This is a genomic window from Agromyces cerinus subsp. cerinus, from assembly GCF_900142065.1.
Taxonomy (GTDB): Bacteria; Actinomycetota; Actinomycetes; order Actinomycetales; family Microbacteriaceae; genus Agromyces; species Agromyces cerinus.
Map to the genome: position 1 here is coordinate 564,924 of NZ_FSRJ01000004.1, position 93,413 is coordinate 658,336.

General features: G+C 70.7%; 92 protein-coding genes, 2 tRNA genes, 1 rRNA gene and 1 riboswitch (1 of these 96 only partly in view). Of the genes, 26 read left to right on the top strand and 69 right to left on the bottom strand.

The window, feature by feature from the left end; translation table 11 throughout:
- On the top strand, window positions 1–210 hold the 3' end of the coding sequence (locus BUR99_RS16890) for a winged helix-turn-helix domain-containing protein (RefSeq protein ID WP_327077907.1). It extends 1,119 nt beyond the left edge of the window; the window shows 210 of its 1,329 coding nt (coding positions 1,120–1,329); its start codon lies beyond the left edge, outside the window; its stop codon occupies window positions 208–210.
- Between the two features lie 58 nt (window positions 211–268).
- Here the strand turns inward: BUR99_RS16890 and BUR99_RS16895 are convergent, their stop codons facing one another.
- Together BUR99_RS16895 and BUR99_RS16900 are read right to left on the bottom strand one after the other, a co-directional pair.
- Window positions 269–1,147, bottom strand: a complete 879-nt coding sequence (locus tag BUR99_RS16895) for a M48 family metalloprotease (RefSeq protein ID WP_074261504.1) — start codon at window positions 1,145–1,147, stop codon at window positions 269–271.
- Window positions 1,148–1,156: 9 nt separating this feature from the next.
- Window positions 1,157–1,723, bottom strand: a complete 567-nt coding sequence (locus BUR99_RS16900; RefSeq protein ID WP_074261505.1) for a LemA family protein — start codon at window positions 1,721–1,723, stop codon at window positions 1,157–1,159.
- A gap of 133 nt (window positions 1,724–1,856) precedes the next feature.
- Between BUR99_RS16900 and BUR99_RS16905 the strand changes: the two genes are divergently transcribed.
- The 3 genes from BUR99_RS16905 to BUR99_RS16915 are packed head-to-tail and all read left to right on the top strand — an operon-like array spanning window position 1,857 to window position 4,052.
- On the top strand, window positions 1,857–2,519 hold the full coding sequence (locus BUR99_RS16905) for a TetR/AcrR family transcriptional regulator (RefSeq protein ID WP_074261506.1): 663 nt from the start codon (window positions 1,857–1,859) through the stop codon (window positions 2,517–2,519).
- Window positions 2,509–3,321, top strand: a complete 813-nt coding sequence (locus BUR99_RS16910; protein WP_074261507.1) for an ABC transporter ATP-binding protein — start codon at window positions 2,509–2,511, stop codon at window positions 3,319–3,321. The genes BUR99_RS16905 and BUR99_RS16910 overlap by 11 nt, the downstream gene beginning before the upstream one ends.
- Window positions 3,318–4,052: an ABC transporter permease gene (locus BUR99_RS16915; protein WP_074261508.1), complete on the top strand. Its 735-nt coding sequence runs from the start codon at window positions 3,318–3,320 to the stop codon at window positions 4,050–4,052. Before BUR99_RS16910 ends, BUR99_RS16915 begins: the two co-directional genes overlap by 4 nt.
- A gap of 91 nt (window positions 4,053–4,143) precedes the next feature.
- On the opposite strand, the gene BUR99_RS16920 is transcribed toward BUR99_RS16915, so the two are convergent.
- From BUR99_RS16920 to BUR99_RS16935, 4 genes are all read right to left on the bottom strand, one after another.
- The gene (locus BUR99_RS16920; RefSeq protein WP_074261509.1) at window positions 4,144–5,457 is read right to left on the bottom strand and encodes a D-arabinono-1,4-lactone oxidase; all 1,314 of its coding nucleotides are present in this window, start codon (window positions 5,455–5,457) and stop codon (window positions 4,144–4,146) included.
- Between the two features lie 70 nt (window positions 5,458–5,527).
- Window positions 5,528–6,775, bottom strand: coding sequence for an amino acid deaminase/aldolase (locus BUR99_RS16925; RefSeq protein WP_074261510.1), 1,248 nt, complete (start codon window positions 6,773–6,775; stop codon window positions 5,528–5,530).
- A complete protein-coding gene (locus BUR99_RS16930) occupies window positions 6,775–8,055 on the bottom strand; it encodes an MFS transporter (RefSeq protein ID WP_074261511.1) in 1,281 nt (426 codons plus the stop codon). The genes BUR99_RS16925 and BUR99_RS16930 overlap by 1 nt, the downstream gene beginning before the upstream one ends.
- Entirely contained in the window at window positions 8,052–8,648 is a 597-nt protein-coding gene (locus tag BUR99_RS16935; protein WP_084184090.1) for a TetR/AcrR family transcriptional regulator, read from the bottom strand. The genes BUR99_RS16930 and BUR99_RS16935 overlap by 4 nt, the downstream gene beginning before the upstream one ends.
- 86 nt (window positions 8,649–8,734) lie before the next feature.
- Here BUR99_RS16935 and BUR99_RS16940 point away from each other — a divergent pair, with 86 nt between their 5' ends.
- Window positions 8,735–9,661: a Ppx/GppA phosphatase family protein gene (locus tag BUR99_RS16940; RefSeq protein ID WP_074261512.1), complete on the top strand. Its 927-nt coding sequence runs from the start codon at window positions 8,735–8,737 to the stop codon at window positions 9,659–9,661.
- A 6-nt stretch (window positions 9,662–9,667) separates the two neighbouring features.
- Here BUR99_RS16940 and BUR99_RS16945 read toward each other — a convergent pair whose 3' ends face one another.
- Window positions 9,668–11,065 carry a glycosyltransferase family 2 protein gene (locus BUR99_RS16945; protein ID WP_074261513.1) on the bottom strand — a complete coding sequence of 466 codons (1,398 nt, stop codon included), beginning with the start codon at window positions 11,063–11,065 and terminating at the stop codon, window positions 9,668–9,670.
- Complete coding sequence (gene wecB, locus BUR99_RS16950; RefSeq protein ID WP_074261514.1) at window positions 11,058–12,386, bottom strand: non-hydrolyzing UDP-N-acetylglucosamine 2-epimerase; 1,329 nt, start codon at window positions 12,384–12,386, stop codon at window positions 11,058–11,060. Before wecB ends, BUR99_RS16945 begins: the two co-directional genes overlap by 8 nt.
- A gap of 181 nt (window positions 12,387–12,567) precedes the next feature.
- On the opposite strand from wecB, the gene BUR99_RS16955 reads away from it, so the two are divergent.
- Window positions 12,568–13,005: an iron chaperone gene (locus tag BUR99_RS16955; RefSeq protein WP_074261658.1), complete on the top strand. Its 438-nt coding sequence runs from the start codon at window positions 12,568–12,570 to the stop codon at window positions 13,003–13,005.
- Between the two features lie 74 nt (window positions 13,006–13,079).
- Here BUR99_RS16955 and BUR99_RS16960 read toward each other — a convergent pair.
- The 10 genes from BUR99_RS16960 to BUR99_RS17005 all read right to left on the bottom strand — a co-directional run bounded on the left by BUR99_RS16960 (window position 13,080) and on the right by BUR99_RS17005 (window position 22,219).
- Window positions 13,080–13,153: transfer RNA gene (locus tag BUR99_RS16960), tRNA-Leu, on the bottom strand.
- 53 nt (window positions 13,154–13,206) lie between these two features.
- The gene (locus BUR99_RS16965) at window positions 13,207–14,613 is read right to left on the bottom strand and encodes an NAD(P)/FAD-dependent oxidoreductase (protein ID WP_074261515.1); all 1,407 of its coding nucleotides are present in this window, start codon (window positions 14,611–14,613) and stop codon (window positions 13,207–13,209) included.
- A gap of 49 nt (window positions 14,614–14,662) precedes the next feature.
- The gene (locus BUR99_RS16970; protein WP_234980890.1) at window positions 14,663–15,994 is read right to left on the bottom strand and encodes a S8 family serine peptidase; all 1,332 of its coding nucleotides are present in this window, start codon (window positions 15,992–15,994) and stop codon (window positions 14,663–14,665) included.
- A complete protein-coding gene (locus BUR99_RS16975) occupies window positions 15,991–16,566 on the bottom strand; it encodes a DUF501 domain-containing protein (protein WP_074261516.1) in 576 nt (191 codons plus the stop codon). Before BUR99_RS16975 ends, BUR99_RS16970 begins: the two co-directional genes overlap by 4 nt.
- Window positions 16,563–17,360, bottom strand: a complete 798-nt coding sequence (locus tag BUR99_RS20580; protein ID WP_234980891.1) for an FtsB family cell division protein — start codon at window positions 17,358–17,360, stop codon at window positions 16,563–16,565. Before BUR99_RS20580 ends, BUR99_RS16975 begins: the two co-directional genes overlap by 4 nt.
- Before the next feature lie 78 nt (window positions 17,361–17,438).
- Window positions 17,439–18,719, bottom strand: coding sequence for a phosphopyruvate hydratase (gene eno, locus BUR99_RS16985; RefSeq protein ID WP_074261517.1), 1,281 nt, complete (start codon window positions 18,717–18,719; stop codon window positions 17,439–17,441).
- Window positions 18,720–18,936: 217 nt separating this feature from the next.
- Entirely contained in the window at window positions 18,937–20,223 is a 1,287-nt protein-coding gene (hisS, locus tag BUR99_RS16990) for a histidine--tRNA ligase (protein ID WP_074261661.1), read from the bottom strand.
- A 102-nt stretch (window positions 20,224–20,325) separates the two neighbouring features.
- Window positions 20,326–20,766, bottom strand: coding sequence for a DUF6841 family protein (locus tag BUR99_RS16995; RefSeq protein WP_074261518.1), 441 nt, complete (start codon window positions 20,764–20,766; stop codon window positions 20,326–20,328).
- 53 nt (window positions 20,767–20,819) lie between these two features.
- Entirely contained in the window at window positions 20,820–21,485 is a 666-nt protein-coding gene (locus BUR99_RS17000; RefSeq protein ID WP_074261519.1) for a nucleoside triphosphate pyrophosphohydrolase, read from the bottom strand.
- Between the two features lie 71 nt (window positions 21,486–21,556).
- A complete protein-coding gene (locus tag BUR99_RS17005; protein WP_074261520.1) occupies window positions 21,557–22,219 on the bottom strand; it encodes a LysE family transporter in 663 nt (220 codons plus the stop codon).
- A 165-nt stretch (window positions 22,220–22,384) separates the two neighbouring features.
- Between BUR99_RS17005 and BUR99_RS17010 the strand changes: the two genes are divergently transcribed.
- Complete coding sequence (locus BUR99_RS17010) at window positions 22,385–23,584, top strand: Na+/H+ antiporter NhaA (protein WP_074261521.1); 1,200 nt, start codon at window positions 22,385–22,387, stop codon at window positions 23,582–23,584.
- A gap of 132 nt (window positions 23,585–23,716) precedes the next feature.
- The gene (locus BUR99_RS17015; RefSeq protein ID WP_074261522.1) at window positions 23,717–24,013 is read left to right on the top strand and encodes a hypothetical protein; all 297 of its coding nucleotides are present in this window, start codon (window positions 23,717–23,719) and stop codon (window positions 24,011–24,013) included.
- Here BUR99_RS17015 and mfd read toward each other — a convergent pair.
- Window positions 24,010–27,726, bottom strand: a complete 3,717-nt coding sequence (gene mfd, locus BUR99_RS17020) for a transcription-repair coupling factor (RefSeq protein ID WP_074261523.1) — start codon at window positions 27,724–27,726, stop codon at window positions 24,010–24,012. The genes BUR99_RS17015 and mfd overlap by 4 nt on opposite strands.
- Window positions 27,727–27,880: 154 nt before the next feature.
- Between mfd and BUR99_RS17025 the strand changes: the two genes are divergently transcribed.
- Window positions 27,881–28,624 carry an RNase H family protein gene (locus tag BUR99_RS17025; protein WP_074261524.1) on the top strand — a complete coding sequence of 248 codons (744 nt, stop codon included), beginning with the start codon at window positions 27,881–27,883 and terminating at the stop codon, window positions 28,622–28,624.
- Window positions 28,625–28,685: 61 nt separating this feature from the next.
- Here BUR99_RS17025 and pth read toward each other — a convergent pair whose 3' ends face one another.
- Entirely contained in the window at window positions 28,686–29,270 is a 585-nt protein-coding gene (pth, locus tag BUR99_RS17030) for an aminoacyl-tRNA hydrolase (protein WP_074261662.1), read from the bottom strand.
- 147 nt (window positions 29,271–29,417) lie between these two features.
- Window positions 29,418–30,050 carry a 50S ribosomal protein L25/general stress protein Ctc gene (locus BUR99_RS17035; RefSeq protein WP_074261525.1) on the bottom strand — a complete coding sequence of 211 codons (633 nt, stop codon included), beginning with the start codon at window positions 30,048–30,050 and terminating at the stop codon, window positions 29,418–29,420.
- Between the two features lie 330 nt (window positions 30,051–30,380).
- On the opposite strand from BUR99_RS17035, the gene gndA reads away from it, so the two are divergent.
- The 5 genes from gndA to BUR99_RS17060 all read left to right on the top strand — a co-directional run bounded on the left by gndA (window position 30,381) and on the right by BUR99_RS17060 (window position 33,405).
- Window positions 30,381–31,847, top strand: a complete 1,467-nt coding sequence (gene gndA, locus BUR99_RS17040; protein WP_074261526.1) for an NADP-dependent phosphogluconate dehydrogenase — start codon at window positions 30,381–30,383, stop codon at window positions 31,845–31,847.
- A gap of 43 nt (window positions 31,848–31,890) precedes the next feature.
- Window positions 31,891–32,244, top strand: coding sequence for a YidH family protein (locus BUR99_RS17045; RefSeq protein WP_074261663.1), 354 nt, complete (start codon window positions 31,891–31,893; stop codon window positions 32,242–32,244).
- 18 nt (window positions 32,245–32,262) lie between these two features.
- A complete protein-coding gene (locus BUR99_RS17050) occupies window positions 32,263–32,601 on the top strand; it encodes a DUF202 domain-containing protein (protein ID WP_074261527.1) in 339 nt (112 codons plus the stop codon).
- A complete protein-coding gene (locus tag BUR99_RS17055; RefSeq protein ID WP_074261528.1) occupies window positions 32,598–32,966 on the top strand; it encodes a hypothetical protein in 369 nt (122 codons plus the stop codon). The genes BUR99_RS17050 and BUR99_RS17055 overlap by 4 nt, the downstream gene beginning before the upstream one ends.
- Before the next feature lie 85 nt (window positions 32,967–33,051).
- On the top strand, window positions 33,052–33,405 hold the full coding sequence (locus tag BUR99_RS17060; RefSeq protein WP_074261529.1) for a VOC family protein: 354 nt from the start codon (window positions 33,052–33,054) through the stop codon (window positions 33,403–33,405).
- Between the two features lie 22 nt (window positions 33,406–33,427).
- On the opposite strand, the gene BUR99_RS17065 is transcribed toward BUR99_RS17060, so the two are convergent.
- From BUR99_RS17065 to BUR99_RS17085, 5 genes are all read right to left on the bottom strand, one after another.
- Window positions 33,428–33,922: a hypothetical protein gene (locus tag BUR99_RS17065; protein ID WP_074261530.1), complete on the bottom strand. Its 495-nt coding sequence runs from the start codon at window positions 33,920–33,922 to the stop codon at window positions 33,428–33,430.
- A 9-nt stretch (window positions 33,923–33,931) separates the two neighbouring features.
- The gene (locus BUR99_RS17070; RefSeq protein ID WP_074261531.1) at window positions 33,932–35,632 is read right to left on the bottom strand and encodes a long-chain-fatty-acid--CoA ligase; all 1,701 of its coding nucleotides are present in this window, start codon (window positions 35,630–35,632) and stop codon (window positions 33,932–33,934) included.
- An 8-nt stretch (window positions 35,633–35,640) separates the two neighbouring features.
- Window positions 35,641–36,618, bottom strand: a complete 978-nt coding sequence (locus BUR99_RS17075) for a ribose-phosphate diphosphokinase (RefSeq protein WP_074261532.1) — start codon at window positions 36,616–36,618, stop codon at window positions 35,641–35,643.
- 38 nt (window positions 36,619–36,656) lie between these two features.
- Entirely contained in the window at window positions 36,657–38,099 is a 1,443-nt protein-coding gene (glmU, locus tag BUR99_RS17080; RefSeq protein ID WP_074261533.1) for a bifunctional UDP-N-acetylglucosamine diphosphorylase/glucosamine-1-phosphate N-acetyltransferase GlmU, read from the bottom strand.
- Window positions 38,100–38,153: 54 nt separating this feature from the next.
- Window positions 38,154–38,225: transfer RNA gene (locus tag BUR99_RS17085), tRNA-Gln, on the bottom strand.
- Between the two features lie 132 nt (window positions 38,226–38,357).
- Here BUR99_RS17085 and BUR99_RS17090 point away from each other — a divergent pair.
- Entirely contained in the window at window positions 38,358–38,849 is a 492-nt protein-coding gene (locus BUR99_RS17090) for a MarR family winged helix-turn-helix transcriptional regulator (protein ID WP_074261534.1), read from the top strand.
- A 10-nt stretch (window positions 38,850–38,859) separates the two neighbouring features.
- Here BUR99_RS17090 and BUR99_RS17095 read toward each other — a convergent pair whose 3' ends face one another.
- The 11 genes from BUR99_RS17095 to rsmI all read right to left on the bottom strand — a co-directional run bounded on the left by BUR99_RS17095 (window position 38,860) and on the right by rsmI (window position 50,651).
- A complete protein-coding gene (locus BUR99_RS17095; RefSeq protein WP_056659058.1) occupies window positions 38,860–39,519 on the bottom strand; it encodes a methionine ABC transporter permease in 660 nt (219 codons plus the stop codon).
- On the bottom strand, window positions 39,519–40,547 hold the full coding sequence (locus BUR99_RS17100; RefSeq protein ID WP_074261535.1) for a methionine ABC transporter ATP-binding protein: 1,029 nt from the start codon (window positions 40,545–40,547) through the stop codon (window positions 39,519–39,521). Before BUR99_RS17100 ends, BUR99_RS17095 begins: the two co-directional genes overlap by 1 nt.
- A 118-nt stretch (window positions 40,548–40,665) precedes the next feature.
- Entirely contained in the window at window positions 40,666–41,580 is a 915-nt protein-coding gene (locus tag BUR99_RS17105; RefSeq protein ID WP_074261536.1) for a MetQ/NlpA family ABC transporter substrate-binding protein, read from the bottom strand.
- A gap of 184 nt (window positions 41,581–41,764) precedes the next feature.
- Entirely contained in the window at window positions 41,765–43,615 is a 1,851-nt protein-coding gene (locus BUR99_RS17110; RefSeq protein ID WP_074261537.1) for an ABC-F family ATP-binding cassette domain-containing protein, read from the bottom strand.
- A 26-nt stretch (window positions 43,616–43,641) separates the two neighbouring features.
- On the bottom strand, window positions 43,642–44,571 hold the full coding sequence (locus BUR99_RS17115; protein ID WP_074261538.1) for a 4-(cytidine 5'-diphospho)-2-C-methyl-D-erythritol kinase: 930 nt from the start codon (window positions 44,569–44,571) through the stop codon (window positions 43,642–43,644).
- A 9-nt stretch (window positions 44,572–44,580) separates the two neighbouring features.
- Complete coding sequence (locus tag BUR99_RS17120) at window positions 44,581–45,183, bottom strand: DUF4287 domain-containing protein (protein WP_234980892.1); 603 nt, start codon at window positions 45,181–45,183, stop codon at window positions 44,581–44,583.
- A 21-nt stretch (window positions 45,184–45,204) separates the two neighbouring features.
- Window positions 45,205–46,077, bottom strand: a complete 873-nt coding sequence (rsmA, locus tag BUR99_RS17125) for a 16S rRNA (adenine(1518)-N(6)/adenine(1519)-N(6))-dimethyltransferase RsmA (RefSeq protein WP_074261540.1) — start codon at window positions 46,075–46,077, stop codon at window positions 45,205–45,207.
- Entirely contained in the window at window positions 46,074–46,982 is a 909-nt protein-coding gene (locus BUR99_RS17130; protein ID WP_074261541.1) for a TatD family hydrolase, read from the bottom strand. Before BUR99_RS17130 ends, rsmA begins: the two co-directional genes overlap by 4 nt.
- A gap of 25 nt (window positions 46,983–47,007) precedes the next feature.
- Entirely contained in the window at window positions 47,008–48,567 is a 1,560-nt protein-coding gene (gene metG, locus BUR99_RS17135; RefSeq protein WP_074261542.1) for a methionine--tRNA ligase, read from the bottom strand.
- Window positions 48,568–48,576: 9 nt separating this feature from the next.
- Window positions 48,577–49,689 carry an NADP-dependent oxidoreductase gene (locus BUR99_RS17140; RefSeq protein WP_074261543.1) on the bottom strand — a complete coding sequence of 371 codons (1,113 nt, stop codon included), beginning with the start codon at window positions 49,687–49,689 and terminating at the stop codon, window positions 48,577–48,579.
- Between the two features lie 137 nt (window positions 49,690–49,826).
- Window positions 49,827–50,651: a 16S rRNA (cytidine(1402)-2'-O)-methyltransferase gene (gene rsmI / locus BUR99_RS17145; RefSeq protein ID WP_074261544.1), complete on the bottom strand. Its 825-nt coding sequence runs from the start codon at window positions 50,649–50,651 to the stop codon at window positions 49,827–49,829.
- Between the two features lie 52 nt (window positions 50,652–50,703).
- Here rsmI and BUR99_RS17150 point away from each other — a divergent pair, with 52 nt between their 5' ends.
- A complete protein-coding gene (locus BUR99_RS17150) occupies window positions 50,704–52,296 on the top strand; it encodes a dolichyl-phosphate-mannose--protein mannosyltransferase (protein ID WP_143231688.1) in 1,593 nt (530 codons plus the stop codon).
- Window positions 52,297–52,302: 6 nt separating this feature from the next.
- Here the strand turns inward: BUR99_RS17150 and BUR99_RS17155 are convergent, their stop codons facing one another.
- The gene (locus tag BUR99_RS17155) at window positions 52,303–53,439 is read right to left on the bottom strand and encodes an epoxide hydrolase family protein (protein WP_074261546.1); all 1,137 of its coding nucleotides are present in this window, start codon (window positions 53,437–53,439) and stop codon (window positions 52,303–52,305) included.
- A 111-nt stretch (window positions 53,440–53,550) separates the two neighbouring features.
- Between BUR99_RS17155 and BUR99_RS17160 the strand changes: the two genes are divergently transcribed.
- Window positions 53,551–54,531: a YeiH family protein gene (locus BUR99_RS17160; protein WP_074261547.1), complete on the top strand. Its 981-nt coding sequence runs from the start codon at window positions 53,551–53,553 to the stop codon at window positions 54,529–54,531.
- On the opposite strand, the gene BUR99_RS17165 is transcribed toward BUR99_RS17160, so the two are convergent.
- From BUR99_RS17165 to BUR99_RS17190, 6 genes are all read right to left on the bottom strand, one after another.
- A complete protein-coding gene (locus tag BUR99_RS17165; protein ID WP_074261548.1) occupies window positions 54,507–55,511 on the bottom strand; it encodes an NAD(P)-dependent alcohol dehydrogenase in 1,005 nt (334 codons plus the stop codon). The genes BUR99_RS17160 and BUR99_RS17165 overlap by 25 nt on opposite strands.
- Window positions 55,508–56,542, bottom strand: a complete 1,035-nt coding sequence (locus tag BUR99_RS17170) for an NAD(P)-dependent alcohol dehydrogenase (protein ID WP_074261549.1) — start codon at window positions 56,540–56,542, stop codon at window positions 55,508–55,510. The genes BUR99_RS17165 and BUR99_RS17170 overlap by 4 nt, the downstream gene beginning before the upstream one ends.
- On the bottom strand, window positions 56,539–56,790 hold the full coding sequence (locus BUR99_RS17175; RefSeq protein WP_159441005.1) for a helix-turn-helix transcriptional regulator: 252 nt from the start codon (window positions 56,788–56,790) through the stop codon (window positions 56,539–56,541). The genes BUR99_RS17170 and BUR99_RS17175 overlap by 4 nt, the downstream gene beginning before the upstream one ends.
- On the bottom strand, window positions 56,784–57,239 hold the full coding sequence (locus BUR99_RS17180; RefSeq protein ID WP_143231689.1) for a hypothetical protein: 456 nt from the start codon (window positions 57,237–57,239) through the stop codon (window positions 56,784–56,786). Before BUR99_RS17180 ends, BUR99_RS17175 begins: the two co-directional genes overlap by 7 nt.
- A 159-nt stretch (window positions 57,240–57,398) precedes the next feature.
- Window positions 57,399–57,725, bottom strand: a complete 327-nt coding sequence (locus BUR99_RS17185) for a DMT family transporter (RefSeq protein WP_074261551.1) — start codon at window positions 57,723–57,725, stop codon at window positions 57,399–57,401.
- Window positions 57,726–57,737: 12 nt separating this feature from the next.
- Window positions 57,738–57,802, bottom strand: a riboswitch (guanidine-III (ykkC-III) riboswitch).
- A gap of 79 nt (window positions 57,803–57,881) precedes the next feature.
- A complete protein-coding gene (locus BUR99_RS17190; RefSeq protein ID WP_074261552.1) occupies window positions 57,882–58,181 on the bottom strand; it encodes an antibiotic biosynthesis monooxygenase family protein in 300 nt (99 codons plus the stop codon).
- Between the two features lie 54 nt (window positions 58,182–58,235).
- Here BUR99_RS17190 and BUR99_RS17195 point away from each other — a divergent pair, with 54 nt between their 5' ends.
- Window positions 58,236–59,324: a DUF4232 domain-containing protein gene (locus tag BUR99_RS17195; protein WP_074261553.1), complete on the top strand. Its 1,089-nt coding sequence runs from the start codon at window positions 58,236–58,238 to the stop codon at window positions 59,322–59,324.
- A gap of 39 nt (window positions 59,325–59,363) precedes the next feature.
- Here BUR99_RS17195 and BUR99_RS17200 read toward each other — a convergent pair whose 3' ends face one another.
- From BUR99_RS17200 to pnuC (BUR99_RS17230), 7 genes are read right to left on the bottom strand one after another with little or no spacing between them, the layout of a single operon-like run.
- On the bottom strand, window positions 59,364–60,755 hold the full coding sequence (locus BUR99_RS17200) for a phenylacetate--CoA ligase family protein (protein WP_234980893.1): 1,392 nt from the start codon (window positions 60,753–60,755) through the stop codon (window positions 59,364–59,366).
- Window positions 60,748–61,365, bottom strand: coding sequence for a phosphohydrolase (locus tag BUR99_RS17205; RefSeq protein ID WP_074261555.1), 618 nt, complete (start codon window positions 61,363–61,365; stop codon window positions 60,748–60,750). The genes BUR99_RS17200 and BUR99_RS17205 overlap by 8 nt, the downstream gene beginning before the upstream one ends.
- Window positions 61,358–63,304, bottom strand: coding sequence for a vWA domain-containing protein (locus BUR99_RS17210; RefSeq protein WP_074261556.1), 1,947 nt, complete (start codon window positions 63,302–63,304; stop codon window positions 61,358–61,360). Before BUR99_RS17210 ends, BUR99_RS17205 begins: the two co-directional genes overlap by 8 nt.
- Window positions 63,301–64,026 (bottom strand): hypothetical protein, encoded by a 726-nt coding sequence (locus tag BUR99_RS17215; RefSeq protein ID WP_074261557.1) that lies wholly within the window; start codon window positions 64,024–64,026, stop codon window positions 63,301–63,303. The genes BUR99_RS17210 and BUR99_RS17215 overlap by 4 nt, the downstream gene beginning before the upstream one ends.
- The gene (locus BUR99_RS17220; RefSeq protein WP_074261558.1) at window positions 64,023–65,594 is read right to left on the bottom strand and encodes an AAA family ATPase; all 1,572 of its coding nucleotides are present in this window, start codon (window positions 65,592–65,594) and stop codon (window positions 64,023–64,025) included. The genes BUR99_RS17215 and BUR99_RS17220 overlap by 4 nt, the downstream gene beginning before the upstream one ends.
- 9 nt (window positions 65,595–65,603) lie before the next feature.
- The gene (locus tag BUR99_RS17225) at window positions 65,604–66,674 is read right to left on the bottom strand and encodes an AAA family ATPase (RefSeq protein WP_074261559.1); all 1,071 of its coding nucleotides are present in this window, start codon (window positions 66,672–66,674) and stop codon (window positions 65,604–65,606) included.
- On the bottom strand, window positions 66,667–67,305 hold the full coding sequence (gene pnuC / locus BUR99_RS17230; protein ID WP_074261560.1) for a nicotinamide riboside transporter PnuC: 639 nt from the start codon (window positions 67,303–67,305) through the stop codon (window positions 66,667–66,669). Before pnuC (BUR99_RS17230) ends, BUR99_RS17225 begins: the two co-directional genes overlap by 8 nt.
- A 130-nt stretch (window positions 67,306–67,435) precedes the next feature.
- On the opposite strand from pnuC (BUR99_RS17230), the gene BUR99_RS17235 reads away from it, so the two are divergent.
- Window positions 67,436–68,731 (top strand): O-acetylhomoserine aminocarboxypropyltransferase/cysteine synthase family protein, encoded by a 1,296-nt coding sequence (locus tag BUR99_RS17235; RefSeq protein ID WP_074261561.1) that lies wholly within the window; start codon window positions 67,436–67,438, stop codon window positions 68,729–68,731.
- 158 nt (window positions 68,732–68,889) lie between these two features.
- Window positions 68,890–69,381, top strand: a complete 492-nt coding sequence (locus BUR99_RS17240) for a CoA-binding protein (RefSeq protein WP_394327850.1) — start codon at window positions 68,890–68,892, stop codon at window positions 69,379–69,381.
- Between the two features lie 102 nt (window positions 69,382–69,483).
- Here the strand turns inward: BUR99_RS17240 and BUR99_RS17245 are convergent, their stop codons facing one another.
- From BUR99_RS17245 to BUR99_RS17270, 6 genes are all read right to left on the bottom strand, one after another.
- A complete protein-coding gene (locus tag BUR99_RS17245) occupies window positions 69,484–71,385 on the bottom strand; it encodes a CocE/NonD family hydrolase (protein WP_159441006.1) in 1,902 nt (633 codons plus the stop codon).
- A 231-nt stretch (window positions 71,386–71,616) separates the two neighbouring features.
- Entirely contained in the window at window positions 71,617–72,462 is an 846-nt protein-coding gene (locus tag BUR99_RS17250) for an ABC transporter permease (RefSeq protein WP_074261563.1), read from the bottom strand.
- Entirely contained in the window at window positions 72,459–73,394 is a 936-nt protein-coding gene (locus BUR99_RS17255; protein ID WP_074261666.1) for an ABC transporter ATP-binding protein, read from the bottom strand. The genes BUR99_RS17250 and BUR99_RS17255 overlap by 4 nt, the downstream gene beginning before the upstream one ends.
- Window positions 73,395–73,424: 30 nt before the next feature.
- Window positions 73,425–73,916 carry a Clp protease N-terminal domain-containing protein gene (locus tag BUR99_RS17260; protein ID WP_074261564.1) on the bottom strand — a complete coding sequence of 164 codons (492 nt, stop codon included), beginning with the start codon at window positions 73,914–73,916 and terminating at the stop codon, window positions 73,425–73,427.
- Window positions 73,909–74,145, bottom strand: a complete 237-nt coding sequence (locus BUR99_RS17265) for a helix-turn-helix domain-containing protein (protein WP_074261565.1) — start codon at window positions 74,143–74,145, stop codon at window positions 73,909–73,911. The genes BUR99_RS17260 and BUR99_RS17265 overlap by 8 nt, the downstream gene beginning before the upstream one ends.
- A 121-nt stretch (window positions 74,146–74,266) precedes the next feature.
- Complete coding sequence (locus tag BUR99_RS17270; protein ID WP_074261566.1) at window positions 74,267–75,034, bottom strand: alpha/beta hydrolase; 768 nt, start codon at window positions 75,032–75,034, stop codon at window positions 74,267–74,269.
- A gap of 83 nt (window positions 75,035–75,117) precedes the next feature.
- Between BUR99_RS17270 and BUR99_RS17275 the strand changes: the two genes are divergently transcribed.
- Window positions 75,118–75,558, top strand: coding sequence for a GNAT family N-acetyltransferase (locus BUR99_RS17275; RefSeq protein WP_074261567.1), 441 nt, complete (start codon window positions 75,118–75,120; stop codon window positions 75,556–75,558).
- A gap of 26 nt (window positions 75,559–75,584) precedes the next feature.
- The gene (locus BUR99_RS17280; protein WP_074261568.1) at window positions 75,585–78,794 is read left to right on the top strand and encodes an AfsR/SARP family transcriptional regulator; all 3,210 of its coding nucleotides are present in this window, start codon (window positions 75,585–75,587) and stop codon (window positions 78,792–78,794) included.
- Between the two features lie 27 nt (window positions 78,795–78,821).
- Here the strand turns inward: BUR99_RS17280 and BUR99_RS17285 are convergent, their stop codons facing one another.
- The 3 genes from BUR99_RS17285 to BUR99_RS19730 form a co-directional block, all read right to left on the bottom strand.
- Entirely contained in the window at window positions 78,822–79,682 is an 861-nt protein-coding gene (locus BUR99_RS17285) for an ABC transporter permease (protein ID WP_200802762.1), read from the bottom strand.
- Window positions 79,679–80,710, bottom strand: coding sequence for an ATP-binding cassette domain-containing protein (locus BUR99_RS17290; protein WP_074261667.1), 1,032 nt, complete (start codon window positions 80,708–80,710; stop codon window positions 79,679–79,681). Before BUR99_RS17290 ends, BUR99_RS17285 begins: the two co-directional genes overlap by 4 nt.
- Before the next feature lie 79 nt (window positions 80,711–80,789).
- Complete coding sequence (locus BUR99_RS19730) at window positions 80,790–81,833, bottom strand: GNAT family N-acetyltransferase (RefSeq protein ID WP_084184097.1); 1,044 nt, start codon at window positions 81,831–81,833, stop codon at window positions 80,790–80,792.
- A 176-nt stretch (window positions 81,834–82,009) separates the two neighbouring features.
- Between BUR99_RS19730 and BUR99_RS17305 the strand changes: the two genes are divergently transcribed.
- Both BUR99_RS17305 and BUR99_RS17310 read left to right on the top strand, forming a co-directional pair.
- Window positions 82,010–83,398 carry an L-serine ammonia-lyase gene (locus BUR99_RS17305; protein WP_074261569.1) on the top strand — a complete coding sequence of 463 codons (1,389 nt, stop codon included), beginning with the start codon at window positions 82,010–82,012 and terminating at the stop codon, window positions 83,396–83,398.
- Between the two features lie 76 nt (window positions 83,399–83,474).
- On the top strand, window positions 83,475–83,672 hold the full coding sequence (locus BUR99_RS17310; RefSeq protein WP_074261570.1) for a hypothetical protein: 198 nt from the start codon (window positions 83,475–83,477) through the stop codon (window positions 83,670–83,672).
- A gap of 83 nt (window positions 83,673–83,755) precedes the next feature.
- On the opposite strand, the gene BUR99_RS17315 is transcribed toward BUR99_RS17310, so the two are convergent.
- The 3 genes from BUR99_RS17315 to BUR99_RS17325 all read right to left on the bottom strand — a co-directional run bounded on the left by BUR99_RS17315 (window position 83,756) and on the right by BUR99_RS17325 (window position 86,643).
- Window positions 83,756–84,292, bottom strand: a complete 537-nt coding sequence (locus BUR99_RS17315) for a rhodanese-like domain-containing protein (RefSeq protein WP_074261571.1) — start codon at window positions 84,290–84,292, stop codon at window positions 83,756–83,758.
- A gap of 97 nt (window positions 84,293–84,389) precedes the next feature.
- Window positions 84,390–85,658, bottom strand: a complete 1,269-nt coding sequence (locus tag BUR99_RS17320; protein ID WP_074261572.1) for a M18 family aminopeptidase — start codon at window positions 85,656–85,658, stop codon at window positions 84,390–84,392.
- Between the two features lie 52 nt (window positions 85,659–85,710).
- A complete protein-coding gene (locus BUR99_RS17325; RefSeq protein ID WP_074261573.1) occupies window positions 85,711–86,643 on the bottom strand; it encodes a J domain-containing protein in 933 nt (310 codons plus the stop codon).
- Window positions 86,644–86,863: 220 nt separating this feature from the next.
- On the opposite strand from BUR99_RS17325, the gene BUR99_RS17330 reads away from it, so the two are divergent.
- Entirely contained in the window at window positions 86,864–87,292 is a 429-nt protein-coding gene (locus tag BUR99_RS17330) for a DUF1761 domain-containing protein (protein ID WP_074261574.1), read from the top strand.
- A gap of 40 nt (window positions 87,293–87,332) precedes the next feature.
- Here the strand turns inward: BUR99_RS17330 and BUR99_RS17335 are convergent, their stop codons facing one another.
- Window positions 87,333–89,021, bottom strand: coding sequence for a DUF7059 domain-containing protein (locus BUR99_RS17335; protein ID WP_084184098.1), 1,689 nt, complete (start codon window positions 89,019–89,021; stop codon window positions 87,333–87,335).
- Window positions 89,022–89,058: 37 nt separating this feature from the next.
- Window positions 89,059–89,619, bottom strand: coding sequence for an RBBP9/YdeN family alpha/beta hydrolase (locus BUR99_RS17340; RefSeq protein ID WP_084184118.1), 561 nt, complete (start codon window positions 89,617–89,619; stop codon window positions 89,059–89,061).
- A 194-nt stretch (window positions 89,620–89,813) separates the two neighbouring features.
- Between BUR99_RS17340 and BUR99_RS17345 the strand changes: the two genes are divergently transcribed.
- Window positions 89,814–90,146, top strand: coding sequence for a hypothetical protein (locus BUR99_RS17345; RefSeq protein ID WP_074261576.1), 333 nt, complete (start codon window positions 89,814–89,816; stop codon window positions 90,144–90,146).
- Here BUR99_RS17345 and pnuC (BUR99_RS17350) read toward each other — a convergent pair.
- The 4 genes from pnuC (BUR99_RS17350) to rrf all read right to left on the bottom strand — a co-directional run.
- A complete protein-coding gene (pnuC, locus tag BUR99_RS17350; protein ID WP_074261577.1) occupies window positions 90,097–90,780 on the bottom strand; it encodes a nicotinamide riboside transporter PnuC in 684 nt (227 codons plus the stop codon). The two genes, BUR99_RS17345 and pnuC (BUR99_RS17350), sit on opposite strands and share 50 nt — an antisense overlap.
- The gene (locus tag BUR99_RS17355; protein WP_074261578.1) at window positions 90,777–91,196 is read right to left on the bottom strand and encodes a DUF3054 domain-containing protein; all 420 of its coding nucleotides are present in this window, start codon (window positions 91,194–91,196) and stop codon (window positions 90,777–90,779) included. Before BUR99_RS17355 ends, pnuC (BUR99_RS17350) begins: the two co-directional genes overlap by 4 nt.
- Window positions 91,197–91,247: 51 nt before the next feature.
- Window positions 91,248–93,155, bottom strand: a complete 1,908-nt coding sequence (locus BUR99_RS17360; RefSeq protein ID WP_074261579.1) for a thioredoxin domain-containing protein — start codon at window positions 93,153–93,155, stop codon at window positions 91,248–91,250.
- A 164-nt stretch (window positions 93,156–93,319) separates the two neighbouring features.
- Window positions 93,320–93,413 (bottom strand): 5S ribosomal RNA (gene rrf / locus BUR99_RS17365); the annotation flags it as partial.

Consider the following 93,413-nt stretch of genomic DNA (forward strand, 5'->3'; position numbering starts at 1 on the left):
GGCCGCGTCGATCTGAAGAGCGACCGGCAGGCCGGAGTGCTGCGGGTGCAGTCGGCGTGGAGCGAGCCCGGTGCGCCCGCCGAGACTGCTGCACGGCTCGTGCCGGTGCTGCAGCGCGCGGCGGCCTGGCAAGGGCTCGGCGAGGTGAGCGTCACCGGGCGGGGCGACCTCTCCCCCGCGCTCGCTGCCGAGCTCCGGGCAGCAGGCTGAGCCTGCTGGGCACCTGAGCCGATCAGCTGAGCTGCCGGTCTCGTGAGCTCTTGAGCGCCTAGAAGGCGCCGCCCATCTCCTCGAGCCGCTTGACGCGGTCGGCGATCGGCGGGTGGGTGGCGAAGAGCTTGTCCATGAGACCGGGCTTCAGCGGGTCGGCGATCCAGAGGTGGGCCATCGACGAGTTCTGGCGCTGCATGGGCCGGCCATAGGTCTCGAGCTTCAGGAGCGCGCGGGCGAGCGCGTCGGGGTGCCGAGTCGTCATCGCGCCGGTGGCATCGGCCAGGTACTCGCGCTGACGCGAGACGGCGAGCTGCACGAGGCTCGCCACGAGGGGCGCGATGAGCATCGCGACGAGACCGAAGATCATGACGATCGGGTTGCCGTTGTTGTTGCCTCGACCGCCGAAGAAGGCCATGCGCACGAGCATGTCGGAGATGAACCCGACGGCCACGACGAGGCCGAACACGACCATCGAGAGGCGGATGTCGTAGTTGCGCACGTGCCCGAGCTCGTGGGCCATGACGCCCTCGAGCTCGGCGTCGTCCATGATCTCGAGGAGGCCCGTGGTCGCGGCGACGACGGCGTGCTCGGGGTCACGGCCGGTGGCGAACGCGTTCGGCGCAGGGTCGGAGACGACGAACACACGCGGCATCGGGGTGCCGGTGGTGATCGAGAGGTTCTCGACGGTGCGCCAGAGCCGCGGGTGGTCGGCCTTCGAGTGCAGCTCGACCGCGCCCGACATCGAGAGCGCCTGACGGTCGGCGGTGAAGTACTGGAACAGCGCGTAGGCCGTCGCGATCACGAGCGTGACCACCACGATCGTGACGTCTTGGTAGATGACCGCCGCCAGCCAGCCCAACCCGCCGATGATGGCGAGGAAGAACAGGATGATGAAGACGGTGTTGCGCTTGTTCTTCGCGATCGCGCGGTACAACGCCGGCCCTTAGAACTGCACGCGCGGAGGTTCGGCGATCGCCGCCGGCTCCGTGACCTCGAAGAAGTCGCGCTCGTGGAAGCCGAGGTTGCGCACGAACAGGGTGTTCGGGAAGACCTTGATCTTCGTGTTGAGCTCGCGCACGCCGCCGTTGTAGAACCGGCGCGAGGCCTGGATCTTGTCTTCGGTGTCGACGAGCTCGGACTGCAGCTGCAGGAAGTTCTGGCTGGCCTGCAGCTGGGGGTAGGCCTCGGCGACCGCGAAGATCGACTTCAGCGCCTGCTGCATGTGGTTCTCGGCGGCACCGGCCTCTGCGGGGCCCTGAGCGGTCAGCGTCTCGGCGCGGGCCCGGGTGACGGACTCGAACACCGACTTCTCGTGTGCCGCGTAGCCCTTGACCGCCTCGATGAGGTTCGGGATCAGGTCGGCACGGCGCTTCAGCTGCACCGTGATGTCGCTCCACGCCTCGTCGACACGCACGTTCAGCGTGACGAGGGAGTTGTACGTCGCCCAGAGGTAGATGCCGATGATCACCACGAGCGCGACGACGATGATGAGGGGGATGAGCCATTCCATGGCACGGACTCCTAAGCGCTCTGAGCGTGGTTTGCTGTGTGGTTTCAGTGTAACGAGCGACCCTTCGCGTGAGCTGTGCTTCCCATGAGACTCGGAGGATCCGGAGGGCGTTCTCCGGGCATAGGCTCAGGCTGTGACGGAGCACTCGGAACGCCGTCGGCGAGGCCGCCCCCGCGGAGCGAACGCGGGCGACACTCGGGCGCGCATCCTCGCCGCCGCGACCGCCGAATTCGCCGAGCACGGGTACGAGGCGGCATCGATGCGGGCGATCGCCCGTCGGGCCGACGTCGACCCGGCGCTGGTGCATCACTACTTCGACGGCAAGCAGGCGCTCGTCGCCGAGGTCGTCGAGGTGCCGCTGCGTCCCGAGCGGGTCGTCCGCGAGGCGCTCGCCGCCCCGATCGACGAGCTCGGAGGCCGTCTCGTGCGCGCGGTGCTGACGGCGTGGGACTCCGGAGCCGTTCGCCCGGCTGCGGTGGCGGCACTGCGGTCGGCGATCGGCCAGGGACCCGTCGCCCGCATGCTCCGCGAGTTCCTCCGCCACGAGATCATGCAGCGCATCGCCACCGCGCTGGGCGACGCCGACGACGCCGAACTCCGTGCCGAGCTCGCGGCCTCCCAGCTCGTGGGCGTCATCATGGTGCGCTACGTGCTCGAGTTCGAGCCGGTCGCCTCGGTCGACGTCGACGAGCTCGTGAGACGGGTCGGACCGGCCGTGCAATGGCACCTGACCGGGAGTCCGGAATCGCTTGACAGCACGGCGCGGTCGGCGAATGATTCAGCACATGATGAATAACTCGGATGCCGCGGGGTCCGCATCCGGCGCATCGTCCGGATCGGCATCCTCCGCCGCGGTCATCGTGCAGGACCTGACGGTCGTCCGCGGTGGCGTCCCCGCGCTCGATCGGCTCTCGCTCGCCGTGCCGCGCGGCCACCTGATCGGCCTGCTCGGCCCGAGCGGGAGCGGCAAGACCACCCTGATGCGCGCGATCGTGGGCGTGCAGGTCGTGAAGTCGGGCACGATCGAGGTGCTGGGCCTGCCGGCTGGCAGCCGGGCCCTCCGCACGCGCATGGGCTACGTCACCCAGCAGGCGAGCGTCTACGACGACCTCTCGGTGCGGCAGAACCTCGCCTACTTCCGGCGCATCATCGGCGCACCGGCATCCGATATCGACCGTGTCATCGAGCGCACCGACCTCGGCTCGGTCGCCGGCCGGCTCGTCGGCTCGCTCTCGGGCGGCCAGCGCAGCCGGGTCTCGCTCGCGGCGGCCCTCCTCGGCGATCCCGAGGTGCTCGTGCTCGACGAGCCCACGGTCGGCCTCGACCCGGTGCTCCGCGTGGAGCTCTGGGCGTTGTTCCGCAGCCTCGCCGACGACGGCGCGACGCTCCTCATCTCGAGCCACGTCATGGACGAGGCGAAGCGGTGCGACCGCCTGCTGCTCCTGCGCGACGGCGCGCTGCTCGCCGACGACACCGTGCAGGGCCTCCTCCAGGTCACCGGCACCGACGATGTCGAGCAGGCCTTCCTGCGCCTCATCGAGCGCGGCAAGCCCGACCTGCGTCCCTCCACCGAGACCGAGTCGGAGGCGGAACGATGAACCTCACCCGCACCTTCGCGACCGCCGGCCGTGTGCTCGGCCAGATCCGACACGACCCCCGCACCGTCGCCCTGCTCCTCGTGGTGCCGAGCCTGCTCATCGGCCTCGTCGCCTGGATCTTCGTCGACACCGACCTGTTCACCGACATCGGCCCCGCGATGATCGCCCTCTTCCCGTTCATCGTGATGTTCCTCGTCACGAGCATCTCGACCCTGCGGGAGCGCCGCAGCGGCACCCTCGAGCGGCTGCTGTCGATGCCGATGGGCAAGGGCGACTTCATCCTCGGCTACGCCCTCGCGTTCGGCCTGCTCGCCGTGTTCCAGACGGCGATCGCCGTCTCGTTCGCCGTCTGGGTCTGCGGGCTCGAGATCGAGGGCTCGATCTGGCTGCTCTTCGCCGTGGCGGTCGCCGACGCCCTGCTCGGCACCGCGCTCGGCCTCCTCGCGAGCGCCTTCGCGCGCTCCGAGTTCCAGGTCGTGCAGTTCATGCCGCTCATCGTCTTCCCGCAGATCCTGCTCGGCGGCATCTTCATCCCCCGCGACCAGTTGCCCCCCGCGCTCGAGGCGATCAGCGAGTGGCTGCCGCTGAGTTTCGCGATCGATGCCCTGCAGGCCGTCGCCGCCGATTCGGAGAGCGCCGAGTGGATCACCGCGAAGATCCTGGTCATCGTCGCGTGGATCGTCGGCTCGATCGTGCTCGGTTCGATCACGCTGCGTCGCCGCACGCCCTGACGCGCTCACGCACACACACACGCACGCGCGCGAGGCACGACGGACGAGGGGCGGATGCCGCGTGGTATCCGCCCCTCGTCGGTTCAGCAGGCTACGTGCCGAGCACCCGGTCGAGGTACGGGTTCGCGAAGCGTCGCTCGGGGTCGAGCTCGTCGCGCACGCGCAGGAAGTCGTCGAAGCGCGGGTACACCTCGCGCAGCGACTCGGCGTCGCGCGAGTGCATCTTGCCCCAGTGCGGGCGCCCTCCGTACCCTCGCATGATCGCCTCGACCGCGGCGAAGTACTCGGTCGGGTCTTCACGGAAGTAGCGGTGCACGGCGATGTAGCCCGACTCGCGGCCGTGGGCGGTCGAGAGCCAGTTGTCATCGGATGCCGCGGCGCGCACCTCGATCGGGAAGCTGATGCGCCAGCCCTTCCGCTCGATGAGCTCGCGCACCTCGCGCATGGCGGCGGGCACCGCCTCGAGCGGCACCGCGTACTCCATCTCGCGGAACCGCACCGTGCGGTTCGTGATGTAGACCTTCGGCGAGAAATCGGCGAAGTCGCGGTCGCCCGTGAGCTTCTCGACCTGGCGCGCGAAGACCGGAACGACTCCGGGGGCGACCGTGCCGAGTGCGCAGACGCCGCGGTAGGCGCCGTTCGCGAGCAGCTCGTCGTCGACCCAGCGCGAGAGGCGCCCGAGCGGGCGCCGCGGTGCGTCGCCCGGCAGGCGGGTGTTCGTCTTCGTCAGGGCCGCCTCGGTGTGGGGGAACCAGTAGAACTCGAAGTGGTCGGCGGCGCGCACGCGCTCCTCCCACCCGTCGAGCACCTCGCCGAGCGGTTCGGGCTTCTCGACCGCGTGCAGCACGTACCGCGGCACGAGCTGCAGCGTCACGTCGACGAGCACGCCGAGCGCACCGAGGCCGAGGCGCACGGCCGGCAGCAGTTCGGGGCGCTCGGTCTCGCTCACGGTGATGAGCTCGCCCGTGCCGGTCACGAGGCGGGCGGCGACGATCTGCGTCGCGAGGCCGCCGAAGGCGAGGCCGGTGCCGTGCGTGCCGGTCGAGGTCGCACCCGAGATGGTCTGCCGGTCGATGTCGCCCATGTTCGCGAGCGCGAGCCCATAGGGAGCGAGCAGCTCGGGCAGTTCGTGCAGCCGGGTGCCGGCGCCGAGGGTGACCCGGCCCGTCGCGACATCCGCGTCGATGACTCCCGAGACGCCGGTCATGTCGAGCTGCACGCCCGGCGCGACGGCGATGCCGGTGAAGCTGTGGCCCGAGCCGACGGGCTTGATGGGCAGGCCGGATGCCGCAGCCGACGCGACCGCCCGCTGCACCGCCTCGGCCGTGGCGGGACGCTCCACGCGAAGGGGCCGCACCGACTCCGTGCGACCCCAGTTGCGCCAAGTGGCTCCAGTCGCGGTCACAGGGACTCCTCATCTCGTGCACGAGTCGAATCGCGACCCGTACTCACCTGCCAAACGGCTCCCGCAACGGTCACAGGAACGCCTTCCCTTCTCCCCGATACGTCGGGATGGTGTCGACGACTTCGCCCGCATCGACCACGGCGAACTCGTTCAGGTGCTCGGCCAGCTCGCCCGACTTCGTGTGACGCAGCCACACGCGGTCGCCGACCTTCATGCGACGTGCCGCCGGGCCGCTCACGGGGGTCTGCACCTCGCCGGCCATCTCCCGCGGTTCCATCACGAGGCCTTCGGGCCACACGATCTTCGGCAGTCGGTCGGCGGAGGGCGGGCCGGAGGCGACCCAGCCGCCGCCGAGGATCGTCGCGTGGTCGCGGCTCGGGCGGCGCACGATGTCGAGGGCCCATGCTGCGGCGGGCGCCGGGGTGAAGTGCTGGTAGCCGTCGAAGAGGTGACCGCCGAAGATGCCGGAGCCGGCCGCGATCTCGGTCACCGAGGTGTCGGCATGGGTCGCCTCGAGCGAACCCGTGCCGCCGCCGTTGACGAACTCCAGTTCCACGATCTCGCGCACGGCGGCCACGGCACGGCCGCGACGCTCGCGCAGCTCGGGCATCGAGCGCGACTGCATCCAGCGGTTCACGGCACCGTCGACCGGGCGACCGGCGGGCTGGTTCACGACGCCGGCGATCTGCGCCTCGTAGGCCATCATGCCGACGAGCTCGAAGCCGGGGCGCTTCACGATGTACGCGGCGAGCGCCGCGGCGTCTTCGGGGGCGTGCACGGGCGAACGGCGCACACCGAGGTGACCGAGGAGCGGTGCGTTCCACGAGGCGTCGAGCTCGAGGCACACGCGGATCGACTCGCGCTTGCCCGGCGGCAGCACCGCGTCGACGAGGTCGAGCTGCGCCGGAGAGTCGACCATGAGCGTCACCCGCTTGGCGAGCTCGGGGTCGCTCGCGAGCCGGCGGATGGCCGCGCGTTCGGCGGTCGGGTAGCCGACCACGACGTCGTCGACGGTCTCGGCGAGCCAGAGCGCCTCGGCGAGCGTGTACGCGAGCACGCCGTGGTAGCCCGGCATGGCGAGCAGCGCCTCGACGATGCCGCGCACGCGCAGCGACTTCGAGGCCACGCGGATCGGCGTGCCGTGCGCCCGGCGCAGCATGTCGAGCGCGTTGTGCCGCAGCGCCCCGAGGTGGAGTGCTCCGACGGGGGCGTCGAGGTGGGCGGTGGCGGCGGTCAGCGACGGCCAGTACTTGTCGGGGTGCAGCCAGTCGGAGGCATCCGATGCCGGCGTGCCGGTCTTGCGCAGGTCGATCGTCATCAGCGCACGCTCCGAACCCGCGCGACGGCGAACGCACCGGCGAACGAGAACGCGGCGCCGAGCAGGAAGACGAGCATGAACGAGCCCGACACGACCACGGCAGCGGCGCCGATCATCGGGGCGATCGCCTGAGGCACGGCCGAGGCGATGTTCATGATGCCGAGGTCCTTGCCGCGGGAGGCGGCGTCGGGCAGCACCTGCGTCGCGAGCGCCTGGTCGACCGAGAGGAAGCAGCCGTAGCCGAGGCCGAGGAGGCCCGCACCGATCATCGCGACGGTGAGGTCGGGGAAGAGACCGAGCATGAGCGCCGCGACGCCCTGGAGCCCAGACGCGATGAAGACGAACAGCTTGCGGCGGCCGAGCTTGTCGGAGAGCTTTCCGAGGATGAGCGAGGCGAGGATCACGAACACCATGTAGATGAGCGTGAGCACGATGAGGTCGTCCTCGGCGTTCTCGTCCTTCAGCTGGAACATCAGGAAGTAGAGCAGCAGGCTCGTGCCGAGCGCGTTGCCGACCGAGACGAGCACGCGGCTCAGCAGGGTCCAGCCGAAGTCGGGGTGCTTGCGCGGGCTGATCCAGAACCCGCTGAGGATGCCCTTGGCCGTGACCCGCACCCGCTCGGTCGGTGCGAGCGGCTGGTCGGCCCGGAAGAGGAACGGCACGGCGAGCACGACGAGGATCACCGCGAGCAGGATGTAGCCGAGCGAGGCGTCGGTGACGAGCTCGGTCACGAGCACGAGTCCGACGATGATGCCGACCGCCTGCGGCGCCGACATCCAGCCGGAGACGAAGCCGCGCTGGTTGACGGGCACCTGGTCGGAGATCGTCGCGGTGAGCGCGGCGGTCATGATGCAGAAGCCGACGGATGCCGCGACCCACGTCGCCCCGATCGCCCAGATCTCGGTCTGCTGCCCGAGCGTGACGAGCGAGAGACCGAAGACGACGGCGCCGATCGCGATCCACGGGCGGCGGCGGCCGAAGCGCGACGTCGTGCGGTCGGAGAGCGCACCCGTGAGCGGGTAGGCGATGATCGTCGCGACGGCGGCGATGCCCGAGATGATGCCGAACGCGACGACGCTGTCGACCCAGTTGTCGGGCTTGAGCTGCGCATCGATCTGCGCCGGCAGGAGCAGCTGCACCGGGGTGAGCTGCGCCATCCAGATGCCCAGCCAGACCGTCGCGAACGAAGCGATCCAGCCGGCGGAGACGCGGCGGACCGGCTCGCCGAGCGCGGCGGTGGTGGGGTGCGCCGCGTTGGGCGCGGAATCGAGGCTCGTCATCGGGGCTCGGCCATTCTCGAAAGGGCGTCGGCGGCCGCGTGCGCGACCGACCGTGCGACGTCGTCGTCGCGGGTGACGAGCCACGTGAGGGTGAGCCCGTCGGTGAAGGCGATGAGGACCCGTGCGACCTGCTCGACGGGTGTGGTCCAGGAGACGCCCGCGAGTTCGGCCGCGGCCGAGAGCGACCTCGCGCCGAGCTCGGTGTACCGGTCGTACTGGGCGATGGCGAGCGGATGCCGTTCGGGCGAGCGCAGCGCGTACTGGGTGAGTTCGAGCATCGCCTGCTCGTGCTCGGGATCGCCGCGGAGGTGGTCGAAGTAGCGCAGCAGCCCCGCCTCGAGCATGTCGCGGATGTCGTGCCCCTGCAGGTCGTCGGGCAGCACCGCCTCCTGCTCGCGGGCGACGACCGTCGTGATGAGCTCGTCGATGAGCTCGTCGCGCGAGTCGAACGCGTAGTGGAAGCTCGCCAGCGACATGCCGGCCTCGGCGACGATCGCCCGGGTCGTTGCTTGCGCGATTCCGCGCTGGGACACCACGCGGAGTGCCGCCTGTACGAGCGCGGCACGCCGTTCTGAAGCGGGGATGCGGGCCATGCGACTCCTTTCGACACCGTCGACGACTGAAGTGGGACGATCGTCCCAGTCGCATCAGTATGCACGAAAACCGTTACGCTCGCAGCATGCGCCTCGGAGTCCTCGACGTCGGTTCCAACACGGTGCACCTGCTGGTCGTCGAAGCGCACCCTGGCGCACGCCCCATACCGACAGCCTCGCACAAGTCCGTGCTGCGCCTCATGCGCTACCTCGAGCCCGACGGCGCCATCAGCTCCGAGGGCGTCGCCGCCATCCTCACGGCGGTCGGCGGAGCGGCATCCGCTGCTGGCGAGGCCGGCATCGAGGAGCTGCTCGCGTTCGCGACCTCGGCCATCCGCGAGGCGGCGAACGGCGAGGCCGTGCTCGATCTCGTCGAGCGCGAGACCGGCGTGCGCCTGCAGGTGCTCTCGGGTGACGACGAGTCGCGACTCACCTACCTCGCCGTGCGGCGCTGGTACGGCTGGTCGGCCGGGCGTCTGCTGCTCTTCGACATCGGCGGCGGTTCGCTGGAGCTCGCGCAGGGCATCGACGAGGTGCCGGATGTCGCGCGGTCGCTCCCCCTCGGCGCCGGGCGCTCGACGATCTCGTTCCTGCCCGACGACCCGCCCTCGCCCGAACAGGTCGCGCGGCTCCGCGCCCACGCGCGCGAGGTGCTCGCCGAGGCCGTCGAACCGTTCAAGGCCCTGCCGTCGCCGAACCACGTGGTCGGCTCCTCGAAGACCATCCGCTCGCTCGCCCGTCTGGCCGGCAGCATCGAAGACGGATTCGGCGACACCGAGCGCAGCATCCTGACCCGCGACGGCCTCGACGACTGGACGCCCCGGCTCGCGCGCATCCCCGCAGACGCCAGGCCCGCCCTGCCCGGCATCACCGCCGACCGCACCTTCCAGATCGTGGCCGGTGCCGTCGTGCTCTCGGAGACGATGCGCGCCTTCGGCGTCGACGAGCTCGAGGTGTCGCCGTGGGCGCTCCGCGAGGGACTCATCCTCCGCCGCCTCGATCGACTCACCTGACGCGGGTCATGGCCTGGGCTGCGCCTGCCCCTCGACGTTCGTCCGTCCCGAGCCGTCTGATGCGAGGGGGTCGGCCGGGTCCGGCAGTCGGGGCCCGATCGCTTCGCGCGCGGTCTTCGCCCAGTTCGTGCGGCCCGTCCAGTGCCGAGCGAGCGCAGTGAGGAAGACCGGGAACACGATCCACGTGTAGACGGCGTAGGGCACCGTCTCGACGAGGGCGAGCAGGAGGCCGCGGATGCCACGACCCCGCAGGGAGAGCGTGATGAAGCCCGGACCGAAGCCGAGCGTGAGGAACAGCAGGAAGATCGTCAACGATGCCGGGACGACCGGTACCTGAAGCACGACGGCGAGCACGATCGTTGCGAAGAAGTCGAGCCCGGCGATCGAGATGAGCACCGGCGTGAGCAGGTAGTGCACGGCGTCGATCCTGGCGATCGGCCCCTGCTCGAGGCGCGCCGACCCGCCGATCAGCCCGAGCGCCTGCCAGCCGCCCTGCGCCCAGCGCACGCGCTGCCGGTAGAGCCGTCGAATCGCGGGAACCCCCTGCTGGTCGATGGCGGCGCCGTTCTCCTGCCCTCCGCGCCAACCGGCCTGCAGGAGCCGCACTCCGAGGTCCTGGTCCTCCGTGAGCCGGTCGCGCCATGGCCCGTCGTCGACCGCGATCGACGTGAGCGCCGAGAGCCGGTTGAACTGACCGTTGCCGCCCATGTTGGCCGTCCCCCACGACGCGCGACCGGCCTGGTAGACGAGCCCGAACGACGAGAACTCGACGTCCTGCGCCCAGGTCAGGAACCGGTTCGCATTGTAGATGCGCACGAGCACCTGCACCCCGGCCGTGCGCGGGTCGGCGAAATGCCAGGCGACCCGGGCGGGCGCATGCCGCTCGAGGCGGCCGTCGGCGTCGATGATGCCGACGATCACCCGATCGTCGGCGATCCCGCTGAAGCCGGGCTCGGTCAACAGCTCGTCGCGGATGTGCCGGTACGCCTCGTTGAGCGCCGCGGCCTTGCCGCGTCGCGCGTTCGGCGCAGTTCGGGTCAGCACGCGGAGGCGAGGGTCGTCGATGCCGCGCAGGATCTCACCCGTACGGTCGGTCGATCCGTCGTCGACGACCAGGACGACCGCGCGATGCGCTTCGGCGTCGAGGAGTCGCGCGACACTGTCGGCGATCGTCACCTCTTCATCGAGTGCCGGCACCACGAAGACCCAGAGGAAGTCGTCTTCGCCCGGCGCACCTTCGAGGATCGGGCGCCGACGGCCCCGCCGGTAACGGAACCCGGCGACCGCGAGGCTGGCGATGGAGACGAAGGAGATCACCGTCAGGGTCAGCGCGATCCAGAAGAGCACCTGGAAGGCGACGGGCACTCCGGCGAACAGCTCGCTCCAGACGATCGGCTCAAGCACTCGCAACACCGCCGAGGCCGTCGGCGATGCCGTCTCGGTATGCCTGGCCGAGCTCGTCGGCCGGATCCTCGAGGTATCCCGCCGCGCGCAGCACCCCGATCCGGTCGATGCCGGCGCCGAACTGCTGCGGAGCCCGACGGCCGAACACGACGTGCTCGGTGAGGGCGCGGATCCGCTCGGCCGCGTGCCCGTCTCCGTACGGGTTGGAGCGTGCGGAGCGCCGCGCATACGCCCTCGGGTCGTCGAGCAGGCGCGATGCGCTGGAGACGATGAGCTCGGGGTCGGAGCCCACGAGTTCGACGGTGCCGGCCTCGACGCCCTCCTGTCGCTCCGTGGTCTCCCGCAGCACCAGCACGGGCTTTCCGAGCGCCGGTGCCTCCTCCTGGATGCCGCCCGAATCGCTGATGACGAATGCGGCGCGACCGAGCAGGCGGGAGAACCCGGCGTAGCCCATCGACGCCACCAGCGATGCATTCGCGTGCGGCGCCAGGTGGCGGCGCAGCACCTCCTGCACCGCTGGATTCGGATGCAGCGGCACGACGAATCGCACGTCGGGATACGCTTCAGCGAGTGTCGCGACCGCGCCCGCGATGCGCTCGAGCGGATCGCCCCAGTTCTCCCGCCGGTGCGCGGTCACCACCACGACGCGCGTCGTGATGTCGTATTCGAGATCGTCGAGCCCCGCCACTCCGTAGGGCACGTCGAGCGACGCGGCGAAGAACAGCGCGTCGATCGCGGTGTTGCCGCTGACGAAGATGCGCCCCTCGTCGATCCCCTCGAGGATCAGGTTCTGCTCGTTCCGGAAGGTCGGGGCGAGGTGGAGCGCGGCGATGCGCGAGATGAGCTGGCGGTTCAACTCCTCGGGAAACGGCGAGAGCGTGTCATCCGTGCGCAGCCCCGCCTCGACGTGCACGACGGGCACTCTGGTGTGGAACGCCGCCAACGCCGCTGCCGCCGCACTGGACGTGTCGCCGTGCACGAAGCACGCGATCGGAAACCCGTCGGGCGGTGCACCGTAGTTCGTCTCGCGGGTCGGACCGAACTGCTCGAAGACCCGGCTCATGCCGCCGAGCACATCGGCGAAGAGCTGGTTGAGGCTGCGTCCCGCCGCCGCCGTCTCGAAGGTGACGTCGGGTTCGATGCCACCCAGGGCGAGCACATCCGCGACGAGCGCGGCGTGCTGCCCCGTCGACACGACGAACGCGCTGAAGCGGCTGCTCTCACGGAAGGCGCGGATGACCGGCAGCATCTTGATCGCCTCGGGTCGTGTGCCGACGACGAAGACGGCGACGAGCGGGCCCTGTGCGGTGTTCTCCCCCATCCGCCCACCGTAGGACACGAGCAGCGACGAGTGGTGGAGGCACTCGCCGTCGATGGGTGGGAGGGGATTCTCGGATCGATCAGGATTGGAGAAGCGCTGAGCCGCGGCATCCGCATAGCCTGAGATCGACGACCCGCCCGATGCGGCGGCACCGATGAGAACCCCTGAAGGGAGCATGACGATGGCAACGGACACGTCCGGAGGGCTCAGCAAGGAAGAACGCGACGCCGTCAAGCAGCGCGCCAAGGAGCTGCGCGAGCAGGAGAAGGCCGGCAAGAACCGCGCGGCCGGTGACAAGGCGGTGCTCGAGGCGATCGCCGAGATGGAGCCCGCGGACAAGTCGCTCGCCGAAGGGCTCTACAAGGTCGTCACCGCGGTCGCGCCCGACCTCGTGCCCAAGACCTACTACGGCATGCCCGGCTTCGCGAACGCCGAGGGCAAGATCGTCGTCTTCATCCAGGCGGCCGCGAAGTTCAAGACCCGGTACGCGACCATCGGCTTCGAGGACCGGGCGAACCTCGACGACGGCGACCTGTGGCCCATCGGCTTCGCCGTGCGCAACTGGACGCCGGCAGTCGAGGCGAAGCTCACGGAACTCGTGCGCAAGGCAGTGAGCTGACCGCCGCCGTCTGATGCCCGCGGCGCGGGGCGGCAGGCGGCGCACGCCGCGGTCGAACGGGCGCACCTCGTCGGTGCTCCCGCTGGGATTCGAACCCAGACTGAGGCGAGTTTAAGTCGCCTGCCTCTGCCGGTTGGGCTACGGGAGCGCGGCGCCGCCCGAAGGGCGGCGCCGCGTCACAGCATAGTCAGGGAGTCGTCGCTACTTGGCGGCGACGGCCTCTTTCTTGACCGGCTTGTCGGCCTTCGCCGCGGGCTCGGCAGCCGGAACCGGCGCCTCGACCGCCGGCGGCTTCGGACGCGCGGCGAACAGCTCGAACTGGGCGCGCGGCTGCTGCACGGCGCTCAGCGAGACGATGTCGCGGCCGAGCCAGAAGTTGTTCCACCAGCCCCAGAAGACGCGGAACTTTCGCTCCCAGCTGGGCATGGCCAGGCCGTGGTAGCCGCGGTGCGCGAACCAGGCCGGCAGGCCCTTGATCGCGATCTTGCCCGACTGGAAGACGCCCGAGCCGATGCCGAGACCGGCGACGGCACCCAGGTTCTTGTGGAAGTACTGCTTCGGCTCCTCGCCGCGGAGGACCGCGACGACGTTCTTCGCGAGCAGCTTGCCCTGACGCACGGCGTGCTGGGCGTTCGGCACGCAGTAGCCGCCGACGCCGCCGCCGGTGAGGTCGGGGACGGCAGCGATGTCGCCGGCGGCCCAGGCATCGGCCACGAAGTCCTCGTCGTCGCCGACGCGGAGGTCGGCACGGGTCTTGATGCGGCCGCGCTCTTCGACGGGCAGGTCGCTCGACCGCACGATGGCGGGGTTCGCCATGACGCCGGCGGTCCAGACGATGAGGTCGGTCTCGAAGCTCTCGCCCGTCGACAGCTCGATGACGCCGTCGACCGCGCTCGTGAGCTGCGTGTCGAGGTGGATCTCGGCACCGCGCTGGGCGAGGTGCTTGATGACCCAGTGGCTCGTCTCGAGGGAGACCTCGGGCATGATGCGCCCCATGGCCTCGATGAGGTGGAAGTGCGTCTCATCGAAGGTGAGCTGCGGGTAGTACTCGAGCAGCGAGCTCGCGAAGGAGCGGAGCTCGGCGAACACCTCGATGCCCGCGAAGCCGCCGCCGACGACGACGAACGTGAGCAGTCGCTCGCGCTCGGGACCGGGAGGAAGGTTCGAGGCCTTGTCGAAGTTCGTGAGCACGCGGTCGCGGATCGCGACGGCCTCTTCGACCGACTTGAGGCCGATCGCGTTGTCGGCGATGCCCGGGATCGGGAAGGTGCGCGAGACCGCGCCGCCCGTGACGATGACGACGTCGTAGTCGAACTGCCACGGCTCACCGAGCTCGGGCGTGATCGTCGCGGTCTTCGCCGCGTGATCGATGCGCGTGACCTTCGCGGTCACCACGTTGGTCTTCTTCAGGTGACGACGCTGCGCGACCACGGAGTGGCGCGGCTCGATCGACCCTGCCGCAACCTCGGGCAGGAACGGCTGGTACGTCATGTACGGCAGCGGGTCGACGATCGTCACCTCGGCCTCGCCGGCACGCAGCCACTTCTCGAGCTTCCACGCCGTGTAGAACCCCGCATAGCCACCGCCGACGATGAGAATCTTGGGCACGGTGAATGGACTCCTCAGTTTTGGAACGTGCGGGCTGATTTGCGTGCGATCACTGCTCGCGAATGCGGACAGTCCGCCTGGTATGCCGAGTGGCGCCGATGCCCAACAGCGCTGCTAGCGTACCAAACCCTGCGACGAGTGAGAGCGGCACCGTGATGTAGGCGAGCGTCCACTGCGTCGGAAGCAGGGTCATCGCGCCGTCGGAGCGTGGCAGTGGCGGGTCGGCCATGGGCACGATCGGCTGATCGGCCTCGCTGTCGTCGGGGGTCTGGACCTCGGCCCGTCGGTGCAGGGTGATCCACTCCGACAGGCTGCCGAGCGGATTCTCGTCGACCTTCGGCACGTCCGAATCGAGCGCGGCGACCGGATCGATCAGGCCGTACCCGTACAGGGCGCTCGGAACCGCCTGCCCGTTGGGGTCGGCGGTCGCGATGAGCCGGTTGATGACGTTCGCGGCATCGAGGTCGGGGTACTCGGAGCGGATCAGCGCGACGAGGCCGGTCACGATGGGCGCGGCCCCGCTCGTGCCGTCCCACTGCACGTGGCTGCCGTCGGGCAGCACGCCGACGAGGTCTTCGCTCGGCGCGGCCACGGCGATCGAGATGCCCTGGGAGCTCGCGTCGAGGCTCGCGTTCTTGTCCTTGTCGACGCCGGCCACGGTGAGCACGCCGGGAATCGTCGCGGGCGCCCCGACCTGGCTCGTGCCGCTGCCCCGGTTGCCCGCGGCCGCGACGATGACGACGTCGTGGTCGAAGGCGTACATGAACGCGTCGTCCCAGCTCTCGGGCCAGTCGGGGGTGTTGCGGGTCAGCGACATGTTGATGACGTCGGCGCCGTTGTCGACCGCCCAGCGCACCGCTTCGGCGATCTGGTCGTCGTTCGACTTCGCCGCCCCGGTGTCCTGACCGAACGCGACCGAGACGGTGAGCAGGTCGGCCTCGGGTGCGGTGCCGATCACGCCGCTGCCCTCCCCCGTGCCGCGACCGCCGAGGAGGCCGGCGACCATCGTGCCGTGGGTGTCGTCGTCTCCGACGGGCGTCTGGCCGTCGGGTGTGCCGAGGCCCGAGACATCCGTGCCGCCGACGACCGCGCCGCGGAGTTCGGCGACGTTGCCGTTCACGCCCGTGTCGATGACCGCGACCGTGACGCCCTCGCCCTTGGTGGTGTTCCAGGCGGTCGTGAAGCCGTAGTCGGCGAGCCAGTACTCGTAGTCGCGCACGAGGTCGGCGTGGGCCGCGCCGGCTCCGGTGACGGTGAGCATCGTCGCCGCTGCGAGCGTCGCGGTGGCGCGCACGAGGAGTGCCAGCGGCCGGCGGGCGCGCCCGGGCCGCCCGGAACGCGCGGGGCGTTCGGAGCGGTTCAGGCGCGTCGACGGCTTCACCCGAGGGATCCTTCCGAAGCGCCGTGCGGCGCGTCGCCCGCTGCGGATGCGGGCGCCTCGTCGACGCCATAGTCGGGGCAACGGCAGACGTCGGGCGACCAGGTCGAGCGTTCGAGCGCGATGTCGCCCATCGGATTCGCCCCGGGTCCCGCGGCGAGCGTGTGCGCCACGAGGGCGTGCAGGCACTTCACCCGCGTGGGCATGCCGCCCGCGGAGATTCCGGCGAGCTCGGGCACGACGGCGATCGACTCGCGGTCGGCGAGGTAGTCGCGGTGGGCGCGGCCGTACGCCTCGGCGACCTCGGCGTCGGCGGCCAACAGTTCGGTGCACTCCACCATGAGCTGCGCGGCCTCGAGGAACGACATCGCGGCGGTCGCCGCCGGGTGCGAGAGGTAGTAGAACGTCGGGAAGGGCGTGCCGTCGGAGAGCCGCGGCGCCGTGGCGACGACCGTCGGCGCGCCGCACACGCAGCGTGCCGCGATGCCCACCACGTCACGGGCCGGGCGACCGAGCTGGGCCGAGACGATGCGCACGTCGCGCTCGCTCACCGGTTCGAATGGCGGGCGGGTCATCGGGTCTCCTCGGCTGCGGGATCTGCGGGCGGTGTCGTGGGGGTCGGAGCGGGATCCGCGGGGGGCGCGGCGTCGGGCGCGAGCCCGGCGGTCAGCACCGAGCCGAGCAGGGTGGTCATCCAGTCACCCTTCGATTCGGTCACTTCGGCTGAGACCTCGGTCGTGGCATCCGCCTTCGCCGCTGCCGTTCGGTCGTCGATGACGAGGTAGCTCACCTCGCCCGGCATCACGTAGTACAGGCGCTCGCGCGCCTGGGTCACGATGAACGTGTCGTCGTTCCAGCGCTCGCGTTCATCGCGCAGGCGCTGCACCTCCTCCTCCTGGGCGGAGACGGCGGCGCGGAGCTCGGCGATCTGCTGCCGCTGCTGTGCGAACGCCGTGATCGTCGGCGCGAGCACCACGACGGCGAGCACGAGCACTCCCATCATGATGAGGGAGAAACCTGAGAATCGGATGCCGCTGAGCCAACCTGCGCCGGATGCGGCGCCCTGCCCGGCCGGGGCCCGCCCTGCGGCGGACTTCGCGGAGCTCTTCGGCTTCGCCGAGGCTGACTGCTTCGCCGAACCGGCCTGCTTCGAAGCCGTCGACTTGGCGGATGCCGTCGACTTCGCGGAAGCCGTCGACTTCGCGGAAGCCGTCGACTTCGCGGATGCCGTCGACTTCGCGCTCGAGGCCTTCGAGGTCGAAGTCGAACCCGTGCCGGCCGATGCCGAGCCGCGCTTCGCCGGCGGCTTCGGGGTCGGCACCGTCGGGCGCCTCGGGGTGCGGCCGGAACGACCGGTGTCGTCGCGCATCGCCCCTCCTCGTCATCGCACCCGGAAACGCGACGACGGGGGCGGCCACTCGGCCGCCCCCGTCACGCGTGATGCTGTCTAGGCCGTGTAGCGGGGGAACGCCGTGCGGCCGGCGTACACCGCGGCCTCACCGAGTTCCTCTTCGATCCTCAGAAGCTGATTGTACTTGGCGACTCGCTCGCTGCGGGCGGGCGCGCCCGTCTTGATCTGACCGCAGTCGGTCGCGACCGCGAGGTCGGCGATCGTCGTGTCCTCGGTCTCGCCCGAGCGGTGCGACATGACGGCGGTGTAGCCCGAGCGCTGCGCGAGCGTGACGGCGTCGAGGGTCTCGGTCAGGGTGCCGATCTGGTTCACCTTGACGAGGATCGAGTTGCCGGTGTGCTTCGCGATGCCCTCGGCGAGGCGCTTCGGGTTGGTGACGAACAGGTCGTCGCCGACGAGCTGCAGCTTCGTGCCGATCTCGGCCGTGAGCGCGGCCCATCCGTCCCAGTCGGACTCGTCGAGCGGGTCCTCGATCGACACGAGCGGGTACGCGGCGGCGAGCTCGGCGTAGTACGCGTTCATCTCGGCCGACGTGCGCTCCTTGCCCTCGAACGTGTAGACGCCGTTCTCGTAGAACTCGCTCGCCGCGACGTCGAGGCCGAGCGCGAGGTCGGTGCCGAGCTTGAAGCCGGCCTTCTCGATCGCCTCGGAGATGAAGTCGAGCGCCGCGCGGTTGTGGGCGAAGTCGGGGGCGAAGCCGCCCTCGTCGCCGAGACCGGTCGAGAGGCCCTTGGCCTTCAGCAGGCTCTTGAGGGCGTGGTAGGTCTCGACGCCCCAGCGGAGGCCCTCGGAGTAGCTCGGCGCGCCGATCGGCAGCACCATGAACTCCTGGATGTCGACACCGGTGTCGGCGTGCGCACCGCCGTTGATGATGTTCATCATCGGCACGGGCAGCACGTGGGCGTTCGGGCCGCCGAGGTAGCGGAAGAGCGGCAGGTCGGCCGAGTCGGCGGCGGCCTTCGCGACGGCGAGGCTCACGCCGAGGATGGCGTTGGCGCCGAGACGGCTCTTGTTCTCGGTGCCGTCGGCCTCGATGAGCGCGGCGTCGACGAGGCGCTGGTCGGCGGCGTCGAGGTCTTCGATGGCCGGGCCGAGGTCGTCGAGCACGGCGTCGACGGCCTTCTGCACGCCCTTGCCGAGGTAGCGGTCGTTGTCGCCGTCGCGCAGCTCGTATGCCTCGAAGGCACCGGTCGATGCGCCCGAGGGCACCGCGGCGCGGGCCAGCGAGCCGTCGTCGAGCAGCACCTCGACCTCGACGGTCGGGTTGCCGCGCGAGTCGAGAATCTCGCGTGCGCCTACAGCTTCGATGATTGCCACAGTGAACTCCTCTGTGATGGGTGGGTGTGCAGCGGACGACTCCGTCGTGATCCGCCAGCCAGTCTAGAGGTCGAGGATGTCTCGTGCTTGCGGCGTGCACCGCCCGTCCGGAGGCACGTCTGATGCACCGCGCGATCGGAGATCTGCACGATCACGGAGCGTCTCGGGTGCGGGCACCCCGAGGCGCGCAGATCTCCGGTGCGGTGCAGGGGCGGCGTCAGCCGAGGTCGCGGAACGCGAGCGACGCGGCATCCGTCGTCTCGGCGCCAACCGGCGCGAACGCGTCGAAGCCGTCGGCGGTCACGCGGTCGAGCAGCGCCCGCAGGTTCTTGACGCGGCGCTCGAGACGCACGCGCGAACCGGATGCCACGAGCTCGCGCTTCAGCTCGAGCAGGCGAGCGGCCGGGACATCCGCGTCGTAGACGAGCACGACCGCGCGCGGGCGCTCCTCGTCGCGCACGGCGAGCAGGTCGACGATGCGCTCGAAGCCGATCGAGAAGCCGCACGCGGGCACCTCCTGGCCGAGGAAGCGCCCGATCATGCCGTCGTAGCGGCCGCCGCCGCCGAGCGAATAGCCGTAGTCGGGGTGGGCGATCTCGAAGATCGTGCCCGTGTAGTAGCCCATTCCGCGCACGAGGGTCGGGTCGAACTCGATGGCCGCGTCGGGCAGGGCCGCGCGCAGCGCGAGCAGGTCGGCGTATGCCTCGCCGTCGAGCCACGAGGGCGGGGGCACACTCTGCCCGGTCGGCGACGCCTGGCGATCCGCGAGGTGCCAGTCGGCGTTCGTGAGCGCCTCGAGCTCGGCCGCGACATCCGCATCGCCCGTGACGATGCCGAGCTCGGCGAGCTCGGCCGCCACTCCCCCGGTGCCGATCTTGTCGAGCTTGTCGATCGTGATGAGCGCGCGTTCGCGGAGCTCGTCGGGCACGCCCCACGAGCCGAGGATGCCCGCGAGGATGCGCCGGTCGTTCAGGCGGATCGTGCAGCCCGAGAGGCCGAGCGCGTCGAGCGTCGCGACCGTCGCCGTGAGCAGTTCGAGCTCGGCGAGCGCGCCCGCCTCGCCGATGATGTCGATGTCGCACTGCACGAACTGCCGGTAACGGCCCTTCTGCGGGCGCTCGGCGCGCCACACCGGCGCGATCTGGATCGAGCGGAACACGGGCGGCAGGGCGGCTCGGTGCGTCGCGTAGAACCGGGCGAGCGGCACCGTGAGGTCGTAGCGCAGGCCGAGGTCGGCGAGCGAGAGGGCGTCGCCGGATGCCGCGGCGCGCGCGAGGTCGTCGCCGGTGAGGCCGCGCTTCATGACGGCGAAGGCGAGCTTCTCGTTGTCACCGCCGAGCCCCGCGTGCAGGCGGCTCGAGTCCTCCATCACGGGCGTCTCGATCTCGTCGAAGCCGTGCGCCGCATACACCCCGCGGATCACGCCGAGGGCGTGCTCGCGACGGGCCTTCTCGGCCGGGAGGAAGTCGCGCATGCCGCGCGGAGGGGTGACGGAGGCAGCCATGCCGACCATTCTTCCAGCACGCGGCCGTCGTTCGCTGCGCGCCGCCGACGGGGGCGACCCGCCCGCGACGAGCGCGGCACGGGCGGACCGAGTGCAGCCGTCTCAGCCCGCGTCGAGCTCGATCCCCTTGGCCGCCGCAGCCCGTCGCAGCGCGTCCGCCTCGTCGATGCCGACCGCGACGTAGATGCGGAGTCCATCTGCGTCGTCGCGCACGAGGTACTCGACGTCGCTCGTCACGATGAGCTCGTCGTCCGCATCGAGGTGGCTCCAGCGCACCCGCACCAGGGAGATGACGTCGGTGAGCGAGCTCACTGCCCGCAGCTCGGGCACGATCGAGGCGAACCCGAGCCGCCGGTGCAGCGGATACGACGACGAGAGCCCGGTCGCCATGTCGGCCCGGCTCTCGAGCGCGCCGGCGAAGTCGTCGGAGATCACCATGCCGGGCAGCCCCCAGAACCGTGCGGTGGCCTCGGCGTCGAAGTCGCGCTGCGCCTCGGCGTACCGGTCGAAGAACTCCTCGAGCCGCCAGTCCTCGATGCCCATGAGTCAGACGCTACGCCCGCGCCGGGGCATCCGCGAGGCATCACATCGGCGCGTCAGTCGGCGCGAGAAGCGGCGCGCGACTCTTCGGCGGCGCGCACCTCGTCTTCGAGGCCGCGAACGGCGGTGCGCAGTGCGCGCTCCGCATCGAGCCCCTGCGATCGAGCGGATGCCACGAGCCCGAGCAGCACACGGCCGAGCTCGTCCTCCGTGGCGGGAGCGACCTGCGCCGAGGCATCCGTCACGCCGACCTTCTCGGCCTTGCCGAGCACCTTCTGCGCGAGCGCGAGCGCCGGCATGCCCCGCGGGATGCCGTCGAGCACGCTCGTGCGGTGCGGCTTCTCGTCGGCCTTCAGCTCGTCCCAGAAGGCGACGACGTCGGCAGCCGTCTCGGCTTCGCGATCGCCGAAGACATGCGGATGACGCGACACCATCTTGGCGGTCATGTGTCGGGCCACGTCGTCGATGTCGAAGCGCTCGCCGTCGGTGTGGGCGGCGAGATCTGCGTGGAAGAGCACCTGGTAGAGCACGTCGCCGAGCTCTTCGATCATCTCCTCGCGATTGCCCGACTCGATCGCGTCGATGAGCTCCCAGCTCTCCTCGACGAGGTACTGCACGAGGCTCTCGTGGGTCTGATCCGCGTCCCACGGGCAGCCGCCCGGGGCCCGGAGCAGGGCCACCGTGTCGATGAGTTCGTCGAGTCCGGGGTGCGCTGCGCTCATACCGGCAGCCTAGGTGCAGGCCGTCACGCGCGCGCCCGTGCGCGTCGACGATGCACGTTGCCCGAAGGCGCTCAGTGCACGACGGCGAGCAGCACGCCCACGGCGATGAACAGCGTGCCGAAGACACCGTTCAGCACGCGCTGGCCGCGCACCGAGCGGGTGAACCGCCGCAGGCTGTGGGCAGCCACCGCGAAGAAGCCCCACATCACGATCACGTCGACGACCACGACGGTCAGGCCGACGATCAGGTACTGCGGCAGGAGCGGCAGCTCCGGGCGGATGAACTGCGGCAGGAACGCGAGGAAGAAGACGATGGCCTTGGGGTTCAGGAGGTTCACCCAGAGACCCCTTCGGAACATCGACCAGCGCGACTCGGCGCCGGCGTTCGGCGCCGGCCGCGCGTCATCCGTCTCGTCCTCGTGATCGTCGTCGGCGGCGGCCGGCTGCTGCGGCTTCGCGAGCAGTTGCCGGATGCCGAGGTACACGAGGTAGGCGGCGCCCGCGTAGCGGATGATCTCGAAGGCGACGGGCGACCCGGCGACGAGCACTCCGAGACCGGCGGCGACGATCAGGATGTGCACGACGAGGGCGGCCTGCTGGCCGAGGATGCCCCAGATCGAGCGCCGGAACCCCACGTTCAGGGAGTTGCCCATCGTGTTGATCGCGCCCGCGCCCGGGGTGAAGCTGATGACGAAGCAGGCGGCGAGGAGCGTCGCCCAGAGCGAGAGTTGCACTGCACCAGCGTAGGCGCGGCGATCGGCCCCGACCGTCGGCCGCACGTAGACTGCCCTGAGGAGTGCCGGGAAGTCTGGTCGGCCGACGGGAGACCGTCGTCATCGTCCCGCCTTGTCGTGCGCGCTTCTCATGCAGCTCGTGCACGTGACTTCCTGGAGTCCGATATGAACTTCCTCCGCTCCGAGCGCTGGGCCGCCGCCCTCCTCCTCATCGCCGCCGTGCTCGGCCTCCTGGTCGCGAACCTCTCGTTCGGGCCGGCGCTCATCGAGCTCAAGAACGCGCACATCGACCTGCCGTGGCTCGGCCTCGACCTGTCGGCCGGCCACTGGATCAGCGACGGGCTGCTCGCGATCTTCTTCTTCATCGTCGCGGTCGAGCTGAAGCGCGAGCTCGTCATCGGCGAGCTCAACAGCCTGTCGAAGGCCCTACTGCCGGCGATCGCCGCGGTCGGCGGGGTCGTCGTGCCCGCCCTCATCTTCTTCGCCTTCACGGCCGGCACCGACACGGTCGACGGATGGCCCATCCCCACGGCGACCGACATCGCCTTCGCCCTCGGGGTGCTCGCCATGTTCGGCACCTGGATCCCGACGCGCGTGCGGGTGTTCCTGCTCGCCCTGGCCGTGCTCGACGACCTCATCGCGATCCTGATCATCGCCTTCTTCTTCACCGCCGACGCGAACCTCGCGTCGATCGGCTTCGCCGGCATCGCGATCGCACTGTTCGGCGCGGTCAGCCGCATGATGAAGCCCCGCTCGGCGTGGATCCTCTCACGCAAGCCGCAGTGGCCGATCGTGCTCGTGCTGGTCGTGCTCGGCGCACTCGCGTGGTACTTCGTCTACCAGTCGGGCGTGCACGCGACGATCGCGGGCGTCGCCCTCGGCCTCGTCATGGCACGTCGGCCCGGCGGCCGGGCCGTGCACGCGCTCGAGCCGTGGTCGAACGGGGTGATCCTGCCGCTGTTCGCGTTCTCGGCTGCGATGGTCGCCGTGCCGCAGGTGCAGCCGAGCGAACTCGACCCGGCGTTCTGGGGCATCCTCATCGGACTTCCGGTCGGCAAGATCATCGGCATCATGGTGGCGGGCGGCCTCGGCGCGCTCGTGGTGCGGCGCCGCGCCGGGATTCCGCTCACCCTCGGCGACCTGTTCGTCGTCGGCGCGCTCGGCGGCATCGGCTTCACCGTGTCGCTGCTCATGAACGAACTCGCGTTCGTCGGGCTGCCCGAGGTCGCCGATGAGGGCACGCTCGCCGTGCTGCTCGGCTCGGGGGTCGCGATCGTCGTCTCTGCGATCGTCGTGAGCCTGCGCTCGCGCCACTACAAGCGGCACGGCGGTCACGCCGGCGTCGGCGGCGCGTTCTCGCGCTGAGGGGCACCGCGGCTTCGGAGATCTGCGCGATTTCGGAGATCTGCGCGATTTCGGGCCCGCCCGCCGGCTCGGCTCCGAACGTGCGCAGGTCACCGCTCCTGTGGCGAGTGGCCGATGGACCAGACTGGACGGATGAGCGACAGCACGCCCGCCGCCCGGTTCCTTCGCGCCGAACTGCGGGAGACTCGGCGCCGGGGACTCGGCAAGGCGTGGCACGCCGTGCTGCTCCTCGCGGGCGAGGCCACCGGGCTCGGTGGGCCGTCGATCGCCGACCTCGTGGTCGTGCGAACGAGCACCGATGCTCCGGTGATCCGCACGCGGGCCGGGTCGCTCGACGAGGCCGATGCCCTGCTGCGTGCGATCAACGCCGACCTCGAAACGATGTCGGTCGAGGAGTTCCTCGCCGAGTGGGGTCACCTGAAGGTCTAGCCGGCTGCCCCGTCGACGATCGCGGCACTGCCGGCGCCCGCGGCATCCGTCGCCGGCGCCTCGGGGATCGGGAAGATCGCCGTGATGAGCCGTGACACCCAGTCGATGAGGTCGCCGTCGCTCGGCAGTTCGCCGTTCGTGACGGGGAACGGCACGAGGATCACGTCGTTCTGGGCGAAGTGCTTGGCGCCCGGGTACATGCGCTCGAGCCGCACGCGCCGCGAGTCGGGGATGTTCGCGGGCGCGATGCGCAGCTTCGAACCGGTCGCGATGACGTCGGAGAGCCCGGCGCGCTGCGCCTCGCGGCGGAGCCTCGAGATCGCCACGAGGTGCTTGACCTGCTCGGGCGGCTCGCCGTAGCGGTCGACGAGCTCGTCGACGACCTGGTCGATCTGGCCCTCCTTCGCGGCCGGTCCGCTCGCGGCCGAGAGCTTCTGGTAGGCCTCGAGGCGCAGCCGCTCGGAGTCGACGTAGTCCTCGGGGATGTGCGCGTCGACGGGCAGTTCGAGCCGCAGCTCGGTCTGGCCGGTCGCGACGTCACCGCGGAACGCGGAGACCGCCTCGCCGATCATGCGCAGATAGAGGTCGAAGCCGACGCCGGCGATGTGGCCGGCCTGCTCGGCGCCGAGCAGGTTGCCCGCACCGCGGATCTCGAGGTCCTTCAGGGCGACCTGCATGCCGCTGCCGAGCTCGTTGTTCGCCGCGATCGTCGAGAGCCGGTCGTGCGCGGTCTCGGAGAGCGGCTTCGCCGGGTCGTAGAGGAAGTAGCCGTAGGCGCGCTCGCGGCCTCGACCCACGCGGCCTCGCAGCTGGTGCAGCTGGCTGAGCCCGTACTTGTCGGCCCGGTCGATGATGATCGTGTTCGCGTTCGTGATGTCGAGGCCGGTCTCGATGATGGTCGTCGAGACGAGCACGTCGAACTTGCGCTCCCAGAAGTCGTTGACGATCTGCTCGAGCACGTGCTCGTTCAGCTGGCCGTGCGCGACGGCGATGCGAGCCTCGGGCACGAGCTCGGCGAGCTGCGCTGCGACCCGGTTGATCGACGAGACCCGGTTGTGCACGAAGAAGACCTGCCCCTCGCGGAGCATCTCGCGCCGGATGGCGGCGGCCACCTGCTGGTCGGAGTAGGGCCCGACGAACGTGAGGATCGGGTGGCGGTCTTCGGGCGGCGTCGCGAGCGTCGACATCTCGCGGATGCCGGTGACGGCCATCTCGAGCGAGCGGGGAATGGGCGTCGCGCTCATCGCGAGGATGTCGACGTTGGTCTTCAGCTTCTTCAGCGCGTCCTTGTGCTCGACGCCGAATCGCTGCTCTTCGTCGATGATGACGAGTCCGACGTCTTTGAACGTCACCTTCTCGGTGAGGATGCGGTGCGTGCCGATCACCATGTCGACGGTGCCGTCGGCGAGCCCGGCGATCGTGTCGCGGGCCTCCTTGTCGGTCTGGAACCGGCTGAGGGCGCGCACGTGCACGGGGAAGCCCGCGTACCGCTCGTTGAACGTCTCGAGGTGCTGCTTCACAAGGAGTGTCGTCGGCACGAGCATCGCGACCTGCTTGCCCTCTTGGATCGCCTTGAACGCGGCGCGCACGGCGACCTCGGTCTTGCCGAAGCCGACGTCGCCGGCGAGCAGGCGGTCCATGGGGATCGACCGCTCCATGTCGGCCTTGACCTCGTCGATCGTCTGCAACTGGTCGGGCGTCTCGGTGAACGGGAACGCCTCTTCGAGTTCGTGCTGCCACGGGGTGTCGGGCCCGAACGCGTGCCCCTTCGACGCCATGCGCGCCGAGTAGAGCTTCACGAGCGAGACGGCGATGTCGCGCACGGCCTTGCGGGCCTTGCCCTTGGCCTGCGCCCAGTCGCTGCCGCCCATCTTCGAGAGCGACGGCGCCTCGCCGCCGACGTAGCGCGAGAGCAGGTCGAGCTGGTCGGTCGGCACGAAGAGCCGGTCGCCCGCATGCCCGCGCTTCGAAGGCGCGTACTCGATGACGAGGTACTCGCGCACCGCGGTGGGTTGCTGCTGGATGCCCGCGGTGCGGCTCGGCCCGGTCGGCCGTGCGCCCGTGGCGACCTCGCGCTGCACCATCTCGATGAACTTGCCGATGCCGTGCGTCTGGTGCACGACGAAGTCGCCCGCCTTCAGCTGCAGCGGGTCGACGACATTGCGGCGACGGCTCGCGAGCTTCTTGCCCTGACGCGCGTCGTAGCCTGCCGCTCGCCCGTAGAACTCGGACTCCGCGAGGAGGCCAAGCTTGACCTCGGGCACCTCGTAGCCGTGCGCGGCGTCGGCCTGCACGAGGTAGGCGACCCCGGCCTCGAGCTCGGCCGGCACCTCGTCGACGAGCCTGGCCGCGAGGCCCGCCTCCGCGAGCACGTCGCGTGCGCGCTCGACGAGACCGTGGCCGGCGGATGCCACGACGAGCGCCCACCCGTCGCGCAGGCGCTCCGCGGCGTGATCGACGGCGCCGGCGACGTTTCCCTGGAAGCTCGGCATCGCGTTCGACGCGACGCGCACCGTTGCGGAGGAGCTGGTCAGGTGCGATTCGGCCTCCCCGCCGGCCGCCGCGACGACCTCGGCGGCGTCGCCCATGTCGAAGCCCGAGAAGTTCCACCACACGCGCTGCGGGTCGGGTTCACCGGGAGCGCTGAACAGCACGGCATCCCGAAGCCGGCGCACCGTCAGGAAGTCGCCGGCGGCGAGGTCGATCGGCGCGGCGGCACCGACCGTCGCGGCGTTCCAGGCGGCGGCGAGGAACTCGCGGTTCGTCTCGCCGAGGTTGACCGCGCGCCCGGCCACGCGCTCGGGCTCGAGCACCGCGACGGCGGCGCCCAGAGGCAGGTAGTGCGCGAGCGGCACGAGTCGTTCGAGCAGGGCGGGTGCGAGCGACTCCATGCCCTCGACGGGGATGCCCTCGGAGACCTTCTCGAGCAGCCCGGCGAGGCTCGGGAACTCGTGCACCATCTCACGGGCGCGCTGCCGCACCGGCTCGGTGAGCAGCAGCTCGCGGCTCGGCGGCAGCGACACGCGCTCGACGACCTCGGGCAGCGACCTCTGGTCGGCGACCGAGAACGCGCGCAGCTCCTCGACCTCGTCGCCGAAGAACTCGACGCGCACCGGGTGGTCTGCCGTGGGCGGGAACACGTCGAGGATGCCGCCGCGCACCGCGAACTCGCCGCGGCGGGCGACCATGTCGACGCGTGCATACGCGAGATCGACGAGTCGCACCGCGAGCTCGGCGAGGTTGTAGCCGCGCCCGCCGGCGACGAGCTCGACGGGTTCGAGCGACGCGAGGTTGTCGGCGAGCGGCTGCAGCGCGGCGCGCACCGAGGCGACCACGACGAGCGGATGCCGCGAGCCGGCCTCGGCCCAATCGTGCATGCGCCGCAGGGCATGGAGCCGGCGGCCGACGGTCTCGGCCGAGGGGCTCAGCCGCTCGTGGGGCAGCGTCTCCCATGCCGGGAACTCGATGAGCTCGGCGTCGGGCAGGTAGGGCGCGAGCGAGGCGCGCAGCGACTCGCCCTCACGGCTCGTCGCGGTGATGGCGAGCAGCGCGGGCGGCAGGCCGGCATCGGCTCGCCGCTGCAGCAGGCCGGCGATCAGCGGGGCATCGAGGCCTGCGGGGGCCGAGAAGTCTGCGTTCCGCTGGGCTTCGGCGAGTGCCGCTTCGATGGTTTCGGCACGCGAAAGCGCCGTGAGAAAGCCCTGGAGGTTCACCCGTCGAGTCTACGCGGCGCGTGCGACACCTCTCCCGCGGGAATCAAGGACGCGGAGTGCGTCGGTGCCGGCCGATACGGAATCGGCCGACTCGGGGCGACGGTGCCGGCCGATACGATGGGCGCCGCAGACGAAACGCCAGGAGGCCTCCGCAATGATCACCGCCGCCGCCGACGGATCGGCCCTCGGAAACCCCGGCCCGGCAGGCTGGGCCTGGTATGTCGACGACTCCTGCTGGGCAGCCGGCGGTTGGAAGCACGCGACCAACAACCAGGGCGAGCTGAAGGCGGTGCTCGAGCTCTTCCGCGCCACGGCGCACCTCGATGACGAGCTGCTCGTGCAGTGCGACAGCCAGTACGTGATCAACTCGGTGACGAAGTGGATGCCCGGCTGGAAGCGCAAGGGCTGGCGCAAGGCCGACGGCAAGGCCGTCATGAACGTCGAACTGCTGCAGGAGATCGACGAGGCGATCGCCGGCCGCCGATACCGCTTCGAGTGGGTCAAGGGCCACATCGGCCACCCGCTCAACGAAGCGGCCGATACCCGTGCCCGCGCGGTCGCCGAGGCCTACCAGCGCGGCCGCGAGATCCCTGCGGGTCCGGGCTGGAGCAGCGAGTGCGACGACGACTCGGCCGCGAAGGCTCCGAACTCGCGCCCCGCCGGCTCGATCGAGTCCGAAGACCTGCCCGACCCGATCGACCTCGGAGCACCGGAGCTCGAACTCGCCCGGCCCGAGATCGAGCCCGAACTCGACGACGCCCTGTTCAGCCTCGACGAAGAGCCAGAGGCATGGCACAGCGTCAGGCTCGAGCTCTCCACAGAGGAGATCGATCGGCTGCGCGTGCGCGCTCAGGCCGAAGGGCTCTCGCCCGAGGAGTTCCTCCGCCGGCTGATCTGATCGCACGGCCGGCGCCGGCCCGGTGCGAGCGTGCCGCGCTGCGCGCAACCTCGGCGCGCGCTCAGTTCGGCGCGTGGAACTTCTGCTGCGCCGCCACGAGGCCGTCGCTCGCGACCGCCTCGACGGCGTCGGCGGCATCCGACAGCAGGTTCGGCAGGGTCTGGCGCTCGGTGCCTGAGAAGTCCTTGAGCACGAAGTCGGCCGGGTCCTGACGTCCGGGCGGGCGGCCGACGCCGACGCGCACGCGCAGGAACGGCGCGGCATCCGTCGCCTTCTGGATGTCGCGGAGCCCGTTGTGCCCGCCGTGCCCGCCGCCCTGCTTCAGCCGGACGGTGTCGAACGGCAGGTCGAGCTCGTCGTGCACGACGATGAGCTGCTCGGGGCTCAGCGAGTAGAACTTCAGGAGGGCCGAGACCGGTCCGCCCGAGGTGTTCATGTAGCTGTTGGGCTTGGCGATCACGAGCTTCGGTCCGCCGGGGCGGAGGAATCCCTCGGCCACGCGCGACGGCGTCTTGTGGCTCTTGAAGGGCGCTCCGATGCGCGCAGCGAGCTCGTCGGCGACCATCTGGCCGACATTGTGCCGGTTGCCGGCGTATTGGGCCCCGGGGTTGCCGAGGCCGACCACGAGCCAGGTGTTCTGGGGCATGGCGTCGTCGTCCTTCCGGCGCGGGCGCAGCAGGTCGAGGATTCCCATCGAGCCTCCGAGCGAGTGTGGAACGGGCGAGGCCCCGCGCCCCGCAGTCCGAGCGTACCCGGATGCGGGAGGCGGGGCCTCGTCGCGGTGGTTCGAGTGCTACTCGGCAGCCTCTTCGGCAGCGGCTTCGGCCGCTTCCTCGGTCGCTTCGCCCTCGGCTGCGGCCTCAGCGGCCTCCTCGCCGAGGTCGACCTTCTGCGGCGTGTGCACGTTGATGACGAGCGCCTCGGGGTCGGTCAGCAGCGTCGCACCCTTGGGCAGCACGACGGCGCCGGCGAGGATCTGGGTGCCCTCTTCGAGGCCCTCGACGCTCACGACGACGTTCTCGGGGATGTGCGTCGCCTCGACCTCGAGCGACAGCGTGTGCTGGTCGACGTCGGCGATCGTGCCGGGGGCGCTCTCACCCTCGACGTGCACGGGAACCTCGACCTGGACCTTCTCGCCCTTCTTGATGACGATGAGGTCGAGGTGCTCGATGACCTGGTGCACCGGGTCCTTCTGCACGTCCTTGACCAGGGCGAGCTGGCTCTTGCCCTCGATCTGCAGGTCGAGCACGGCGTTGGCCTTGCGCAGGATCAGGCCGATCTGGTGCGCGGGCAGCGCGATGTGGCGCGGCTCGGTGCCGTGGCCGTAGACGACGGCGGGGATCTTGCCGGTGGCGCGCAGCTTGCGGGCAGCGCCCTTGCCGAACGACTCTCGGGTGTCTGCGACGACCTTGTTGTCTTCGTCCATGATGTCTCTCCTTGCGGGCTCGCGGCCCAGATCGTGGTCTGTTGTTTTCGACTCGAACGCGCGCAGTCGGACTGCGCAGAAGCGTGAGGAAAAGCCGTGGAGCCTGCTCCTACCGCGTCGATCACGGACACCCGTCGCGCCCGCTCACGCGGACGAACCCGGGCCTCCCTCGCCGAAGTTCACGGCCAGTGCACCAGAGGTGCAGATGACCGACCATGAAGTCTACCAGCCCCGCCGGCGCGCGTCGCCCGAGACCTCTCAGCAACGCCGCGCAACGGTGAGCCTCGCTCACAGTACGCTGGAGTCGATCCCAAGAAACTCACGAGGAGAGTGTTCGTGCCTGCATCAGCATCAGCAAACATCGGCGTCGTCGGACTCGCGGTCATGGGGTCCAACCTCGCCCGCAACCTCGCGAGCCGTGAGGGCAACACCGTCGCGGTGTTCAACCGCTCCCCCGAGCGCACCCGCACGCTGACGACCGAACACCCCGAGGCCGGATTCGTCGCCTCCGAGAGCTACGACGACTTCGTCGCCTCGCTCGCCAAGCCCCGCACAGCGATCATCATGGTGCAGGCGGGCAAGGGCACCGACGCGGTCATCTCCGAGCTCGTCGCCCGCTTCGAGCCGGGCGACATCATCGTCGACGGCGGCAACGCGAACTTCCACGACACGATCCGCCGTGAAGGCGAGATCGCTCCCACCGGCATCCACTTCGTCGGCACCGGCATCTCGGGCGGCGAAGAGGGCGCGCTGAACGGCCCCTCGATCATGCCCGGCGGCTCCGCCGAGTCCTACGAGACGCTCGGCCCGATCCTCGCCTCGATCGCGGCGGTCGCCGAGGGCGAGCCGTGCGTCACCCACGTCGGCACCGACGGTGCGGGCCACTTCGTCAAGATGGTGCACAACGGCATCGAGTACGCCGACATGCAGCTCATCGCCGAGGCCTACGACCTCATCCGCCAGGGCACGGGCAAGTCCCCCGCCGAGATCGCCGACATCTTCGCCGAGTGGAACACCGGCGAGCTCGAGAGCTACCTCATCGAGATCACGGCAGAGGTGCTGCGCCAGACGGACGCGGCGACCGGCGAGCCGCTCGTCGACGTCATCCTCGACGAGGCGGGCGCCAAGGGCACCGGCGCATGGACCGTGCAGAACGCCCTCGACCTCGGCGTGCCGACCTCGGGCATCGCCGAGGCGGTCTTCGCGCGCAGCCTCTCCTCGAAGCGCGCGCAGCGCGAAGCGGCATCCGACCTGCCCGGCCCGGCCGAGGCCTGGACGGTCGCCGACGGCGACGCCGACTCGTTCATCGAAGACGTGCGCCTCGCGCTCTACGCGTCGAAGATCATCGCCTACTCGCAGGGCTTCGACGAGATCATCGCCGGCGCCGAGCAGTACGGCTGGGACGTCAAGAAGGGCGACATCGCGAAGATCTGGCGCGCCGGATGCATCATCCGCGCCCGGTTCCTGAACCGCATCGCCGACGCCTACGCCGACGACCCCGCGCTCGTCGCGCTCGTCGTCGCCCCGTACTTCCGCGATGCCGTCGCGGGTGCGCAGGAGGCCTGGCGCCGGGTCGTCGCGATCGCGGCGCAGTCCGGCATCCCGACGCCCGCGTTCTCGTCGTCGCTCGCCTACTACGACGGCCTGCGCGCACAGCGCCTGCCGGCCGCCCTCATCCAGGGCCAGCGCGACTTCTTCGGCGCGCACACCTACAAGCGGGTCGACCGGCCGGGCGTCTTCCACACGCTCTGGTCGGGCGACCGGTCCGAGATCGAGACCACGCCCTCCTCGCACTGAGGCCCCGGCGCACCGACACCGAGCACGGAACAGGCGGGTGAGCATGCGCGACCCGAAATGGCGCGGCGAGGGCGAGGAACCCGACTACCGGTTCACCCTCGCCAACGAACGCACCTTCCTCGCGTGGATCCGCACGGCGCTCGCGCTCCTCGCGGGCGGCGTGCTGCTGCACCAGTTCGCGACGGAGCTCGATCCGCGACTCGTCGTGACGCTGCTCTCGACAGGGCTCGGCGTGGTCGCTGCCGTGCTCAGCGTCGTGTCGTACACGCGCTGGCGCGCCAACGAGATCGCGATCCGGAACGGCCGTCCCCTCCCGTTCAGCTGGGTGCTGCCCGCACTCGCTGCGGTGTGCCTCCTGACGAGCGCCGTGCTCGTGGTGCTGCTCCTCGTGGCCTGATGACGATGAACGACTGACATGGCCGCGTACAGCGTTCCCGCGACCGGTGACCCCGGGCTCCAGCCCGAGCGCACCGCGCTCGCGTGGAGTCGCACGGCACTCGCGCTCGCGGTCAACGCGCTGCTCTCGATGCGGGCGGGGTTCGTGGCGGGGCAGCCGCTGCTCGTCGCCGTCGGCGTCGTGCTGTTCGCGGCATCCGGCGCCGCTGTCGCGATCGGCACGGTGCGACGCCGCCAGCTCGCCGGGCAGCGGCTTGTCATCACGCCGCCGCGCGGCGCGCTCGTGGGCGTCGCGGCCGCGACCCTGCTCGCGAGCGTCGGCGGCATCGCCTCGATCTTCGTCGAGGGCGCAGTATGAGCGAACCGCATCCCGAACTGCAGGGTGCCGACGACGACGACTCCCACGGCCCCGTCTTCGGCGAACGTCGGCGGCGAGCCATCCGCATCACGGTGCTCGTGGCGCTCTGCGCCATGCTCCTGCCCGTCGTGCTCTCGGTATTCGGCACCGCCCAGTCGGCGGCGCAGCGCTCGTGCGCGGTCTACACGGCCCAGTTCGACTCGGATGCCGCGGGCGCCCGCGTCTCGTTCGACCTCTTCGCCCGCGGCGGGCCGGGCTGGCAGTGCTTCTCGGTCGGCGAGAACGGAACGGAGACCCTCATCGCCGAGCTGGGGCTGCTGCCCGGAGCACCCCGCCCGATCGACCCCGACGAACGCGACGCCTGAGGCGATCGGCCGTCGCACGCGTGCGCGATGGCGCCGGACCCGCGACGCAAGGTATCTTGATATCAAGAGACTTTGGAGGCGCGAAATGCTGCACCACGTCCAACTCGCCTGTCCCCCGGGCCGCGAAGCCGAGCTGCGCGACTTCTACGCCGGCGTGCTCGGGTTCACCGAGCTCGAGAAGCCCCCGGTGCTCGCCGGTCGAGGCGGGTGCTGGTTCCGCGGCCACGGCATCGAACTGCACCTGGGCGTCGACCCCGACTTCCGCCCGGCGACGAAGGCGCACCCCGGACTCCTCGTCACCGATCTCGACGACTGGGCCGACCGGCTGCGCAACGCGGGGTACCCCGCGCGGTTCGACGACGACTTCCCTGGCATGCGTCGCTTCTACAGCGAGGACTGCCACGGCAACCGGCTCGAGTTCCTCGAACCGGTCGGCTGAGGGCTGCGGCCGCTCGCCCGGCTCACTCCTCGGGCAGGAAGACCCGCTTGTACTTCCGGCCGTCGGCGAGTTCGACCGTCTCGGCGCGGAGCAGGCCGCGCGTGACCCGCTGGTAGATCGCCTGCGGCGTCACGCCGAGCTTCGCCGCGGCCTCGGAGACCGAGCGGCCGGGCAGCTCGGTCGGCACGCTCGACGGCCGTTCGCGCTTGCGCTTGCGGCTCGCCTCGTGCCGCGCCTCGATCTCGGCGTCGTCGCCCGCCCAGCGGTACTTCGCCGCCGAGGCGCTGAGGCCCGCGGCATCCGCGATCTCGTCCCAGGTGCGCCCGGCGTCGAGCGCCTCGCGCACCGCCGAAAGCGATGCCGGGTCGGCCTCGAGCGCGGCGACGAGCGAGCGGATGCCGCGGAGCCGCTCGAGCGGCGAGGCATCCGTCTCGTCGTCAGCGGCGTCCCCGTGCAGCGCGTCGAGGCCGACGAGTTCGGCGAGCGCGCGGGCGGTCTCGGCTGAGAGGAACGACACGGTGCCGACTCAGCCGTTCAGCAGGCCGTTGCGCACCTCGCGGCGCAGCACCTTGCCGATGAGCGACTTCGGCAGTTCGTCGGCCTGCACGATTCGCTTGGGCACCTTGTAGGGCGTGAGTCCGTCGCGCACGAAGTCGCGCAGCGCCGCCTCGTCGAGGGTGGCGCCGTCGCGCAGCACGACCACCGCGACGACCTGCTCGCCCGAGTGCTCGTCGGGCAGGCCCACGACTGCGGCCTCCTCGACGTCGGCATGGGCGCGCAGCGCCTGCTCGACCTCGCTCGGTGCGACGTTGAAGCCGCCCGTGATGATGAGCTCCTTGATGCGGTCGACGATGCTCACGAAGCCCTCGTCGTCGATCGAGACGATGTCGCCGGTGCGGTACCAGTCGGCGCCGCCGTCGGTCGCGGGCACGAAGACCGCCTCGGTCTCTTCGGGCTTCTTCCAGTAGCCCGAGAACACCTGCGGGCCGCGCACGATGAGTTCGCCCTCGGCGCCCGTCGCCACGTCGGTGTCGGGTGACTCGGGATCGACGACGCGCACCTCGGTCGACGGCAGCGGCAGGCCGACCGTGCCGGCCTTGCGGTTCGGTGCGACCGGGTTCGCCATGAGCACGGGCGAGCACTCCGAGAGGCCGTAGCCCTCGACGAGGTACCCGCCGGTCTGGGCCTCCCATGGCTCCACGACGGCGGCCGAGAGCGGCATGGCCCCCGAGATCGCGATGCGGATGCCGTCGAGCGAGACGCCCTCGGCGACCGCGGCCTTGGTGAGCCGGTCGTAGATGGGCGGCACGGCGGGAAGGAACGTCGGCGGATGCCGCTTCACGACCTTCAGCACGAGATCGGGATCGAACTTCGGGAACAGCACGAGCCGGGCGCCCATGCTCATCGCGAAGGTGAGGCAGAGCGTGAGCCCGTACGCGTGGAACATCGGCAGCACCGCGTAGACGACCGAGGTGCCGCGTTCGATCTCGGGCACCCAGGCGCGCGCCTGGGCGGCGTTCGCGACGAGGTTGCCGTGCGTGAGCGTGGCGCCCTTCGGGCTGCCGGTCGTGCCGCTCGTGTACTGGATCACGGCCACGTCGGAGACCTCGGGGCCGATGATGCGCTCCTCGATCGGCTCGGCGCCGACGATCTTCTCCCACGGTGTCGTGCCGCGCACCGCTGCGGTGAGGGCGGCGCGGGACTCGCGGGCCTTCGCGATCGGCAGGCGCAGCATCGCACGCATCGAGAAGGGCATGGCCCGGGTCACGTCGACCGAGATGATCGTCTGCACCGCGACATCCGGCGGGAACTCCTGGATGGTCTCGACGACGTTGTTCCAGGCGATGACGACGCGAGCGCCGTGGTCTTCGAACTGGTGCCGGAGTTCACGCGGCGTGTAGAGCGGGTTGTGCTCGACGACGATCGCGCCCAGCCGCAGCACCGCGTAGAACGCGACGATGTGCTGGGGGCAGTTCGGCAGCACGAGGGCGACCGGGTCGCCCTTCTGCACGCCGAGGAGCCGCAGCCCCTCTGCCGCGCGCTCGATCTGCTCGCCGAGCTCGCCGTAGCTCGTGGTGCGGCCGAAGAACTCGAGCGCGACGTTGTCGGGGTACGTCTCGGCCGACGCGCGGATCAGGTCGGCGAGCGAGCCCGACTCGGCCGGAAGGTCGGTCGGCACCCCCGCGGCGTAGCTCGAGAGCCAGGGGCGCGGTGTCGTGATCGCCATCGTCCGGCCTATGCCGCGCCGTCGAACATGCTCGTGACCGAGCCGTCTTCGAAGACCTCGTGGATGGCCCGGGCGAGCAGCGGGGCGATGGGCAGCACCGTGAGGCGGTCCCAGCGCTTCTCTTCGGGGATCGGCAGCGTGTCGGTGACCACGACGCGGTCGATGACGTCGGACTGCAGGATCTCGGTCGCGGGGTCGGAGAAGACCGCGTGCGTCGCCGCGACGACGACGCCGATGGCGCCGTTGGCCTTCAGCGCCTCCGCGGCCTTCACGATCGTGCGCCCCGTGTCGATGAGGTCGTCGACGAGGAGGCAGACGCGGCCGCTCACGTCACCGACGATCTCGTGCACCGAGACCTGGTTCGGCACGAGCGGGTCGCGCCGCTTGTGGATGATCGCGAGGGGTGCGCCGAGCTTGTCGCTCCAGATGTCGGCGACGCGCACGCGGCCCATGTCGGGCGAGACGACGGCGAGCGTCGACGGGTCGAGGGAGTTCTTGAACTCCTCGAGCAGCACGGGCATCGCGAAGAGGTGGTCGACGGGGCCGTCGAAGAAGCCCTGGATCTGCGCGGCGTGCAGATCGATGGACATGATGCGGTCGGCACCGGCGGCCTTGAAGAGGTCGGCGACGAGGCGTGCCGAGATCGGCTCTCGGCCGCGGCCCTTCTTGTCTTGCCTGGCGTAGGGATAGAACGGCGCCACGACCGTGATGCGCTTGGCCGACGCGCGCTTCAGCGCGTCGATCATGATGAGCTGCTCCATGAGCCACTCGTTGATGGGCGAGGTGTGCGACTGGATCACGAATGCGTCGGAGCCGCGCACGCTCTCGTCGTAGCGGGCGTAGATCTCGCCGTTGGCGAAGGTGCGCGCATCGGTCGGCACGAGATCGGCGCCGAGCTCGGCGGCGATCTCATTGGCCAGCGACGGGTGCGCCCGCCCCGACACGAGTACGAGGCGTTTCGAACCGGTGGTCTCGATTCCCGACATGTCTCGGTGTGTCCTCTCCACCCGCCTCAGCCGGTGCGTCAGTCGGCAGCGGGGCCCGCGGCATCGGCGGCGGCAGCTGCCTCAGCAGCCGCGGAACCGGCTCGATGCGTCTGGACCCATCCCTCGATATTGCGTTGCGGCGCCACATTCACGGCGAGTGCTCCGGCGGGGACTTCCTTGCGGACGACCGTGCCGGCGCCCGTGTAGACGCCGTCCCCAATCCTAACGGGCGCGACGAAGACGCCGTGCGAGCCGGTGCGCACATGCGAGCCGATCTCGGTGCGGTGCTTGTTCACGCCGTCGTAGTTGGCCGTGATCGAGCCTGCGCCGACGTTCGAGTGCTCGCCGATCGTGGTGTCGCCGATGTAACTGAGGTGCGGCACCTTGCTGCCTTCGCCGATGTTCGCGTTCTTCGTCTCGACGAAGGCGCCGATCTTGCCGTCGGCGCCGAGCACCGTGCCCGGGCGGAGGAACGAGAACGGTCCGACCGTCGCCCCGGCGCCGACCACCGCGAGGGTGGCGTCGGTGCGCTTGACCTCGGCGTTCTCGCCGATCTCGCAATCGATGAGCGTCGTGTCGGGGCCGACGATCGCGCCGGTGGCGATGAAGGTCGCGCCCTTCAGCTGCGTGCCGGGGCGGATCGTGACGTCGGGCTCGATGCGCACGGCGAGGTCGATCCAGGTCGTCGCGGGGTCTTCGATCGTGACGCCGTTCAGCTGCCAGCCCCGCACGATGAGCGCGTTCAGGCGAGCTGCGGTCTCGGAGAGCTGCGCACGGTCGTTGATGCCCGCGACGAGCCACGGCTCGGACACGGGAACGGCCTCGACCTCGGAGCCGGCGGCACGCAGCAGGCCGATCACGTCGGTGAGATACTTCTCGCCCTGCGCGTTGTCGGTCGTCAGGTTCGCGAGCTGGTCGCGGAGCGCCGCTGCACCGAACGCGTAGATGCCCGCGTTGATCTCGGCGATGGCGCGCTCGTCGTCGCTCGCGTCCTTCTGCTCGACGATGCGGTCGAAGAGCCCCGCCGCGTCGCGCACGACGCGGCCGTAGCCGGTGGGGTCGTCGTAGACGGCCGAGAGCACGGATGCCTCGGCGGCATCCGCCCGGTGCTGCTCGAGGAAGGCGGCCAGCGTGTCGGCGTTCAGGAGCGGCACGTCGCCGTTGAGCACGAGCACCTCGCCGTCGAAACCGTCGGGGAGCGCGGCGAGCGCCTGCTCCACCGCACGGCCGGTGCCCGGGATCTCGTCTTGATCGACGATGATCGTGCCCGGCAGCTCGCGTTCGACCACCGTGGCGACGAGGTCGCGCTCGTGGCGCACGACGGCGACGACGTGCACGGCGTCGAGCGCCCGCGCGGTGGCGAGCACGTGCGCGACGATCGGGGCCCCGGCGAGCGGGTGCAGCAGCTTGGGCACCGCGGACTTCATGCGCGTGCCCTGGCCCGCGGCGAGGACGATGATGGCGAGGTTCTGGTCAGTCATTCGCGCGTATTCCTAACGGTGCGGTCTGTGGGATCGATCGGGCGGCCGTTCCGGCTCCGCCACCAGGATTCGAACCTGGACCGAACAGCTCCAAAGGCTGCCGTGCTGCCGTTACACTATGGCGGATCGCTCGCGGCCTCGCCCGCGCGCGACAACCAGTCTGCCATGACCCGGCCGCGGCTCCTGAGCCGGCCGGCGCGTCGAGGCATCCGACGACATCTGCGACGACGCTCGCCCCGGTCACGGGATAATGACGGAATGACCGATGCTGACGAGGTCGACCGGATCGTCGACGACTGGGAACGCGAGCGCCCCGACCTCGATTTCTCGCCGCTGCAGGTGCTCTCGCGCGTGGCGCGGCTCTCGAAGCACCTCGACCGCGCGCGCCGGCAGGCGTTCACCCGGTCGGAGCTCGAGTCGTCGGAGTTCGATGTGCTCTCCGCGCTCCGCCGCGCTGGCGCCCCCTACCGACTCTCCCCCAAGCAACTCCTGCAGCAGACGCTCGTCTCGAGCGGCACGATGACGAACCGCATCGACCGGCTCGTCGAGCGTGGGCTCGTGAACCGGCAGACCGACCCGAACGACGGGCGCGGCATCCTCGTCGAGATGACCGCGGCAGGGCTCACCCGGGTCGACGCGGCGATCACGCGTCTCGTCGACGCCGAGACCGAGCTGCTCCGCAGCCTCCCGACCGCGGAGCAGAAACGGCTCGCCGGGCTGCTGCGCAAGCTCAGCCTCGGGTTCGACTGAGCGGGTACAACTAGCGCCGCATGACCTTGCGGGCGAGCCAGTTCCCGAGGAACTGCAGGCTCTGCACGAAGATCACGATGATCAGCAGCGCCGCCCACGTGATGGCCGGCTCGTACTGCCGATACCCGTAGACGAGCGCGAAGTTTCCCAGACCGCCGCCGCCGATGAAGCCCGCCATCGCCGTCATGTCGACGATCGCCACGAGCACGAAGGTGTAGCCGAGGATGAGCGGACCGAGCGCCTCGGGGATCACGACGGTGCGGAGGATGCGCAGCGGCCCGGCGCCCATCGCCTTCGCCGCCTCGACGACGCCGGGCGAGACCGTGACGAGGTTCTGCTCGACGATCCGCGCGATCGCGAACGACGAGGCGATCGACAGCGAGAAGATGAGTGCGTCGTTGCCGATTCCGGTGCCGATCACGTAGCGGGCGAACGGCTGCACCGCGGCGATGAAGATGATGAACGGGATCGGCCGGAAGAAGTTGATGACCACGTTCACGATGTTGAAGACCGCTCGGTTGGACAGCAGGCTTCCGGGTCGCGTGGAGTAGAGCACCACGCCGAGCAGAAGCCCGAAGAACCCGCCGATGACGAGCGTGGCCGCGACCATGTAGAGCGTCTCGGCCGCGGCGACCCAGAACTCGGAGCCGAGTTCGAACAGGCGATCCATCACGACACCTCCGTCACGTCGACGCGGGAGGAAATCTCGGCGAGCACCGCGTCGACCGCGGCATCCGCGCCCCTGATCGCGAGCGTGAGGTGACCGAACGCCCGGCCCTGGATGTCGTTGATGCCGCCGTAGACGAGCTCGAACTCGACGCCGGCGGTCGCGAGCGCGACGAAGACCGCGGCTTGCGAGGCGTCGCCGTCGCGGAACGAGATCGTCACGATGCGGCCATCGTGGCGTTCCCGCAGCACGGCGAGCTCCGTCCGTGACGGAATGCCCTTGACCACGGTCCCGACGAAGCGCTGCGACGACGGGTTCTGCGGATTCGAGAACACGTCGAACACGTCGCCGTGCTCGATCACGCGGCCGCCGTCCATGACCGCGACCTTCGTGGCGATCGACTGGATGACGTCCATCTCGTGGGTGATGACGATGATGGTGACCCCGAACTCGCGGTTCACGCGTTTCAGGAGCGCGAGCACCTCCTGCGTCGTCTCGGGGTCGAGCGCACTCGTCGCCTCGTCGGCGAGCAGCAGCCGCGGCGAGGTCGCGAGCGCACGGGCGATGCCGACACGCTGTTTCTGCCCGCCCGAGAGCTGGTCGGGGTAGTTCTTCGCCTTGTCGGTGAGGCCGACGAATTCGAGCAATTCGGCGACGCGGGCCGCGATCTCGCTCTTCGAGGCGCCCGCGACGGTGAGCGGGTAGGCGATGTTGGCCCAGACCGTCTTCGAGTTGAAGAGGTTGAACTGCTGGAAGATCATGCCGATGCCGAGCCGGATGCCGCGGAGCTCGCGTTCGGGCATGGTCGTGATCTCGCGACCGTCGACCTCGATCGAGCCGGAGGTGGCGGGTTCGAGCGCGTTCACGAGCCGCACGAGCGTGGATTTGCCGGCGCCCGAGTAGCCGATGATGCCGTACACGTCACCGGGTTCGACCTCGAGGGTCACGCCGTCGATCGCGACGACGGGCGGGGCGCCCTTCTCGGGTGCCGGGTACGTCTTGGTGACGTTGCGCAGGGCGACGAGCGCCATGGTGTTCTCCTTCAACGCCGAACCGGGCGACGGGCACCGGTCTCGGTGCCCGCCGCCCGTCAGCGGGTGGTCGATCGCATGAGTTGACCCGGATCGCTCCGGTCGGAACTCGGGGAGATCAGCCCTCGAACGACTCGGTGTCGGTCTCGACCTTGGCGAGCGACTTCTCGAGATCGGCGACGGAGGTCTGCACCGGGACGCCGGTGCCCCCTGAAGCCTCGAGGAGGCCGGCCTGCACCTCGGGGTCGGTCTGGAAGATCTCGACGAGCTTCAGGTAGGTCGCGTTGTCCTTGTCTTCGGCGCGGGTCGCGAAGATGTTGACGTAGGGCAGCGCGTTCGGGTCGGTGGGGTCGTCCTGGGCGATCGCGTCCTCGAAGCTGAGGCCGGCGTCGGCGACGTAGTCGTTGTTGATGACGGCCGCGGCCACGTCGGGCAGCGACGTGGGCGTGAGCGAGGCCTCGAGCGCAGTGACCTTGACCTTCGACGCCGACTCGTCGACGTCGGCGAGGTCGGAGAAGATCGTGCCGCCGCTCTTCAGCTCGATGAGGCCGGCCGACTGCAGCACGAGCAGCGCCCGCGCCTGGTTCGAGGCGTCGTTCGGCACGGCGACGGTCTCGCCCTTGGGGATGTCCTTCACCGAGTCGTACTTGGTGGAGTAGAGCCCGAGCGGGTAGATCGCGGTCGAGCCGATGGGCGCGAGGTCTTCACCGGCCGACACGTTGTAGTCGGCGAGGTAGACGATGTGCTGGAACTGGTTCAGGTCGAGCTCGCCCTCGGTCGTCGCCGGGTTCGGCTGGGCGTAGTCCGAGAAGTCGACGAGCTCGATCTCGATGCCCGCGTCGGCTGCGGCCTCTTCGAAGGCGGCCCACTGCGCATCGCCCTTGCCGACGACGCCGATCTTGACGACCTCGTTCGCTGCGTCGCCCTCGCCGGCGGCCGGAGCGGCGCAGGAGGCGAGGCCGAAGACGAGCGGCACTGCGGCGAGTGCGGCGATGAGCTTGGTCCGACGTGAGGACAGGTGCTGACGTGACATGGTGGTTCCCTTTCGCTGTGGAGCACGCGATCGGGTGCTGTTGGCGTGGAGCAGGCATGGCTCCGCCACACGTGGTTGACGGTGGGGGCTTCGATGCCGCGATCGCGGGTGCACCACCAACGCTAAGCGAAGATTCTTTGCCTGCTCGACGCCAGGGTCACAGTGCGTCACAGCATCTGCGAGATTACGACTCCAACGACTCGGATACTTCGAGCCAGCGGGTTTCGAGGTCGGCGACGGATGCCTCGAGCTCGCGCAGCGAGTCGCCGAGCGCCGTCAGGCCGACGTAGTCGCCCTGGTCGTGCACCGCGAGCTTCTCGTGCAGCGCCGCGATCTGGACCGACAGCTTTTCGAGCTTGCGGTCGATCGAGGCGAGCTCCTTCTCGGCATTGCGTCGGTCGGCGCCCGCGAGCGAGGCCGCAGCTCCCCCGGTCGACGACTTCGCGGCTGCAGCGGGCTGCGGAGTCGTCGACGCACCCGGTGCCGCAGTGGCCGCGGCATCCGATGCCCTGCGCAGTTCGAGGTACTGCTCGACGCCGCGCGGGAGATCGCGCAGGTGCCCGTCGAGGATCGCGAACTGGCGGTCGGTGACGCGCTCGATGAGGTACCGGTCGTGCGAGACGACGAGCAGGGTGCCGGGCCACGAGTCGAGCAGGTCCTCGATGGCGGCGAGCATGTCGGTGTCGAGGTCGTTCGTCGGCTCGTCGAGGATGAGCACGTTCGGTTCCTGCAGCAGGATGAGCAGGAGCTGCAGGCGGCGCTTCTGACCGCCCGAGAGGTTCTTCACGGGGGTCGACAGCTGCGCGGTCGTGAAGCCGAGTCGCTCGAGCAGCTGCCCGGGCGTCATCTCCTTGTCGCCGACCTGGTAGCTCGATCGCTGCTCGGCGACGACCGCGGAGACCCGCGAGTCGGCCCACTCGGTCAGCTCGTTCAGCTCCTGGCTGAGCGTCGCGATGCGCACCGTCTTGCCGCGCTTGACGCGGCCGCTCGTCGGTTCGACGGCACCCGTCACGAGCCCGAGCAGCGTCGACTTGCCGGCGCCGTTGACGCCGAGGATGCCGGTGCGCTCGCCGGGCGCGATGCGCCATTCGACGTCGTGCAGCACCGTGCGCGTCGCCGGCTCGCCCGTCACGGGGTCGGTCATGGGGAACTGCACCGACACGTCGATGAGGTCCACGACGTCCTTGCCGAGGCGCGAGACCGCGAGCCGGTCGAGCTCGACCTTGTTGCGGATCGGCGGCTCGTTGGCGATGAGCTCGTTCGCCGCGTCGATGCGGAACTTGGGCTTCGAGGTGCGCGCGGGCGGGCCGCGGCGCAGCCACGCCAGTTCTTTGCGCATGAGGTTCTGGCGCTTCGCCTCGGATGCCGCGGCGGAGCGGTCGCGCTCGACGCGCTGCAGCACGTAAGCCGCGTAGCCGCCTTCGAAGGGCTCGACGATGCCGTCGTGCACCTCCCACGTGGCGGTGCAGACCTCGTCGAGGAACCAGCGGTCGTGGGTCACGACGACGAGCGCGCCGGAGTCGGCGGGCCAGCGGCGCTTGAGATGCCCGGCGAGCCAGGCGATGCCCTCGACGTCGAGGTGGTTCGTGGGCTCGTCGAGGAAGACGACGTCCCAGTCGCCGACGAGCAGGGCCGCGAGACCGACGCGGCGGCGCTGTCCGCCCGAGAGGCTCGCGATCTGGCCGTGCCACGGCACATCGCCGAGCAGGCCCGCGATGACGTCGCGCACCTTCGCGTCGCCCGCCCAGACGTGCTCTTCGATGCCGCCCACGACGAACTCGGCGACGGTCTTGCCGGGATCGACGACATCGGACTGGTCGAGCGTGCCGATGCGGATGCCGCGTCGGTGCGTCACTCGCCCGCCATCGGCCGTGAGCCGGCCGTCGAGGAGCTTCAGCAGCGTGGACTTGCCGTCGCCGTTGCGGCCGACGACGCCGATGCGGTCGCCCTCGTCGATGCCGAGGGTCACCTCGTCGAAGACGACGCGCGTCGGGAATTCGAGGTGCAGGCGCTCGGCGCCCAGAAGATGTGCCATGTCCCCCCGAGCCTACTTGCAGTTGCTCAGCCCGAGATGATGCGCGCCCCGTGCACCGCCCCGTGCACGTGCACGGCGTGCAGGCGCGCTGCCGAGAGGGCGACCTGCAGTTCGAGCGCGGAGTCGGTGTCGCCGACGAGGAACGCGACCGTCGGGCCCGACCCTGAGACGAGGCCGGCGAGCGCGCCGTGCGCGGTGCCGAGCTCGAGGATGCCGCCGAGCCCCGGAGCGAGGCTGAGTGCCGCCGCCTCGAGGTCGTTGTGCAGCGATTCCGCGAGGCGATGGGCATCGCCGGCCCGAAGCGCCTGCAGCACCGCGGCGTCGACGATCGGCGGCTCGTCGGAGACGAGTCCGAGTCGCGACGCCCGCTGGCGGTCGAGTTCCTGGTAGACGGCGGGCGTCGACAGCCCGAACTCGGCGACCGCGAGCACCCAGTGGAACGATCCGGTCGCGAGCGCCGGGCTCAGCTGGTCGCCGCGCCCCGTGCCGATCGCCGTGCCGCCCGAGAGCGCGAAGGGCACGTCGGCGCCGAGCTTGGCGGCGAGCGCGTGCAGCTCCTCCTTCGCGAGGGCCGTGCCCCAGAGGGCGTCGCATGCGACGAGCGTCGCCGCGGCATCCGCGGAGCCGCCGCCCATGCCGCCCGCGATCGGCACGTGCTTGTCGATCTCGAGGTGCACGCCGCCGGGCACGCCCGCGGTGCGCGCGAGCAGCTTCGCGGCCTTGATGGCGAGGTTCGAGCGATCGGTCGGAAGCCCGGAGGTGTCGATGCTGCCGCCGAACGCCACGCTGAACTCGTCGGCGGGCCAGGCGCGCACGTCTTCGTACAGCGAGACGGCCTGGTACGCCGTGGCGACGTCGTGATAGCCGTCGGGCTGCACACCGCCGACCCGCATGAAGAGGTTGATCTTGCCGGGTGCCCGAACGTGCACTGCCTCGTCGGTCGCCGCGATCGTCATGGTTCCACGCTAACCGACCGCATCGACGGTCACGTCGCCCAGCCAGCTGCGCAGGGTCTGCTTCGCACCCGCGAGGTCGTCGCCGTGCGCCATGCGCCCGCGCACGAGACCGATCGAGGTCTTGCCTGCACCACGCGCCGACGCCGAGGCGAGCAGGAACTCGCCGCCGTCGAGCGGGAAGCGAGCGGTCGGGTACTTCGCCCCGAGGTTCAGTGCGAGCGGCTCGACACCGGTCTGTGCGGTGACCACCGCCGCGAGTGCGCGCAGCGCCGGCTCCACGTCGCCGGCGATCGTGCGCGTGACGCTCACCTCGAAGGTGCCGTCCTGCCGCTGGCCGGGCAACCGGATGCCGCGTGCCTGCTCGTACCCGACGGTGACGCCCTGCGCCCACCACGAGTCGACCCCGTGCTCGGTCACGAGCCAGCTCGCGATCGCCTGGTGCTTCCACCCCGTGGCGCCGGCTTCGTCGAGCAGCGCGAACCACTCGTCACGCGACCGGCCCGTTGCGTCGAGCACCGCGCCGTCGCCGATGCCGTCGGCGTTGCCGCCGACGCCCCGGCTCCCCGTGCCGTGCGTGCGCGTGTCCTGCTTCCCCGTGTCCTGCTCCCCCACGGCACCCACGCTAGCGCGTGATCAGGCCGCGCGGGCGATGCGGAGGAAGTCGGCGACCGTGAGTTGCTCGCCGCGCTCCTGCGGGTCCACTCCTGCTGCCTCGAGCACTGCGGTCGCCTGAGCCGAACCGCCGCCGAGCACCGTCGAGAGCGACTGGCGCAGCATCTTGCGCCGCTGCTGGAAGGCGGCGTCGACCAGGGCGAACGTGGCGACACGCTCGGCCTCGGTGCCGGGGGCATCCGTTCGCTCGAAGCCGACGAGCACGGAGTCGACGTTCGGCACCGGCCAGAAGACCATGCGCGAGACCTGTCCGGCGGTGCGCCAGTCGCCGTACCAGGCGGCCTTGACGCTCGGGGCGCCGTAGACCTTCGAGCCGGGTTCGGCGGCGAGCCGGTACCCGACCTCGGCCTGCACCATCACGATGCCCGACTGCAGCGAGTCGAAGTGCTCGAGCAGGTGCAGCAGCACCGGCACCGAGATGTTGTACGGCAGGTTCGCGACCAGTCGCACCGGTTCGCCGGGCAGTTCGGTGACCCGCAGGGCGTCTTCGGTCACGACCGTGAGCGAGGTGCCGGGCTGCATGATGCCGGCGGTATGCGGCAACTGGGCGGCGAGCCGCTTGTCGATCTCGACGGCGATGACGGATGCCCCGGCCTCGAGCAGTCCGAGGGTCAGCGAGCCGAGGCCCGGCCCGATCTCGAGCACCGTCTCGCCCGACTGCACGCCCGCGGTCTGCACGATACGGCGTACGGTGTTCGCGTCGTGCACGAAGTTCTGGCCGAGCTTCTTCGTCGGCGTGACGTCGAGGAGCTCGGCGAGATCGCGGATCTCCGCCGGCCCGAGGAGGCGCGGCGCCGTCTCGGCGCCCTCTGCCGCATGCCGATGCGCGTTCACGCCTTCGCCCCCGTCACGGGCTCATCCTGCCACGAGCCGTACACCGCCACGGTGTTCGCCGCGAGCTGTTCGCAGAACTCGGCGAGGTCGACCCCCAGCACCTCGGCCATGAATCGCACCGTGTGCGGCACGAGGTACGGCGCGTTCGGGCGGCCGCGGAGCGGCACGGGCGTGAGGTACGGGGCATCCGTCTCGACGAGGATGCGGTCGCGCGGCGCGACCCGCAGCGCCTCGCGGAGGTTCTCGGCGTTCTTGAACGTCACGTTGCCGGCGAACGAGAGGTACCAGCCCTCGTCGGCGGCGAGTCGGGCGAGCTCCTCGCCGCCCGAGAAGCAGTGGAACACCGTGCGCTCGGGCGCCCCGACCCTGCGCAGGGTCGCGACGACGTCGTCGTGCGCGTCGCGATCGTGGATCTGCAGGGCGAGGCCGTGCCGCTTCGCGATGTCGATGTGGGCCTCGAAGGAGCGGAACTGCGCGCCGCGCCCGTCTTCGCCGGTGCGGAAGAAGTCGAGCCCGGTCTCGCCGATCGCCCGCACCCGCGGGCGGGCGGCGAGCTCGTCGATCACGGCGAGCGCTTCGTCGAGCGTTCCGGATGCCTCGAGCTCGGGCGCCTCGTTCGGGTGCAGCGCGACCGCGGCGAGGAGCCGCGGCTCGAGCGCGGCCACCTCGGCCGACCAGCGCGACGTCGCGACATCCGTGCCGACCTGCACTGCCCCGGCGATGCCGACGGATGCCGCCCGCTCGAGGTGCTCGTGCACGTCCAGCGGCAGCGCGCCGTCGGCGATCTCGAGGTGCGTGTGGTTGTCGTAGACGGCCACGGGCAGCGGCTCGGGCGCCGGCGGGTACTCGGCGGCACGACCGCCGTCGGAGCGGGTGCGGAGGTGTGCGGGCGAGGGGTCGCTCACGCCGCCGCTGCTTCGAACCGCATCGTCATTCGGCGACCTCGACACGCGGGAAGAGCCCCTCGAGCGGGGTGACCTGCGTGCCCGTCGTCCACTCGTGGGCGCGGTCGATGCGCTGCTCCTGCACGGTGCCGGGGGCGCCGAGCGCGGTCCAGAGCTTGGCGGTCGCGACGGGCAGCACCGGCGAGAGCAGCACGGCGAGCGTGCCGAGGCCGTGGTACGCCGTGGCGAGCACCGTCTCGAGCCGGTCGCGCTGTTCCGGGTCCTTCGCGAGGCTCCACGGCTCCTCGATCGTGAGGTAGCCGTTGAGGGCGTCGACGAGCTCCCACGCGGCGCCGATGGCCTCGTGGATCGCGAGGCGGTCGATGGCCTCCCACGAGGCATCCGTCGCCCGGCGCTCGATGGCCGCGATCTCGATGTCGGCGGCCGTCAGCGTGCCCGCGGTGGGCACGGCGCCCTCGCAGTAGCGGTTGATCATGGCCACGACGCGCGAGGCGAGGTTGCCGAAGCCGTTCGCGAGCTCGGCCTGGTAGCGCGCCGCGAGGTCCTCCCACGAGAACGAGCCGTCTTGACCGAACGCGATCGCGCGCAGGAAGTAGTAGCGGAACGCGTCGGAGCCGAAGGTCTCGGTGATCTGCTCGGGGGCGATGCCCGTAAGCTTCGACTTCGACATCTTCTCGCCGCCGACGAGCAGCCAGCCGTGGCCGAACACACCCTTCGGCACCTCGAGCCCGGCGGCCATGAGCATGGCCGGCCAGATCACGGCGTGGAAGCGCAGGATGTCTTTTCCGATCACGTGCTGGGCGGGCCAGCGACGTGCGAACTCCTCGTCGTCCTGCCCGTAGCCGACCGCGGTGATGTAGTTCAGCAGCGCGTCGAACCACACGTAGACCACGTGCGACTCGTCCCACGGCACCTTCACGCCCCAGTCGAACGTCGACCGCGAGATCGAGAGGTCGGCGAGGCCCGACTTCACGAACGAGACGGCCTCGTTGCGGGCGGACTCGGGCTGGACGAAGTCGGGGCGCTCCTCGTAGAGCGCGAGCAGCTTGTCGGCGAACGCCGACATGCGGAAGAAGTAGTTCTTCTCGTGCAGCAGCTCGACGGGCTTCGAGTGGATCGCGCAGACCTGCTGGCCCTCGTACTCCCCCGTGCCTGCGACGAGGTCGGACGGCTGCTTGTACTCCTCGCAGCCGACGCAGTAGTAGCCCTCGTACTCGCCGGTGTAGATGTGGCCGTCGTCGTAGAGCTTCTGCAGGAACTTCTGCACGTTCCGCTCGTGCCGCTCCTCGGTGGTGCGGATGAAGTCGTCGTTGGCGATGCCGACCGTCTCGAGCAGCGGGACCCACGCCTCGGCGACGAGCTTGTCGGCCCACTCCTTGGGCGTCACGCCGTTGGCGGTCGCGGTGCGCAGGATCTTCTGGCCGTGCTCGTCGGTGCCGGTGAGCATCCAGGTGTCGTCGCCCGCCTGGCGGTGCCAGCGCGCGAGCACGTCGGCAGCGACCTCCGTGTAGGCGTGCCCGATGTGGGGCACGTCATTCACGTAGAAAATGGGCGTGGTGATATAGAACGAGGAGCCGTCGGCCATTCCCCAATCCTACGGGCGAGCGGATGTCCCGGAGTCCCGGTTACGCCGCCGGCGGCGAACGCTCCCGTCGAGGATGGCGGGGGGAACCGCCTCCTCCACCTCCATGTGCTGGTGCGGGGTCGCCACGCCGAGCGTCACGTCCTGCTCCTTGATCGCGGGCTCGTGCACCTTCTGCCCCGGGTAGTCGACGATGCGCATGCCGAGCACGATCTTGCCGGGCGCCTCGCGCCGGTCGAGCGCCCGATAGGCGTCGGCGACGGATTCGAGCGGGAAGACGTCGGCGATCGGCAGCCGTGCGCGTCGCGCGGCCACGAGGGCGGCGACGCGACCGAGTGCCACGACGTCGCCGGCGTAGAGCTTGACCGCCTCTTCATCCTCTACGGCGTCCCAGTCGAGCACGGTGAGGATCCGCGATCGCGGCACTCCGAGCGCGATCGCCGCATCGGTCTCCCCGCCGAGGAAGTCGAGGAAGCCGGTGATCGGTCCCGGAGCGACCGGCCGCACGCGCTCGGCGAGGTCGGGCCCGTACTCGACGGGCAGCACCCCGAACTGCCGCAGGAAGTCGAACCGCGTCTCGATGCTCGTGCCGATCACGGTGGCTCCCCGCATGCGGGCGAACTGGGCGGCGAGGCATCCGACCCCGCCCGCTGCCGCAGTGATGACGACGGTGTCGGAGGGCGTCAGCGCGAGCCCCTCGACGGCCGTCCACGCGGTCGTGCCCGCGACGTACAGCGAGCCCGCCACCTCCCAGGTGAGCTCGGGCGGCTTCGTCAGCAACTGCGCCTCGGGCACGACGACATGGGTCGCGTGGGCGCCTCGATCGACGAACCCCATGACCTCGTCGCCGTGCGAGAACGACGAGACGCCGGGGCCGGCCGCGGCGACGACCCCCGCGAGGTCCCGGCCCTGCAGCGAGGGGAAGCTCACGGGCCAGCGCTCGGGGTGGTCGCCGCGCCGGATCGCGCTCTCGACCGGGTTCAGCCCGGTCGCGAACACCGCGACGAGCACCTCGCCCGCTCCGGGCACCGGCATCGGCTCTTCGACGACCTCGAGCACCTCGGGTCCGCCATGCTCGGAGAACCGGACGACGTGAGCCAGGTCGTGGGTCGGATCGTGAGTCATCTCGCACACCTCCACCGCTCTACGGATAGTGCCATTCTCCGCCTGCCGGCAGGATTCCGACAGGGCTGGACACGGTGCGCCCGCTGCCGGTAGGCGGTCGGTCGCGCTACCCGCGTCAGCCTCGCGTTCGCGCCGCGTCAGCCTCGCTTGCGCGCCTGCAGTGCCGCCTCGTAGAGATCGCGCGTGCTCAGCCCGCTCTCCGCGGCGACGAGGGCCGCGGCATCCTTCAACCGGGTGCCGGATGCCGCGAGCTCGAGCACTCGCGCGAGCGCGTTCTCGGGGTTCGCCTCCTGTGCGGCGGCGCCGCCGACCACGACCACGATCTCGCCGCGCACCCCGCCCTCGGCCCACGTCGCGAGTTCGCCGAGCGGGCCGCGACGCACCTCCTCGTACATCTTCGTGAGTTCGCGGCAGACGGCTGCCGGCCGGTCGGCGCCGAACGCCTCGGCGAGCGCGGCGAGGCTCGCGGCGAGCCGTGACGGCCCCTCGAAGAACAGCAGCGTGCGGCGGTCGCCCGCGAGCTCTGCCAGGCGACGGCTGCGCTCCCCCGCCTTGCGCGGCAGGAAGCCCTCGAAGGCGAACCGGTCGGTCGGCAGCCCGGAGACGGCGAGCGCGGTGATCACGGCCGACGGCCCGGGCAGTGCGGTGACCTCGACACCTGCGTCCGCCGCCGCCGCGACGAGCGGGAATCCGGGGTCGGACACGGTCGGCATGCCGGCGTCGCTCAGCACCAGCAGGTCGGTGTCGCGGGCGAGTTCGACGAGCTCCGCCGCCTTCTGCCGCTCGTTGTGCTCGTGCAGGGCGATGAGCTTCGGACGATTCTCGATGCCGAGGCCGGCGAGCAGTCGCTGCGTCACCCGGGTGTCCTCCGACGCGATGACGGTCGCCGACTCGAGGGCGTCGCGAAGTCGGGCCGACGCGTCGCCGAGATTGCCGATGGGCGTCGCCGCGAGGATGATCATGGTCTCAAGCATGACACCCGCCGCTCGGTCGGACTCGTTTAGGGTTGGGCGCATGGGAGTGGAGCCGGATCCGGTCGAGGAGCGCCGGGGCACCCGGCTCGACCAGTGGTGGGCCCGGGTGCTCTCGACGCCCCGCCGCCGAACGCTCTGGTACTGGGGCGGCCCGATCCTCGTCACGCTCATCGCCGCCGTGCTGCGGTTCTGGAATCTCGGCCACCCGCAGGCGATCGTCTTCGACGAGACCTATTACGTGAAGGACGCGTGGACGCTCCTCCACAACGGCTACGAGTCGACCTGGCCCGAGGGCGCCGACGCCGACTTCGCGGCCGGCGACACCGACGTCTTCAACGATGCCGCCACGTACGTCGTGCACCCTCCGCTCGGCAAGTGGATGATCTCGCTCGGCATGGCAGCGTTCGGCGCCGGCGACGCCTTCTGGTGGCGCGCTTCGACCGCGCTCGCGGGCACGATCGCGGTCTTCCTGATCACGGTCATCGCCCGCCGCCTCTTCGCCTCGACGATCCTCGCCGTCATCGCCGGCCTGCTGTTCGCGATCGACGGCAACGCGATCGTGATGTCGCGCGTCGCCCTGCTCGACAACTGGGTCATGTTCTTCACGCTGCTCGGCTTCTGGTTCGTGCTGCTCGACCGCGACCGATCGGCCCGCATGTTGGAGGAGCGGCTCGACGCCGCACGCGACTGGGGGCTCGAGCCGCACTACGGGCCGGCGCTCTGGGCCCGCCCCTGGGTGATCGCCGCAGGTGCCGCGTTCGGCGCGGCGACGGCGGTGAAGTGGTCGGGCCTCTGGTTCCTCGCCGCGTTCGGCATCTACCTCGTCGTCGTCGACGCCGTCGCCCGCCGTCGCGCCGGAGTGCCGTTCTGGCTGACCGGATCGATCCTGAAGCAGGGGCCGGTCACGTTCCTGCTCCTCGTGCCCGTCGCCGCAGTCGTCTACCTCGCATCGTGGACGGGCTGGCTCGTGACCGACGGCGGCTACTACCGGCACTGGGCCGAAGAGGCGGGCAACGCCGCGACCGGGGCGTTCTCCTGGGTTCCGCTCGCCCTGCAGAGCCTCTGGCACTATCACGAGGCCGCCTACGGCTACCACGTCGGTGTGCACAGCCCCCATCCGTGGCAGTCGAATCCGCTCACCTGGCTCTTCATGATCCGCCCGACGAACATGTACTTCTCCTCGGGCGACGACGGTGCTGCCGGCTGCGGTGCCGACGAGTGCTGGTCGTCGATCATCGAGATCGGCAACCCGCTCATCTGGTGGGCCGCAGCTGCGGCGTGCTTCTACCTCGTCTACCGGCTCGTGCGGTATCGCGAATGGCAGGTCGGACTGATCCTGGTGGGGCTCGCTGCGGGCTACCTGCCGTGGCTCGGCTACCTGAACCGCACGGTGTTCCAGTTCTATTCGATCGCGTTCGAGCCGTACATGCTGCTCGCGCTCGTCTTCGTGATCGGGCTCGTGCTCGGAGGCCGTGACGATCCGCGCTGGCGACGCGAGCGCGGCATCGCCGTCGTCGTCGTCTTCCTCGTGTTCGTGCTGGCCGTCTCGGCGTTCTTCTTCCCGATCTGGTCGGGCATGCCCCTCCCGCCGACGTTCCGGCAACTGCACTTCTGGCTGCCGAGCTGGGGCTGACTCGTCTCACTCGCGGAGCGGTCGGAAGAACTCCCGCATGGCCGTGGCGACGAGCTCGGGTGATTGCTTGACCGTGAAGTGCCCGCCGCTCGGCAGTTGCTGCCAGGCGCGGATGTCGCGGTAGGTGCGAGCGGCCCAGCTCTGCGGGAACCCGCGTTCGCCGTACTGCACGGCCACGCCCACCGGCACCTCGACGAGCGGCATCGGCGCGGTGTCGAATCGGTCGTCGAAATACGCGCGGAACGACGTGCCGATGCTCCGCGTCGCCCAGTAGAGGGTGATCGTCGTGAGCACGTCGTCGTCGCTCCACGCCGCCCGGTACGCGTCGTCGCCGCCGCTCCAGGTGCGGAACTTCTCGACCAGCCATGCGGCGAGGCCCGCCGGCGAATCGTTCAGCGCCGCGGCGAGCGTGTCGGGCTTCGTCGACTGCAGCTCGCTGTAGGCGGACTCCCCGAGCCACTTCGCATCGAGCCGGGCGCGGAACCCGATCTCCTCCTCGGTGGGATCGTCGCGCCGCTCGGCCGAGGGGAACGCGGCATGCGTCGCGAAGAGGCCGAGCACCGACTCCGGGTGCAGCGCCGCCGTCCAGTCGCTGATCCAGGTGCCCACGTCTTCGCCGTAGCTCGCATAGCGCTCGTAACCGAGCACGTCGTGCATGAGCGCGTGCCACCGCTCGGCGATCTCGTTCGCCACGAAGCGCGCTTCGCCCGGCGCCTCTGAGAATCCGAAGCCCGGCAATGACGGGACGACCACGTCGAACGCGTCGCCCGGCCCGCCGCCGTGGCCCTCGGGGTCGACGAGGTACGGCACGATCGGCAGCATCTCGGCGAACGTGTACGGCCAGCCGTGGCTGAGGATGATCGGCACCGGCGCGGGGTGCCGGCGCTCCGCCCGGATCCAGGCGAAGTGCACGCGGCCGCCGCCGATGTCGGCGGTGAACTGCGGCACGGCGTTCAGCCGACGCTCGATCGAGCGCCAGTCGAACGCGTCGCCCCAGTAGGCGAGCAGGCGTTCGAGTTCGGCGGGATCGGTGCCGGCCGACCACTGGGCTCCCGGCGTCGGCCGGGGCAGCCGGCGGCGGGCGATGCGATGACGAAGGTCGACGAGCACGTCGTCGGCGAGGTCGACCGTGAACGGCTCCATGCGGCGACGTTACCGCCGACCCCCGACGACACGCCGCGGGCGCCGACCGCACGGGCGCCGGTGACCGGCGTCGAACAGCCGTCGGGCGTCGGCGTCGGCTAGCGTTGTGAGGTGCGTCGCCTGCTGCCCGGTCTTCTCGTCGCGGCATCCGCTGCCCTCGTCGCCTGGCTCTGCCATCTCGCCTTCCCCGCGATGCCGCTCCTGACCGCAGCGGTCGCGCTCGGCATCGTCGTCGGGCAGATCCCCGCGCTTCGGCCCGCACTCGCCGGCCCGCTCTCGCCCGGCATGAAGGTCGCCGCCCGTCGACTGCTCCGCATCGGCATCGTGCTGCTCGGACTGAAGCTCAGCCTCGTCGACATCGCGTCGCTCGGCTGGGTCACGATCGCGACGACGGTCGCAGTGGTCCTCCTCACCTTCGTCGGCACGATCGGCCTCGGCCGGGCGCTCGGGCTGCCCGGCCACCAACCGCTCCTCGTCGCGAGCGGCTTCTCGATCTGCGGCGCCTCCGCGATCGGTGCGATGGGCGCCGCCGTGCGGGCCCGCGACGAGGAGCAGGCCGTGCCGGTCGCCCTCGTCACGCTGTGCGGCACCCTCGCGATCGCGGTGCTGCCGGCCCTGTGGCATCCGCTCGGCCTCTCGAACGTGCAGTTCGGACACTGGGTCGGGGCGGGCGTGCACGACGTCGGCCAGGTCGTCGCGACCGCGCAGATCGCCGGCACCGCGGCGCTCGCGGTCGCCATCGTCGTCAAGCTCACCCGAGTGCTCATGCTCGCCCCGATGGTCGCGATCACGGTCGCCGTCGAACGGCGGCGGTCGGTCGAGGCCGAGGGACCCCGCCCTGCGATCGTGCCGCTTTTCGTGGCCGGCTTCCTCGCCGCCGTGCTGCTGAACACCTTCGTGCCGCTGCCCGAGTGGGTGCTGTCGGGTGCCGACATCGTGCAGACCGCGCTGCTCGCGGTGGCGCTCTTCGCGCTCGGCGCCTCCATCCGCCTCGGCGAGCTCGCGAGCACGGGATGGCGGGCGCTCGTCGTGGGCCTCACGTCGTGGGTGCTCGTCGCTGGGCTCGCCTACGGCGCGGTGCTGCTCGGCTGATCTCCCGCACCGGCGCGCACCGCGATGACGACCTTGCCGCGCACCTCGCCCGACTCCAGCATGTCGACCGCGGCGGCCGCCTGTTCGAGCGGGAACATCCGGTCGACGACGGGGCGCAGCTCGCCGGCGTCGATGCGCCGTGCCAGCTCGGCGAGATCGTCGCCGTTGCGCACCGCCGCGAGCGGGCGGAGTCGCTGCGAGACGAACGGCGAGGTGACGGATGCCGCGGCCATCCGCCCCATCGGCCCGAACACGGCGCCGCCTCGACCCGACGACAGCACGAGGGTGCCCCGTGGCGTGAGCGAGCGGCGCACGCGACCGAGCGGGTGGTCGGCGACGAGGTCGAAGACGACGTCGTAGCGACCGGCGTTCGCGGTGAAGTCCTCGGCCGTGTAGTCGATCACGTGGTCGGCGCCGATCGCCCGCACGTGTTCGGCCTTCGCACCGCGGCCGACCCCGGTCACCTCGGCGCCCATGGCCTTCGCGAGCTGCACGGCGAATCCGCCGACGCCGCCCGAGGCGCCGTTGACGAGCACGTGCTGTCCGGTCTCCAAGCCCGCAAGACGCAGGCCCTGCAGCGCCGTGGTGCCCGAGACGACGACGGCCGCGGCGTGCACCGCGTCGACCGAGGCCGGCCGGCCGGCGACGAACCGCTCGGGCACCGCGACGAACTCGGCGAAGCCGCCCTGGTCCGATTCCGCGAAGACGGCGTCGCCGACCCCGAACCGCGTGACGGCGGAGCCGACCGCGACGACTTCGCCCGCGACATCCCGGCCGATGATCGGCCGCTTCGGTCGACGGAGGCCGAAGGCGAGGCGCACCGCACGCGGCTCGCCGCGCATGAGCAGCACGTCGCCCATGCTGACGGCGACCGCCTCGACGCGGATGAGCACCTCGTCGGCGCCGGGCTCCGGCGCGTCGACCTCGGCGAGCGCGAGTTCGTCGGGGCCGCCGTAGCGGTGCTGCACGATCGCCCTCATGCCGCGGCCGGCTTCGTCGAGGGAGCGGACGCCGATGACCCCGGCGACACGGCCGGCGACACCGCGACCACGACGCTGCCGGCCTTGTGCCCGGTGTCGACGCGGCGATGCGCGTCGGCGATGTCGTCGAAGGCGACGACACGATCGACGACCGGCACGAACTCCCGTGCCTCGATGAGCTCGACCAGCAGGGCGAGCTCCGCCGCCTTGATCCGGATGTCGCGGAGCCCCGTGAAGGCGATCGCCGCCCGACGCCCGCCGCTGAACCAGCGCGTGAGCGGCCACTGCACCATGATGGCGGCCGACGGCACCGTCGTGAGGTAGATGCCGTGCGGTGCGAGCGCGCGGCGTGCGGCACCGAACGAGCGCTTGCCGACCGCGTCGAAGATCACGTCGTAGGCCCCGCGGGCCTCGGTGAAGTCCTCGCGCGTGTAGTCGATCACGCGGTCGGCCCCGAGCGAGGCGACGAGCGGTGCGTTCGCGGCGCTGCACACGCCGACGACCGTCGCACCGAAGTGCTTCGCGAGCTGCACCGCGCCCGATCCCACGGTGCCGGATGCCCCGTTGACGAGCACGACCTGGCCGGGGGCCACCTGCGCGAGGTCGCGGAGGAAGGGCAGCGCGGTGAGGAACCCGTCGACCGTCGCGACAGCCCCGGCGGCGTCGAGCTTCCCGGGGATGTGCGCGATCGGCGCATCCTCGGCGATCACGACCAGTTCGGCGTGCGCACCCATCGCCGGCGCCAGGGTGCCGAAGACCCGGTCGCCCGGCGCGAACCGGCTCACGTCGTCGCCGATGCGTTCGACCACACCCGCGAAGTCGGAGCCGAGCACCGGGTGCTTCGGCTTCGTGAGACCGAAGAAGAGCCGGGCGAAGCGCGGGGTGCCGCTGCGCCCGGCGCTGTCGGAGGGGCCGACGGTGCTCGCCTCGACCCGCACGAGCACCTCGCTCGCACCGATCGTGGGGTCTGCGGCCTCCTGCAGGTGCACCACCTCGGGCGGGCCGTACCGTTCGTGGACTGCGATTCTCATGATGCCGATTCCTCCGAGTCCGTTGCCGCGTCGTGATCGGGATACTGGAAGACGTCGTCGAGCGGCACCCCGAAGATCCGCGCGAGCTGGAATGCCATCTCGAGCGAGGGCGAGTAGCGCCCCTGTTCGATCGCGATGACGGTCTGCCGGGTCACGCCGAGACGCTTCGCGAGCTCGGCCTGGGTCATCTCGCCGGCTCGGAACCGCAGGGAGCGGATGTCGTTCGTGACCCTCGTCGGCTTCACCACGTCGGCACTCCCCTGCGGTACGCGACGAGTTTCGTGATGCTCGAGACGACGGCGGAGAGCACGAAGCAGAGGTAGACGGTGTTCGCGATCCAGAAGCCGTCGGCGTCGAACATCGCGAGCACGAGTGCGCCGAGGGCGCCGATCACGACGAACGAGCTGCCGACGCGCTCGCCCAGCCGGTCGATCTCCTTGTCGCGGATGTCGCCGCGCGTGCTCTCGCTCGGCGAGAGGATCTCGACGAGGATGCGCCCGATGATCGAGGCGACGATCGCGCCGCCGATCACCCAGAGCATGGCCGGCACGTAGTCGATCTGCTCGACCGGGGTGCCGTCCAGCAGCTGCGGCAGCACGAGCGACAGGTACACCGTGCTGCCCACGATGGCGACCACGAGGTAGACCCACGTGCCCTTCTCCTCGTACGACATCACGGTCTCCCTCGCTCGTTCCATCCGGATCACGCTCCGATGTCAAAGATTGTTGACACCTCCAATGTAAAGCGCACACGACACCGTGTCAATGATTTTTTACATGCCGACGGGTGCCCGACCTACGACGAACGCGCGGCTCGAGACTCGAGCCGCGCGTTCAGCGGGATGACGGCGAGCTGCCTAGTGGCTGCCGCCGTCGACGAACTTGAGGCCGACGACGCAGCCGACGAGCCCGACCAGCAGGGCGATCTTGACCCACGACACCGCCGCGTCGCCGGTGACCATCGCCCAGACGACCGTGAGCGAGACGCCGATGCCGACCCAGACCGCGTAGGCGGTGCCGGTGGGGATGTCGCGCATCGCCCAGGCGAGACCGCCCATCGAGAGGGCGAGGCCGCCGAAGAAGACGACCGACGGCCAGAGCTTCGTGAAGCCCTCGGACTTGCCGAGCGCGGTGGCCCAGACGGCTTCGAGCACGCCGGACGCGATGAGGATGACCCAGGCCATTTTGTTCACTCCTGTGGCCAGTCTTGTCGCGTTCCGGGTACTGATCCCTCGTCCGGGGCCGCAGTCGGCGGCCTGATCACGATGGTAGCAACGCGCACTGGGCAGCTCCTGTGCAGCAGATCGAGCGGATGCCGCGGCGCGCGTCATCCGTTCGGATCACTCGACGCGCGCGACCTCGGCGAAGTGCTCGACGACCGGGAACGGCTCGTAGAACCGGTGCAGCAGTTCGCGCCAGCGGCCGTACTCGGGCGAACCGCGGAATCCGACGGCGTGCGCCTCGACGCTCTCCCACTGCACGAGCAACAGGTACTCGTTGGGCGTCTCGATCGAGCGCGAGAGACGCAGGTCGATGAAGCCCGGCATGGCGGCGATGATCGACTTCGCCTCGGCGAACGCCGCTTCGAAGTCGGCCTCGCGGCCGGGGACGACGGGCAGCAGCGCGTGTTCGAGGATCATCCGAACACCGTAGCGCCGCGGCCGCCCCGCCCGCGTTCCCCCTAGGCTCCGAGGATGCGATTCGTGCGCCTCGTCTCCCCCGCCCTCGTCGCGGTGCTCGCCTGGCTCGCCAGCGACGCCCTCGCCTGGGTGCGGCTCACGACCGATTCCCGTCAGCTCCGCGTGATGCTCGGCTTCATCGCGCCCGACACGATGAGCCGCGCGGCCGAAGCGCCGTGGCCGCTCGGCGCTGCGGCGATCGGCACGATCGTCGTCGCCCTCGCCGCCACGTACACGGCGGTCGGCGTGCTCGCCCGGCCGGTGCGCGGGGTCGCAGGGTTCGCGGCGGCCTGGTTCGCCGCGGTCGTCGCCGGCGCTACCGTGGTCTCCCTCCCGATCGTCGCGCTCGGCATCGCCGCCGTCATCGATCCACTCGGGCTCGGGCAATTCGCGGTCGACCCGATCCAGGCGGCCGCGTACTGGGGCCTCGTCTGGGGGTGGGCACCGGCGCTCACGGCGTTCCTCCTCGACCGGGGCGATGTCCCGAGCCGACGACCGCGGCGCACCGTCGCCGTGGTGTGCGCCGGCATCGCCGTCGTCGCGCTCGCGGCGGTCGTGGTCGTCGAACCCGTCGCCCGAGCGGCATGGCACACCGACCTGCAGGAGCAGGTCGAGGAGCCCAACGACGTGCCCGAACCGACCGTCGGCCCTCCGGTCCCCGAGGTCGCCCCGGGCGACTGGCAGGTCGACCCGCTGTGGTGCACCGACAACCAGCTGGAGTTCGCCGCGTCCCGACCCGATGCGGCAGCCGGCGCGCGCGCCATGACCGTCACGGCCACGAACGTCTCGCAGGCGACGTGCGTGCTCGAGGGCTACCCGGATCTGGCGTTCAGCGAACCCGACACGACCGCACTCGAGGTGCGCATCGAGCACGGCAACGCGATGGTCGACCGACCCGACGAGGGCCCGGTCCGGCTCGAAGTCGCGCCGGGATCGAATGTGACGGCCGTGCTCGGGTGGCGCGCCATGCCGACGGCGGAAGACGAGCCGGCGGGCTGGCTGCACGTTGCGCCGTACCACGGCGCACTCCGACAGGCGCTGCCCGTCGAGACCGACATCACCGGCGGCGAGGTCGTCGTCACCGCGTGGAGGGTCGCCGACTGACGCCCGGGTCGCGTCCTTCTGCGTCCGGGCGGGCCGCATTCACGAAGCGGCGCTGAGGAACCGCCTGGGCTTTCCTTCGCCGAGGTCGGCGAGGCGAGCGACGCGCACGGTCGCCACCGCCCGCCCCAGCAGGGCCTCGAGTGCCGCCTGCACGGCGTCTCGGTCGCCGCCCGCGATCACGGCGCGCACGGCACCGTCGGCGCCCTGTTCGACGGTCCAGCCCCGCGCTCCGTGCGCCTGCAGGTGCTGGGTCAGGTCGACGCAGGCGACGTGCCGACCATCGGCAGCGACGAACCTGGTGTGCTCGCGGCCCTCGAGCTCGGCGATGCCGGGAGCACCACCGTCGAGTCGTATCAGCCGGCCGAAGTCTCCTGTTCGGTAGCGCACGAGCGGGAGCAGTTGGTTCTCACCCGCGGTGACGACGAGTTCGCCGATCTCTCCCGGTGCCGCAGCACACCCGGCGGCGTCGAGCACCTCGACGAGCACGCGGCGATCGAGCACGCGGAACGGGCCGTCATCGGTGCGCACGGCGATCGGCCGGGTCTCGTGCAGCCCGTACACGTCGAAGACGGGGCAGGCGAACGCCGACTCGAGCTCCGCGCGCAGCGGCGCCGAGAGGGCCATCGCCCCCGAGAAGATCGCGAGCGGCCGCACCGCGCTGCGAAGCTCCGGGTCGAGCAGTTCGGCGAGGCTCGTCGGGTCGCCCGTCACCACTTGCGGGTCGACATCGGCGAAGAACTCCCGGCGCGAGGCATCCGTCGGCCACTGCGCCTCGTGCAGATTGACCCGCGCCATCGTGCGTTGCCCGAAGCCGCTCACGATCGAGGCATAGGTGAAGGCCTCGCGCTGGTGCACGACGTGCGCAAGGGCCATGCGCTCCCCATCGGGGCGCCAGCGGATACCCTCGGCACGCACGAGTTCGACCAGCAGGTGGAAACTGCGCGCGACCTCCTCGACGTCGTCGGGGATCACGAGGGCGGCGCCCGTCGAGCCGGAACTCGTGCCGTGCAGCATGCGGTCGAAGTCGGATCCGAGCGGCACGAAGGCGGCGATGTCGCGCACGAGATCGTCACGTGAGACGGTCGGAAAGTCCTCGAGTCGCTCGAGCGGCGCGAGGCCGCGATAGTGCAGGAGCCCCCGCGCCGCAGCCAGGTGCTCGTCGAGCCACCCCGAGACGGGCAGCGGATGCTTCGTGCGCTCGATCTGCTCGGCGGTCAGCCGATCGCCGGTACGGTGCACCCAGCGCGGTGCGTGCGGATGGGTGCGGAGGCGTTCGAGCCGCGCAGCACCCTCGGCGGTGAGGGTCGGCCAGCGCTCGGCGTCGGTGAGCACCGCCACGCTGCCCGGCGCGTACTCGGCGAGCGCGAGCGGGTCGGTGGCCGACACGGAGGCATCGGGATCCGGCGGTTCGGTCCGTGCCGCGTCACTCACGGGAGTACCTCGCCGCGGCCTCCTTCGCGCGCGCGTCGGAGAGTCGCCGCGCGATCTCGGCGCGGTGCTGCTGCTCGGCGTAGGCGTCGGCCAGCGCGCGGTTGCGCTGCAACGAGTCGCGGACCTCGGCGAGCGAGCGAGCCGTCGCGACGTCCTCGCCCGCCGGCAGGTATCCGCACCAGAGCAGGAACGTACGGGCGGCCTCCTCGCGTCGCTCGTCGTCGGCGAGCCAGTCGAGCGGGTCGGCGACCGGTGCGACACGAAGAGCGAGCGCATCCACCGCACGGGTGCCCCCATCGGCGGAAGAGCCCGCAAGCGGTGGCTCGAACCGGTCGACGAGCTCCTCGCTCGCGAGGAGCCACAGGGCGATCGCCGCACCGAGCCTGACGGCGGCGACATCGGCGAAGCGCAAGCACGCGGGGCTCGCCGGCAGCACGTCACCCGCGAGCGCCGCGAGCGAGACGCGTTCATCGAGGAAGGCGCGCGGCACGCTCCCGATGCGCGCGGAGACGGCCGCGAGTCGCGGACCGGGGCGCGCCGCCAGCCACGCCGCGTCTTCGCCGCCGTTCACCTCGGCCCACGCCGCGAGCAGTTCGTCGACCTCAGCCATGCAGCACCTCCGCGAGTCGGGCGCACGCCGCCGGTGCGTCGTCCATACGGTCGAGGAAGATCGTCTCGTAGCCCGCCGTCGCGGCGAGCGCGGAGACGCTGCGGCGCGGGTCGAGCAGCATCAGGGTTCCCGTCGTCAGCTTCGCGCGCACCTCCGCCGCAACCTGCGCGAACGGCTGGTTGCCGACCCCGAACATCGAGGCGAGACCGTCGTCCGACAGCACCACGACGTGGCGCCGTTCGTCGTCAGCCGGCGGGGCCAGTCGTTCGTAGCGTCGGGCGTAGACGTCGAGCGGAAAGGAGGTGCCCCCGGCGAAGAAGAATGCGAGCCCGTTCACGACTGCTGCAGGGTCGCGGGTGAAGCGCTCGGTTCCGGCCACCTGGCCGGGGCCGGAGAAGCTCGTCACACGCACCCGTCCGCCGCCGCGCAGAACCGAGAGCGCAAGGATCGTTCCGGCGAGCACCGCGGGCGAGCCTCGACTCGGCCGCGGCATCGATCCCGACGAGTCGAGGTACAGATCGAGGGAGATGCCCGCCTCAGCCGGCTCGGGTTCGTCGTCGAGCCACGAGCGCCGTTTCGTGGTGACCCCGGGAATGGGCTCGGCGCCCGCCTGGAACGTCGCCGACCAGTCGATGTCGGCGAGATCGTCGCCCATCTGCCACAGTTCGATCGGACCGGGGAGTTCGGCTGCCGGCCGGTCGGGGCGCCGTTCGGTGTAGGGCCGCACCCAGGGCGCAGCCTGCGTTCGGTACCACGCGGCGACGACGGCAGCCGCGTCGGACCCGTCGTACAGCGCGAGTGTCTGGGCGATGCCGAACGCCTGCCCTGCACCGTTGGATCCGGCCTCGTCGTCGTCGCCCTCGCCGGGCGCCTCGCCGCCCTGTCGGGCCGCCGCATCCTCCCGCGGATGCCTCGGCGCGGCCTGCAGTCGGCGGTCGCCGAGGATCCGGCCGAGCTCGGCCGCAGTCGCCGGAGCGTCGTCGACCGAGCACTCGCCGGCGCCGCCGGGCGCGCCCGCCGGGAACGCAGCCCCTTCGTCGCCCCGAAACTGCGCACGCATGGCCTCGGCGACCGCTTCGAGCAGGTAGGGCGCTGCGATCATGCCGAAGGGCAATGCCCCGGCGACCGGGTCGGTCGAGAACGTGCGGACGAGGCGAGCGGCGATCACGGCGTCGAGCTCGGGATTCATCGTCGTCGTCGCGGCGAGCTCGGCGGCGACCGAAGCGGCAGCCTGCTGCGCTTCGCGCAAGCGCTGTTCCTGCTCACGGAACTCTTCGGGCACATCCGCCAGCGACCGCTCCGAGATGCCGCCGACGACGTCGGCCGCGTGCGGTTCGGGTGCCGCAGGCGGCACGGCCGGGCAGAACGTGCCGCCCGGCAACGACCACAGCAGTTCGTAGCAGCGACGGACCACCCACCACAGGCGGTCGGTGTGGTCGAACGCCACGGCGAAGCCGATGCGTCTCGTACGGATGATGCCGGGCTCGCGCTCGGGCTCCGCTCCGCGTTCGAGCGCCGCGACCCTGGCGTTCACGAGCAGGTCGGTCCAGAGGTTCGAGAGCCGGTCGAGCCACTCGTCACGCGTCGCATGGGCACCCGTTGCGACGAGTGCCCGCGCGAGCTGATGGCGGATCTTCAACGCGTCGATGCGGGTCCCCGGGGCGAGCACGTGATGCCCGAGTTCGTGCGCGAAGATCGAACGGAGATCGTCGGTGAAGCCGATCTCCTCGAGCGCGACCGGGTCGATGCCGACGGCCGGCGGAAAGCCGAACCATGCGTGCGAGCCGACCACCGCGCCGGCCCCGATGCGCAGTTCGGGGTCGTGCATGCGGATTCCCCAGAGCTCCTGCGCCCACTCCCACGCCGCACGCACGCGCTCGTCGACCGGCGCGCTCGGAAACTCGTCGGGTCGCGATCGTTCGGCGCTGGGGGCCGTCACGCCGGCTCCCGCACATGCAGCCACGCGAGATGGGAATCGCCGCGCAGCACGATGCTCGCACCTGCGGCATCCGAGGCGGCGGATGCCGCGTCGCCGCCGTCAGGTGCGGGCTCGGCCGGGAGTCGCACGAGCCGGGTGCCCCACACGTCGGCGTCGAGGCGCCACCATTCCTCGGCCGAGTGCAATGCGAAGGCCCCCGCTCCGGGAAGCGCCCTCCACTCGTCGGCGGGCGCGATCCACGCGTCGCCGAAACCGGCGAACCCGCCGACTGCCGCCACGTACCCCCTCACCCGATGCCGGCCGGGCCACCAGTAGCGGTCGGTGAGCTGTCGATCGAGGAACTCGTCGAGCACCGCACCCGTTTCGAATCCGAGCGCCGCGGCTACGCCCGACCGCAGGGAGGCGTCGAAGCGACGTTCGCCGATGCGGGCCAGCGCGTCGCCCCGGAGGGCGAGCACGCCGGCGCGCCAGCCCGCGATCGCAGCCAATTCCACGACGGCACCTGCAGCACCGGTGCCTCCCGCATCCGACCATGCGTCGAGCCCGACGGCGAGCGCCGCTCCGAAGAGGTCCGCGTCGCCACCGGCGCGCACCACGTTGGCCCGGGCGAGTCCGAGGTCGAGTCCGGCCTGTTGGCCGAGCGCGACGGCGTGCGCCCGAGCGGCATCCGTCGCCACTGGGGCACCGACTCCGTTCGCGAGCCGCCCTGGCCGCCGGATCATCCGGCCCGCTCCGCCCAGCGCAGGTAGGCGGTGTACCGCTGATGCAGGTACTTCAACGCCGTCAGGTCGTCGAAGTCGCGACCGTAGAGCTTGCCGGCAGACGCGACCCGTCGGATCTGCGTCTCGACCGCGGTGATGCGTCGCGAGGCGTCGACCGCGGAGAGCCCGTCGAGCCCGTCGGCGAGCTCGGCGAGCAGCTGCCCGACGGGATCGTTCGCGGTGAGGCCGAGTGCGTCGAACTCGCGGCAGGAGACGGCGAAGAGGTCGCCGAGCCAACTCAGCACGTCGGTCGCGAGCTCGCGTTCGGCGCCGTGGTCGAACCGCGTGTGCTGCAGGTTCGGTAGGAGCTTGCCACGCAGCGCGAACGGCAGCACCGCCGCGACATCCTCGAGCCCGACCTCGTCGCGACCTCGGAACCACGCGATCGCCTTCGCGTAGACGATGAGCGTCTGCAGTGAACGCACCGAGAGGCCGTTGATCGTCTGCGCGCCGAGGTCGACCTCGAGGTCGGCGCCCGAGTTCGCGTCGATGACCTCTCCGACGCGGCCGCCGGACGTCGTCACCGTGTCCTTCGTGCGGTACTCGAAGCGGCGGCCGCCGTGCTGCACGAACTCGAAGTGGCTGAAGAAGAACTCGAGGCGACGTCGTACCCCATGCGGCATCGGAACCGCACGGATCTCGTCACGCATCCGCCGTTGTTCATCGCGCGTGAAGACGAGCTCGACGGGCACGTGCTCCTCGGGCTTCTCACCGGCCTCGATTCTCGCCACGAGCTCGTCGAAGAACCGACTGTTGAAACCGGCCGCAGGAACCGTGACGTCCATGCGATCGCGAAGCGCCTGGATCACGGGGAACGTGCCGCCTCCCGAGTCGTCGTTCGCGGTGAAGAACCAGCTCTCGACTCCGCCGTCGGGGTTCGTGCGGTGCATCTGGTCGTGACTTTCGACGTACCCCTCGGCGACCATGGTCAAGAGCGCCGACTGCGTCTTCGTCGGGATGCGGTTGTACTCGTCGACGATCTTCACGGGTCTGGTGAGCCAGTCGCGCCATGCGATGCCGATCTCCGAGAGGCGCGAGGCGTTCACCAGGTCGCGCGGCAGTGGAATGCCGACGAGATCGGAGATGCTGAGCTGGGGTTGCCCCTGCTGCACGCCGCGGCGCACCTCATCGGCGCTCGATCCGGCGAGCACCCCCATGATGACGGCGACGGTCGTCTTGCCGCGGCCCGGGCCACCGATGAGCAGGCACTTTCCACCCACGGCCAGTGTGAGCAACGGCAGGAGGACGTTCGACGAGAAGGACGCCTCGGACGGCAGGGTGAGCTCGGCGCCCGCGTCGCCCAGCGCGAACGCGAGCGGCGCCCCGCTGGAGAACTCGAGGTCGTAGTAGGGCGAGATGACGGCCCGGTTCACGATCCAGTAGTACGCCTGCCGCAGGCGCTCATCGAGGTTGGGCGGCGCGGCCGGTTCCGCCTCGCGGAACAGCTCCTCGGCCACCATCGGAGCCGGCGGTCCACTCGCCTCGGGTGCGGTGGGTGACGCGGAGACCTTGTGCCAACGATCCGACATCGCGCCAGCCTATCCGGCGCGAACGGCCGCGACGCGCGCCTCCTGTTCGGGCACCGGCTGACCCTCGAGCGGTGCTGTGAACCCGAGCCGGGCTCGCACCGCCGCGTCGATCGCGGGCAGCGCCTGGGCGACCCGCGCCGCGACGTCGCCTCGCACCTCGAGCCACGGAGCGTCCTGCGCCGCGAGCACCGTACGGAACCGCTCCTGCATGTCGCGGCGCAGATGCTCGCCGTCGCGCATTCCGTCCTGCACGAACGGGATCTCGTCACCGGTGAGCACGTACAGCTCGGGCCGGTGCGCCGCGGCCCGGGCGGCAAGGCGCGGCGCGGCGTACCCGACGTAGCGTTCGTGCCAGATCGTCGTCGCGAGCACGTCGGTGTCGCAGACGAGCACGGGCACCGAAACCCGGCGCAGCGCCTCCATTTCGAGCGCGAGCTGCCGGTCGACGACGAGATCGAACTCGTCGCTGCGCCACGGGGCGGTGAGCCCGCCCTCTCGGATCTCGGAGTACTCGCGCCCGTACTCCGGAATCCAGGCGGTGTCGAGCTCCGCGGCGAGCGCGGTGGCAAGCGTCGTCGTTCCGGTCGACTCGGCGCCGAGCACCACGATGCGCGAGGCCAGGTGGGCTCGCGCGGCCGGAGCGAGCTCGTGCCAGTGCGCGGCCGGATCCGCCCGAACGGCTGTGCCGGACACGGGGTTCAGTCGTCGACCGGCGTCGACCTGCACCCACTCGGCATCGAGACGGCGGGCGAGCTCGGCGCCGTAGCGGTCGCTCGTGAACACCGCATCGACCGGTGCGCCCGCCAGCGCGGCGATCAACGCGGTATGCGCGTCCCACGCGGCGTCCGACTCGAAGTCGACGGGGGCGTCGTCGAGCGCGGAGACGACGCGCACGGTCGGATGCTCCTCGCGCACCCACGCGGCGCGCGCCTCGAGCGGAATCGACTCCACACTCGAGCCCAGCACCTCGACCGTGACGCGATCGCATGCCCGAACGGCACTGGTGATGAGGTGGGCGTGTCCGGCGTGCAGCGGGTAGAACTTGCCGATCACGAGGCCGTGCCCGAATCGTTCAGACACGGACGGGCTCCGAAGGTTCAGAGGAGTCCGAGGGTTCAGAGGAGTCCGAGCGAAGGGCGGCGATGCCTTCGGTCTTACGCCAGGCGCGCCAGCTCACCGCGCAGATCCCGATGAACAGGAGGTAGAGCGTCGCCGTGATCCAGAGGCCGGCCGCGAAGGCGAGCGCGGCGAAGGCGATGTCGACGGCGATCCAGACGAGCCAGTTCTCGATGCGCTTGCGGTTCAGGAGGTATTGGGCGACGAGGCTCGCCGACGTCGTCGCGGCATCGGCGAGCGCGAACTGCGAATCGGTGAACGCGGTGAGCACCCACCAGACGGCGGCGGTGCCGACCACCCCCGCGCCGATGAGCCAGGGCCACTGTCGAACGGGCGTGCGAGAGATGTAGCCGCGGTCGCGTTCGACACCGCGAACCCAGTGCACCCACCCGTGCACGCCGAACCCGAGGTAGACGAGCTGCAGCACCGCGGCCGCATAGAGACCGGTCGCCCCGAAGAGCGCGATGAAGACCAGGTTGTTGGCGATGCCGAGCGGATAGGTCCAGACGTTGCGGAGTCCGGCGAGCACCACGCAGAGCGCACCCGTCGCGAAGCCGAGCACCTCGGTCCAGTGGGCGGAGAGCCAATCGATCACCCGTCGAGCATAGAGAACTCGCGCCGCTCGAGGGATCGCGCCGGGCGCGCCTGCACCGGCACGAAGCATCCGTTGCCCTGCGTTACGCCGTCGAGCGGCACCCGCGGCGGCCCGCAGGTAGCGTTGCCGCATGGCAGACCGCGAATACGGCTTCAAGACCCGCGCCATCCACGCGGGCAACATCCCCGACCAGGTGACGGGCGCCCGCGCGCTGCCGATCTACCAGACGAGCGCATTCGTCTTCGACGACACCGCCGACGCCGCTGCGCGATTCGCCCTGCAGAAGTACGGCAACATCTACTCGCGCCTGGCGAACCCGACCGTCGCGAGCTTCGAGGAGCGGGTCGCGAGCCTCGAGGGCGGACTCGGCGCCGTCGCCACCGCCTCCGGACTCAGCGCGCAGTACATCACCTTCGCGAGCCTCGCCGGCACCGGCGACCACATCGTCGCCTCGGCGAACCTCTACGGCGGCTCGATCACCCAGCTGGATGTCACGCTCCGCCGCTTCGGCATCGAGACGACGTTCGTGCAGTCCGCCGACGCCGCCGACTACGCCGCCGCGATCACCGACAAGACCAAGGCACTGTTCGTCGAGACCATCGCGAACCCGTCGGGTGAGATCGCCGACCTCGAGGCGCTCGCCGACGTCGCCCACGCGCACGGCATCCCGTTCATCGTGGACTCGACGATCGCGACCCCCTACCTGAACCGCCCGATCGAGTGGGGCGCCGACATCGTCACGCACTCCGCCACGAAGTTCCTCGGGGGGCACGGCACCACGCTCGGCGGCGTCGTCGTCGAGTCGGGCCGCTTCGACTGGCACTCCGAGAAGTTCCCGCTGTTCGGCCAGCCGGTGCCGAGCTACGGCGGCCTCCAGTGGTCGGGCAACTTCGGCGAGTACGCGTTCCTCACGCGGCTCCGCGCCGAACAGCTCCGCGACATCGGTCCGTCGCTCGCCCCGCACTCGGCGTTCCTGCTCGCGCAGGGCGTCGAGACGCTGCCGTACCGCATCCAGGCGCACATCGACAACGCTCGCGCCGTCGCCGAATGGCTCGACAGCGACCCGCGCATCGAGCGCGTGCTCTGGGCAGGCCTGCCCGGCCACCCCCACCACGACCGCGCGCTCAAGTACCTGCCGAAGGGGCCGGGCTCGGTGTTCAGCTTCGAGGTGAAGGGCGGCCGCGCCGTCGGTCAGGCGCTCATCGAGAACGTCAACCTCGCGAGCCACCTCGCCAACATCGGCGATGCCAAGACGCTCATCATCCACCCCGCATCCACCACGCACGCGCAGCTCACCGAGCAGCAGCTCGTCGACGCAGGCGTCCTGCCCGGGGTTGTGCGGCTGTCGGTCGGCATCGAAGATGTGGAAGACATCATCGACGACCTCGACCAGGCCCTCACGATCGCGACGGGAGCAGCACGATGACCGCAGAAGCCACGAGCACGGCGACCTTGAGCGAGACGACAGCGCTGAACGAGAATGATGGCGCGGCATCCGCTGCCCTCGGCGGCGACGACCTCGAGACCGTGCGCCTCGTCAACGGCCTCTCGTGCGAGCTGCCGGCGAGCTCGCCGCTCGCGAAGCTGCTGAAGTCGCAGCGCACCTGGACCGGGCCCGACGCGAAGCAGCGGCTGAAGATCCTGAACGCGGCGAAGTCGGTCGCGATCGTCGGCGCATCACCGAAGCCGCAGCGATCGAGCTTCTTCGTCGGCACGTACCTGCAGCAGTCGAGCGACTACCGGCTGTACTTCGTGAACCCCATGGAGACGGAGATCCTCGGCCAGCCAGCCTACGCGAGCCTCGCCGACCTGCCCGAGGTGCCCGACATCGTCGTGGTGTTCCGCCGGGGCAGCGACATCCCCAGTGTCATCGACGACGTCGTCGCCGTCGGCGCGAAGACCATCTGGGTGCAGCTCGGCATCTGGAACCAGGAGGCCGCCTACTCCGGAGAGGAGCAGGGGCTGACCGTCGTCATGGACCGCTGCATCAAGGTCGAGCACGCCCGCTTCCACGGCGGCCTGCACCTGCTCGGCTTCGACACCGGCCAGATCACGGCGCGCAAGACCGTCCGCTGAACTGATCGGCACACCACTAGGTGCCCACGCGGGCCGGCCCAGCGGCACACGGACGATGGCCGTGTGCCGCTGAGCAGGCTCAGTCGATGAGCGCGTGACGCGTCAGTTGCGCGGCCACACCGTCTCGTCGAGGTTGGGCAGGGTTCCCGGGATCAGGTTCTCGGTGTCCTTCTCGGTCAGGTGCCCCGGGCCGAAGCCGGCCATCGGGCCCGAGATCGGCAGGTTCAGCTTCGAACCGCTCAGATCGACCGTGTAGGTGGTCGCCGCGTTGTCCACGGCCACGACCCCGTTCCGGCTCCCACTGATCACGATGCCGAGCTGGTGCCCTGCCGGCACGACGATGTCGTTGGCCGCCAGCTCGACGGTGACCGTGTGGGTGCCGGCTCCGTCCAAGCGAGCCCATCCTCGGGCCACCACCTGCAGTTGCGTGCTCGAGATGCGCTTGGCGACATCCAGATAGCAGGCGTCGTCGGTTGCGGTCACCGGCCCCCAGCAGGACTCCGTGCTCAGCGTCTGCGCACCGTCGCCGGTGGTGCTGATGCGATCCATCTCGCCGTAGTCCACCAGCATGACCGACACCTGCCCGACCGGGGCGGTGTGCGTGACGTCGAGGTCGATGGTCGACGTGCCCGAGATCCGGACGTCGTGCTCGATCGTGCCGGTGAGGAACTGCAGCCGGTTGGCATTGACACCGATCCTGATCGCGTTCGCCTCGCTCAGCGACGTGGAGTTGACATAGCTGGCCGTGGAGCGGTCCCGCTTGCCGAGCATCATCGTGCCGTCGGCGTGCAGGTTCAGCGTCTGGGTGCGAGCGGACGAGATCGGCCAGGTCTTCGATTGCTCCCATTGGTTCGGCGCGGTCTCGACGCTCACGGCAGGCTCGCGGTCGATGCCGTTGTCGATGTCCATGAGCTCGTGGTCGAACCAACGGTGCAGGGTCTCGACCCAGAGTGCACGCTCGGAGTCGAACGGGTCGACATGCCCGAGGCGGGTGAGCCACATCTTGCGGTCCACACCCTGCTCGCCGAGGTCCTCCCACCACTTCGAGGCGTTCATGGTCTTGACGTTGGTGTCCTGGAGGCCGTGCACGATGAACACGCTCGCCTTCACCTTCGACACGTCGTACTGGGAGCCCGCGCGGTAGTCGCGTTCAGCCCAGAAATCGGTGTAGGCGCCGGTCTCGTCGCCGTCGTTGGCGTTCATCCAGTTCAGCCGCGCCGAGCAGTCCGTTGCGATGGTCCGTCCCGACGCCACCGACCGTGACAGGCTGCTCGGATAGTTGAAGGACTTCACGGCCCCCTGCCACCGGTTGTAGTCGTACCACGAGCTGATCGCGCTGATCGGCACGATCGTCTTCAGGCCGTCGACACCGGTGGCTGCGACACCGTTGGCCAGGGTCCCGTCGTAAGATTTGCCGATCATGCCGGTCTTGCCGTTGCTCCACTCGGCATCGACCACCGCGCCGCTGGCGTCGTAGGCGACTCCCGTGCCGTCCAGCCATTCCACGACGGCCTTGACCGACTCGATGTCGGAGAGACCGCCCTCGTCCGTGCAGCCGGTCGAACGGGCGGTGCCGGCCATGTCGACGGCGACATAGGCGTAGCCGCGGGGCACGAAGTAATTGTCGTAGTAGAGCGGGAACTTCACGAGGTTGCCGTCGGCGTCGTAGACCTTGCGCTCCGCCTCGTTCCCTCGTCCGGAGCTCAGGTAGTAGGGGCTGGCGTCCATGATGATCGGAACCCGGGCGATGCCGTCGAGTTCGCGTGGGCGGATGATGTCGGTGGCGATCCGCTCGTCGACGCCGTCGCCGTCGAGGTCGGGGGCGGCGACCCACACCGTCTCCCGGATGGCGCCGGCGTAGTCGTAGATCGGGGCGGTGACGTCGTCCACCAGTGTGACCGGAGGGTTGTCGTTCGGTACCGCGCTGGCCGTCGTCGCCGCACCGAGTGCGAGCGGTGCCGCGATGGCCACCGAGCCCGCGAAGGCGAGAATTCTGGATTTCACGATGAGGTCCTTCCGTCGCGGGACACACGCTGCCCCATTGGGAGTTCTGGGCTCTTCCATTGGGAGCAGTGGGAACGTCGGACGCTCGTATCTTGGGCGAACGGTGTCGAAGTGCGCACCGATGTTCCGGCCACTCCGGTGATTTCCGGGATGTTATGTGGCAACCTACGGTGCTCGTCCGGATTGGTCAACAATCTCGACCGCGTTCGATGAGCGGAGGCGGGTCGAGTGCTAGCCCACCCGCCGCATCGCCTGCTCGCGGCGCTCGGCGACGCGCGACCCCGACTCCCGCCGGGTCATGCGCCGCAGCACCATGGGCGCGAGCACGAGCCCGACGATCGCCCAGGCGCCGAGCACCGCCGCCGTCTCGAACTGCCGCCACGATTCGCCGATCTCGACGACCACTGCGTCGTCGGGCAGGAACGCGGCGCGCATCCCGAGACCGAGCCAGTAGATCGGGAACACCTGCGCGATCCACTGCAACCACTCGGGCAGGCCGGTGATCGGGGCGAAGATGCCAGAGATCGCGATCAGCCCGAGGATCGGGATCGAGAGGTACCCGGCGCCGCGCGGCGTCGCGATCACGGAGCCGAGGAGCACGCCGATCGCCTGGGTCGCGACGAGACCGAGCACCAGCACCCACGTGAAGGTGATCCACGAGTTCGGATCGGCGATCTCGAGGCCCTCGACGAGGAATGCACCGGGAATCAGGACGATCGCGAGGTACGCGAGTATCGTCGCCGAGATCTGCACGAGCTTGCCCACGAGATAGGCGCGGATCCCGTTCGGGGTGGCCTTCGCGCGCAGGAGGGTGCCGTCCTCCCGGTCGGCGGCGAGCTGTTGCACGACGAGCAGCATGCCCAGGGCGACGAACATGCCGAGCGCACCCGGCAGGATCATCGTGCCGAGCGTGGCGCCGGTTCCCCCGATGTCGACGTCGCGGAGGAAGTACACCGCCACCAGCGTGGCCACCGGCCAGAGCAGCTGGCCCACGAGTTCCATGCCGGTGAACGCCTGCCGGAGCTCGATGACGCCGCGCCCGACGCCGGCGCGGAGAGCGGGAGCGATCGTCGTCATCGCACGGCCCCGTTCGTCTGCGCCTCGATGTCGGCCGCATCGCCGTCGGAGGACTCGGTCGTTCTCACGATCGAGAGGTAGGCGTCCTCGAGCGAGGCGCGACGCAGTTCCAGTTCGTGGATCTCGGCTCCCTCGCGGGCGAACAGCTCACGCGCGAACGCGGTCGAGTCCGGAACATGTCGCACGAGGTGTTCGCCTCCCTGTACCCAGCGCACTTCGTCATGCCCGGCGATCTGCCGCGTCAGCTGTTCGGAGGTGCCGTCGGCGACGATGCGCCCGGCCGCGAGGATGACGATTCGGTCGGCGAGCTTCTCCGCCTCGTCGAGGTCGTGCGTCGTGATGAGCACCGTGGTCTCGAACTCGTCGCGGATGCGCCGGACCAGCTCGTGGAAGTCGCGTCGCGCCTTCGGGTCGAGGCCGGTCGTGGGTTCGTCGAGGAACACCAGTTCGGGGCGCCCCACGAGACCGATCGCGACGTCGAGCCTGCGTCGCTGGCCGCCCGAGAGCACCTTGACGGGCTGCTGCGCCTGCGCCGTGAGCCCGACCGCGGCGAGGAGGTCGTCGATGTCCCACGGGCGGCGGACCTGTGCCGTCGAGTAGGGCGCGTAGAGCGAGCCCTGGAACGCGAGGAGCTCGCGTACGCGCCATTTGGGGTGGTCGCGCCACGACTGCAGCACGATGCCCATGCGGGCACGCCACTGCTCGGTGCCGCGCGCCGGATCGACGCCCAGCACCTCGACACGTCCGGCGGATCGCATGCGGAACCCTTCGAGGATCTCGATCGTCGACGTCTTTCCCGCCCCGTTCGGGCCGAGCAGGGCGAGCACCTCGCCCCGGCGGACCTGGAACGAGACATCGTGCAGCACGTCGGTGGTGCCGTAGCGCAAACGGAGTCGTTCGACCTCGATCGCGAGGGCATCGGTCATCGTCATCGCGTCCTCCATGTCGCCAGCTCGGCGTCGTCAGGCTCGCTCGAGCGCGTCGATGAGCGCAGCGCGGTCGACGCCGGCGTAGGCGAGCGCCCGGGGAACGGTGCCGAGGTCGGCCCGCAGGATGCCGACGAGCGCGTCGGCGACGGCGAGTCGTTCACGCTCCGCGCGGCCACGTTTCCGGTGGGTCTTGAAGTCGGCGCGTCGCAGCGCTTCGCGCACCGTGGCCCCCCAGGTCGGTCGCGACTTCCGCGTTGCCACGAGTCGCTCCTCGGCGACGGGCTCGATGCCGGCTGCACGCAACGACCGTTCGCGTTCACCACGCAGCGCGGCGTCCACGCCGTCGTGGTCGAGACCGAACTCGGCGAGTGTGCGGCCGGCGACGTCGTGGCCGGCCGAGATCGCGAGCAGCAGGTGCTCGGCCTCGACGCTCGACGCGCCGCGGTCGATCGCCTCGTCGATCGAGTTGATGATGACCTGCTTCAGCGTCGGATCGAGTGCGTCGTCTTCCAGGCGGTCAGGCATTGCGCCTCCTCAGTTCGATGCCGGCGAGTTCGAGCCGACGGTGGTGCTTCTTGTGCACGGCCTGCCGGGTGACGCCGAGCGCTTCGGCGACCTGGCTCCAGCTCCATCCGGAGCGCATCGCACGCTCGACGGCCGCGTCTTCGAGTCGGTCGGCGAGCTCGCGCAGGGCGACGACGGCGGCCAGGTCGTCGGCTTCGGCTCCGGTGGGGTCCGGGAGGTGCGGGGTCATGTAAGCAACCTAGGTTGCTTTTGCGAAGTTGTCAACCACAGTTGCTTAAAGGCGCCGACGGAACGGCATCGCACGTTCGCGTCGGCTGGAGCGACGCGCGAGCCGCATCGGCGCTCCTCCCCTACTCGCCCCAGAACTCCGTGAGCGCGCGGGTGATCTCGTCGCGCACCTCGCGGTCGGTCGCCGTCGCGACACCATCGCCGGGCTGCACGCCGTAGTCGCCGAAGCTCGCGTGATTGGCGCCGTCGATCTCGACGAAGGTCGCGTCGGCGGGCAGCAGGTGCGCCGCGCCCTCGATCTTGTCGGGCGTGCTGAGCCCGTCGTCGCTGCCGGAGATGCTGAGCACGGCGAGTCCGGATCCGGTGAGGTCGTTCGCACAGTACGAGCCGAAGAACACGACGCCGGCGACGTCCTCCTCGGCTGCCATCATGCACGCGCGCACCCCGCCGAGCGAGTGGCCGCCCACGTACCACTCGGACACCTCGGGCGCGTGGCGGGTGAACGTCTCGAGCGGCCGCTGGTCGAAGAACGCGAGGTTCAGGATCGGCTTGGTGATGACCACCGTCGTGCCGGTCTCGGCCACCGCGTCGACGAGTTTGGCCATGTACGCGTACGGATCGACCTTGGCGCCGGGAATGAAGACGAGCCCGCGATCGGATGCATCATCGACCGGCGTCATGACGATCGAATCGTCGAACGACTCGATGCTCACGCGCTCGTCGGTCCACGCCTCGAGCGAGGCCGGCCGCTCGCCCTGCATCACGGTCTTCGCCCACACCAGGAACCCGACGACGACGAGGACCAGCACGACGAGCACCGCGAGCAGCACGCGAACCACGCGCCGGCCCGTCGGAGTGCGGTCCGGTCGGTGCGATGCAGTCGTCGACATCGCACCAGTCTCGCAGAGCGGCGCGGGCCACCGACCGCGAATTGGCCGTTGCCCCGCACGCGCCGCTGCGCTTGCATCGAGGGATGCAGGACGCCGCCGACTTCGAGTTCTCCGCCGACCCCGCACGAATCGACCTCGATCGGGTGCACACCTGGCTCGCCGTCGAGTCGTACTGGGCGACGGGCCGCTCGCGTGCGGCACTCGAGGCCGCGGTCGCAGCCTCCCGCAACTACGGCATCTACGACGGTGCGAGCGGCACGCAGCTCGCCTACGCGCGGGTCATCACCGACGGCGTCACCTTCGCCTGGCTGTGCGACGTGTTCGTCGACAGCGAGGCACGCGGCCGAGGCATCGGCGTGGCGCTCATCGAGCAGGTCATGGCGACCCTCGAACCGCTCGGGCTCCGACGCATCGGCCTCACGACCGCCGATGCGCACGGCCTCTACGAGCGGTTCGGATTCCGTCCGCTCGACCAGCCCGAGCAGTGGATGGCGCGCATCGCCGCCCCGGCGCACCCCTCGTGACCGGGAGCGGCGGCTAGGCTCGTGCCGTGCTCAACGCCTTCGCCGAACGGCCACGCGTCTGCGTGCTCGGCCCGGTGCGCATCGAAGGTCGCGATGGGACGCTCGTCGAACCCCCGGGCAGTCTCGCCAAGGCACTCGTCGCGGTGCTCGCCGTCGGTCCGAGGGAGCCGGGCGGAACGGTCGGCGTCGAGACGATCATCGACGAGCTCTGGGGCGAAGCCCCGCCGCGCAACGCGAAGGCGGCGCTCCAGACCCTCGTGAGCCGCCTACGCGCGGTCGCGGCCGATGGGCTCGTCCGCTTCCAGCCCGGCGGTTACGCCCTCGACGTCATGCCCGCCCGACTCGATCTCAGCGCGGCGGCGCAGCTCGCTGCCGCGGCCGGCAGCGACACCGCCGACGCCGCCGCACTGGACGGGGCACTCGCACTCTGGCGTGGAGAGCCCGGCACCGACCTCGGCGGCGCACCGATCGCAGAACTGCTCGCAGAACGATCGACGGCGGTGCGATCGGCCCTCCTCGAGCGACGCGCCACGCTCCGATCGGCCGACGGCGACCACCACGGCGCCGCCGCCGACCTACAGCTGCTGCTCGATGCGGCACCCCTCAACGAGCAGCTCGTCGCCGCGCACCTGCGGGAGCTCGCGGCATCCGGTCGTCGAGCCGACGCCCTCGCCGGGTTCGCAGCCTTCCGCACGGCGCTCGCCGACGAGCTCGGTGCCTCGCCCTCGGCGGAGCTCGTCGCGCTCAACGCCGAGCTCCTGCGCGCCGAGGAGCCGACGAGCCGGCCGCCCGCCCGCCTGCGCATCGGGGTCCGCGCCGCACCCAACGAGCTCATCGGGCGCGACGACGACCTCGACGCCATCGAAGCGGCGCTCGCGGCTCACCGCCTCGTCACGATCCTCGGCCCCGGGGGGCTCGGCAAGACGCGGCTCGCGCAGGAGATCGCGGCCCGCTCCGCGGCCCCGACGGTCGTCGTGGTGGAGCTGGCGAGTGTGCGCACCGACGACGACGTGACGCTCGCACTGGCCTCGACGCTCGGCGTCCGCGAGGCGAGCTCCAGCCAGCGGATCGCCGACACGGCGATCCGACCCGACGTGCGCGCACGCATCACGCAGCAGCTCGCCGAGCGGCCCACACTGCTCGTGCTCGACAACTGCGAACAGGTCGTCGAGGGTGCAGCGACGTGGACCGCCGACCTCCTGGCAGCCGTTCCCGCGCTTCGCGTGCTGGCCACGAGTCGCAGCCCGCTCGCGATCGGCGCCGAGCAGGTGTACCCGCTCGCGACGCTCGCGGCAGGCGAACCGGATGCCGAGCCAGGCCCGGCCGCTCGCCTGTTCCTCGAACGTGCGAGAGCCGCCCGCCCCGCGGCATCCCTCCCCCTCGAGGTCGTGCAGCGTCTCTGCGACCGACTCGACGGGCTGCCGCTCGCCATCGAGCTCGCCGCGGCCCGCGTGCGTTCGATGAGCGTCGAGCAGATCGAGGCGCGGCTCGCCGATCGCTTCACGCTGCTCGCGGGCGGCGACCGTTCGGCGCCCGAACGCCAGCGCACCCTCGCCGCAGTGATCGAGTGGAGCTGGGCGCTGCTGACCCCGGCAGAGCAGGCCGCGTTGCCGCGGCTCGCCTGGTTCGTCGACGGGTTCGGCGCGGAGGCCGCCGACACCGTGCTCGGCATCGCCGATGCGGCGTGGGTGCTCGACGGGCTCATCACCCAGTCGCTGCTCGGCGTCGCCGACGACGCGCTCGGCCTGCCGCGATACCGCATGCTCGAGACCGTGCGCGAGTTCGGGCAGCTGCGGCTCGACGCCGATGAGCGCTCGGAGGTCGCCGCGGCGATGGCCGGCTGGGCCTCGGACTTCTCGCGGCGTTCGCTCGGACATGTGCGCGGCCCGGCCCAGTTGCCGACCTTCGCCGCGATCGCGATCGAGCAGGACAACCTCGTCGCGGTGCTGCGCACGGCCATCGAGCAGCGCGACGCACCGACGGTCGCCTCGGTGTTCGCCGCGCTCGGCTACTTCTGGACCGTCAGGAGCGCCCACTCCGAGATCCTGGGCCTCAGCGACGCCGTGCTCGAGGCGACGCGGGGCACGCGACCGGATGCCGCGCACAACGAGGCGGCGATGCTCGGCCTCATCCTCATCGCAGGCACGAACTTCGCCGCGGCCACGCCTGCCGGCCTGCGCGCACTCGCCCGCCTGCGCGCCGTCGCGAAGCTCGGATTCCCGCGAGCGCCGTGGATCGACGCGATCACGCAGTTCCTGCTCGCCATGCCCGACCTCGAGCTGGCCGGCAGTCTGATCAGCTCGATGACCGAGTCCGACGACCCCGAGACCGCCCTGCTCGCGAACATCCTGCAGTCGCAGTTCACCGAGAACGAGGGCGAGACCGGGCTGGCCGCCGAGTACGCCCTGCGCACGCATCGACTCGCCGAGCAGGTCGGCGACGCTTGGGCATCCGCGATGTCCGCGCTCATGCTCGCGGAGCTCGCCGGGCAGCGAGGAGCCTCCGAGGAGGCCCTCGAGTGGGCGACCGAGGCACGTGCGGGCATGGTGCGACTCGAGGCGACCCAGGACCTGCTCCAGATCGACTGGATGGTCACGAGCCACCTGATCTCGGCCGGACGCCTCGACGAGGCCGAGGAGCGACTCGTGGTCCAGGCGGCGGACGACCGCGTCACGAGCGACGGGATCCCCCAGGCGATGACGGCCGTGCTCGGACTCGTGGAGGTCGCCCGGCTCCGAGGCGACACCGCGCTCGCCCTCGAGCGGGCGCCGGCGGTGCTCTCGAAGTTCACGCAGCCGCGCCAGCGATCGTCGCCCTGGTACCAGATCGCGCTCGCCGCGCTCGTCTCGGGCGGCGTGCAGTCGGACTGGCCCGAGGCGAGGGTCGCCGAGTGGGCCGAGCTCATGCGCCGGCGCACGGTCGCGGCGTTGCGTGGTCGAGGCGACGTCTTCACGGATCGCCCGGTGCTCGGCACGGTCACCGCCGGGTGGAGCGCGTGGGCGGTGCGGCATCCGTCGCTGTCCGATCGGGCCGTCGAGTCCTTCGCGCTCGCCGAGGTGCTGCACTCGCGGCAGGACCTGCCCGCACTGCGCCTCGAGAACATCGCCGCGGTCATCGTCGACCATGCGGGCGCCGAGCCCCTCGCCGCCGCGCGCGCCGCGGCATCCATGCTCTCGAACTCCGAACGCACGGAACGGGCTCGCGCGCTGATCGCGGAGCCCGTTCCGGGGGTGTGACGGCGCCGACCGCGGCCGGCGCTCGCGTCATGCCTTGCGCATGTACGCCCGCACGGTGAGGGGTGCGAAGACCGCGACGATGACGGCCGCGCCGACGAGCGACCATCCGAAGTCGGCGCCGATTCCCGCACCGTTGACGAGGTCGCGCACCGCGGTGACGAGATGCGAGACGGGGTTGATGTTCGCGAACCACTCGAGCGGCGCCGGCATCGTCTCGGGCTGCACGAAGGCGTTCGAGAGGAACGTCAACGGGAACAGCACGAGCATCGAGATGCCCTGCACGCTCGAGGCGCTGCGGGCGATCACGCCGAAGAAGGCGAAGATCCACGACAGGCTCCAGGCGCACACGATGACGAGCAGGCCGGCCGCGATGACGCCGCCGACGCCTGCTTCGGGCCGGAGGCCCATGATGTAGCCCATCACGAACGTCAGGGTCGTGGCGATCAGGTAGCGCACCGTGTCGGCGAGCAACGCACCGGAGAGCGGTGCGATGCGCGCGATCGGCAAGGAGCGGAAACGGTCGAACACGCCCTTGGCCATGTCCTCCCGCAACTGCACGCCGGTGACGACCGACGTCGAGATGACGGTCTGCACGAGGATGCCGGGGATGATGATCGGCAGGTAGTTCTGCACGTCGCCCGCGATCGCTCCGCCGAAGATGTACGTGAACATCAGCGTGAAGATGATCGGCTGCAGGGTGACGTCGATGAGCTGCTCGGGCGTGCGCTTGATCTTCAGGAGGCCCCGATGGGCCATGGTGAAGGTGTGCGAGATGGTCTCGCGCAGGCTCACGCTGTTCGTCACCTCGCGCTCGACGCCGGGCGTGATGGTCGTCGCGCCGATGGCGCTCGGCGCGCCGGTGACCTGGTCGGGTGCAATGGTGGTCATGCGAGGCTCCCTTCGAGCTCGGCGTCGCTCTCGAAGCTCGCCTCGGTGGTGTCCTCTTCGACGCCATGGCCGGTGAGGGTGAGGAACACCTCGTCGAGCGTCGGCTTCTGCACGCTCATCTCGGCCAGGTGGATGCCCTCGTCGCGGAGGGTGATGAGCAGGTCGGCGACGAGGTCGGGGTCGTGCATGGGGGCGGTGATGCGGCCGGCCTCGGGCGACAGCGTGGGCGCGACGCCCAGCACCCGCTCGATGGCCACCCGCGCGTCATCGCGGTCGTTCTCGTTCACGAGGCGCAGTTCGAGCCTCGATTCGCCGACCGATGCCTTGAGTTCGTCGCCCGTGCCCTCTGCGACGACGCGGCCCTTGTCGATGACCGCGATGCGGTCGGCGAGCTGGTCGGCCTCGTCGAGGTACTGGGTCGTGAGCAGCACGGTCGAGCCGGTCGCGACGAGGCGACGGATCGTCTCCCACATCTGCGCGCGGGTGCGCGGATCGAGACCGGTCGTCGGCTCGTCGAGGAAGATGAGCGGCGGCTGCGCGATGAGACTCGCAGCGAGGTCGAGCCGACGGCGCATGCCGCCCGAGAAGTTCTTCAGCGGGCGCTTCGCCGCTTCGGTGAGCCCGAACTCCTCGAGGAGTTCGGCGGTCTTCCGCTTGGCGGCCGAGTGGCCGAGCCCGAGCAACCGGGAGAAGAGGATGAGGTTCTCGTTCGCCGAGAGCGTCTCGTCGACCGAGGCGTACTGGCCCGTGACGCCGATGAGCTGGCGCACGGCCTGGCTCTCGCGCTGCACGTCGTGCCCGAAGATCCGGGCGCTGCCGCCGTCGGGCCGCAGGAGGGTCGCGAGCATGGAGATCGTCGTGGTCTTGCCGGCGCCGTTCGGGCCGAGCACCCCGTAGACGGTGCCCGTCGCGACGCGGAGGTCGACGCCGTCGACGGCGCGGTTGGATCCGAAGGTCTTCACGAGGCCCTCGGCCTCGACGGCCCAGCCGCGACCGGCGGTGGTGTCGTGTGAAGTGAATGTGGTCATGACGACCATGTTCCGCGGGCGCGCTCACACGACGCTCACACGGCGCTGACAGTCGCTGCGATCGACTGCAAGCGACGATTCAGGCGGCGGATGCCTCGACGTCGCGCCCGTAGGCGATCATGAGGAAGCTCGTGCCGTCGGGTCGCTCGAACACGAACTCGCGCTCGTGCAGTCGGCCGAAGCCGAGGCGCTCGTACAGCCGCTGCGCCGCGAGCATGTCGGGCCCGGTGTTCAGCACGACCCGCTCGAGGCCGCGGATGCGCGCGAGCCGCAACACGTGCGCCACGAGCACCTCGCCGACACCGCGGCGACGGGCGTCCGCTGCGACGCCGAGGAACCGGAAGTCGAGTTCGCCGTCACGCGCGAGCGGCGAGATCGCCGCACCGGCCACCGGGGTCGAGGCGGTGCCGAGGAGCGTGCCGCTCGAGGCATCCGTCGCCACCCAGACCTGGTGCTCGCGTGCGCGCTCGGCGACCGCGACGATGTCGGCGCGATACGCGTCGTTCAGTTCGAAGTCGCTCGCGTACGCCGATTCGACGAGTTCGGTGACCGCGTCGACCTCGTCGGGGCGCATGAGTCGCACGCGGATGTCGGCCCGGTCCTGCAGGGCGAAGCGGTAGGCGAACGCCAGGACGTCGCCGAACTGCTCGTCGCGATCGGGCTGCCGTTCGAATCCGAGCCGCGCGTAGAGCGCCTGCGCACGGAGGTTGCGCTCACCGGTGTCGAGCAGCAATGCATCGGCTCCCCAGCTGAGGGCGGTCTCGATGCTCGCCCGCATCAGCGCCTCGCCCATCCCCGCGCCCTGGACGGCAGGGTCGACGGCCACGAGCCGCACCTCGGCCTCGTCGCCGATCGCGACTCGCGAGTACGGCGTGCCCGCGCGCAGCACGCTCGCCGTGCCGAGCAATCGCTCGCCGTCTGCGGCGCCATCGGCGACGGCGACGAGGACGGCACCGGATGCCGCACGCCCCGACACGTCGCGTTGGAGCACGCGTCGCTCTTCGCTCACCGGCAGGTGCCCGTACGGACCCGCGGCGAACGCGGCGGCGATGAGGACGGGTTCGGCGGCGGCTTCGGGGTCGCTGATCGGACGGATGGTGAACGGGGCGCTGTCGGTCTGCATCGCCTTCCAGCCTACGAGCCGAACACGGCTCCACGGGCGGCGCACCGGCGGCTCGAATCGGCCGAATGCGTGAACACCCCCGATCGCGCCGCGAACGAGCGCGGCATTCGTCGCACGCGCACGATTCTGCGAGTTCGTGCCACAACGCTGCGCGGCTCCCGGCGTAGCCTTGAGGGGTGACAGCGTTCGTCTCAGCCCTCGATCTCTTCTCGATCGGGATCGGCCCCTCGAGTTCCCACACCGTCGGCCCGATGCGCGCCGCACGGGCCTTCGCCGAGCGACTCGCGGGCGACGGCGTGCTCGACCGGGTCACCCGCATCACCTGTTCGCTCTACGGTTCGCTCGGCGCCACCGGCCTCGGTCACGGCACTCCCGACGCGGTCATCGCGGGGCTGGCCGGCCTCGAGCCGCACGACTGCGACCCCGACGACGTGCGCGGCGCCTGGTCCGCGCTCGGCGACGACGGCACCGAGGTGCGCATCGCCGGCTCGCACCCGATTCGGATGGCACGCGGCGATGTCGCCCTCGTCCCCCGCACCCGCTTGCCCGGCCATCCCAACGCGATGACGCTGCAGGCCTGGGGCGACGATCCGCTGCCGCTCGCCGAAGACACCTACTACTCGGTCGGCGGCGGGTTCATCCGCCGCGAGGGCGAGACCGCCTCAGAGGCCGAGGCGCTGCGGCATCCGCTGCCCTACTCGACCGCCGACGAACTGCTCGCGCTCTGCGAGGAGCACGGCGTCTCGCTGTGCGATGTCGCGCGCCACAACGAGGTCGCCGTCCACGGCGAGCAGGGCATCGACGACGGCCTCGACGCGATCTGGGCGGCGATGGCCGAATGCGTGTCGAACGGGCTCGCCGCCGACGGCACCCTGCCGGGCGGCCTGCGCGTGAAGCGACGCGCGTCGCTCGTGCGAGCGCGCCTCGAGGAGTACGACCGCGACGAGCAGCACGCCACCGCTCAGCACCGGGACACCTCGACGGAGTGGCTGCACGCGTTCGCGCTCGCGGTCAACGAGGAGAACGCCGCGGGCGGCCGGGTCGTGACCGCGCCGACGAACGGCGCGGCCGGCATCATTCCGGCCGTCGGCCACTACTACCTGAAGTTCGTGCCCGGGGCGGATGCCGCCGGCATCCGCCGATACCTGTTGACCGCCGCGGCCATCGCCTCGCTCGTCAAGAAGAACGCGTCGATCTCCGGCGCCGAGGGCGGCTGCCAGGCCGAGGTCGGCTCGGCGTGCGCGATGGCGGCCGGTGCGCTGTGCGCGGTGCTCGGCGGCACCCCCCGCCAGATCGAGAACGCCGCGGAGATCGCGATGGAACACCACCTGGGTCTCACCTGCGACCCCGTGGGCGGCCTCGTGCAGGTGCCGTGCATCGAACGGAACGCGATCGCGTCATCGACGGCCGTGTCCGCCGCGCGGCTCGCGCTGCACGGCGACGGCACGCACGTGGTCTCCCTCGACACCGTCATCGAGACGATGCGGCAGACGGGCATCGACATGATGACGAAGTACAAGGAGACGAGCGAAGGCGGTCTCGCGGTCAACGTCATCGAGTGCTGACGAACGGGCGCACCGCGCCCGGTGACCCCCGATCGGGACTCTCGCGCCGCTCGCCCCCGTCTGGCACGCTGTGCAGATGGAAACCCCCGACCCGAATATCCCCGAACTGTTCTGGGGCGCAGGCCTCATCGGCCTCGTCATCGGCCTGCTGATCTACCTCGCCGTGCTCGGGCTCATGCTCTGGATCGGCTACCTGATCATCAAGGCGGCCGTGCGCAACGGCCTCCGCGAACACACGATGTGGCTCGAGAGCCGGCGCGGCCCGCTGCGCTGAAGCGGTCGGCCTCGGCTGTCGAATGACTGCCGGGTGGGCGCCGGTGTCCCGACCGGCGCCCACCCGTGCTCGACGCGCCCGCGTCAGCAGGCGCAGCTGATGGCGCCGTCGACCACGGCGCCTCCGCCGAGTCCCGCCTCGGCGACGTTCGTGAGCGGGTCGGCCCCGAGCTGGGCCCGCCCATCGGCGGTGTCGTAGGCGAAGCCCTCGCGCACCCAGTACTCGAATCCGCCGAGCATCTCCTTGACAGGGTGGCCGAGCAGCGCGAACTCGAGTGCGGCGCGGGTCGATCCGTTGCAGCCCGGCCCCCAGCAGTAGACGACGACCGGTGCACCCGCCGGGATCAGCTCGGCCGCGTCGGCCGCGATGCGCCGCCCGGGCAGGTGCACGGCGCCGGGCACATGGCCCTGCGCCCAGGAGGCATCGCTTCGGGTGTCGACGAGCACGAAGCCGGGTTCGGCACCCGGCTCGGTGACCGCCAGCGCGGCCGCGACGTCAGAGACGTCGGCCTCGAACCCGAGGCGGCCCCGGAAGTGCGCGATCGCCGCGTCACGGGTGGCGACGTGGGCGAAGAGTTCGGGTGAAGCTGTCGGCGGCGTGGCCGTGATCGTCTCGGTCATGCTGTTCACCCTGCCACCCGACCGCCGTCGAGGGCAGGGTAGATCACGCCGTCGTGGCGCGACATCCCGCCACGCGGGCGCCGGCCACGCGGCGGGATCAGCCCGCGAAGAAGGCGGTCACCGCGGCGCCGAGGGCGACGAGGTCGTCGACGTGTGCGAGCTCGCGCGACGAGTGCATCGAGAGCAGCGGCACGCCGACGTCGACCGTGCGGATGCCGAGTCGGGTCGCCGAGAGCGGACCGATGGTCGTTCCGCACGGGATCGAGTTGTTCGAGACGAACGGCTGCGTCGCAACGCCCGCCTGCCGGCACACCGATGCCCAGAAGCCCGTGCCCTCGGCGTCGCTCGCGTAGCGCTGGTTCGCGTTCAGCTTCAGCAGCGGCCCGCCGCCCAGCACCGGCCGATTCGCCGGGTCGTGCCGGTCGGGGTAGTTCGGGTGCACGGCGTGGCCCGCGTCGGAGGAGACGATCCAGGATGCCGCGTACGCACGCCGGCGCTCGATGTCGCCGGCCCCGAGGCCGGCGCCGATGCGCACGAGCACGTCGTCGAGGAACGGACCGCTCGCGCCCGAGCGCGACTCGGAACCGAGCTCCTCGTGGTCGAATGCGGCGAGCACGCTGACGTGCGCGGCATCGCTCGGCGCTGCGAGCAGGGCGACGAGTCCGGCGTAGACGGAGCTCAGGTTGTCCATGCGGCCCGAGGCGAACAGCGCGTCATCGAGGCCGAACCGTGCGGGAGCCTGCGTGTCGGCGACGAGCACGTCGTGGCCGACGACCCGATCGGCCGCCACACCGGCGGAGGCCGCGAGCACGCCCAGGATGTCGCCCTCGGAGCCGGTGCCCCAGATGGGCTGCATGTGCCGCTGCTTGTCGAGGGTGAGCCCCTTGTTGACCTCGCGGTCGAGGTGGATCGCGAGCTGCGGGATGCGCAGCATCGGGGCCGTGCGCACGAGGTGCGCAGCGCCGTCGTCGGTGACGATACGGCCGGCGAGCTCGAGCTCGCGGTCGAGCCAGGAGTTCAGGAGCGGCCCGCCGTACACCTCGACGCCGGCCTGCAGCAGGCCCTCCGAGTTCGAGCTCGGGCGCGGCTTCAGCTTGAACGACGGCGAATCGGTGTGGGCGCCGAGCACGCGGAACGGCGTCGTGCCGTCGGCCCCCTCCGAAGCGACCCAGGCGATGACGGCGCCGTCGCGCACGACCACGCGGCGACCGCCGCCCGTGGGCCAATCGTCGCGCTCGTCGAGTCGGTCGAAGCCGGCCGCCTCGAGGCGGCGCGCGACCTCTTCGGCCGCGTGGTACGACGACGGGGAGGCGCGGACGAACTCGGCGAAGTCGGCGATGTAGGCGTCGGTGCGTGATGCGGGCATCCCCCCATCCAACACCGCCGACGCCTCGGGGTCGAGTTCGCCGCTCGGGACGTCAGGCGAATCGCACGACGGCCTGCAGGCGCGAGCGCACTTCCATGACCTCGGTGCCGCCGAGGTGCGCCGATCCGGGCAGGCCTTCGCGCACCGCGCTCGCGAGGCGCGAGCGCCGCACGAGCGCGACCACGGCGCCGCGATTCGTGCCGCCGAGTTCGAGCGACTCCTCGGCGTGCTCGTCGGGCACGACGATGACGAGCGCCGTCGGCTTGACCTTGGCGGCGCGCCCGATCGACTTCGCCCGGGCGGCGAGCGCGCGCATCGGTCGCTCGCCGTCGAGTGCCGCGCCGACGAGCTCGCCGCGCTTCATGGCGACGGGTCCGCCCCAGTCCTCCGACTGGATCGCGAAGAGCCCGGTGGGCCCGAGCACGAGGTGGTCGAGCTTCGGCGGCAGGCCGTGGCCCGCGGCATCCGTCGCGACGTCGTGCCACACCGTGTAGGCGATGCCGAGCGTCGAGAGCGATCGGGCGCTCGCCTCCTCGGCGAGGGCGTCGGCGAGCACGTGACGGATGTCGCGGGGCGCGCTCCGAACGAGCGCGGGATCGTAGGGGTCGGCGAGCGTCACGCCGCGACCGGCCCACTCCCGGATCAGCCCGAGATAGCGCTCGCGCGAGAGACCGCCGGGATGGCCGTAGGTGCGGGCGAGCGGCCGCGAGTCGCGACGCGGCCTCGGCGCCGCTGGAGCCCATGCCTCACGGTTCGGCGCGGGTGCCCCGCCTCGGGCTCCGCGGTCGAAGAGCGCCCTCGCATCGGGAGTGCCGACGAGTTCCCAAGCCAACTGCACGGCGTGGAAGCGCACGACATCGCCGCCCGTGTCGGGATGGGCGCTTCGGAGCGCCCGCCGGTAGGCGAGCCGCAGCGTCGCGTCGTCCGCGTCGGACGCGACGCCGAGCACCTCGTACGGTGAGGCGGAGAGCGGACTGTCGGGCATGGGCTCGCTTTCGAATGTGCGACCACGAGAATACCGCGGTGCGGCTGTACGCGGGTCTAGACTGCCGACCACAGGGGCCCGAGCGGGTCACAGGAGAGGCAGAGATGCTGATCGACGTGAAGTTTGCAGTGACCGAGCCCGTGACTCGCAGGAGAAGCTGAGATGCTCGTCGACGTGAAGTTTGCAGTGACCGAGCCCGTGACTCGCAGGAGAAGCTGAGATGCTCGTCGACGTGAACTACTGGGCCGTGATCGTCGCGACGCTGTCGACGATGCTCGTGGGATCGATCTGGTACACGCCGAAGGTGTTCGGCAACTATTGGATGCGGGTCGCGAAGGTCGATGACTCCGGCGAGCGCGGAGCCGTCGGCCCGATCCTCACGACGCTCGTCGTGAGCTTCATCTCCGCCTGGGTGCTCGCGATCGCGACCCAGGTCGCGTGGACTGCGCTCGGCGGCAACTACCTGCTCATGGCGATCACGACGGGACTCATGCTGTGGGCGGGGTTCACCGCCGCGCGCTTCATCACGCACGACGTGTTCGAAGGCCGGCCGCCGGGCCTCACGATCCTGAACATCGGGCACGAGTTCGTGACCGTGGTCGTGATGGCGCTCATCATCGGCGTCTGGCCGCCCGCCGGCACCGTCTGACGAGACCCGCGTCGACGCCTCCCGTCGACACCCGCGCGCCTCAGTCGGTGAAACGCAGCATGCCGTCGTCGACGAGCGTGCGAACCGCCGGCAGCAGCTCGGCCGCGAGCGCCGGCTCGTCGACCTCGAGCAACTGGGCGAGCGCCGACACGATCGCGCCGATCGACAACTCGCCGTCGCTCGCCCCGACGAGGGCGGCGAGCCCGGTGTCGAGACTGATCGCGCGTCCGAATCCGCTGCCCTGCCGCAGCAGCATCGCGGTCGGATCGTCGTCGCCCGGCCAGTAGTGCCGCTCCTCGGTGACGTCGCCGGCGGTCGTGAGCCGTGTCGCGGCGAGCGCGGCGTCGTCGAGCCCGGCCTGGCGGTCGTGTTCGGCGAGGCATTCGGCCAGGTGCGCGCCGAGCCCGGCCTCGTTGGAGCCGAGCGGCCCGTGCAGGCGCTCCAGTCGAGCGAGTCGGCCGGCACCCGTCGCCGTCGCCGTCGAGTCATCGGATGCCGCGGCATCCGTTCGTCGCAGCAGCACGTAGCCGAAGCCCACCTGCTCGACCCCGCGAGCGGCGAAGTCGTCGAGCCAGGCGTCGTAGAGCCGGTCGAACTCGGCGGTTCCGGGCCTCGTGCCGCCGTCGCGGATCCACGTCTCCGCGTACTCGGTGACGTGCTGCACCTCGCGTTCGATCACCCAGTGCTCGAGCGCGGCGGCCCAGTCGCCGACGCGTTCGAGACCATCGGAGGCGCCCGCGGAGGTCCCGTCGGATGCGCCACCGGATGCGCCGTCGCCGCGGTACTCCCAGTTGCCGAGCAACTGGGCGACGCCCCCTGGCTCGAGATGGTCGTGGGTCCCGCGGATCACCGCTTCGACGAGCGCGTCGCCCACCATGCCGCCGTCGCGGTAGTCGTACTCGGGCACGCCCGCGACGCGCGGAGTGATGACGAACGGCGGGTTCGAGACGATGCGGTCGAACCGCTCCCCCGCGACGGGTTCGAAGAGGCTGCCGAGCCGGAGCTCGACCCCGGCGATGCCGTTCAGCACGAGGTTCAGCCGTGCGATCTCGAGCGCCCGCTCGGAGATGTCGGTCGCGACGATCCGCTCGGCGAACCGGGAGGCGTGCATGGCCTGGATCCCACAGCCGGTGCCGAGGTCGAGCACGCGCCGGGCGGGCGTCGGCAGCATCAGGCCCGAGAGCGTCATCGACGCGCCCCCGACGCCGAGCACGTGATGCTCGCCGAGGGCGTGCCCGAGGGTGAGCTCGCCGAGGTCGGAGAGGATCCACCACTCGCCGCGTCCGTGCGCGTCGGTGAAGGCGTACGGCCGAAGATCGAGCCGAGCGCGAACGGATGCCTCGCTGCCCGAGCCGCGGTCCTCGCCGGTCTCGCCGTCCTCGCCGGTCTCACTCACCAGCCCGAGCTCGACGGCACCGCCGACTCCGAGTCCGACGAGCGCCTCGCCGAGCTCGCCGCGAGGCACGGGAACCCCGAGCACGAAGAGTTCGGCGAGCGTCGCGAGACCGGCGGATGCCCCGTGCCCCCGCCTGCGGGCGTCGAGCACCCGCCGCGCCGGCACGCGCTCTCCCCGATGCAGGGCCGCTGCGGCGTCGTCCCCCCACAACGCCTCGAGTGCCGCGACCGTGAAGTCCGCGGCGACGAGGTCGGCGCGGAGCAGTCCCAGGAGTTCGTCGACTCGAGCCTCATCGGCGATGGTGAGGGGCGACGGTTTCGGCTCGGTGCTCATCCGACCATTCAAGCGCACCCGCGCCACTGCGGTTCGATCAGCGGGTCGCGAGCTCGAGCACGAGCGGGAACGGGCCGAAGCCGTCGTCGATCGTGAGATGCCCGCCGCCCTGCACGGTGACGTGCTCGGCCCCGAGCGGCTCGGCGAACACCCGGGCCGCCCCTTCGGGGCAGTACGGATCGGCGTCGCCCGCGACCACGATCACGTGCTCCGCGGCGGCATGCACCGGATCGCCGCCGAGCACGAACCCTGCGACCTGGGGGATGCTCTGGAGCACCGGGTCCGAGACCGGGGCGACGAGCAGCAGGCGATGCGCCGCGGCATCCGTTCGCCCCGCCGCCGCCCGCCGGGCGGCGAAGACGAGCCAGGCCGCGCAGGCGAGACTGTGACAGACGACGGTCAGCGAAGCGGGCTCGGTTCCGACCAGTTGGGATTCGATCGCGGTGATCCAGTCGTCGAGCTCCGGGTCGTCGGGCTCGGGCAGCTGCGGGTAGCGAACGGATGCCCCGCGCCCATCGAGTTCGGAGGCGAGCCAGTGCTCCCAGTGCCCTTCGGGGCGCCGGTTCTCGTAGCCGTGCAGGATCAGGTACTGCGTCAACTCGCGCTCCTCCAGGTTCGGCCGGCGTGGCAGCGCGGCAGCGCGCACCATTCAATCAGCTGACCGCCGCGACCACGGTGTCGACCGTCATCGATTCGTCATCTGGAAGACACGTCGGATTGCGCTCTGTAACCCGCCCGTCACACGGTGCGTTTAGCGTTGATTACGATCAAGACGAGCGAGGGGAGGCGCGCATGGCAGAGTCGACGACACTCGAGCGGCTGCGTCAAGATGCACGTGACGAGCTCTCCGCGCTCATCGAACTCCGATGCCGGCTCGGCGAAGACCCGTGGGTGTTCCTGCCCGACCTCCCGTCGGTCGACGAACAGGTCGTCGCGACGCTGCGTGAAGACCGGCTCCACTCCGAGCGCTGGCGCACCGTGCGGGCGCGTGCCTACCACCCGGCCGCTCGCGAGGGCGACGTCGCGAAGTTCGAGTACGAGCTGTTGCGCGAGATCGCCCTCGAGCACCCCGAGCTCAGCTCTGCGGTGTGGTTGGTGCTCGACCGGATTCCGTCGCGTTGGTGACCCGCTGCACGCGCATCCAGGTGATGAAGCCGAAGATCGTGAAGAGTCCGTAGAAGACGTAGAGCAGCGCCGAGGCGTAGTAGCCGGCGCTGATGAGCAGCGGCACGCCCACGATGTCGACGGCGACCCAGATCAGCCAGAACTCGGTCCATCCCTTCGCCATGCCCCAGGTGGCGAGCAGTGAGCCCATGAAGATCCACGCATCCGCCCAGACCGGCTCGAAGGAGCCGAGGGCGCGGAAGATCGGGGTCAGCACGAGCGTGCCGCCGACGAGCGCGACCCCGAGCAGGATGCGGGCGCGTGCACTGGCCCACTTCGGCTCCACCGCGGAGTCGCTCACGTGCCGGTGCTGCGACCAACGCACCCAGCCGTAGATCGAGACGGCGATGAACATGAGCTGACGCCCGGCCTGCCCGAGCAGGTTCACGGGGTTCGGCGTCTCGAAGAGCGCGCCCATGAAGACCGTGAAGAGCAGCGCGTTGCCGACGATGCCGACGGGCCACGCCCAGACCTTGCGCCGGAGTCCGCCGAGTGCGCTCGCGAGTCCGAACCCGTTGCCGACGATCTCGCGCCAGAGGATGACCTGGTCGCCGATCACGAGCTGGGCGTCGAAGAGCCACTCGATCGGGTTCATGCCGGTTCGGTTCGCGGTGCGTCGGTGGTGCGAGCCCGGCCGCGGCGGGTCGCGAGCAGCGCGACGAGTCGCCAGCCGAGCAGGAACGCGGCGAGTGTCAGCGTCGCGACGACGATGAACGCGAACTGCGTCCCCTGACCGCTCACGACGCGCAGCAGCATGCCGCCGATCACGGTCACCGCCCACACGATGACACCGGTCGGCCAGACGGCGAGCGGATGCCGCCATGCTCGCGCCGCGAGCCAGCCCACGACGAGTGCGGCGAGGAACGGCCACGCAGTGACCGCGATGCCCGCGAGATCGAGCCCCTCCGCATGACTGCGTCGACCGATCAGCACGAAGACGACCACGAGCACGGCGTCGAGCACCGCCGCGATCGCGATCGTGCCGGGTCGGTGGTTCGCGGGATGCGTCATGCTCTCATCGTACGGATCCCGGAGTTCCCGTGCGCACCCTGCGCGCCGGCCTCACTCATGCGGCCCGAGCGACCCGAGCATCGAGGGGTCCTCGACCGGCAGCGCGCAGACGAACGCCTCGCACCGGTAGGCGACCGGCACCTCGCCCCGTGCAGTGCGCTCCTCGAACAACGAGAATCCCGCCTCGGCGAACTCGCGCGCCTGCCGCTCGTCGACGATCACGGCGACGGATGCCTCGTGAGCCCGGGTGGCGGCGAGGAGCGCGGGCTCGCCGGATGCCGCGGCGTCGTCCGTGTCCGCGACCTCGTGCACGACCGTCACGAGCTGCACGACCGGGGCGGTGAGCCTCGCCATGAGCTCGAGCGAACCGCCGAACGCGAGCGGGCGCTCGAGTGCGATGCCGGCGACCGAGGCCATCGCGCGCTCGGCCGACGCGAGGTACGCATCCCCCGCTCCGAGCAGGTACAGCCGCCACGCGGCATCCGCACACGCCGTAAGCCCCGACGGTGCGGCACCCTCTGCGGGGTCATCGGGCAGTTCGAGTCCACGTGCCCGCAGTACCGGGTCTCCCCCACCGGGCGACGCGAACGGCAGCCGTCCCGCCCCGTCCTCCTCGCCGCTTGCGGCCGCCAGCGCCGCATCCACGAGGGTGCGCGCCGCCACCGCGTAACCCGGTTCACCGGTCACCACGGCGAGCTCGAGCAGTCCGCCCGCAAACATGCCCGTGTCCTCGAGCGTGGCGACGGCCGTCGAGGCCTGCCCGTCGAGCGAGGCCCGCACCAGGCTGCCGTCGGACCGCACGTGCGTGGCCAGCAGCAGCTCTGCGCTTCGTCTCGCCGCCTCCACCGACCGTGCATCACGGCGCACGAAGCCGTGCCGTGCCAGTGCCCCGATCGCGAGCCCGTTCCAGCCGGTCAGCACCTTCTCATCGAGCGGCGGCGGCGCGAGCCGCGTGCGCCCCACGGCATCCTGACGGTAGTACCCGCCTTCGCTCCGCTCGCCGTCGATCACGCTCTCGGAGTCCTGTGCGCTCGCGAAGCCGCCTCCCGGCAACTGCAGCCGTTCGATCAGGAATCTCGCCACCCCGTCGGCGATCGACACCGTGTGCTCGTCGTTCGGCCACGCTCGCCCGAGCTCGGTCGCGACCCGAAGCAGCAGCGCGTTGTCGGTGAGCATCCGCTCGTAGTGCGGCTCGCTCCAGTCCGACTGCGTCGAGTAGCGGAAGAAGCCGCCGTCGATCGGGTCGTGCAGCGGAGACGCGCCCATGAGCCGCACCGTCCGCTCGGCCAGCGCCCGCCCCGGTCCACCCGCAGCGGTCAGGAACGCCAGTACCGGTGCGACCGGGAATTTCGGCGCACCGCCGAATCCGCCGTGCACCCGGTCCTCCTCGTCCGCGAGCGCTGCGATGGCGCCGGCGAGTTCGGCGGGGCCGGGCTGCACACCTTCGGTGCGGACAGCGGATGCCGCCGCCAACGCCTCGGCCACCGCCGCCGCCGTCGCGTCGAGCTCTGCGCGGCGCTCACGCCATGCGGTGGTGACGGCGGCGAGCACGGCGCTGAACGAGGGCGTCCCGTTGATCTCGCGCGGCGGGAAGTACGTGCCGGCGTAGAACGCGTTCCCGTCCGGGGAGGCGAACACGGTGAGCGGCCAGCCCAGCTCCCGGGTGAAGGCGGAGGCCGCGGCCAGATAGCTCGCGTCGACGTCGGGATGCTCCTCACGATCCACCTTGATCGCGACGAACCCGTCGTTGATCACCGCGGCGACCGCGGGGTCGCTGAAGCTCTCCCGCGCCATCACGTGGCACCAGTGGCACGTGGCGTAGCCGATGGAGATCAGCACCGGCACATCCCGCTGCCTGGCCGCCTCGAAGGCCGCTTCTCCCCACGGATACCAGTCGACGGGGTTCGAGGCGTGAGCGCGCAGGTACGGGCTCATCGCATCGCCGAGTCGGCTCCCCATACCCTCAGGATAGCGAGGCGCTTCATCTTCTTCCGGAAACAGGAAAGGCCGCCCCAAGGGGCGGCCTTTCGTTCGTGCACGCGTGCTGTGTGGCTCGTGCGTGCTGTGGTGCGTGTTAAACCAAAGAGAGCCGCCCATTTCTGGGCGGCTCTCTTCGAAATTATGTCCGGCGGTGTCCTACTCTCCCACAGGGTCCCCCCTGCAGTACCATCGGCGCTGCGAGTCTTAGCTTCCGGGTTCGGAATGTGTCCGGGCGTT

Bases quoted from the DNA above. Each gene is read 5' to 3' on its own strand.
- glmU (WP_074261533.1), bottom strand. From the start codon at position 38,099: ATGACTGACCAGAACCTCGCCATCATCGTCCTCGCCGCGGGCCAGGGC.
- BUR99_RS17115 (WP_074261538.1), bottom strand. From the start codon at position 44,571: ATGACGATCGCGGCGACCGACGAGGCAGTGCACGTTCGGGCACCCGGC.
- BUR99_RS16925 (WP_074261510.1), bottom strand. From the start codon at position 6,775: ATGACGATCGACCTGCGCAAGACCGGCACGCCGGCATCGGATGCCTCC.
- wecB (WP_074261514.1), bottom strand. From the start codon at position 12,386: ATGGGGGAGAACACCGCACAGGGCCCGCTCGTCGCCGTCTTCGTCGTC.
- BUR99_RS17075 (WP_074261532.1), bottom strand. From the start codon at position 36,618: ATGTCGGGAATCGAGACCACCGGTTCGAAACGCCTCGTACTCGTGTCG.
- BUR99_RS17045 (WP_074261663.1), top strand. From the start codon at position 31,891: ATGCGCGACCCGAAATGGCGCGGCGAGGGCGAGGAACCCGACTACCGG.
- BUR99_RS17250 (WP_074261563.1), bottom strand. From the start codon at position 72,462: ATGACGACGATCGCTCCCGCTCTCCGCGCCGGCGTCGGGCGCGGCGTC.
- pnuC (WP_074261577.1), bottom strand. From the start codon at position 90,780: ATGAACCCGATCGAGTGGCTCTTCGACGCCCAGCTCGTGATCGGCGAC.
- BUR99_RS19730 (WP_084184097.1), bottom strand. From the start codon at position 81,833: ATGCAGACCGACAGCGCCCCGTTCACCATCCGTCCGATCAGCGACCCC.
- BUR99_RS17310 (WP_074261570.1), top strand. From the start codon at position 83,475: ATGGAAACCCCCGACCCGAATATCCCCGAACTGTTCTGGGGCGCAGGC.
- BUR99_RS17320 (WP_074261572.1), bottom strand. From the start codon at position 85,658: ATGCCCGCATCACGCACCGACGCCTACATCGCCGACTTCGCCGAGTTC.
- BUR99_RS17105 (WP_074261536.1), bottom strand. From the start codon at position 41,580: ATGTCACGTCAGCACCTGTCCTCACGTCGGACCAAGCTCATCGCCGCA.
- BUR99_RS17260 (WP_074261564.1), bottom strand. From the start codon at position 73,916: ATGCCTGACCGCCTGGAAGACGACGCACTCGATCCGACGCTGAAGCAG.
- BUR99_RS16915 (WP_074261508.1), top strand. From the start codon at position 3,318: ATGAACCTCACCCGCACCTTCGCGACCGCCGGCCGTGTGCTCGGCCAG.
- BUR99_RS17050 (WP_074261527.1), top strand. From the start codon at position 32,263: ATGGCCGCGTACAGCGTTCCCGCGACCGGTGACCCCGGGCTCCAGCCC.
- BUR99_RS17170 (WP_074261549.1), bottom strand. From the start codon at position 56,542: ATGAGAATCGCAGTCCACGAACGGTACGGCCCGCCCGAGGTGGTGCAC.
- BUR99_RS17205 (WP_074261555.1), bottom strand. From the start codon at position 61,365: ATGGCTGAGGTCGACGAACTGCTCGCGGCGTGGGCCGAGGTGAACGGC.
- metG (WP_074261542.1), bottom strand. From the start codon at position 48,567: ATGGCCGACGGCTCCTCGTTCTATATCACCACGCCCATTTTCTACGTG.
- rsmI (WP_074261544.1), bottom strand. From the start codon at position 50,651: ATGATCATCCTCGCGGCGACGCCCATCGGCAATCTCGGCGACGCGTCG.
- BUR99_RS17315 (WP_074261571.1), bottom strand. From the start codon at position 84,292: ATGACCGAGACGATCACGGCCACGCCGCCGACAGCTTCACCCGAACTC.
- BUR99_RS17100 (WP_074261535.1), bottom strand. From the start codon at position 40,547: ATGGCGCTCGTCGCCCTGCGCAACGTCACCAAGACGTACCCGGCACCC.
- BUR99_RS17355 (WP_074261578.1), bottom strand. From the start codon at position 91,196: ATGACGCATCCCGCGAACCACCGACCCGGCACGATCGCGATCGCGGCG.
- BUR99_RS16955 (WP_074261658.1), top strand. From the start codon at position 12,568: ATGGCAACGGACACGTCCGGAGGGCTCAGCAAGGAAGAACGCGACGCC.
- BUR99_RS16940 (WP_074261512.1), top strand. From the start codon at position 8,735: ATGCGCCTCGGAGTCCTCGACGTCGGTTCCAACACGGTGCACCTGCTG.
- BUR99_RS16975 (WP_074261516.1), bottom strand. From the start codon at position 16,566: ATGACCCGCCCGCCATTCGAACCGGTGAGCGAGCGCGACGTGCGCATC.
- pth (WP_074261662.1), bottom strand. From the start codon at position 29,270: ATGCCCCAGAACACCTGGCTCGTGGTCGGCCTCGGCAACCCCGGGGCC.
- BUR99_RS17335 (WP_084184098.1), bottom strand. From the start codon at position 89,021: ATGAGCACCGAGCCGAAACCGTCGCCCCTCACCATCGCCGATGAGGCT.
- BUR99_RS17165 (WP_074261548.1), bottom strand. From the start codon at position 55,511: ATGAGGGCGATCGTGCAGCACCGCTACGGCGGCCCCGACGAACTCGCG.
- BUR99_RS17185 (WP_074261551.1), bottom strand. From the start codon at position 57,725: ATGGCCTGGGTCATCCTCATCGCGTCCGGCGTGCTCGAAGCCGTCTGG.
- BUR99_RS17155 (WP_074261546.1), bottom strand. From the start codon at position 53,439: ATGGAGCCGTTCACGGTCGACCTCGCCGACGACGTGCTCGTCGACCTT.
- BUR99_RS16930 (WP_074261511.1), bottom strand. From the start codon at position 8,055: ATGACGAGCCTCGATTCCGCGCCCAACGCGGCGCACCCCACCACCGCC.
- BUR99_RS17270 (WP_074261566.1), bottom strand. From the start codon at position 75,034: ATGTCGACGACTGCATCGCACCGACCGGACCGCACTCCGACGGGCCGG.
- BUR99_RS17195 (WP_074261553.1), top strand. From the start codon at position 58,236: ATGCGATTCGTGCGCCTCGTCTCCCCCGCCCTCGTCGCGGTGCTCGCC.
- hisS (WP_074261661.1), bottom strand. From the start codon at position 20,223: ATGGCTGCCTCCGTCACCCCTCCGCGCGGCATGCGCGACTTCCTCCCG.
- BUR99_RS17150 (WP_143231688.1), top strand. From the start codon at position 50,704: ATGGGAGTGGAGCCGGATCCGGTCGAGGAGCGCCGGGGCACCCGGCTC.
- BUR99_RS17070 (WP_074261531.1), bottom strand. From the start codon at position 35,632: ATGGCGATCACGACACCGCGCCCCTGGCTCTCGAGCTACGCCGCGGGG.
- BUR99_RS17325 (WP_074261573.1), bottom strand. From the start codon at position 86,643: ATGCCCGACAGTCCGCTCTCCGCCTCACCGTACGAGGTGCTCGGCGTC.
- BUR99_RS17360 (WP_074261579.1), bottom strand. From the start codon at position 93,155: ATGGGGAGCCGACTCGGCGATGCGATGAGCCCGTACCTGCGCGCTCAC.
- BUR99_RS17215 (WP_074261557.1), bottom strand. From the start codon at position 64,026: ATGATCCGGCGGCCAGGGCGGCTCGCGAACGGAGTCGGTGCCCCAGTG.
- BUR99_RS17220 (WP_074261558.1), bottom strand. From the start codon at position 65,594: ATGTCGGATCGTTGGCACAAGGTCTCCGCGTCACCCACCGCACCCGAG.
- BUR99_RS17060 (WP_074261529.1), top strand. From the start codon at position 33,052: ATGCTGCACCACGTCCAACTCGCCTGTCCCCCGGGCCGCGAAGCCGAG.
- BUR99_RS17095 (WP_056659058.1), bottom strand. From the start codon at position 39,519: ATGGATCGCCTGTTCGAACTCGGCTCCGAGTTCTGGGTCGCCGCGGCC.
- BUR99_RS17010 (WP_074261521.1), top strand. From the start codon at position 22,385: ATGAACTTCCTCCGCTCCGAGCGCTGGGCCGCCGCCCTCCTCCTCATC.
- BUR99_RS17235 (WP_074261561.1), top strand. From the start codon at position 67,436: ATGGCAGACCGCGAATACGGCTTCAAGACCCGCGCCATCCACGCGGGC.
- BUR99_RS16900 (WP_074261505.1), bottom strand. From the start codon at position 1,723: ATGGAATGGCTCATCCCCCTCATCATCGTCGTCGCGCTCGTGGTGATC.
- BUR99_RS17275 (WP_074261567.1), top strand. From the start codon at position 75,118: ATGCAGGACGCCGCCGACTTCGAGTTCTCCGCCGACCCCGCACGAATC.
- BUR99_RS17110 (WP_074261537.1), bottom strand. From the start codon at position 43,615: ATGGCACATCTTCTGGGCGCCGAGCGCCTGCACCTCGAATTCCCGACG.
- BUR99_RS17290 (WP_074261667.1), bottom strand. From the start codon at position 80,710: ATGACCACATTCACTTCACACGACACCACCGCCGGTCGCGGCTGGGCC.
- BUR99_RS17035 (WP_074261525.1), bottom strand. From the start codon at position 30,050: ATGGACGAAGACAACAAGGTCGTCGCAGACACCCGAGAGTCGTTCGGC.
- BUR99_RS17330 (WP_074261574.1), top strand. From the start codon at position 86,864: ATGCTCGTCGACGTGAACTACTGGGCCGTGATCGTCGCGACGCTGTCG.
- BUR99_RS17055 (WP_074261528.1), top strand. From the start codon at position 32,598: ATGAGCGAACCGCATCCCGAACTGCAGGGTGCCGACGACGACGACTCC.
- BUR99_RS17190 (WP_074261552.1), bottom strand. From the start codon at position 58,181: ATGATCCTCGAACACGCGCTGCTGCCCGTCGTCCCCGGCCGCGAGGCC.
- BUR99_RS16995 (WP_074261518.1), bottom strand. From the start codon at position 20,766: ATGGGCATCGAGGACTGGCGGCTCGAGGAGTTCTTCGACCGGTACGCC.
- BUR99_RS20580 (WP_234980891.1), bottom strand. From the start codon at position 17,360: ATGCGCGACGACACCGGTCGTTCCGGCCGCACCCCGAGGCGCCCGACG.
- BUR99_RS17140 (WP_074261543.1), bottom strand. From the start codon at position 49,689: ATGACTCACGATCCGACCCACGACCTGGCTCACGTCGTCCGGTTCTCC.
- BUR99_RS16910 (WP_074261507.1), top strand. From the start codon at position 2,509: ATGATGAATAACTCGGATGCCGCGGGGTCCGCATCCGGCGCATCGTCC.
- BUR99_RS17000 (WP_074261519.1), bottom strand. From the start codon at position 21,485: ATGAGCGCAGCGCACCCCGGACTCGACGAACTCATCGACACGGTGGCC.
- BUR99_RS17090 (WP_074261534.1), top strand. From the start codon at position 38,358: ATGACCGATGCTGACGAGGTCGACCGGATCGTCGACGACTGGGAACGC.
- BUR99_RS17255 (WP_074261666.1), bottom strand. From the start codon at position 73,394: ATGACGATGACCGATGCCCTCGCGATCGAGGTCGAACGACTCCGTTTG.
- BUR99_RS17015 (WP_074261522.1), top strand. From the start codon at position 23,717: ATGAGCGACAGCACGCCCGCCGCCCGGTTCCTTCGCGCCGAACTGCGG.
- BUR99_RS17180 (WP_143231689.1), bottom strand. From the start codon at position 57,239: ATGGAACGAGCGAGGGAGACCGTGATGTCGTACGAGGAGAAGGGCACG.
- BUR99_RS17345 (WP_074261576.1), top strand. From the start codon at position 89,814: ATGGCAGAGTCGACGACACTCGAGCGGCTGCGTCAAGATGCACGTGAC.
- BUR99_RS17285 (WP_200802762.1), bottom strand. From the start codon at position 79,682: ATGACCACCATTGCACCCGACCAGGTCACCGGCGCGCCGAGCGCCATC.
- BUR99_RS16935 (WP_084184090.1), bottom strand. From the start codon at position 8,648: ATGGCCCGCATCCCCGCTTCAGAACGGCGTGCCGCGCTCGTACAGGCG.
- BUR99_RS17265 (WP_074261565.1), bottom strand. From the start codon at position 74,145: ATGACCCCGCACCTCCCGGACCCCACCGGAGCCGAAGCCGACGACCTG.
- BUR99_RS17025 (WP_074261524.1), top strand. From the start codon at position 27,881: ATGATCACCGCCGCCGCCGACGGATCGGCCCTCGGAAACCCCGGCCCG.